Annotated in this window: 104 protein-coding genes, 1 tRNA gene and 1 pseudogene (1 of these 106 only partly in view); 59 read left to right on the top strand and 47 right to left on the bottom strand. The window is 62.9% G+C overall.

Annotated features, from left to right (window positions below):
- The 3 genes and pseudogenes from EBS11_RS01075 to EBS11_RS01085 form a co-directional block, all read right to left on the bottom strand.
- The coding region (locus EBS11_RS01075) for a hypothetical protein (protein WP_290599836.1) at positions 1-197 on the bottom strand (197 nt) is incomplete at its 3' end.
- A 96-nt stretch (positions 198-293) separates the two neighbouring features.
- Positions 294-2416, bottom strand: a pseudogene (locus EBS11_RS01080) (FUSC family membrane protein).
- Positions 2417-2506: 90 nt separating this feature from the next.
- The gene (locus tag EBS11_RS01085) at positions 2507-4195 is read right to left on the bottom strand and encodes a M14 family zinc carboxypeptidase (protein WP_290599837.1); all 1689 of its coding nucleotides are present in this window, start codon (positions 4193-4195) and stop codon (positions 2507-2509) included.
- Positions 4196-4343: 148 nt separating this feature from the next.
- Between EBS11_RS01085 and EBS11_RS01090 the strand changes: the two genes are divergently transcribed.
- Positions 4344-4913, top strand: a complete 570-nt coding sequence (locus tag EBS11_RS01090) for a hypothetical protein (protein ID WP_290599839.1) — start codon at positions 4344-4346, stop codon at positions 4911-4913.
- An 81-nt stretch (positions 4914-4994) separates the two neighbouring features.
- On the opposite strand, the gene EBS11_RS01095 is transcribed toward EBS11_RS01090, so the two are convergent.
- The 6 genes from EBS11_RS01095 to purB all read right to left on the bottom strand — a co-directional run bounded on the left by EBS11_RS01095 (position 4995) and on the right by purB (position 11299).
- Complete coding sequence (locus tag EBS11_RS01095) at positions 4995-7148, bottom strand: S46 family peptidase (protein ID WP_290599840.1); 2154 nt, start codon at positions 7146-7148, stop codon at positions 4995-4997.
- Between the two features lie 312 nt (positions 7149-7460).
- Positions 7461-7730: a GlsB/YeaQ/YmgE family stress response membrane protein gene (locus tag EBS11_RS01100; protein WP_071075198.1), complete on the bottom strand. Its 270-nt coding sequence runs from the start codon at positions 7728-7730 to the stop codon at positions 7461-7463.
- A gap of 166 nt (positions 7731-7896) precedes the next feature.
- Positions 7897-8472 (bottom strand): YceI family protein, encoded by a 576-nt coding sequence (locus tag EBS11_RS01105; RefSeq protein WP_290599845.1) that lies wholly within the window; start codon positions 8470-8472, stop codon positions 7897-7899.
- Positions 8473-8611: 139 nt separating this feature from the next.
- Positions 8612-9166 carry a YceI family protein gene (locus EBS11_RS01110; protein ID WP_290599846.1) on the bottom strand — a complete coding sequence of 185 codons (555 nt, stop codon included), beginning with the start codon at positions 9164-9166 and terminating at the stop codon, positions 8612-8614.
- 42 nt (positions 9167-9208) lie between these two features.
- Positions 9209-9733, bottom strand: a complete 525-nt coding sequence (locus tag EBS11_RS01115; protein ID WP_290599847.1) for a cytochrome b — start codon at positions 9731-9733, stop codon at positions 9209-9211.
- A 186-nt stretch (positions 9734-9919) separates the two neighbouring features.
- Positions 9920-11299, bottom strand: a complete 1380-nt coding sequence (gene purB / locus EBS11_RS01120) for an adenylosuccinate lyase (RefSeq protein WP_290599848.1) — start codon at positions 11297-11299, stop codon at positions 9920-9922.
- 277 nt (positions 11300-11576) lie between these two features.
- On the opposite strand from purB, the gene EBS11_RS01125 reads away from it, so the two are divergent.
- Positions 11577-12191: a glutathione S-transferase N-terminal domain-containing protein gene (locus tag EBS11_RS01125; protein ID WP_290599850.1), complete on the top strand. Its 615-nt coding sequence runs from the start codon at positions 11577-11579 to the stop codon at positions 12189-12191.
- Positions 12192-12249: 58 nt separating this feature from the next.
- Here EBS11_RS01125 and bfr read toward each other — a convergent pair whose 3' ends face one another.
- Positions 12250-12726 carry a bacterioferritin gene (gene bfr / locus EBS11_RS01130; RefSeq protein WP_290599854.1) on the bottom strand — a complete coding sequence of 159 codons (477 nt, stop codon included), beginning with the start codon at positions 12724-12726 and terminating at the stop codon, positions 12250-12252.
- A 419-nt stretch (positions 12727-13145) separates the two neighbouring features.
- Here bfr and EBS11_RS01135 point away from each other — a divergent pair, with 419 nt between their 5' ends.
- Complete coding sequence (locus EBS11_RS01135; protein ID WP_131373301.1) at positions 13146-13826, top strand: Fe2+-dependent dioxygenase; 681 nt, start codon at positions 13146-13148, stop codon at positions 13824-13826.
- Positions 13827-14174: 348 nt separating this feature from the next.
- Here EBS11_RS01135 and EBS11_RS01140 read toward each other — a convergent pair whose 3' ends face one another.
- Together EBS11_RS01140 and EBS11_RS01145 are read right to left on the bottom strand one after the other, a co-directional pair.
- Complete coding sequence (locus EBS11_RS01140; protein ID WP_290599858.1) at positions 14175-14876, bottom strand: energy transducer TonB; 702 nt, start codon at positions 14874-14876, stop codon at positions 14175-14177.
- Positions 14877-14893: 17 nt separating this feature from the next.
- Positions 14894-15109, bottom strand: a complete 216-nt coding sequence (locus EBS11_RS01145) for a (2Fe-2S)-binding protein (protein WP_071075208.1) — start codon at positions 15107-15109, stop codon at positions 14894-14896.
- Positions 15110-15515: 406 nt separating this feature from the next.
- Between EBS11_RS01145 and EBS11_RS01150 the strand changes: the two genes are divergently transcribed.
- From EBS11_RS01150 to EBS11_RS01165, 4 genes are all read left to right on the top strand, one after another.
- The gene (locus EBS11_RS01150) at positions 15516-15800 is read left to right on the top strand and encodes a FeoA family protein (RefSeq protein ID WP_290599860.1); all 285 of its coding nucleotides are present in this window, start codon (positions 15516-15518) and stop codon (positions 15798-15800) included.
- A 2-nt stretch (positions 15801-15802) separates the two neighbouring features.
- Positions 15803-17704 (top strand): ferrous iron transporter B, encoded by a 1902-nt coding sequence (locus EBS11_RS01155; RefSeq protein WP_290599862.1) that lies wholly within the window; start codon positions 15803-15805, stop codon positions 17702-17704.
- Between the two features lie 9 nt (positions 17705-17713).
- Positions 17714-17995 (top strand): hypothetical protein, encoded by a 282-nt coding sequence (locus EBS11_RS01160; RefSeq protein ID WP_290599863.1) that lies wholly within the window; start codon positions 17714-17716, stop codon positions 17993-17995.
- 64 nt (positions 17996-18059) lie between these two features.
- On the top strand, positions 18060-18221 hold the full coding sequence (locus tag EBS11_RS01165) for a hypothetical protein (RefSeq protein WP_290599865.1): 162 nt from the start codon (positions 18060-18062) through the stop codon (positions 18219-18221).
- Between the two features lie 31 nt (positions 18222-18252).
- Here the strand turns inward: EBS11_RS01165 and EBS11_RS01170 are convergent, their stop codons facing one another.
- Positions 18253-19173, bottom strand: coding sequence for an AraC family transcriptional regulator (locus EBS11_RS01170; protein ID WP_290599866.1), 921 nt, complete (start codon positions 19171-19173; stop codon positions 18253-18255).
- Between the two features lie 130 nt (positions 19174-19303).
- Here EBS11_RS01170 and EBS11_RS01175 point away from each other — a divergent pair, with 130 nt between their 5' ends.
- Entirely contained in the window at positions 19304-20293 is a 990-nt protein-coding gene (locus EBS11_RS01175; protein ID WP_290599867.1) for an oxidoreductase, read from the top strand.
- A 46-nt stretch (positions 20294-20339) separates the two neighbouring features.
- Here the strand turns inward: EBS11_RS01175 and nagZ are convergent, their stop codons facing one another.
- The 4 genes from nagZ to EBS11_RS01195 form a co-directional block, all read right to left on the bottom strand.
- On the bottom strand, positions 20340-21881 hold the full coding sequence (nagZ, locus tag EBS11_RS01180; protein WP_290599868.1) for a beta-N-acetylhexosaminidase: 1542 nt from the start codon (positions 21879-21881) through the stop codon (positions 20340-20342).
- Between the two features lie 179 nt (positions 21882-22060).
- A complete protein-coding gene (locus EBS11_RS01185) occupies positions 22061-23671 on the bottom strand; it encodes an FMN-binding glutamate synthase family protein (protein ID WP_290599870.1) in 1611 nt (536 codons plus the stop codon).
- Between the two features lie 105 nt (positions 23672-23776).
- Positions 23777-24787, bottom strand: coding sequence for a M48 family metallopeptidase (locus EBS11_RS01190; protein ID WP_290599872.1), 1011 nt, complete (start codon positions 24785-24787; stop codon positions 23777-23779).
- 1 nt (position 24788) lies between these two features.
- Positions 24789-25841 carry a YjgN family protein gene (locus tag EBS11_RS01195; RefSeq protein WP_290599873.1) on the bottom strand — a complete coding sequence of 351 codons (1053 nt, stop codon included), beginning with the start codon at positions 25839-25841 and terminating at the stop codon, positions 24789-24791.
- Positions 25842-26007: 166 nt separating this feature from the next.
- Between EBS11_RS01195 and EBS11_RS01200 the strand changes: the two genes are divergently transcribed.
- From EBS11_RS01200 to EBS11_RS01210, 3 genes are all read left to right on the top strand, one after another.
- Entirely contained in the window at positions 26008-26679 is a 672-nt protein-coding gene (locus EBS11_RS01200; RefSeq protein ID WP_290599874.1) for a glutathione S-transferase, read from the top strand.
- Positions 26680-26908: 229 nt separating this feature from the next.
- Entirely contained in the window at positions 26909-27682 is a 774-nt protein-coding gene (locus EBS11_RS01205; protein WP_290599875.1) for a 5'-3' exonuclease H3TH domain-containing protein, read from the top strand.
- 46 nt (positions 27683-27728) lie between these two features.
- Positions 27729-28136: a response regulator gene (locus tag EBS11_RS01210; protein ID WP_092803097.1), complete on the top strand. Its 408-nt coding sequence runs from the start codon at positions 27729-27731 to the stop codon at positions 28134-28136.
- On the opposite strand, the gene mnmA is transcribed toward EBS11_RS01210, so the two are convergent.
- Entirely contained in the window at positions 28133-29254 is a 1122-nt protein-coding gene (gene mnmA / locus EBS11_RS01215; RefSeq protein WP_290599876.1) for a tRNA 2-thiouridine(34) synthase MnmA, read from the bottom strand. The genes EBS11_RS01210 and mnmA overlap by 4 nt on opposite strands.
- A gap of 41 nt (positions 29255-29295) precedes the next feature.
- Positions 29296-29775 carry an NUDIX hydrolase gene (locus tag EBS11_RS01220; RefSeq protein ID WP_131373314.1) on the bottom strand — a complete coding sequence of 160 codons (480 nt, stop codon included), beginning with the start codon at positions 29773-29775 and terminating at the stop codon, positions 29296-29298.
- Between the two features lie 412 nt (positions 29776-30187).
- Here EBS11_RS01220 and EBS11_RS01225 point away from each other — a divergent pair, with 412 nt between their 5' ends.
- Genes EBS11_RS01225 through EBS11_RS01235 form a run of 3 tightly spaced genes read left to right on the top strand, consistent with a single transcriptional unit; the run spans position 30188 to position 33102 of the window.
- On the top strand, positions 30188-31300 hold the full coding sequence (locus EBS11_RS01225; protein ID WP_290599878.1) for a Re/Si-specific NAD(P)(+) transhydrogenase subunit alpha: 1113 nt from the start codon (positions 30188-30190) through the stop codon (positions 31298-31300).
- Positions 31301-31324: 24 nt separating this feature from the next.
- On the top strand, positions 31325-31639 hold the full coding sequence (locus EBS11_RS01230; RefSeq protein WP_071321726.1) for an NAD(P) transhydrogenase subunit alpha: 315 nt from the start codon (positions 31325-31327) through the stop codon (positions 31637-31639).
- 8 nt (positions 31640-31647) lie between these two features.
- The gene (locus tag EBS11_RS01235) at positions 31648-33102 is read left to right on the top strand and encodes an NAD(P)(+) transhydrogenase (Re/Si-specific) subunit beta (protein WP_290600105.1); all 1455 of its coding nucleotides are present in this window, start codon (positions 31648-31650) and stop codon (positions 33100-33102) included.
- Between the two features lie 51 nt (positions 33103-33153).
- Here the strand turns inward: EBS11_RS01235 and EBS11_RS01240 are convergent, their stop codons facing one another.
- From EBS11_RS01240 to EBS11_RS01260, 5 genes are all read right to left on the bottom strand, one after another.
- Positions 33154-34086, bottom strand: coding sequence for a sensor domain-containing diguanylate cyclase (locus EBS11_RS01240; protein ID WP_290599882.1), 933 nt, complete (start codon positions 34084-34086; stop codon positions 33154-33156).
- A gap of 114 nt (positions 34087-34200) precedes the next feature.
- Complete coding sequence (locus EBS11_RS01245; RefSeq protein WP_290599883.1) at positions 34201-35343, bottom strand: UbiH/UbiF/VisC/COQ6 family ubiquinone biosynthesis hydroxylase; 1143 nt, start codon at positions 35341-35343, stop codon at positions 34201-34203.
- Between the two features lie 9 nt (positions 35344-35352).
- Positions 35353-36675 (bottom strand): aminopeptidase P N-terminal domain-containing protein, encoded by a 1323-nt coding sequence (locus EBS11_RS01250; protein ID WP_290600107.1) that lies wholly within the window; start codon positions 36673-36675, stop codon positions 35353-35355.
- Entirely contained in the window at positions 36675-37394 is a 720-nt protein-coding gene (gene murU, locus EBS11_RS01255; protein ID WP_290599884.1) for an N-acetylmuramate alpha-1-phosphate uridylyltransferase MurU, read from the bottom strand. Before murU ends, EBS11_RS01250 begins: the two co-directional genes overlap by 1 nt.
- Before the next feature lie 62 nt (positions 37395-37456).
- Entirely contained in the window at positions 37457-38524 is a 1068-nt protein-coding gene (locus EBS11_RS01260) for a phosphotransferase (RefSeq protein ID WP_290599885.1), read from the bottom strand.
- Between the two features lie 99 nt (positions 38525-38623).
- Between EBS11_RS01260 and EBS11_RS01265 the strand changes: the two genes are divergently transcribed.
- The 4 genes from EBS11_RS01265 (at position 38624) to rsmA (ending at position 44307) form a co-directional block, all read left to right on the top strand.
- Positions 38624-40873, top strand: a complete 2250-nt coding sequence (locus tag EBS11_RS01265) for an LPS-assembly protein LptD (RefSeq protein WP_290599886.1) — start codon at positions 38624-38626, stop codon at positions 40871-40873.
- Positions 40874-40976: 103 nt separating this feature from the next.
- The gene (locus tag EBS11_RS01270) at positions 40977-42407 is read left to right on the top strand and encodes a peptidylprolyl isomerase (RefSeq protein WP_290599888.1); all 1431 of its coding nucleotides are present in this window, start codon (positions 40977-40979) and stop codon (positions 42405-42407) included.
- A 28-nt stretch (positions 42408-42435) separates the two neighbouring features.
- On the top strand, positions 42436-43476 hold the full coding sequence (pdxA, locus tag EBS11_RS01275) for a 4-hydroxythreonine-4-phosphate dehydrogenase PdxA (protein WP_290599890.1): 1041 nt from the start codon (positions 42436-42438) through the stop codon (positions 43474-43476).
- 51 nt (positions 43477-43527) lie between these two features.
- Positions 43528-44307, top strand: a complete 780-nt coding sequence (gene rsmA, locus EBS11_RS01280) for a 16S rRNA (adenine(1518)-N(6)/adenine(1519)-N(6))-dimethyltransferase RsmA (RefSeq protein WP_290599891.1) — start codon at positions 43528-43530, stop codon at positions 44305-44307.
- A 77-nt stretch (positions 44308-44384) separates the two neighbouring features.
- On the opposite strand, the gene EBS11_RS01285 is transcribed toward rsmA, so the two are convergent.
- The gene (locus EBS11_RS01285) at positions 44385-45302 is read right to left on the bottom strand and encodes a LysR family transcriptional regulator (protein WP_131373325.1); all 918 of its coding nucleotides are present in this window, start codon (positions 45300-45302) and stop codon (positions 44385-44387) included.
- A gap of 238 nt (positions 45303-45540) precedes the next feature.
- On the opposite strand from EBS11_RS01285, the gene EBS11_RS01290 reads away from it, so the two are divergent.
- Genes EBS11_RS01290 through EBS11_RS01320 form a run of 7 tightly spaced genes read left to right on the top strand, consistent with a single transcriptional unit; the run spans position 45541 to position 52481 of the window.
- Positions 45541-46644, top strand: a complete 1104-nt coding sequence (locus tag EBS11_RS01290) for a porin (RefSeq protein WP_290599892.1) — start codon at positions 45541-45543, stop codon at positions 46642-46644.
- Positions 46645-46701: 57 nt separating this feature from the next.
- A complete protein-coding gene (locus tag EBS11_RS01295; RefSeq protein WP_290599893.1) occupies positions 46702-47724 on the top strand; it encodes an ABC transporter substrate-binding protein in 1023 nt (340 codons plus the stop codon).
- A gap of 21 nt (positions 47725-47745) precedes the next feature.
- A complete protein-coding gene (locus EBS11_RS01300; RefSeq protein ID WP_290599894.1) occupies positions 47746-48585 on the top strand; it encodes an ABC transporter permease in 840 nt (279 codons plus the stop codon).
- Positions 48582-49361 (top strand): ABC transporter permease, encoded by a 780-nt coding sequence (locus EBS11_RS01305; protein ID WP_290599895.1) that lies wholly within the window; start codon positions 48582-48584, stop codon positions 49359-49361. The genes EBS11_RS01300 and EBS11_RS01305 overlap by 4 nt, the downstream gene beginning before the upstream one ends.
- 13 nt (positions 49362-49374) lie before the next feature.
- On the top strand, positions 49375-50406 hold the full coding sequence (locus tag EBS11_RS01310) for an ABC transporter ATP-binding protein (RefSeq protein ID WP_290599896.1): 1032 nt from the start codon (positions 49375-49377) through the stop codon (positions 50404-50406).
- Between the two features lie 19 nt (positions 50407-50425).
- Positions 50426-51370, top strand: coding sequence for a nucleoside hydrolase (locus EBS11_RS01315; protein ID WP_290599897.1), 945 nt, complete (start codon positions 50426-50428; stop codon positions 51368-51370).
- Positions 51371-51404: 34 nt separating this feature from the next.
- Positions 51405-52481: an adenosine deaminase gene (locus EBS11_RS01320; protein WP_290599899.1), complete on the top strand. Its 1077-nt coding sequence runs from the start codon at positions 51405-51407 to the stop codon at positions 52479-52481.
- Here the strand turns inward: EBS11_RS01320 and EBS11_RS01325 are convergent.
- The gene (locus tag EBS11_RS01325) at positions 52478-53860 is read right to left on the bottom strand and encodes a short-chain fatty acyl-CoA regulator family protein (RefSeq protein WP_290599900.1); all 1383 of its coding nucleotides are present in this window, start codon (positions 53858-53860) and stop codon (positions 52478-52480) included. The genes EBS11_RS01320 and EBS11_RS01325 overlap by 4 nt on opposite strands.
- Positions 53861-54017: 157 nt before the next feature.
- Between EBS11_RS01325 and EBS11_RS01330 the strand changes: the two genes are divergently transcribed.
- Genes EBS11_RS01330 through mmsB form a run of 5 tightly spaced genes read left to right on the top strand, consistent with a single transcriptional unit; the run spans position 54018 to position 59536 of the window.
- Positions 54018-55526, top strand: coding sequence for a CoA-acylating methylmalonate-semialdehyde dehydrogenase (locus tag EBS11_RS01330; RefSeq protein ID WP_290599902.1), 1509 nt, complete (start codon positions 54018-54020; stop codon positions 55524-55526).
- A 9-nt stretch (positions 55527-55535) separates the two neighbouring features.
- Complete coding sequence (locus EBS11_RS01335) at positions 55536-56696, top strand: acyl-CoA dehydrogenase family protein (protein WP_290599904.1); 1161 nt, start codon at positions 55536-55538, stop codon at positions 56694-56696.
- Positions 56693-57478, top strand: coding sequence for an enoyl-CoA hydratase (locus EBS11_RS01340; RefSeq protein WP_290599906.1), 786 nt, complete (start codon positions 56693-56695; stop codon positions 57476-57478). The genes EBS11_RS01335 and EBS11_RS01340 overlap by 4 nt, the downstream gene beginning before the upstream one ends.
- Complete coding sequence (locus EBS11_RS01345; protein ID WP_290599907.1) at positions 57471-58613, top strand: enoyl-CoA hydratase/isomerase family protein; 1143 nt, start codon at positions 57471-57473, stop codon at positions 58611-58613. The genes EBS11_RS01340 and EBS11_RS01345 overlap by 8 nt, the downstream gene beginning before the upstream one ends.
- A gap of 20 nt (positions 58614-58633) precedes the next feature.
- Positions 58634-59536 (top strand): 3-hydroxyisobutyrate dehydrogenase, encoded by a 903-nt coding sequence (gene mmsB / locus EBS11_RS01350; RefSeq protein ID WP_290599909.1) that lies wholly within the window; start codon positions 58634-58636, stop codon positions 59534-59536.
- 186 nt (positions 59537-59722) lie between these two features.
- Here mmsB and EBS11_RS01355 read toward each other — a convergent pair whose 3' ends face one another.
- A complete protein-coding gene (locus EBS11_RS01355; protein WP_290599910.1) occupies positions 59723-60304 on the bottom strand; it encodes a hypothetical protein in 582 nt (193 codons plus the stop codon).
- A gap of 36 nt (positions 60305-60340) precedes the next feature.
- Positions 60341-60940 carry a hypothetical protein gene (locus tag EBS11_RS01360; RefSeq protein ID WP_290599911.1) on the bottom strand — a complete coding sequence of 200 codons (600 nt, stop codon included), beginning with the start codon at positions 60938-60940 and terminating at the stop codon, positions 60341-60343.
- Between the two features lie 246 nt (positions 60941-61186).
- On the opposite strand from EBS11_RS01360, the gene EBS11_RS01365 reads away from it, so the two are divergent.
- A complete protein-coding gene (locus tag EBS11_RS01365) occupies positions 61187-61912 on the top strand; it encodes an HAD family hydrolase (protein ID WP_290599912.1) in 726 nt (241 codons plus the stop codon).
- 117 nt (positions 61913-62029) lie between these two features.
- Positions 62030-63040 (top strand): heat-inducible transcriptional repressor HrcA, encoded by a 1011-nt coding sequence (hrcA, locus tag EBS11_RS01370; protein ID WP_290599913.1) that lies wholly within the window; start codon positions 62030-62032, stop codon positions 63038-63040.
- Between the two features lie 42 nt (positions 63041-63082).
- Here hrcA and fur read toward each other — a convergent pair whose 3' ends face one another.
- Positions 63083-63514, bottom strand: a complete 432-nt coding sequence (fur, locus tag EBS11_RS01375) for a ferric iron uptake transcriptional regulator (protein ID WP_131373340.1) — start codon at positions 63512-63514, stop codon at positions 63083-63085.
- A 195-nt stretch (positions 63515-63709) separates the two neighbouring features.
- Here fur and EBS11_RS01380 point away from each other — a divergent pair, with 195 nt between their 5' ends.
- Genes EBS11_RS01380 through EBS11_RS01390 form a run of 3 tightly spaced genes read left to right on the top strand, consistent with a single transcriptional unit; the run spans position 63710 to position 65503 of the window.
- Positions 63710-64339: an outer membrane protein assembly factor BamE gene (locus EBS11_RS01380; protein WP_290599914.1), complete on the top strand. Its 630-nt coding sequence runs from the start codon at positions 63710-63712 to the stop codon at positions 64337-64339.
- A gap of 19 nt (positions 64340-64358) precedes the next feature.
- Positions 64359-65168, top strand: coding sequence for a 4-hydroxy-tetrahydrodipicolinate reductase (dapB, locus tag EBS11_RS01385; protein WP_131373341.1), 810 nt, complete (start codon positions 64359-64361; stop codon positions 65166-65168).
- An 8-nt stretch (positions 65169-65176) separates the two neighbouring features.
- Positions 65177-65503 carry a barstar family protein gene (locus EBS11_RS01390; RefSeq protein WP_290599915.1) on the top strand — a complete coding sequence of 109 codons (327 nt, stop codon included), beginning with the start codon at positions 65177-65179 and terminating at the stop codon, positions 65501-65503.
- A 53-nt stretch (positions 65504-65556) separates the two neighbouring features.
- Here the strand turns inward: EBS11_RS01390 and EBS11_RS01395 are convergent, their stop codons facing one another.
- Together EBS11_RS01395 and EBS11_RS01400 are read right to left on the bottom strand one after the other, a co-directional pair.
- Positions 65557-66804 (bottom strand): CaiB/BaiF CoA-transferase family protein, encoded by a 1248-nt coding sequence (locus tag EBS11_RS01395; protein WP_290599916.1) that lies wholly within the window; start codon positions 66802-66804, stop codon positions 65557-65559.
- The gene (locus EBS11_RS01400) at positions 66804-67982 is read right to left on the bottom strand and encodes an acyl-CoA dehydrogenase (RefSeq protein WP_290599917.1); all 1179 of its coding nucleotides are present in this window, start codon (positions 67980-67982) and stop codon (positions 66804-66806) included. Before EBS11_RS01400 ends, EBS11_RS01395 begins: the two co-directional genes overlap by 1 nt.
- A 161-nt stretch (positions 67983-68143) precedes the next feature.
- On the opposite strand from EBS11_RS01400, the gene EBS11_RS01405 reads away from it, so the two are divergent.
- The gene (locus EBS11_RS01405) at positions 68144-69040 is read left to right on the top strand and encodes a LysR substrate-binding domain-containing protein (RefSeq protein WP_290599919.1); all 897 of its coding nucleotides are present in this window, start codon (positions 68144-68146) and stop codon (positions 69038-69040) included.
- On the opposite strand, the gene EBS11_RS01410 is transcribed toward EBS11_RS01405, so the two are convergent.
- A complete protein-coding gene (locus EBS11_RS01410) occupies positions 69037-69429 on the bottom strand; it encodes a VOC family protein (RefSeq protein ID WP_290599921.1) in 393 nt (130 codons plus the stop codon). The two genes, EBS11_RS01405 and EBS11_RS01410, sit on opposite strands and share 4 nt — an antisense overlap.
- 52 nt (positions 69430-69481) lie before the next feature.
- Complete coding sequence (locus EBS11_RS01415) at positions 69482-70270, bottom strand: DUF6597 domain-containing transcriptional factor (RefSeq protein ID WP_290599922.1); 789 nt, start codon at positions 70268-70270, stop codon at positions 69482-69484.
- A 149-nt stretch (positions 70271-70419) separates the two neighbouring features.
- On the opposite strand from EBS11_RS01415, the gene leuS reads away from it, so the two are divergent.
- From leuS to EBS11_RS01470, 11 genes are all read left to right on the top strand, one after another.
- Positions 70420-73059, top strand: a complete 2640-nt coding sequence (leuS, locus tag EBS11_RS01420) for a leucine--tRNA ligase (RefSeq protein ID WP_290599924.1) — start codon at positions 70420-70422, stop codon at positions 73057-73059.
- 2 nt (positions 73060-73061) lie between these two features.
- A complete protein-coding gene (gene lptE / locus EBS11_RS01425) occupies positions 73062-73658 on the top strand; it encodes an LPS assembly lipoprotein LptE (RefSeq protein ID WP_290599925.1) in 597 nt (198 codons plus the stop codon).
- Between the two features lie 10 nt (positions 73659-73668).
- Positions 73669-74685 (top strand): DNA polymerase III subunit delta, encoded by a 1017-nt coding sequence (holA, locus tag EBS11_RS01430; protein ID WP_290599926.1) that lies wholly within the window; start codon positions 73669-73671, stop codon positions 74683-74685.
- 17 nt (positions 74686-74702) lie between these two features.
- On the top strand, positions 74703-75974 hold the full coding sequence (locus EBS11_RS01435; RefSeq protein ID WP_290599927.1) for a glutamate-5-semialdehyde dehydrogenase: 1272 nt from the start codon (positions 74703-74705) through the stop codon (positions 75972-75974).
- Positions 75975-76044: 70 nt separating this feature from the next.
- On the top strand, positions 76045-76482 hold the full coding sequence (locus EBS11_RS01440; RefSeq protein WP_290600109.1) for a CopD family protein: 438 nt from the start codon (positions 76045-76047) through the stop codon (positions 76480-76482).
- Positions 76483-76492: 10 nt separating this feature from the next.
- Positions 76493-77110: a 2-hydroxychromene-2-carboxylate isomerase gene (locus tag EBS11_RS01445; RefSeq protein ID WP_290599929.1), complete on the top strand. Its 618-nt coding sequence runs from the start codon at positions 76493-76495 to the stop codon at positions 77108-77110.
- A gap of 318 nt (positions 77111-77428) precedes the next feature.
- A complete protein-coding gene (locus EBS11_RS01450; RefSeq protein ID WP_131373698.1) occupies positions 77429-78598 on the top strand; it encodes a class I SAM-dependent RNA methyltransferase in 1170 nt (389 codons plus the stop codon).
- A gap of 179 nt (positions 78599-78777) precedes the next feature.
- On the top strand, positions 78778-80058 hold the full coding sequence (locus EBS11_RS01455; RefSeq protein ID WP_290599931.1) for a multidrug effflux MFS transporter: 1281 nt from the start codon (positions 78778-78780) through the stop codon (positions 80056-80058).
- Positions 80059-80261: 203 nt separating this feature from the next.
- Entirely contained in the window at positions 80262-82424 is a 2163-nt protein-coding gene (locus EBS11_RS01460) for an HDOD domain-containing protein (RefSeq protein ID WP_290599932.1), read from the top strand.
- A gap of 5 nt (positions 82425-82429) precedes the next feature.
- Positions 82430-84634, top strand: a complete 2205-nt coding sequence (locus EBS11_RS01465) for an EAL domain-containing protein (protein ID WP_290599933.1) — start codon at positions 82430-82432, stop codon at positions 84632-84634.
- Positions 84635-84637: 3 nt separating this feature from the next.
- Positions 84638-86197 carry a tetratricopeptide repeat protein gene (locus tag EBS11_RS01470; RefSeq protein WP_290599934.1) on the top strand — a complete coding sequence of 520 codons (1560 nt, stop codon included), beginning with the start codon at positions 84638-84640 and terminating at the stop codon, positions 86195-86197.
- Between the two features lie 6 nt (positions 86198-86203).
- Here EBS11_RS01470 and EBS11_RS01475 read toward each other — a convergent pair whose 3' ends face one another.
- From EBS11_RS01475 to EBS11_RS01485, 3 genes are read right to left on the bottom strand one after another with little or no spacing between them, the layout of a single operon-like run.
- The gene (locus EBS11_RS01475; protein WP_290599935.1) at positions 86204-88594 is read right to left on the bottom strand and encodes a TonB-dependent receptor; all 2391 of its coding nucleotides are present in this window, start codon (positions 88592-88594) and stop codon (positions 86204-86206) included.
- Positions 88595-88630: 36 nt separating this feature from the next.
- The gene (locus EBS11_RS01480; RefSeq protein WP_290599936.1) at positions 88631-89962 is read right to left on the bottom strand and encodes an MFS transporter; all 1332 of its coding nucleotides are present in this window, start codon (positions 89960-89962) and stop codon (positions 88631-88633) included.
- A complete protein-coding gene (locus tag EBS11_RS01485) occupies positions 89959-91287 on the bottom strand; it encodes an LLM class flavin-dependent oxidoreductase (RefSeq protein ID WP_290599938.1) in 1329 nt (442 codons plus the stop codon). Before EBS11_RS01485 ends, EBS11_RS01480 begins: the two co-directional genes overlap by 4 nt.
- A 317-nt stretch (positions 91288-91604) precedes the next feature.
- Here EBS11_RS01485 and EBS11_RS01490 point away from each other — a divergent pair, with 317 nt between their 5' ends.
- The 4 genes from EBS11_RS01490 (at position 91605) to EBS11_RS01505 (ending at position 98982) form a co-directional block, all read left to right on the top strand.
- Positions 91605-92309, top strand: coding sequence for a DUF4197 domain-containing protein (locus tag EBS11_RS01490; RefSeq protein ID WP_290599939.1), 705 nt, complete (start codon positions 91605-91607; stop codon positions 92307-92309).
- 495 nt (positions 92310-92804) lie between these two features.
- Positions 92805-95780, top strand: a complete 2976-nt coding sequence (locus EBS11_RS01495) for a YjbH domain-containing protein (protein ID WP_290599941.1) — start codon at positions 92805-92807, stop codon at positions 95778-95780.
- Between the two features lie 61 nt (positions 95781-95841).
- Positions 95842-97719 carry an SLBB domain-containing protein gene (locus tag EBS11_RS01500; protein ID WP_290599942.1) on the top strand — a complete coding sequence of 626 codons (1878 nt, stop codon included), beginning with the start codon at positions 95842-95844 and terminating at the stop codon, positions 97717-97719.
- Between the two features lie 54 nt (positions 97720-97773).
- Positions 97774-98982 carry a Wzz/FepE/Etk N-terminal domain-containing protein gene (locus EBS11_RS01505; protein ID WP_290599943.1) on the top strand — a complete coding sequence of 403 codons (1209 nt, stop codon included), beginning with the start codon at positions 97774-97776 and terminating at the stop codon, positions 98980-98982.
- Between the two features lie 203 nt (positions 98983-99185).
- On the opposite strand, the gene EBS11_RS01510 is transcribed toward EBS11_RS01505, so the two are convergent.
- On the bottom strand, positions 99186-99425 hold the full coding sequence (locus EBS11_RS01510; RefSeq protein WP_290599944.1) for a hypothetical protein: 240 nt from the start codon (positions 99423-99425) through the stop codon (positions 99186-99188).
- Between the two features lie 297 nt (positions 99426-99722).
- Between EBS11_RS01510 and EBS11_RS01515 the strand changes: the two genes are divergently transcribed.
- The 3 genes from EBS11_RS01515 (at position 99723) to galE (ending at position 101755) form a co-directional block, all read left to right on the top strand.
- Positions 99723-99796: transfer RNA gene (locus tag EBS11_RS01515), tRNA-Gly, on the top strand.
- 92 nt (positions 99797-99888) lie between these two features.
- Positions 99889-100569: a tRNA (guanosine(46)-N7)-methyltransferase TrmB gene (gene trmB, locus EBS11_RS01520; RefSeq protein WP_290600112.1), complete on the top strand. Its 681-nt coding sequence runs from the start codon at positions 99889-99891 to the stop codon at positions 100567-100569.
- Positions 100570-100735: 166 nt separating this feature from the next.
- Positions 100736-101755, top strand: coding sequence for a UDP-glucose 4-epimerase GalE (gene galE, locus EBS11_RS01525; protein ID WP_290599946.1), 1020 nt, complete (start codon positions 100736-100738; stop codon positions 101753-101755).
- 180 nt (positions 101756-101935) lie between these two features.
- Here galE and EBS11_RS01530 read toward each other — a convergent pair whose 3' ends face one another.
- The 8 genes from EBS11_RS01530 to EBS11_RS01565 all read right to left on the bottom strand — a co-directional run bounded on the left by EBS11_RS01530 (position 101936) and on the right by EBS11_RS01565 (position 109931).
- A complete protein-coding gene (locus EBS11_RS01530; RefSeq protein WP_152254882.1) occupies positions 101936-103222 on the bottom strand; it encodes a Glu/Leu/Phe/Val dehydrogenase in 1287 nt (428 codons plus the stop codon).
- Positions 103223-103438: 216 nt separating this feature from the next.
- Positions 103439-104416, bottom strand: coding sequence for a LysR family transcriptional regulator (locus tag EBS11_RS01535; protein ID WP_290599948.1), 978 nt, complete (start codon positions 104414-104416; stop codon positions 103439-103441).
- 43 nt (positions 104417-104459) lie between these two features.
- Entirely contained in the window at positions 104460-104942 is a 483-nt protein-coding gene (locus EBS11_RS01540; protein ID WP_290599949.1) for a hypothetical protein, read from the bottom strand.
- Complete coding sequence (gene recQ / locus EBS11_RS01545) at positions 104942-106765, bottom strand: DNA helicase RecQ (protein ID WP_131373384.1); 1824 nt, start codon at positions 106763-106765, stop codon at positions 104942-104944. Before recQ ends, EBS11_RS01540 begins: the two co-directional genes overlap by 1 nt.
- Before the next feature lie 6 nt (positions 106766-106771).
- Positions 106772-107617, bottom strand: coding sequence for an undecaprenyl-diphosphate phosphatase (locus EBS11_RS01550; protein ID WP_290599951.1), 846 nt, complete (start codon positions 107615-107617; stop codon positions 106772-106774).
- A gap of 153 nt (positions 107618-107770) precedes the next feature.
- Positions 107771-108919 carry an MFS transporter gene (locus tag EBS11_RS01555; protein WP_290599952.1) on the bottom strand — a complete coding sequence of 383 codons (1149 nt, stop codon included), beginning with the start codon at positions 108917-108919 and terminating at the stop codon, positions 107771-107773.
- 42 nt (positions 108920-108961) lie between these two features.
- Positions 108962-109732 (bottom strand): DeoR/GlpR family DNA-binding transcription regulator, encoded by a 771-nt coding sequence (locus EBS11_RS01560; protein ID WP_290599953.1) that lies wholly within the window; start codon positions 109730-109732, stop codon positions 108962-108964.
- A 64-nt stretch (positions 109733-109796) separates the two neighbouring features.
- Positions 109797-109931 (bottom strand): hypothetical protein, encoded by a 135-nt coding sequence (locus EBS11_RS01565; protein ID WP_290599954.1) that lies wholly within the window; start codon positions 109929-109931, stop codon positions 109797-109799.
- Between the two features lie 39 nt (positions 109932-109970).
- On the opposite strand from EBS11_RS01565, the gene EBS11_RS01570 reads away from it, so the two are divergent.
- Complete coding sequence (locus EBS11_RS01570; RefSeq protein ID WP_290599956.1) at positions 109971-110954, top strand: DUF5655 domain-containing protein; 984 nt, start codon at positions 109971-109973, stop codon at positions 110952-110954.
- Positions 110955-110976: 22 nt separating this feature from the next.
- On the opposite strand, the gene EBS11_RS01575 is transcribed toward EBS11_RS01570, so the two are convergent.
- Together EBS11_RS01575 and EBS11_RS01580 are read right to left on the bottom strand one after the other, a co-directional pair.
- Entirely contained in the window at positions 110977-111255 is a 279-nt protein-coding gene (locus EBS11_RS01575; RefSeq protein ID WP_290599958.1) for a YkgJ family cysteine cluster protein, read from the bottom strand.
- A 70-nt stretch (positions 111256-111325) separates the two neighbouring features.
- Positions 111326-112198 (bottom strand): head GIN domain-containing protein, encoded by an 873-nt coding sequence (locus EBS11_RS01580; protein WP_290599960.1) that lies wholly within the window; start codon positions 112196-112198, stop codon positions 111326-111328.
- Positions 112199-112540: 342 nt separating this feature from the next.
- On the opposite strand from EBS11_RS01580, the gene EBS11_RS01585 reads away from it, so the two are divergent.
- From EBS11_RS01585 to EBS11_RS01600, 4 genes are all read left to right on the top strand, one after another.
- Positions 112541-113191 carry a TetR/AcrR family transcriptional regulator gene (locus EBS11_RS01585; protein WP_290599961.1) on the top strand — a complete coding sequence of 217 codons (651 nt, stop codon included), beginning with the start codon at positions 112541-112543 and terminating at the stop codon, positions 113189-113191.
- A 169-nt stretch (positions 113192-113360) separates the two neighbouring features.
- Complete coding sequence (locus EBS11_RS01590) at positions 113361-114011, top strand: protein-L-isoaspartate O-methyltransferase (protein ID WP_290599962.1); 651 nt, start codon at positions 113361-113363, stop codon at positions 114009-114011.
- A gap of 14 nt (positions 114012-114025) precedes the next feature.
- Positions 114026-114349: a rhodanese-like domain-containing protein gene (locus tag EBS11_RS01595; protein ID WP_290599963.1), complete on the top strand. Its 324-nt coding sequence runs from the start codon at positions 114026-114028 to the stop codon at positions 114347-114349.
- Positions 114350-114491: 142 nt separating this feature from the next.
- Positions 114492-114627: the 5' portion of a TolC family outer membrane protein gene (locus tag EBS11_RS01600; protein WP_290599965.1), read on the top strand. Its footprint extends 1187 nt past the window's final position; the window shows 136 of its 1323 coding nt (coding positions 1-136); its start codon is at positions 114492-114494; its stop codon lies beyond the right edge, outside the window.

A 114627-nucleotide genomic window follows, 5' to 3' on the forward strand; every position in this document is an offset into this window, starting at 1 on the left:
ACGAGGCCGATCGCCACGCGCAAGCCCAGGTAAAAATAATGGCTGTAAATAAAGGTGCGCAGGTTCAGTGCGTAGTGCATGGGTGTACCTTGTGGGTAGCTTTCCGGATGATCGGAACCGCCGCAGGCGGCGAGGGCGAGGGCGGCGCTGATGGCCAGCGCCAGTGGCAGGCGCCGGGTCAGGGGAAATGCGTGCATGGATTACCTTGGCTGGGAGTGGAAAAAACCATCGCATCATAGAGAGGTCAGATGACCTCCTGATGACACCACTTGCGCCAGGGTTGTTGGAATAGATTATCGGGGTGCCACGATATGCACGATCGCCGCGCTATGTACCACGATCTTGTCGGCATCTGCCTGCAACAGGCGGATGCGTCTTTTGACCAGCGGCCAGCCCGACCAGTCCACTTCGCTGACGGGCGGCGCGGCAGGGGCCGCCAGCGGTGCGCTGATCGTGGCCTTGTTGTCGAGCTGGTCCAGCGCGCGGGACAGGGTCAAACACACTTGCGTATGGCTGTGGCTGAGCAAGGCGTTGACGGGAGCGACGGGCAGCTGGCTGGCATGGCGCCCCAGGATGGAGCGCAGCGCCGCCACGTGGGCCACCAGCAGGTAATTTTGCACGATGAACAGGTTGATGTCTTCCACGGCCCGCTGCTTGCTGGCCGGTTCGTCGAGCATGCGCACCAGCGCCGAGCTGAGCGCGGCCAGGCTGTCCATCAGGCGCTTGCGTTCGATGCGGTAGGCGAAATCATCGAAACATTTGCCCTGCAGCAGCTCGAAGCTGGCTTGCATATAGCTCAGGTTCACGTTCAGTACCTGGCGCACGAGGCGTGGCAGGCTCTGGTATTCCCAGTTGGCCAGCACGAAGCTGAACACGGTGGCGACCGCCGCGCCGATGAGGGTATCGATCAGGCGCTCGCTGACGAGATTCGGGTTGCTGGGCGCCACCAGGTGCATTTGCAGCAAGATCATCAGGCTGACGGCGATGGCCGTGTAGCGGTAGCGCAAATAGATGAAGGTGGGCGTGGCCACGATGGAGAGGAAGAGGATGGCCATCAGGGCGATATTGCTGTGCACGAAGCGGATCACGATGGCCGTGATGACGCAGCCGATGATGGTGCCGATGATGCGGTCGGCGCGGCGCTGGCGCGTCATGCTGAAGGTGGGGCGCAGGATGATGACGATGGTCAAGACGATCCAGTAGCTGTGCGCCGCGTACGGCAGCCAGTGGCCGATCAGCAATCCCACCGAGATGGCCATCGACACGCGCAGGGCGAAGCGGAACACGGGCGAGTCCAGGCGCAGGTTCGACAGCAGGGTTTTCAGCTCGTATTTCTGTTGCGACAGGAACGGCGCCATGTCCGCGCCGCTCCAGAATGGCACGTCGGCGTAGACTTTCTGCGTGGCAAGGTGCAATTCGCCGATCATCTTCAGGATGGCGCGGATCTTGTTGCGCTGCGCGCGCAGGGTGGCCAGCGCTTCCTGTGCGCCGTCGCCTTTGGCTTGCAGGCGGGCAATTTCCGCCTCGATATCGTCCCATTCCTTGTCGTAGCTGATCTGCGCATACGAGGCGCGCTTGCGCGTGACGGCGTAGGCCACGGATTCGATGTCGCGCGCCGCCTTGTAGGCCAGGTCGTGCAGGGAGGTCAGGACGTCGGAGTCGGCCAGGTGCTGGCGCAGCAGGGCGTAATCCGTGTGCGTGGACAGGATCAGTTCATACAGATCCAGCATGCAGACGTGGACTTGCACGACGATGGCATCCTTGCTGTTCTTGTGGCTGCGCAAGATCAAGTCGCGCGACGCCTGCTGGCGGTCGGCCAGGATGCTTTGATGGCGCACCAGCTTGTTGAATTGCTCCGTCAGGTTAAAACGCGTGTCGTAGAAATCGGCCTTGATGTCGATGTAGGCGGCCAGTTCGAACAGGGCTTCGGCCAGCACCTGCTGCTTGATGCGGTGGCGCAAGACCCAGGCGATGGCCATGGCGTAGGCGAGATAGATCAATCCCCCCAGCATGAACAGGCCCGCATGGTGAAACGATTGCTGCCACGTCATCTGGTGTTCCATCGACATGGTCATGATGAACAGGGCGGCCAGTTGCAAGGGCATGGATTTCTTGCCGTACACCACCATCATGCTGGCGAGAAAACTGACGAGCACGAGTACGGTCAGCAGCAGCCAGTGCACGGGGCCGCACAGGCTGATCAGGAGCGTCACGGCGCTGCACAGCAGCACGGAGGCCAGCATTTCATTGAACTTGTGGCGCAGGGGGCTGGGCATGTCCATCAGGGTCGTGCACAGGGCGCCGATGCACACTGTCATGGCGGTGGTGCTGTCGCTACGAGGCCGATCGCCACGCGCAAGCCCAGGTAAAAATAATGGCTGTAAATAAAGGTGCGCAGGTTCAGTGCGTAGTGCATGGGTGTACCTTGTGGGTAGAGCACAGAAAGAGGCGCCGCACCGGGGTCTCCGATGCGGCGCCAGGATGTTGCAGTCGCTCCCGCCTTGATTTACATCAGGGCGATGACGGGATAGCGCCGCCATTCCGGCTCGGCAAAGCGCTGGCAATGTTCAAAAATGAAATCCAGTACGGCTTCCTGATTGCTCAGCAGGGCAGGGTTTGCCGCTTTCCAGTCAGCAAACTTTGCCGCCAGCGCCGGTTCGTCGCGCAGCAATTCGGAAGCCATGTCCTCGAACACATAATCGGAAAACGCTTCCTTTTTCTCCAGCACGCTGTTGAAGAAGCCCCAGCGGAAGAAGCTGTCGTGCGCCTCGGGTTCCAGGGTTTCCACGGCGTAGCGGGCGTTGTCCTGGTCCAGGCTGATTACATAGTCACCCGCCTGCAGGGTGAACTGGCCCGTCCGCGCTTCCACCTCCAGCGTGTCGTGGAACATGTGGCCCTCGTAGGCCGTGGCGCGCGTGCCGACGTTTTTCACGTGGTAGTAGCGTGCCGTTACCGTCTGTTCGGCGGTGATGCGCGACATTTCGACGCCGTTCCAGCGCAGGCGTTCGATGACTTCGCGCCACGCCTGCGGCACCACGTAGGCTTTCGGCGCGGCGATGGTGACATCCGCATCGAAGCGGTTGTAATAGGCGATATCGCGCTCCCACGGCTGCGAGCGGTCGTAGGACAGACGTTGGTAGTCGCCCAGCACGCTTGGTGTGTATTGCGCCGCATAGCCCTTGAAGGGGAAGGTCGACGGTTGTGCTTCGTTCATGCTCCAGTGGATGGGCCATTGGGCTTGCGTGCGTCCTGCCGCCTTCGCTTGCGCGCGCAGCTGCCGGATCTGTTCGCCATGTTTGACCGTAAAGGCCATGGTGATGTCGAGCAGGGCGCGCATGGAGGCGTAGCGGTCGGCAAACGGTTTCAACATGTGCGTTTCCGGCATGAAACCGATGACGTGATGCAGGGCCGCAAAGCCCGTCGAAAAACGGGGCACTTCGAGGAATTCGGCGATGCCGTGGTCGGGGCTGTCCTTGACGGGATTCACATACGGGCAGGTGGGCCAGCCGGCCTGTTCCATCTGCGCAAAGATGTGCGGCAGCATGGTGTCTTGCAGGAAGGGACCCAGGCCATTGCCCAGCTTGTCCGTCTGCGTGTGGATCAGGGTCATCGTGTACGGGTAGTCGGCGCCGTTCGACGTGTGCGTGTCGACCATCACGTCCGGGTCCCAGCTGGCCAGCAGACGGTTGAACACTTGCGCGTTGAGGCTGTCGCACTTGATGAAATCGCGGTTCAGGTCCAGGTGGCGGCTGTTGCCGCGGAAACCGAATTGCTCCGGGCCATCCTGGTTCACGCGCGACGTGTTTGCACGGTTCAGGCTGCCATCGACGTTGTAGATGGGAATGAACAGCAGCACCGTGCTGCCCAGCGCCGCCAGGCGTTCCGGCTGTGTGCACAGGTCGCGCACGATGGCCATGCAGGCGTCGATGCCTTCCGGCTCGCCCGGGTGGATGCCGTTATTGTTGAAGAACACGGTGCGCCCTGCGCGCTTGATTTGTTCGCGGTCAAACACGCCATCGGCGCTGACGACGCCAGCGTGGATCGGTACGCCCGAGTCGGACAGGCCGATCTGTTCGAAATGCAGCACTTGCGGATAGCGTGCGGCGAGATCTTTGTAGAAGGTGATGCATTCCAGCCAGGTCGTGGTCTGGTTGTGGTTACCGAGTTCGTAGGTCGTGCGCAAGTCTGATGGCATAGCGGTCTGAGTCTGGGAGGGGGAAGGCGCGCTGGGTAAGTACGCCCATGAGGCGCCAATTGTAGCACCGGCGCCGCTGCCTTGATGTGCGGCAGGAGGGGGGCGCGTCACTTGTGGTATGAATACGTTTCACGGGCAAGGAGGCGGCATGGGCAGGACGGCGATGGCGGCGCTGGTGTGGTGGGCTTGCCTGGCGGCACAGGCGGCACCGTTGCGTTTGCCGGCGGGATCGGGGCCTGTGGCGGACGGTGGTTCCGTCACGGCCGTCGCGCCGGGCGTGCTGATACGCTACCGGGGCTGGCTGCTGGCCGTCGATGGGGCGGCGTCGGTGGCGCCGCCCGATGTCCTGCTGAGCTCGGCGAAAGAGGGCCAGGCCCCGCGCCTGCAGGCAGGCAAGCTGGCGCGCGAGGTGCCCCTGTGGGCGGCCTGCGAGCTGGTCAAGGGGAGCGTGCGCCTGCGCATCACGGCGCTGCCGGGGCTGGACGAGGGGCCGGTCCTGCTGCTGGACTTTGGCGACGGCGATTACCGCATCGTGATTCCCGCCGCCACCATTGCCCGGCAAGACCATGCCGCGCTGGCGCAGCGTTTTCCCGGCGCCGACCTGGCCCTGCTGCTGGAAGGGGGGCGGCGCGTGATGCTGCCGCTGGGCAATCGCCACGCGCAGGTGTTTGGCGAGGAGCAAGCCGTTCCTTACCGCTTTGCCAAGGTAAGACGCTAGGCGAAAAAAAGCCACTCCCGCAGGAGTGGCTCAGGCGACAACCGCCCGTTGCCGGGCTTATTCGTTGTTGTTATCCGAAAATTACTCGGCGCCCATTTCTTTCAGCAGGTTGTCTGCGTGGTCGACGTGTTTCATGTTCCACAGCATGTAGCGCAGGTCGACCTGGATCGAACGGGTGTTGGCCTTGTTGTAGTCCCAGTCGGAAATGATCGAGTCCAGGGTGCCGTCGAACGCCAGGCCGATGAATTCGCCTTTCGAGTTCAGGGCAGCCGAACCGGAATTGCCGCCGGTGATGTCCAGGGTGGCCAGGTAGTCGACCGGCACGGTTTTCAGCTTCGGATCGACAAATTTGCCGAAGTCCTTGGCCTTGATCGCGGCCAGTTGTTTCGCTGGTGCATTGAACTCGCCTTCGCCCGTGGCCTTGGCCACCACGCCATTGACGGTGGTGAACGCGGTCCAGGTGGTGCCGTCGGCGCCATGGTCACGGCCGGCAACGCGGCCGAAGGTCACGCGCAGGGTGCTGTTGGCGTCAGGATAGACGGCTTGGCCCTTGCTCTTCATGAAGGCGATCTTGGCTTTCATGTAGTTGGCATAGCTTTGCTGGATCTTGCCGGCCAGTTCTTCGTCTTCCGCTTCGTTTTTCAGCGAATCCGGGTACATGGCGACGGCGGCCTGGATGAAGCTGTCCTTGCTGGCCTGGAATTCGGCAGGCGTGCGTTTCAGCCAGGCTGCGCGCTCGGCCTTGTCGGCCAGCTTGCTGCCGGCATACAGTTTGTCCAGGGCGGCGACCAGGTCCGCTTGCGACATGCCATCCTTGATGCCGATGGCGGCGTCGAAGCTGGCGCGGCGCTGTGCTGCCGGCTGCGCGGCGTACTTGGCCAGGCTGTTCAGTACCAGCGCCTTGTCGACTTTTTCATCGTAGGTGCGTTCGACCGAGGTGATGCCCGCTTCCAGGCGTGGCAAGTCGCGCGTCTGGTAGCCGGACTTGCGTTCCGTGTCGGCCTTGGTGCTTTCATTGGCCAGGCGGTACAGGCTGCGTGCCGTGTTCAGCAGGCGTGGCTGTGCGTAGCCCAGGAAGAAGTCGCGCTTGATGTCGGCATCGCGCTCGGCGATCAGCTTTTCCACCTGCTCGATGTCGCCGGCAAATTCCGCCTTGCGGGCAGGATTGGCGTTGACCCAGGTTTTCAGGGCTTCGTGTTCGGCCGTCTTGCGTGCCAGGAAGTCGCTGCCCGCGTACGAGTCCAGCATGCCCTGGCGGTTCTTGTAATAATTGTTCACGCCAGCCACCTGGCCTGCGTATTTCAGGGCAACGTCCTTGTTGTCCTTGGTTTCGCGCGCGATGATGGCCAGGGTTTCACCCGATGCCTTCACGAAGGCCGGATAGTTCCAGTCGAACGTGAATGCCACTTCCGATGGCAGGCGGTGACGGTTGGTGCGGCCTGGATAGCCCAGCGCCATGACGAAATCGCCTTCCTTCAAGCCGTCCTTGGCCAGTTTCAGCACGTGTTTCGGCTGGTACGGCACGTTGTCCTTGCTGAAGTCGGCAGCCTTGCCGTCCTTGCTGACGTAGGCGCGGTAGAAGCCGTAGTCGCCCGTATGGCGTGGCCACATCCAGTTGTCGGTGTCGCCGCCGAACTTGCCCACGCCGGCCGGAGGCGCGTGCACCAGGCGCACGTCGCGGATTTCCAGTTGCTTGATCAGGTAGAACTCCAGGCCGCCGTAGTAGCTCGACACGGTGCAGCGGAAGCCCGCTTCTTTTTCGCATTCGGCGACCAGTTTCTTCTGGTTTTTTTCGATCGCGTCGATGCGTGCCTTGCCTTGCAGCTTGGCCACGTCGGCGGTGATGATCTTGTCGCTGACATTCGTCACGGCCGAGGTGACGAAGATGCGGCTGCCCGGGGCGGCCGGCAGTTCTTCAGCGTAGGTCTTGGCCAGGAAGCCGTTGGCCAGCAAATCGCGCTCTTTGGTCGAGTTCACCGCCACGCTGTTGTAGACGCAGTGGTGGTTGGTGGCGACCAGGCCTTGCGGCGAGACGAACGACGCGGAGCAGCCGCCCAGGCTGACGATGGCGCCCATCGGGAACTCGGTCAGCTTGGTCAGGGTGGTCGGGTCCAGTTTCAGTCCGGCCGCTTTCAGTTCCTTGGCTACTTGTGGCAGCTGTTGGGGCATCCACATGCCTTCGTCGGCGTGTGCGAAGTTGCTCAGGATGGCGAGCGCGATTAGAGATTTTTTCATTCGAGTTCTGTTCTTTTACATGTAGGGAAGTCGGAATCAGCGTGCGTACCCAGTGGTTTTCTCAGCGGGCGACCTAGAGTATCCGTATCGAACTGTGACTAGTCAATGACATTTTCCTCAGGGTATGTCTGATGGTGTTGTATTTAAGGAAATATTTTATGCCCGGGCACGGGACCAATCCGGCTGGCAGGGCGCATTTTTCCGTGCCGGCGACTGTGGTATTGTCCAGACAATTGTCTTTCGGGCAATAAAAATGGCCGGGCGCTTGCGCGGCCCGGCCCGTGTGCGATGCAATGCGTTGCCGCGCCAGCCTCAGCGTATTTTGCCGCGGCGCAAGAGATTCACGATACCCAGCAGTATCACGGCACCGAGGAAGGAGACCAGCAGCGAGGACAGGCTGAAGTTGTCGCTATTGATGGTGCCCGTGCCAAACAGGGGCGCCAGCAGCCAGCCGCCCAGGAAGGCGCCGACTATGCCGACGACGATATTGAGGAAGATGCCCTGTTGCGCATCGGTTTTCATGACCATGCTGGCCAGCCAGCCAATGACGCCGCCAATAACGATCCAGATAATGAAATTCATGTAATCCTCCGCGCGATGGATGAGTGGTTGTGCCGTGTTAGAAAAACATCATGGCAAATCGATACTGATGCCGCACGATAGAAAAGTCCAGCGGATTTACGCCTGCACGAAAAAGCCCGCCTGGCTGCGGGCAGCGAGGCGGGCTTGATTTGCAGCACAGGGTGGCTTAGTCGGCCTTGATGGCTTCCACCTGGATCGCCAGCTTGACTTCCGGCGAGAACGCCGGCAGGCCGTAGCTCAGGCCAAAGTCGCTGCGCTTGAATTCCGCGCTGGCATCGGCGCCGCACACTTCGCGCTTGTAGCGCGGGTGCATGATGCATTTGAACTTGCTCACGTTCAGCTTGACGGGCTTGGTCACGCCCAGCAGGGTCAGCTCGCCATCGACTTCCACCAGCTGATCGCCGTTGAACTTGAGCGATGTGCTCTTGTAGGTGATTTGCGGGAATTTTTCCACGTTGAACATGTCCGCTTTTTTCGCGTGCGTGTTCATCGCGTCCAGGCCGAAATCGATGGAATCGGCATCGATGACGAGGTCCAGGCTGCCCGTCTTGGCGGCGCGGTCCAGGGTGACGGTGCCCTTGGTCTTGTTGAACTTGCCACGCCACACGGACATGCCCATGTGATCGGCCTCAAAGCTGGGGAAGGTATGCGTCGGGTCGAGGTTGTAGGTCTCGGTAGCGGCCATGGCCGAACCGGCGCCGGCGGCGGCCAGCACGGCGATCATCAAGTGCGAAAATTTCATGCAGATCCTAAAGGGTTGTGGGGTTGTTTTTGCTAACGTCTGACAAACGTTCAGGACAAGGTACCTTGCCGAAGGCAGTACGAATAGTGAATAGTACGACGAGGCAAGAGCAACGCAGTCATGGACGTTTTCTCAGGCGTTACTGAGCCGAAACGTGGAACTTGATCGTGACCTCATCGGCAACCATGCTCGTGTCTTTCCACTCGCCTTCGCCGATGTTGTAGGTCAGGCGCTTGATCGGCAGGGCGCCGTCGAACGCATACTTGCCGCCTTCGGATTTCACCGTCAGGGGGAAGGTCACGTCGCTGGTCTTGCCCTTGATGCTCAGCTTGCCCGTCACCGTCAGCTTGCCCGCGCCGGCGGCCTTGATGCTGCTCGAAACAAAGGTGGCTTTCGGGAACTGGGCGGAGTTGAACCATTCTTTCTTGGCCACTTCCTTGTTGTACTCGGGGTCGCCGATATCGATGCTGGCCGTCTCGATGTCCACCGACGCTTTCGAGGCGTCCGGCGTGGCCGGGTTGTAGTCGATGGCGATATTGAATTTCTTGAACTTCGCTTCCACGGGCACGTTCATTTGCTTGAACACGGCCGACACGCTGGTCTTGGCGGGATCGACTTTCAGCAGGGTGGCGGCGGTGGCGGCCACGGACAGGCCCAGCAGGGAAGCGAGGACGATGCGTTGGGTGGTTTTCATCTTATTTTTCCTGGAGTTACAGTGAGCAAGGGGAAGTCGGTATCAGGGCAGCATGCGTTTCAGCACGCCGTCGCGGTCGATGAACTGGTGCTTCAGGGCCGCCAGTACGTGGGCGGCCACGGCGGCAGCCATCGTCATGTTCAGAACATAATGAATTTCTTTTAAAAGTGGCTTAAGTTCCGGGTTCGGCGCCATGAAGACGGGCAGCTGGAACAGGCCCAGGTAGACCACCGGCACGCCGGCGGCCAGGGTGTACAGGTAGCCGGAGACGGGCACGGCAAAGATCAGGATGTACAGCAGCACGTGCATGGCGTCGGCCGCCTTCTTTTGCCACGCGACCATGCTGGCCGGATGCGGCGGCGGCACGTTGGCCTTGCGCCACAGCAAGCGGATGGCGGCGATGGCCAGCACGGTCACGCCCAGCCATTTATGCCACGAGAAATATTTGAGCTTGGTGGGCGTCAGGCCGGGAATATCCGTCATGACCAGGCCCATGATGAAGGCGCTGATGATCAGCAGGGCCGTCAGCCAGTGCAGGATGATGGCGGTGGTGGTGTAGCGTTGCATCGGCGGGGCTTTCTTGAAAGTAGTACGTATTAGGACTAATTCGGCCTAATATACCAAAGAAAAGCAAATTGCGCTGCGTGCTGGAGATTCTACAAGAAAGCGGGGCGGAAAAACCGCGGGGCGGCCGCATTTGTATGCTGGCCGCCCCGCGGGAGGGGATCTGCGGGATCCCGATGTGGAAACTGCTTAGATGGCTTTGGCCAGCTGGGCCGCGATGCCGATGTAGTTCGCCGGCGTCATGGTCAGCAGCACGTCCTTGGCATCCTGCGGGATGGCCAGGCCGTTGACGAAGGTTTGCAGCGCCTCTTTCGAGATGCCCTTGCCGCGCGTCAATTCTTTCAGCTGCTCGTACGGGTTTTCGATGCCATAGCGGCGCATCACGGTTTGTACGGGCTCGGCCAGGACTTCCCAGGTGGCGTCCAGGTCTTGCGCCAGGCGCGCGTGGTTCACTTCCAGCTTGTTCAGGCCGCGCAGGCAGCTGTCATAGGCCAGCAGGGTGTAGCCCAGGCCCACGCCGATGTTGCGCAGCACGGTCGAGTCGGTCAAGTCGCGCTGCATGCGCGAGACGGGCAGTTTTTCCGACAGGTGTTTCAGCACGGCGTTAGCCAGGCCCAGGTTGCCTTCCGAGTTTTCAAAGTCGATCGGGTTGACCTTGTGCGGCATGGTCGAGGAACCGATTTCGCCCGCTTTCAGTTTCTGCTTGAAGTAGCCCAGCGAGACGTACGTCCAGATGTCGCGGTTCAGGTCCAGCAGGATGGTGTTGGCGCGCGCGAAGGCGTCGAACAGCTCGGCCATGTAGTCGTGCGGCTCGATCTGGATGGTGTACGGGTTGAACACCAGGCCCAGGCGCTGTTCGATGACGGCCTGCGAGAACGCCGGCCAGTCGAAGCCGGGGTAGGCGGACAGGTGGGCGTTGTAGTTGCCGACGGCGCCATTCATCTTGCCGAGGATTTCCACTTGCGCGATGCGTTTCACGGCGCGCTGCAGGCGGGCCACGACGTTGGCGAACTCCTTGCCCAGGGTGGTCGGGCTGGCCGTCTGGCCGTGCGTGCGCGACAGCATCGGCACGTCCGCATTGTCGTGCGCGATCTGCGTCAGCTTGGCTACCAGGCCGGTCAAGGCCGGCAGCATCACGCCGTCGCGTGCGGCCTTGAGCATCATGCCGTGCGAGGTGTTGTTGATGTCTTCCGAGGTGCAGGCGAAGTGGATGAATTCCGACGCCGCCACCAGTTCCGGCACGTCCGCGACCTGTTCCTTCAGCCAGTACTCGACGGCCTTGACGTCATGGTTGGTGACCGCTTCGATGGCCTTGATGCGGGCCGCGTCGGCTTCCGAGAAGTCGGCCGCCATCTTGTCGAGCAGGGCGTTCGCTTCTGCCGAGAATGGCTTGATTTCCGCGAAACCCGCTTGCGACAGCGCTTGCAGCCAGGAGATTTCCACTTTCACGCGGTGGTGCATGAAACCGGCTTCGGACAGGATCGGGCGCAGCAGGTCGGTCTTGCTGGCGTAGCGGCCATCGAGCGGAGACAGGGCCGACAGCGTGGAATACGGAGTAGTAGAAGTCATGAGAGCGGACGCAAGTTAAAGAAACGGTTGGCGCGTGGCGCGCGGGGAGGGCAGGGCTATTGCAATAAAGCAACACTGGCGGCGCCACAGTAAAGGACGATTTTACCACCGCTGGCGCCCTGGCAGACGTGCGCCGGGCGCCGGCGCGCCGCAATCGGGCCGAATCGGGCGCCGATGCGGCGTGCCCGCCACACTGCGGGGCGCACGGGGCGCGCACTGCCAAATGCGGCTGCCGCCGATGCTATACTGGCCGCTGCTCCTTTACCTCAAAGTGTCTATGAAACTGATCGGTTCCCTCGCCAGCCCGTATGTCCGCAAAGCCCGCATCGTGCTGGCGGAAAAAAAGCTCGACTATGTCTTCGAGCTGGAAAACGTGTGGGTGCCGGAAACCCGCATCGCCCAGGCCAATCCGCTGGGCAAGGTGCCCTGCCTGGTGATGGAGGATGGCAGCGCGCTCATCGACTCGCGCGTCATCGTCGAATACCTCGACACGCTCACGCCCGTGTGCAAGCTGCTGCCGGCCGGCGGCAATGGCCGCGAGCGGGCCGACATCAAGAACTGGGAAGCGCTGGCCGACGGCATTCTCGACGCGGGCGTGCTGGTGCGCCTGGAGCGCACGCAGCGTCCGCCCGAGCAGCAAAGCGCCGCCTGGATCGCGCGCCAGCTGGACAAGGTCACCCTGGGCCTGGCGGCGCTGGAAGCGCGCCTGGGCGAGAGCGCGTATTGCGCCGGCAAGAACTACACCCTGGCCGACGTGGCCGTGGGCTGCGCCCTGGGCTGGCTCAGCTTCCGCTTCCCGGAAATCGACTGGCGCGCGGATCACCCCGCGCTGGCGCGCCTGTTCGACAAGCTGTCCGAGCGCCAATCCTTCAAGGACACCGTGCCGCAGTAAAGGCCCGGACGTAAAAAAACCGGCCATTGCCGGTTTTTTTTATGCCTGTCGACGGAAATTACTCGTCAATCGACATCTGGCTTTGCAGGTAGTTCTGGATGCCGACCTTGGCGATCAGGTCGATCTGCGTTTCCAGCCAGTCGATATGCTCTTCCGTGTCTTCCAGGATCATCAGGAACAGGTCGCGCGAGACGTAGTCGCCCGCTTTTTCGCAGGTGGCGATGCCTTCCTTGACGGTGGCGTGCGCGGCGCGCTCCAGTTTCAGGTCGCATTCCAGCATTTCCGGCGTGTTCTCGCCGATCAGCAGCTTGTGCAGCGCTTGCAGGTTGGGCAGGCCGTCGAGCATCAGGATGCGGTCGATCAGCTTGTCGGCGTGTTTCATTTCGCCGATCGACTCTTCGTATTCCTTCTTGCCCAGCTTTTCCAGGCCCCAGTGCTTGTACATGCGCGCATGCAGGAAGTACTGGTTGATGGCGGACAATTCGTTGGTGAGCTGTGCGTTGAGCAAGCGGATGACTTCTTTATCGCCCTTCATGGGATTTCCTTTGTTCTGTCTTGCGTTCGATGATGAAACCGGTGGCTGCTGGCGGTCACTGCCGGGTGGCGAAGGGCTGCCTGGTGGCGCGCGATTGCCGGTCTCGCTATGCCCGCATGATAGCGCAAAATGTGGGCGATTTTTGCTGCGAAACGGCGTTTTTCCGTCTTTTTAACGTAAATATCGTGCGAATAAAACCCATTCTCAAGTAAATCGCCCCAGTTCTCCGTTTTTTATTTGTTAAGGCAAATGGAGGCCATTCTCATTCGCGTTCATGCTGTCTTTTTTGCATGTCCGGCTGGCCGGTGCGGCGAGGCGGCAAAGGCGGAAATGTTTGCGCCGTTCTTGCCTTTATGTATTCTTGGCCGCCGGCGGCGATGCGATAATCCCAGGGGGAATTCACTACAAAGGATAGCAAGATGATGCTGCACATACCCGGCGTACTGACGCCGGAACAGGTCACGCACTTCCGCCAGCGCCTGGCGCAGACGGACTGGGTCGACGGACGCGCCAGCGTGGGCGCGCAGGGCGCGCAGGTCAAGCGCAACCGCCAGCTGGCGGAAGGCTCGCCGCTGGCGCTGGAACTGGGCGAGATCGTCAGCCGCGCCCTGATGGCCAATCCCCTGTTTTTCTCGGCCGTGCTGCCGCTGCGCATCCTGCCGCCTTTCTTCAACAGCTACGCGGGCGGCGAGCACTATGGCCTGCATATCGACGGCGCCATCCGCACGCCGAAAAACGGCATGCAGTCGATGCGCGCCGACGTCTCGTCGACTGTCTTCCTGAGCGAGCCGGATGAATACGAGGGCGGCGAACTGGTGGTGGTCGATGCCTACGGCACGCATGAAGTGAAACTGCCGGCCGGCGACGTGATCGTGTATCCGTCGAGCAGCGTGCATCAAGTGCTGCCCGTCACCAGCGGCGAGCGCATCTGCTCCTTCCTGTGGACGCAAAGCATGGTGCGTGAAGACTGGAAACGCAGCATGCTGTTTGAGCTGGATCAAAACATCCAGAGCGTACGCGGCGAGCACGGCGATTCGCCGGCCACCGTGGGGCTGACGGGGCATTATCACAACCTGCTGCGGATGTGGGCGGAGATGTGAGGCTGGGGGCAGACCCCCGGCGACGTTGGCGCTGAGCTTGGCGTTGGCGGTGTTGAGGGTCTGACCCCTATAGCGGGCGGTCGCTGCGGGACTAGGCGGCCCCGTCCGACCCCATTTTTTTAGGGTTAAAAAGAGAATACGGTTTTTTGCATGCGCTAACCCTAGACCTGAACGGCTGGGGGCAGACCCAAAGGGTCTGACGCCAAAAAAAAAGTCTGCCTGGCCCGGGGATGTAGGCTGGCAGACTGAAACAAGCAAATCGCTTGACTAAAAACAGGGCGCAAAAAAGCAAGCAGGGCACACGGTGCGATGCTTGCGGGCTGGCAGCGGCGCGCGGCCGCAGGAAGGCTAGCTCAGCTGGAAGGTCAGGGGGACCAGCACGTAGACGGGAACGGCCTTGCCGTTTTCGATCATGGGCTTGAACAGCGCGCGCTGCGCTGCCTGGCGGCCCGCTTCATCGAGGTTGCTGTAGCCCGTCGATTTGTGCACGAGGATCTGCTCGGGCAAGCCCTTTTCATTGATCAGGATGCGCAGCACCACGGTGCCGCTCTCGCCCAGGCGGCGCGACAGGTTCGGGTAGACCAGCTGCGGCGCCTTGATGTATTCCACGCTGCTGACGGTGCGCGGCGTGGACGGGGCCGGCGGCGATGGTGCCGGTGCGGCGGGCGCCGTCGGTGCGGCCGTGGCGACAGGCGCCGCTTCGGCGCGCGTCGGCTGCGGCGGCGTGATCGTCGGTTCGGTCGGCGCCACGGCGATCAGCGGCAGCGGCGGGATCACGGCGCGCGGCAGGGGGGCGCTCAGTTCCACGGTTTTCGGGATGGACGGCGCCGGCGGTTTTGGCGGCGCCGGCGGCGCGATGATGCTGATGGTGGTGATGGTCGGCATGGCGGCCGTGACGACACGGCTCAGCAAGCCGCTCTGGATGGCGTAAAAGCCGGCGATATGCAGGACGACGATGGCCATCAGCGGCGCGAATTTGCTGCGCTTCTTGTCGAAATCGGCAAATTGTTGCACGGCCTGCACCGTTACGGGCGGGGGCATCATCGTCATGGCATTCATCACTTTCCTTAGTTTGTCAGCACAGCTCGCATCAATACGGTTTCTTGCAGCACCACGGTGGCGCTCAGGTGATCGTTCAGCACTTCCCGTGCGCAGGTATGGCATTTGCCGCAGCACGTGGCTACGCCCAGGTCGCGGCGCAGTTCGGCCATGCTGGACAGGCCAAGATCGACGGCTTGACGGATTTCACGATCAGATATGTTGTTGCAGACACATACAATCATTGATACACCTTCTGGCTGGATGATGAAAAGACACTAGTGCTACGAAGCATTGTTGCTAGTGTTTTAATGAGAATCATTATCATTACGTTTCATTGTCGCGCAAAGCGCAGGACAATGCAAGCGATTTTGATGAAACGTGCGGCTGCAGGCGGGCGCCTGCGGGGGCCTTGTGGTGTTGTGTAAACGCATGGCGCAGCCCTTGACAGGGGCGGCTCTCCGGGCCAAATAAAAACAATTCGCATTCATGTTTATAATGCTGGTATTGTCTCGGACGGTCGCCGTCTGGACATACTGAAAGGCCGCTTGTCGGTAATGCGCAACAGTTGCGTTTTACCTCACAACACCGGGGCGTGCGCCACGCGCAGCAGGCTGTCCCCCGTGTTCTTAATTTGAACGGAATTTGCTCATGACTCTAGTTCCACCCCTGATGACGCTCGATGCGCTGGCAGTCGGCCAGAGCGGCACGGTGTTGCATATCACGCCCCACACGGCAGGACAGACGGAGGACGGGGTCGACCTGGCCCGCCGGCTGATGGAGCTGGGATTCGTTCCCGGCGAACGCATCCGCATGCTCAAGCGCGGCCTGCCCGGCGGCGACCCGCTCGCCATCAAGGTCGGCAATGCCACGTTCGCACTGCGCCGCTTCGAAGCGGCGCTGATCACGATTCAACCGCTGATTCAACCGGAATAACCATGGGTGCTGTCGAAACTATCGTCGATGCGGGCGTGCACAAGCCGCCGCATCAGCCACAAATCGCCTTGCTGGGCAATCCGAACTGCGGCAAGACGGCCCTGTTCAACCGTTTGACGGGCGCGCGCCAGAAAGTGGCGAACTACGCCGGCGTGACCATCGAGCGCAAGGAAGGCCATTTCACCTCGCCGTGCGGCACGCCCGTGCGCCTGCTCGACCTGCCGGGCGCCTACAGCCTGTCGGCCACCACGCCCGATGAAGCCATCACGCGCGACGTGGTGGGCGGCCTGCGCCGCGGCGACCCGCGTCCGGACGCCATCATCTGCGTCGTCGACGCCACCAACCTGCGCCTGAACCTGCGCCTGGTGCTGGAAGTCAAGCGCCTGGGCCTGCCGATGTTGCTGGCGCTGAACATGACGGACGTGGCGCGCAAGCGCGGCATGGTGATCGACACGGTGAAACTGTCGCAGGAACTGGGCATGCCCGTGGTGGAAACCGTGGCGGTGCAGCACGACGGCGAAAAAGCCCTGCTGGACGCCATCGACGCCATGCTGCCGCTGCCCGTCGTGGACGCCAAGCCGCTGGCGGCCATCGATGCCGTTTCCGTCGAAGAGACGCAGCGCGAAGTGCGCCGCATCCTGGCCGCCGTCAGCAACGACGCGAGCGACAAGGGCAACCTGACGGAAAAGATCGACGACGTGGTGCTGCACCCCGTCTTCGGCCCCCTCATCCTGGCCGTGCTGATGTTCCTCATCTTCCAGGCCGTGTTTGCCTGGGCCGCCACGCCGATGGAAATGATCACGGACGGCGTGGGCCACCTGGGCGCCGTGCTGACGGCGAACATGCCCGACGGCCACCTGAAAAGCCTGCTGGTGGAAGGCATCATCGGCGGCGTCGGCAGCGTGCTGGTGTTCCTGCCGCAAATTCTGATCCTGTTCTTCTTCATCCTCAGCCTGGAAGACTGCGGCTACCTGCCGCGCGCGGCCTTTTTGCTGGACCGCCTGATGGGCGGCGTGGGCCTGTCGGGCCGCGCCTTCATCCCGCTGCTGTCGAGCTTTGCCTGCGCCATTCCCGGCGTGATGGCGGCGCGCACCATCCAGAACCCGCGCGACCGCCTGGTCACCATCATGATCGCGCCGCTGATGACGTGCTCGGCGCGCCTGCCCGTGTACGCGCTGATCATCGCCGCCTTCATTCCCGAGCGCCAGGTGTGGGGCTATCTGAGCCTGCAGGGCCTGGTGCTGTTCATCCTGTACTTTGCCGGCATCATCTCGGCCATGGCTGTGGCCTGGGTCATGAAGCGCGGCATGGGCGTGCGCGGCAACCAGCCGCTGATGCTGGAACTGCCGGCCTACCACTGGCCGCATTTGCGCAACCTGGCCGTCAGCCTGTGGGAACGCGCGAAAATCTTCCTCACGCGCGTCGGTACCATCATCCTGAGCCTGATGATCATCCTGTGGTTCCTCAGCACCTTCCCCGGCGCGCCGGACAACGCCATCCACCCGCCCATCTACTACAGCCTGGCCGGCATCCTGGGCCGCGGCCTGGAAGTGATCTTCGCGCCCATCGGCTTCAACTGGCAGATCTGCATCGCGCTGGTGCCGGGCATGGCGGCGCGCGAAGTGGCCGTCGGCGCCCTGGGCACCGTGTATGCCCTGTCGCAGACGGGCGATGCGCTGGCCTCCACGCTGGAACCGCTGATCGCCCATTCGTGGTCGATGGCCACGGCGCTGTCCTTGCTGGCCTGGTACGTCTTCGCGCCGCAGTGCCTGTCGACCCTGTCCGTGGTGAAGCGCGAGACGGGCGGCTGGCGCTATCCGCTGCTGATGGCCGGCTACATGTTCGCGCTGGCGTACGCCGCCTCGTTCATCACTTACCGCGTCGCCCTGCTGTTCGGCGCCTAGGAGCACACCATGTGGCAAACCATCATCGTCGCCCTGATCGTCGCAGCCGCGCTGCTGCATTTCTCGACCAAGTATTTGCCGGCGGGCGTGCGCCGCGCCATCGTGCGGGGCCTCGTGCGCTGCGGTCTCGACGAGGCGAAGCTGTCGGCCTTCTTCAAGGTGGCGCCCGGCTGCGGCAGCGGCTGCGGTTCCTGCGGCTCCTGCGACAGCCCGCCGCCGCCGTCCGCCACACCGCCGGCCGACGGCAGCAGCAAGCGCGTGATCCTGATGCAGGTGCAGCGCCAGGACTGATCTACGTCTAGCCACGGGCCCGCCCGTAGGCTACACTGGGCTTTCCGCATGGCAAGGAGTGGCAATGGCGATACTGTTGATCTTCATGTTTCTGTTTGCCGTCGCCACCTGGCTGCTGGCCAGCCGGCGCGGCCGCCACGGGGGACTGTGGTTCGGCATCGGCCTGTTCCTCGGGCCGTTTGCCTTGCTGGCGGTGGCGGCGCTGCCGCCCGTGCAAGCGCGCTGACCCTGTCTTGTCCCCGCCATGGCGGGTTTTTTTACGCCTGCGCGCCCGCGTGGCGCTGCCGGTACTGGCGCGGCGAGCACGCCATGACGCGCTTGAAGGCGTGGCTGAAGGCGCTGTCCGAATCGTAGCCCAGCGCCTGCGCGATCGACGTCACGGTCGCGGCACTGTCCTTCAGGCGCCGCGTGGCCAGGCGCATGCGCCAGCGCAGCAGGTAATCGAGCGGGGTCACGCCCACCCTGTTCCTGAAGTGCAGGGCAAAGGCGGAGCGCGACTGCCCCGCGATGGCGGCCAGCTGCGGCAAGGTCCAGCGCTGCGCCGGCTGCGCATGCATGGCTTCGATGGCGGCGCGCAGCCGGGGATCGGCCAGCGCGAACAGCCAGCCTACCGGATGCGATGCCTGCGCTTCAAGGTACTGGCGCAGCATTTGCAGCAGCATCATGTGGCCCAGGTGGCGCGTCATCAGCGCCGCGCCGGGGGCCGTCGCCTGCAGCTCCTGCGCCAGGCGCTGCAAGGCCCAGTGCAGCACGCTGGCCTGGTCCGTATCGCCGTGCACGTGCAGCAGGGGCGGCAGGCAGTCGAGCAGGATGGCCGCTTCGTCGCCAAAGCTGAAACGCCCGCCGATGAGGAAGAAATCGTGTGCCGGCTCGCCGTGGCGGGCCACGCCCTGCTGCGCGTGCCGGTACACTTCCAGCGCCGGGGTGGCTGGCAAGCCGGGCGCGCTGGCCAGGGTAAACGCGCGTCCCGGGGCCAGCAGGAAGCAGTCGCCCGTATGCAGCTGCACAGGCGCGTCGATGCCCGCGACCGCCAGCCAGCAGCTTCCCTCGATCACGGCGTTGAACTTGATGCCGTCCGGCGGAGGAAAGTCGATGGCCCAGTCGCCGCCCGCCTTCAGGCCGGCGAAATAGGAGCTGCGCGTGTCGAGCAGCGACAGTACATCGGAAAGCAAATCCATGTTGAGGGTCCAGTTCTGGACGATGGCGACAGTATCAAGGATTTTACGCCATTCACAGTCCAGCAAAGCCCACGCAAAATAAGCATGTCGCCAGCCATCCCGCGCTGGCCACCCACATGCGGAGGCACACATGACATACGACGATCCCAGGCAGACTCCCCTTCACACCGGCTTCGGCGCGGCCACCACGGCCACCGAGGCGCTGGCCGGGCGCGACCTGTCCGGCATGCTGGCCATCGTCACGGGCGGCGCTTCAGGGCTGGGCCTGGAAACGGTGCGCGTGCTGGCCGGCGCCGGCGCCAGCGTGGTGGTGCCGGCGCGCGACCCGCGTCAGGCGCAAGCGGCATTGACCGGTCTGGCCAACGTGGACATCGCCCCGCTCGACCTGCTCGATCCGCAGTCGGTCGACTCTTTTGCCGCCGCTTTCCTCGCCTCGGGCCGCGCCCTGCACGTGCTGGTGAATGGCGCCGGGCTCATGGCCTCGCCCTTGCTGCGCGATGCGCGGGGCTATGAAGCGCAGTTCGCGACGAATCACCTGGGGCATTTCCAGCTGACGGCGCGCCTGTGGCCCGCCTTGCGGCAGGCGCGTGGCGCGCGCGTCGTGTGCGTGTCGTCGCTGGGACACCGGCAGGCAGGCGTCGACCTGGACGACCCGCATTTCCAGCGCCAGCCTTACGACAAATGGCGCGCGTATGCGCAGTCGAAAAGCGCCAATGCCCTGTTTGCCGTGGAGCTGGACCGGCGCGGCGCGGCGCACGGCGTGCGGGCCTTTTCGCTGCACCCGGGTGCCATCCTGACGCCGCTGGTGCGCCACCTGGACCTGGACGATTTGCGCAGGGTGGGCGCGCTGGATGATGCGGGCCAGGTGAATCCGCCGCCGCAATCGGGTTTCAAGAACGTGGCGCAGGGCGCCGCCACGGCCGTCTGGTGTGCCACCAGCGCGCAGCTGGACGGTCTGGGCGGCGTGTATTGCGAGGATTGCGATATTGCCGCCCTGGTGGCGGACGACAGCACGGGGCCGGGCGTGCGGCGCTGGGCGGCCGATGCTGCGCAGGCGCGCCGGCTATGGGCGCTGAGCGAACAGATGACGGGCGTGCGTTTCGATCCCGGCGCTGCATGAAAAATGCCGGGCGGCGCCCGGCATGTGCAGGAAGGGTGGCGTGGATTTACGCCTTGCCCGCCAGCTTGTCCACCACCGGTGCCAGCGCGGCCGGGCGGCAGCCGAAGGCGGCCAGGCGGCCTTGCGCATCGGGTGCCAGGTCCAGGTCATACGGCAGGCGGCCCGCCACCAGCCACAGTCTATCGTGCGGCAAGGCCTCGACGAGGCGGCGCTGGCCTTCGACGAACATGGCGTTATACGTCTGCAGCACGATCTGCTGTGCGCCCTGGGCAAAGGCGATGGCCTCGTTGACTTCGTCGCTCAGCGCTTCGGCCGACAAGGCATATTCGCGCACCTCCAGGCCCGCTTCGAGCAGCGCCGGCAGCATGGAGCTGCGCGCTTCCTTGTTGCGGCCCAGCGCCACTTCGTCGATTTCGCTGCGCGAACGCACTTCCACCGTCAGCAGGGTCACGGGCAGGCCCGCATCCAGGGGGCGGTAGTCGCCCTGCACGCGCAGCGCCGCTTTTTGCAGCAGCTGCGACAGGGCCATGGCGGCCGGCTGCATCAGCGCCGGCGGCGCGACGGGGCGCTCGCGCCAGTCGCGCACGGCGCGGTTGCGCTTGAGTTCAGCCACGCGGGCAAGGGCCGCGTCGATGCGCTCCATGGCGATCTCGCCGCTTTCCACGGCGGCGATGACGGCGTCGATGGCGGCCGTCTGCTGCGCCTGACGGTGCGAGATGAGGACGATGTCGGCGCCCGCCTGCAAGGTGGCGATGGCGCCCTTGGGAATGCCGATGCCGTCGGCGATGGCCGCCATTTCCAGGCAGTCGGTGATGACCACGCCCTGGTAGTCCATTTCGCCGCGCAGCAGGTCCGTCAGCACGCCCTTCGACAGGGTGGCCGGCACGCTGGTATCGGCCTCGAAGGCGGGGAAGACCACGTGCGCCGTCATGATGGCGTCCACGCCGCCGGCAATGGCCGCGCGGAAGGGCGCCAGTTCCACGGCGCGCAGGCGTTCCTTGTCGTGCGGGACGAGGGCCATGGCGTAGTGCGTGTCGATGGCCGTGTCGCCGTGGCCGGGGAAGTGCTTGGCCGTGACGGCCAGGCCGCTGGCGCGCTGGCCGCGCATGGCGGCCATGCCGTATTCGATGACGGTGTCGGCATCTTCGCCATAGGCGCGCACGCCGATGACGGGATTGTTGCGGTTGTTGTTCACGTCCAGCACGGGGGCGAGCAGCATGTTGATGCCCACCTGGCGCATCTCGTCGCCGCTGATCCGGTTCATGCGTTCGCAGTCGACCGGCGAACCGGCGGCCTGGAAGGCCATCGCGGCGGGAATTGGCGTCACGCCCTGCTCGATGCGCATGACCATGCCGCCTTCCTGGTCGATGGAGATGAGCAGCGGCGTGTCGGACACTTCCGCGTTGATCTCCTGCAGCTCGCGGCACAGGGCCGACACTTGCGCGGGCGTGTGCACATTGCGGCGGAACAGGATCACGCCGCCCACCTTCTTGTCGCGTATCAAGGTCTTGATATGCTCGTCCGCCTGCAGGGCGTCGAAGCCCACCATGAACAACTGTCCTACTTTCTCGCGCAAACCCTGCTCCATGCTGCAACTCCTCCGGTATTCATTCTGATGACGACAAGTCCGTATTCTGGCCCCGGGTGACGCATCTGGGCGAACACCGGAAAAGCTGCCGTATTTTGTGCTTATTTTGGTATTGTATTGGATTTGGATAATTGCGCAAGTGGTTATTAAGTGGTATTGCTCCACCGGCGCAACGCTTGCTAATCCAGGCGCTTGAACGATGCCGATTGCGCCTTCGGCCAGTACAGGCCGAACACGGGCGGCAGCTGCGGCAGCTGGCTCGGGTCGAGCAGCTGGCCCGCTTCCAGGAAGGGCAGCAGGGCGGAAGCCAGTTTCACCTGGTTCGGCGAAATGCGCCGCACCAGGTGGTGCGGACGCAGCTCCTGCGGGTGTTCCAGGCCGGCGGCGGCGATCAGTTCGGCCAGCGCCTTCATGGTGTTCTGGTGGAAGTGCGCCACGCGGGCGATCTTGTCGTCCACCACCAGGGCGCGCTGGCGCTGCGGGTCCTGCGTGGCCACGCCCGTGGGGCAGCGGTCCGTGTGGCAGCTTTGCGACTGGATGCAGCCGAGGGCGAACATGAAGCCGCGCGCCGAGTTGCACCAGTCGGCGCCCAGCGCCAGCAGGCGGGCGATGTCGAAGGCCGTGATGATCTTGCCCGAGCAGCCGATCTTGATCCGGTCGCGCAGGTTGGCGCCTACGAGGGTGTTATGCACCAGCACCAGCGCTTCCTGCAGCGGCGTGCCCACGTGGTCCGTGAATTCCACGGGCGCGGCACCCGTGCCGCCTTCGCTGCCGTCGACGACGATGAAGTCGGGCGTGATGCCCGTTTCCAGCATGGCTTTCACGATGGCGAAGAATTCCCACGGGTGGCCGATGGCCAGCTTGAAGCCCGTCGGCTTGCCGCCCGAGAGCGTGCGCAGGCGGTCGATAAAGTGCAGCATTTCCAGCGGCGTGGAAAAGGCGCTGTGCGCCGCCGGCGAGACGCAATCCTCGCCCACCATCACGCCGCGCGTGGTGGCGATCTCGATGGTCACTTTCGGGCCGGGCAGCACGCCGCCGTGGCCCGGCTTGGCGCCCTGCGACATCTTCAGCTCGATCATCTTGACCTGCTCGGAGCTGGCGTTGGCGACGAAGCGCTCTTCGGAGAACGTGCCGTCCTGGTTGCGGCAGCCGAAATAGCCCGAGCCGATTTCCCATACCAGGTCGCCGCCGTTTTCGCGGTGGTAGGGGCTGATGCTGCCTTCGCCCGTGTCGTGCATGAAGCCGCCGCTGCGCGCGCCGCCGTTCAGGGCCAGGATGGCGTTGGCCGACAGGGCGCCAAAGCTCATCGCCGAGATGTTGAAGACGCTGGCGGAATACGGTTTGGCGCGCGGGCAGTCTGGGTGGTTGCCGATCTCGATGCGGAAGTCGTGGCCCGTCACCTTGGCGGGGGCGATGGAGTGGTTGATCCATTCGTAGCCGGCCTGGTACATGTCGAGCTGGGTGCCGAACGGGCGCTTGTCCGTCTGCTCCTTGGCGCGCTGGTAGACGATGCTGCGCTGGCTGCGCGAAAACGGCGTCGCTTCCGTGTCACTTTCCAGGAAATACTGGCGGATTTCGGGGCGGATGCTCTCGAAAAAGAAGCGGAAATGGGCAAGGATGGGATAGTTGCGGCGCAGGGCGCGCTTCGTCTGCAGCATGTCGCTGATGCCCAGCAGGGTCAGCGCGCCGGCCAGCAGGGGCAGCCAGTAGTGATCGTAGTAGAACAGGGACAGGACAAAGATGGCGGCCGTCGCAATGAAGGTCAGGTAGCGAAATGGTACTAGGTGCATGGGCACTCCGGTGAAGTCAGACTGATAACTGATGAGTCTACCTTCGATTCACGGATCGTGCTGGCTGGAAAGAACGCGGCGCCCGCTGGACGCCGCGTGCGGTGCCTAGTGCTGTGCGGCGCGGATGCGCGCGATGCGTTCCGCGCTGGCCGGATGGCTAGACAGGTAGGGCGTGCCGTCGCCCAGCTTGCCCAGGGCGACGAACACCTGCGCCAGGTGCTCCAGCGCAATGCCGTTCTGGCGCAGCATGGCGATGGCATAGTCGTCCGCCTCGCGCTCGACGTCGCGCGAGTACTTCAGGTCCAGCAGCAGCGGCGGCAGGGTGGCCACCACGGTCGACACGTCGCCGAACAGCAGCGCCGCGCCGGCACCCACGGCCGAGGTCTGGATCAGGCGCCGCGTCAGGTGGCGCTGCTGCAAATGGCCCAGTTCGTGCGCCAGCACGCCCATGATGGCGTCGTCGTCCGGCATCAGCGCCACCATTTCATCGGTCAGCACGATGTCGCCGGACGGCAGGGCAAACGCGTTCGGGCCGATCTTGCTCTTGCGGAAAATGATGCGGTGCTCGGGCACGCTGTCGCCGGGCGTGGCCAGGCGCGCGAAACGGGGGCGCAAGGCTTGCTGGCGGGCCGCATCGAGTTGACTTGGCGCAAACACGTGGCCATCGAGGAAGTCGAGCACACCCTGGCCCAGCTGGCGCTCGACGGACTGGGGAACGGCATATGCCACGCCCTTCGCCACCACGGGCAGCAGGTATTGATAGCTGAGCCACAGGGCCAGCACGGTGGCGGCCGTGGCCAGCAGGGCACCGCGCCAGCTTTGCTGCAGGCGCACGACCCAGCCGTCACGGTGGCCCGTGTCGTGCAGCAGGGCGTTGAAGGCGGCCTGGTCGGCGATTTCCAGGTAGGCGCCATCGGGAAAGCTGACCTTGCGCACGGCGTGGCTGCTGCGTTCGGACACGTGCAGCTGGCCCAGGGGGCAGCTGCGCGCGATGTCGCCCGCCAGCACGGCCACGCCATCGCGCACGCTCAGGGTGACGTGGTACAGGCGCGAACTCTGGCCGTCGAAATAGCGGGCGGCCAGTGCCGGCGTGGCGTCAGGGCGGTCGCTCGGCATCTTACAGCGACAGGTCGAAGTCCAGCAGGTCGACCACGCCTTCGCCGGTGGCCGATACCTGCTCTCCGGTGGCGGCCACAAAGGCGTCCAGGCTGCCGTGTACCTGCATGGACGTCGCTTCCAGGCGGTATTTCAGCCAGCGCACGTGGGCGAACGGCGTAAACAGGCCCAGGGTGACGACGATGCCGATCAGGTTGGTCAGCATGACGAAGGTGGTGCGGCCCCACGTCAGCTGCGAGGCGAACTGGTGCTGCTGCAGGCGCGTATGGTTCCAGATCAGGTTCTGGATCATGGTGAGGAACAGCGGCAGGACGATGAAGGTCCACGCATACAGGGCGGCCACGGCGCCAAAGATGCTGCCGGCCTTGGTGGCGTCGTTGGCATGGGTGGCAAACGTGGCGAAGACGCTGGCGAAGACGACAAAGATCAGCGCCAGGAAACCGGCCAGCAGCAGGGCGAAGAACAGCAGATAGGTCTTGTAGAAGCTGCCGACGCTGGCGTCGAAGCTGAAGTTGCTGGTGCCGAAGCGGCTGTGCGTGTGCTGGAAGCGCTTCAGGCGCTGGTGCAGGAATGGCGTCATCAGGCCACCCGTGAAGGTATTCAGGATGGGCAGCCACAGGAAATACTTATAGGCTTCCCTGGCGCTGCCGTCGAAGCCGAAGCGGATGCCCCGGTAGCTGGTGTTGTACAGCTTGAATTGCAGGCTTTTCCAGATCAGCCATGGCAGCACGGCCATCATCAGCACGAGCATGATCAGGCCGATGATGGGCGAGACCTGGAAGGCGATGTTGTAGCCGCCGATCAGCACCACGGCCGCAATGCGCCCCTTCAGGATGGCGATGGCATTGCCATGGTATTCGAAGCTGCTGCCAGCGAGGTGGGTGCTGGAATAGAAATAGCGGTTGCGGCGCACCTTGGCCCAGGCCGAGTAGATGCCCAGGGTGATGATGCTCAGCAGCAGGTTGACGATCCAGATACGGAAGTATTCGCTGCCGGTGGCGCTGAAGGTGATGGCTTCGCGCCGGGAGCTGTTGTTGTTGACATCGACATCCACGGGGGAAATTCCTTACTTGTTGGAAACAAAACAAGATAAGGGATTACAGAAAAGTTATCAATTGAAACTATTGTTTTTCGCAATTTTTTCACGCTTCCACGTGTGCCGCCGCAATCGCGCCGCCCCGGCTATACTGGAACTCAACCATTGCTAAACGGGAACCGCCATGATCGTCGTCCACCATCTGAACAATTCGCGCTCGCAGCGCGTGCTCTGGCTGCTCGAGGAGCTGGGCCTGGAATACGAGGTCAAGCGCTACCAGCGCGACCCGAAAACCATGCTGGCGCCCGCCTCGCTGAAGGCCGTGCACCCGCTGGGCAAGTCGCCCGTGATCACGGACGGCGCCAATACGATCGCGGAATCGGGCGCCATCATCGACTACCTGGTCGAGCGCTACGGCAACGGCCGCCTGGTGCCGGCGGCGGGTACGCCGGAAAAATTGCGCTGGACCTACTGGCTGCACTTCGCGGAAGGCTCGGCCATGCCGCCATTGCTGCTGAAACTGGTGTTTGACAAGGTCGAATCGTCGCCGATGCCGTTCTTCGTGAAGCCGATCGCGCGCGGCATCGCCGGCAAGGTGAAAAGCAGCTTCATCATGCCGAATATCAACAGCCAGCTGGCCTATATGGAAGCGGAACTGGAACAAACCAAATGGTTTGCCGGCAACGAGTTCACGGCGGCCGACATCCAGATGAGCTTTCCGCTGGAAGCGGCCGCCTCGCGCGGCGGCCTCGACGCGCGCCTGCCGAAGCTGACGGCCTTCCTGCAGCGCATCCACGCGCGCCCGGCCTACCAGCGGGCGTTGGAACGGGGCGGGCCCTACGATTTCGCCAAGTGAGAACGCCTGACCAAACCTACTGCGCGTCGTGACTTGCGGCCTGCGATGCTCACCGGCTCGGCGCCCCCGTACAGAGTACGGGTGCGGTTCTTAGCCACAATTCACTTCCGCTCGCTACGGTTTTGTTAGGCGTTGTTGCGCCGCGTAAAACCTGCCAAGCGGAATTCGCTGGGAATAGTGCTTGCCCCATACGGTAAAATGCCCGATTCAACCAGCATCCACACACCGCATGGCCAGACTCCTCGCTATCGACGGCTTGAATATCGTACGCCGCGTCTACGAAGCCAGTCCTGAACCCGATTCCGACCTGAAGGCGGAGATCGCGCTGCGCCACGCGCTGTCGTCGTTCCGCACGCTCATCAACGACCACGAGCCGACGCACATCCTGCCCGCCTTCGACTTTGGCGGCCCCACCTGGCGCCATGCCCTGTATGCGGGCTACCGCGAGGGGCGCCAGCCCATGCCGCAGGTGCTGCGCGACGCCTTGCCCGGCTTTTACGCCACCCTGGCCAGCATCGGCATGCATGTGGTGAGCATACCCGAGGTGGAAGCGGACGACGTGATCGGCACGGCCGTCATGCGCTGGCTGCACGAGGGGCGCGGCGCGGCCGTCATCGCCACCACCGACAAGGATCTGCACGGCCTGATCGCCCATGGCGCGCTCGTCTGGGACCATTTCAAGGGCGTCTGGCACGACCATGCCTGGGTCGAGAAAAAGTTCGGCGTGCCGCCGGAACTGCTGCCCGACTTGCTGGCGCTGATGGGCGACGTCACGGACAGCATCCCCGGCGTGTCGAAGATCGGCCTGAAGACGGGGGCAAAACTGTTGCGCGCCTACGGCAATATCGACGCCGTGATGGCTGGCGCGGGTATTTTGCCCGGCGCGCTGGGGGAAAGCCTGCGAAAAGAGCGGGAAATACTGTATCTTTCAAGAAAGTTGGTGGAGCTCAAGACCGACGTGACCCTGGGCGTCACCTGGAACAAGCTGGTCTGGGAGAAGTGACACCTGGCGCAAGACAAGAACAATCAAGCAAGGGAAGTAAATCATGATGTTAAAGGCAGTCCTGATCGATAGCAGCGCCGTGGCGCGCGGCCTGCTGAACACGGTCCTGACCGATGGCGGCTACGATGTCTGCGGCCAGACGCATACTAGCGCGCTGGGGCTGGCGCTGCTGGTCAAGCACCGGCCGCATTTCGTGTGTATCGCGCGCGAGCAGGTGGAAGATGGCACGAACGTGGTGCAAACCATCCGCGAGCAGTATCCGAAGACGTTGATCTTCATGATCTCGGGCGGTATCGACGCCGCCTCGCTGCAGGCGGCGCACGCCATGGGCGTCTCGGGCTTCATCGTGAAACCCTTCATGGCCGACACGGTGCTGAAAACCGTGCGCAACACGGTCATCGCTATGGTGCGCAAGCAGCAGGCCCTGGCCGCTGCCGCGCAGGGCAACTCCTAGACGCCGCTCAGGCCTGTGGCGCTGGCGATGATGCCGCCGCCCAGGCAGACGTCGCCGTCGTACAGCACGGCCGACTGGCCCGGCGTGACGGCCCATTGCGCCTGGTCGAACGCCAGGCTGAAGTGTTCATTCCCGTCCGGCAGCAGCTGGCAGGCCACGTCGGCCTGGCGGTAGCGCGTCTTGGCGCTCAGGGCGCCCGCCTGCGGCGCCACGCCCGCGATCCAGCTGGCCTGGTCGGCCGTCAAGGATTGCGACAGCAGCCACGGATGGTCGTGGCCCTGCACCACGTACAGGGTGTTGTTGGCGATATCCTTGCGCGCCACGTACCAGGCATCGCTGCTGCCGTCCGCGTTCTGGTAGGACTTCACGCCGCCGATGCCGATGCCCTTGCGCTGGCCCAGGGTATAGAAACTCAGTCCCACGTGCTCGCCCACGGTCTTGCCGTCGGCCGTCTTCATGGGGCCCGGCTTGTAGGACAGGTAACGGTTCAGGAATTCGCGGAACGGACGCTCGCCGATGAAGCAGATGCCCGTCGAATCCTTTTTCTGCGCGTTCGGCAGGGCCAGCTTTTCGGCGATCTGGCGCACTTGCGTCTTCGGAATTTCACCGAGCGGGAACAGGGTCTTGGACAGCTGCGCCTGGTTCAAGCGGTGCAGGAAGTAGCTTTGGTCCTTGCTGGCGTCGACGGCTTTGAGCAGCTCGAAGCGGCCCGCATCCGTCGGCGCCTGGCGCACGCGCGCATAGTGGCCCGTGGCGATCAGGTCGGCGCCCAGGGTCATGGCGTGGTCGAGGAAGGCCTTGAACTTGATTTCGGCGTTGCACAGCACGTCCGGGTTGGGCGTGCGGCCGGCCTGGTATTCGCGCAGGAAATCGGCGAAGACGCGGTCCTTGTATTCGGAGGCGAAATTGACGGCTTCGATGTCGACGCCGATGACGTCGGCCACGCTGGCCGCGTCGATCCAGTCCTGGCGCGTGGAGCAGTATTCCGAGTCGTCGTCGTCTTCCCAGTTTTTCATGAACAGGCCGATGACTTCATAGCCCTGTTCCTTCAGCATCCATGCCGCGACCGAGGAATCGACCCCGCCCGACATGCCGATAACGACTTTCTTCTTGCTCATCTTGCTTTCCAGTTACTTTAATAATATGGCAATGCGTGTTGCTATGCGCTGTTAAAAACGGACGCATGCGTGTGCAGCAGGGCCAGCGGCGCGCGCCGGCCGGCCAGGTATTCGTCCACGCACTGCAGCACCAGGGGGCTGCGGTGGCGTTCCTGGCACGCCGCCAGCTCGTCGCGCGTCATCCACAGGGTGCGCAGGATGCCTTCGTCCAGCGGGCGGTCATGCTCGGCGCCGGCCGTGCCGCAAAAGGTGAAGCGCAGATAGGTCACGTCCTCGCCCGTGCGCAGCGACTGGTAGCGCGACATGTACATGCCCACCAGTGCCGTGGGAATGAAATCGTAGGCCGCTTCTTCCAGCGTTTCGCGGATCACCGCCTGTTCCAGCGACTCGAACGGGTCGAGATGGCCGGCCGGTTGATTGATCTTGATGCCTTCGCTGGTCTCTTCTTCAATCAGTAAAAACAGGCCATCGCGTTCGACGATGGCAGCAACGGTGACAGAGGGTTTCCAGATTCGCGGCATGATTCCATCCTTGAAAGAGCCGACATTTTATCTTGTTCTGCGCGCGCGGTTTGAACGCGGCGTTCTGTTGCGCGGACATATTGATAAATGACAACGTTTTAGCAAATAGCGGTGGGAGGTACTTACGTCTTTCCCGGGGCGCGCACTAGCATGGGGGCTGCGGCGGCAAGATGGCAGGAAGCGCCCGCTAATATAGGCTTTCCCCGTGGTCAAAACAAGCGCGCACGTTTCCTGCTGTGTGGTGAAATTGACACACCTTTCCCACAATATGATCGCGATACCGCATGGCGGAACGGGGAATGGTATTACAAAGAAATTAGTGTCGTACAACTAAAAGTTGCTGGTTCACAAACGTTTAACGCGCTGCTTTCCGTGTTAGATTCTAGTCAGTTTATCAATTAGCGGAGGCATCATGAGGATAGGCATACCGGCCGAATCGCGGCCCGGTGAGACCCGGGTGGCAGCGACGCCCGAGACAGTCAAGAAACTGGCAGCCAAGCATCAGGTCATCGTGCAGGCGGGGGCGGGCGTGCAGGCGTCGATCCCCGACGACGCGTATGCCGCCGCCGGCGCCCAGATCGGCACGGCCGCCGAAGCCTACGGCTGCGCCATCGTGCTGAAGGTGCGCGCGCCCGATGCGCAGGAACGGGCCCTGATGGCCAGCGGCACGGTATTGATCGGCATGCTGAACCCGTTCGACGGGGAGAATATCGCCGCCATGGCTGGCGCCGGGCTGTCCGCCTTCGCCCTGGAAGCCGTGCCGCGCATCACGCGCGCGCAGTCGATGGACGTGCTGTCGTCGCAGGCGAACATCGCCGGCTACAAGGCCGTGCTGGTGGCGGCCAATACCTACCAGCGCTTCATGCCCATGCTGATGACGGCGGCCGGCACCGTGAAGGCGGCCCGCGTGCTGATCATGGGCGTCGGCGTGGCCGGACTGCAGGCGATCGCCACGGCCAAGCGCCTGGGCGCCGTCATCGAGGCGTCCGACGTGCGCCCGCCCGTCAAGGAGCAGGTGGAGTCCCTGGGCGCCAAGTTCCTCGACGTGCCTTTCCTCACCGACGAGGAAAAGGAGATCGCCAAGGGCTCGGGCGGCTATGCGCGGGCCATGCCGGCCGACTGGATGCGCCGCCAGGCGGAACTGGTGCATGAACGGGCCAAACTGGCCGACATCATCATCACCACCGCCCTGATTCCCGGCCGCGCCGCGCCCGTGCTGATTTCCGAGGAAACGGTGAAAGCCATGAAGCCCGGCTCCGTCATCGTCGACCTTGCCGTGGAGCAGGGCGGCAACTGCCCCCTGTCCGAGCTGGGCAAGACGGTGGTGAAGCACGGCGTCTACATCGTGGGCGAGCCGAACCTGGCGACCCTGGTGGCGGCCGACGCGTCGGCCCTGTATGCGCGCAACGTGCTGGACTTCTTAAAGCTCATCATCGACAAGGACGACCAACTGCTGATCGACCGCGAAGATGAAATCATCAAGGCCAGCCTGGTCTGCGCGGACAGCGCGATCTTACGTCAATAATGTAGCGCCGGAGAGCACAACATCATGGAAATCAGTCACACCATCACCAACCTGATCATCTTCGTGCTGGCCATCTATGTCGGCTACCACGTCGTCTGGACCGTCACGCCGGCGCTGCACACGCCGCTGATGGCCGTCACGAATGCCATTTCCGCCATCATCATCGTCGGCGCCATGCTGGCGGCCGGCCTGACGGATGGCCCGCTGGCGCAGGCCGCCGGCACCCTGGCCGTGGCCCTGGCCGCCGTCAACGTGTTCGGCGGCTTCCTCGTCACGCAGCGCATGCTCGAGATGTTCCGTAAAAAAGAACCGAAGGCCAAGCAAGGAGCGAAAGAATGAGTCATGCCATGAGTTTCGTCACCATGAACCTGGTGACGATGATGTACCTGATAGCCTCCGTATGCTTCATCCAGGCCCTGAAAGGCCTGTCGTCGCCCTCGACGGCGCGCCGCGGCAATGCCTTCGGCATGAGCGGCATGGCCATTGCCGCCGTCACCACCGTGGCGCTGATCCTGAAACTGAAGGAACAGCAGACGGGCGGCATGGGCTTGAGCCTCGTCATCATCGGCATCGTCACGGGCGGCGCCATCGGCGCCTACCTGGCGAAGACCGTGGAAATGACGAAGATGCCGGAACTGGTGGCCGCCATGCACTCGCTGATCGGCCTGGCGGCCGTGTGCATCGCCGTGGCGGCCGTGTCGGAGCCGTGGGCCTTCAACATCGCCGAGCATGGCCAGGCGCTGCCCATCGGCAACCGCTTCGAGCTGTTCATCGGCACCTTTGTCGGCGCCATCACGTTTTCCGGGTCGGTGATCGCCTTCGGCAAGCTGTCGGGCAAGTACAAGTTCCGCCTGTTCCAGGGCGCGCCCGTCAGCTTCAAGGGCCAGCATCTGCTCAACCTCGTGCTGGCGCTGGTGATGGTGGGCCTGGGCCTGGCGTTCTGCTTCGCCGATGGCGTGCAGCCCGCGTGGACGCCGTTCATCATCATGGCCCTCATCGCCTTCGCGCTGGGCGTGCTGATCATCATCCCCATCGGCGGCGCCGACATGCCGGTGGTGGTCTCCATGCTCAACAGTTACTCGGGCTGGGCGGCGGCCGGCATCGGCTTTTCGCTGAATAACTCGATGCTGATCATCGCCGGCTCCCTCGTGGGCTCGTCCGGCGCCATCCTGTCCTACATCATGTGCAAGGCCATGAACCGCTCCTTCTTCAACGTCATCCTGGGCGGCTTCGGCGGCGATGCGCCGGCCGCGGGCGCGGCGGGCGCGCAGGAGCAGCGTCCCGTGAAATCGGGGTCGGCCGACGATGCCGCCTTCATCATGGGCAATGCGGAAACCGTCATCATCGTGCCCGGCTACGGCCTGGCCGTGGCGCGCGCGCAGCACTCGCTCAAGGAACTGGTGGAAAAGCTCACGCACAAGGGCGTTACCGTCAAGTACGCGATCCACCCCGTGGCCGGGCGCATGCCGGGCCACATGAACGTGCTGCTGGCCGAAGCGGAAGTGCCGTACGACCAGGTCTTCGAGATGGAAGACATCAACGGCGAATTCGGCCAGACGGACGTGGTGCTGGTGCTGGGCGCGAACGACGTCGTCAACCCTGCCGCGAAGGACCCGAAATCGCCGATCGCCGGCATGCCGATCCTGGAAGCGTACAAAGCCAAGAGCATCATCGTCAACAAGCGCTCGATGGCCTCCGGCTACGCGGGCCTGGACAATGAGCTGTTCTACCAGCCGAACACGATGATGGTGTTTGGCGACGCGAAGAAGGTGATCGAGGATATGCTCAAGGCCGTCGAGTAAGGCAATGCCTTAGCCAACTGGAGACGGCCCGCCTTGTGCGGGCCGTTTTGTTCATGCTGCCGCCACCACCTTGTTGCGGCCCTGGTGCTTGGCTGCATACAGGGCCTTGTCCGCTTCCGACATGGCCGCGTCCAGCGTGGCGCCCTTGACGAGGGGCGCCAGGCCGATGCTGATGGTGACGTGCAGCGGCGTGCCGTCGGGCAGCACGGTGACGGCGGCCGCCACTGCCGCGCGGATGCGCTCGGCCACCTTGTAGGCCTGTTTCAGGGTCGCGTCGGGGAACAGCAGGCCGAATTCCTCGCCGCCCATGCGCGCCGCCACGTCCGTGACGCGGCCCGTGTCGCGCAGCACCTGCGCCACCGTGCGCAGCACGGCGTCGCCCACGGCATGGCCATAGCGGTCGTTGATTTTCTTGAAATGATCGAGGTCGGCCACGCCCACCGTCAGCGCCGCGCCGCTGCGCGCGGCGCGCGCCATCGCCTGCTCGGCCTGGGCTTCATAGGCGCGCCGGTTCGGCAGCGACGTCAGGGCATCGTACAGGGCCTGCTGTTCCAGCTGCGCCAGCAGGCTGGCGTTCTTCGCCGCCAGTTCGCGCCGCTCGCGCACGTCGAGCAGGAAGGCGCCGAAATAGCGCATGCCGTCGACCACGCCCAGGTCCAGCGCCTTCATCTCGATGGGGATCATCTGCGCGTTGCGGTGGCGGATGGCGAATTCGCGGATTTTCCCCAGCACGCTGGACTGGCGCGAACTGCGGATGTAGTTGATGACGTGGTTGTCGTGCTGGGCAGCGACGGCGTCGGGCAGCAGGCCGTTCAGCGTCTCGCCCAGCAATTCGCCGCTGGCGTAGCCTGACAGTGCCTGCATGGCGCCATTGATGTAGCGGATGCGGCACTGCTCGTCGATGATGATGACGGCGTCGAGGGCGTCTTCCAGCAGGCGGGAAAAGAGAACTTCGGGTAGTGCAGCGGGCAATGCATCTGTCATGGAACGGTCGCCAAAATCCAGGTGAGGCCCATTGTCGCATCCGCGGGCCGTTTATTCCATGCCGGATGACCCGCCTGTTTCTTTTTCGCCCGCGCCCCCGTCCCTGACGTGTCCTCAGCGGCGGCCGTACATCATCAGTTCCGCCAGGCCCTTGCGCGCCGGGTTGACGACGTCGAGCAAGCCCAGGGACAGGCCCAGCAAGCCTTGCGTGGGCGCGCTGCCCGTGAAGATGCGCGCCATGGTGTCGGTCACGCGCACGGTCAGCCCCCGGTCTGCCTGACGCAGGCCGGTATAGCGCGCCAGTCCCGCCGGGCTGCTGTCCTGCGCCAGCACGCGGGCCAGCACGGCGGCGTCGCGCAGGCCCAGGTTCAGGCCTTGTCCCGCCACCGGATGCAGCGTCTGCGCCGCATTGCCGATGGCGACCGTGCGCGCCGTGCCGCCTGCCTGCGCGTTCAGGCCCAGCGGATACGCCAGGCGCGGCGTCGTGTGGGTGAAGCGCCCTAGGCGGCTGCCGAAAGCGGCGTCCAGGCGCGCCAGGAAGGCCGCGTCGTCCAGCGCCAGCAACTGTTCCGCGCGCGTGGGCGGCACGCACCACACCAGCGCGTAGCCGTCGTCCTGCGGCAGCAGGGCCAGCGGCCCCTCGTCCGTGAAGCGCTCATAGGCGCGGTGGGCGATGGGGCTGCTCACGCGCACATGGGCGATGATGGCGCTCTGGCCATAGTCGCGGCTGACGGCGCGTTCCTGCTGCTGGCCGAACAGGCCGCCCTCGGCCTGCACCAGCAGGCCGGCGCGCAGGGTTGACGAGACGCCATCCTGCTCGATCGTCACGCTGACGCCATCGGCGTCTTCCGCGCTGGCCGTCACCAGCGCCGGGCGCACCGTGGCCACGCCCAGGCGCGCGCATGCGTCGGCCAGCACGCTGACGACGGCGCCGTAGCGGGCCACGTAGCCCAGGGCGTCGACGCCGTGTTCGCTGCGGTCCATCAGGCTGCGGCCGAAACGGCCGCGGCGCGAGACGTGGATGGCGTGGATCGGCGTCGCCTCGACGGGCCAGGCGCCCGCTTCCTCGAGGATCTGGCGGCTGCCGTAGGACAGCGCGATGGTGCGCGGATCGCGCCTGGCCTGCTCGATGGATTTGGCGTCGAGCAGGGCGATGCCGGCGGCGCGGCTGCCCCGCTGCACCAGCAGGGCGGCCAGCGCCATGCCGACGGGGCCGGCGCCGCAGATGGCGAGGTCGAAAGTGGACGGTGTATGCATGCGGCGGGCTTAATCCTGTGACATCAATTGTTCGATTTCAGCCACGCTTTTTGGCGCCGTGCTGAAGACTTCATGGCCTTGCGGCGTGACCAGCACGTCGTCCTCGATGCGGATGCCCGTATGCCAGAACTGCTCCGGCACGCCGGCGCCGGGGCGCACGTAGATGCCCGGCTCCACCGTCAGCACCATGCCCGCTTCAAGCGGACGCCAAGGCTTGCCGGGCGCGGTGGTGTCGCGGTAGGCGCCCACGTCGTGCACGTCCATGCCGAGCCAGTGGCTGGTGCCGTGCATGTAGAACGGCGCATAGCTCTTGTCGGCGATGACGTCCTGCACGCTGCCGCTTTTCTGGCGGTCCAGCAGGCCCAGGTCCAGCATGCCCTGCGCCAGCACCTGCACGGCCGCCTCGTGGATGGCGCTGTGGGGCAGGCCGGGACGCACCATGTCCAGCGCCGCCTGCTGCGCCGCCAGCACCAGTTCATACAGGTCCCGCTGCGGCGCGCTGAAACGGCCGTTGACAGGCCAGGTGCGCGTGATGTCCGAGGCATAGCCATCGAGTTCGCAGCCCGCGTCGATGAGCACCAGCTGGCCGTCCTGCAGGACGGCGTCGTTGGCGCTGTAGTGCAGGATGCAGGCGTTGCCGCCGCCGGCCACGATGGACGAGTAGGCGGGAAACTGCGCGCCGCTGCGGCGGAACTCGTACAGCAGTTCCGCTTCCAGCGCGTATTCGTGCAGGCCGGGCCGCGTGGCGCGCATGGCGCGCACGTGGGCCGCGCTGGAGATGGCGGCGGCGCGGCGCATCAGCTGCTGTTCCTGCGTATCCTTCAGCAGGCGCATGGCGTCGAGCATGCCGCTGATGTCATGCGCGATGGCGGGCGCCGTGACGCCGCTGCGGGCCTTTTGCCGCACATTGTGCCGCCAGAGCTTCACCTGCGCATCGAGGCTGCCGCCCAGCGCATAGTAGATGGCGGGGGAGTCGGCCAGCAGGCGCGTCATTTCCACGTCGAGTTCCTCGATGGGGAAGGCGCTGTCAAACCCGAAGGTGATGCGCGCCGCCTCGGGGCCGTGGCGGAAGCCGTCCCAGATTTCCCGTTCCGAGTTCTTGGCGCGGCAAAACAGGATGGCGCGCGCGGGCGCCGTGGCGCTGGCGGCCACGAGGGCCACGGCGCTGTCGGGTTCCGTAAAACCGCTCAGGTAATAGAAATAGCTGTCGTGGCGGTAGGGGTAGTCGCAATCGCTGTTGCGCGGCACTTCGGGTGCCGTGGCGAGGATGGCCACGCTGCCCGGCAGCATCTGCGCCAGCAGCGCCGCGCGCCGGGCCGCGTAGTTGGCCATCATGCCGCGCCGGCCTTGGCCGCGATGCCGTTGAGGGCGTCGAGCTGCTGCGGCGTGCCGACATTGGTCCATTCGCCAGGGTAGACTTCGCCGCCGATGCGGCCCTGGTCCGCGTACTGGCGCAGCAAATCGCCCAGTCTGGCGTGGCTGCCCGGCGCGATGCCGTCGAACATTTCAGGACGGTACACGCCGATATTGGCGAAGGTCCATTTCGTCTCGTCCGTGTTATTGATCGAGAACAAGGTCAGGCCGAAGTCGCCCTTGGGATGGAAATCCGGGTTGGGCACGAGGTAGGTCCAGGCGATGTCGCGCTGGTCGGCCGGATACGGCGTGCCCAGCACGTCCTTGTCGGCCAGCACGTCGAGTACTTGCTTGAAGTCAAAGTAGGGACAATAGATATCGCCGGAAATGGCCAGGAACGGTTCCTCGCCCAGCAGGTGGCGCGCCTGGGCGATGCCGCCCGCCGTTTCCAGCGGCGTGCTTTCCGGCGAATACGCGATGCGCGCGCCGTAGGCGCTGCCGTCGCCCAGGGTTTCCTCGATCAGGTGGCCCAGGTGCGAATGGTTGATGATGATGTCCGTGATGCCGGCGCGCACCAGGTTCAGCACGTGCCAGACGATCAGCGGGCGGCCGCGCACTTTCAGCAGCGGTTTGGGACAGGTATCGGTGAGCGGACGCATCCGTTCACCGCGGCCTGCGGCGAAGATCATGGCTTTCATGGGTAGTCGTTTTCAGTATCGGTAAGTCGGCTGCGCGGACAGGCCGCGCAGCGGGAAAATGTCTAGAATGTGTAGCCGACTTGCGGCGTCTTGTTTTCCAGGGCATCGAGCAAACGCACGAGCGGCTTGAGTTCCGTGTAGCGGTTGGCCGTCTTGCGCACGTAGTCGAGCACGGTCGGCAGGTCGCCCATGTACAAGTCCTTGCCGTCGCGGTAGTTCAGGCGCGCGAACAGGCCGAGGATTTTCAGGTGGCGCTGCAGGGCCGTGAATTCGAAATCGCGGTAGAAGGCGTCGATGTCGGGATTCACCGGCAAGCCCAGCTGCTTGGCGCGCTGCCAGTAGCGGATGACCCAGTCGAGCACCAGTTCCTCGTCCCACTGGATATACGCGTCGCGCAGCAGCGAGGCGATGTCGTAGGTGACGGGACCGAAGACGGCATCCTGGAAGTCGAGGATGCCGGGGTTGGGCAGCGAACCATCGTTGATGTGCATCAAATTGCGCGAATGGTAGTCGCGGTGCATGAACACTTGCTGTTGCGACAAGATATTTGCCGTGATGGCTTCGAAGACCTTGTCCAGCTGGGTTTGTTGTACATCCGTCAAGGTGGCGCCCAGGTGCTTGCCGATGAACCATTCCGGGAACAGATTCATTTCGCGCAGGATGAAGGCGCGGTCGAATTCGGGCAGCACGTCCGGTTGGCTGGCCAGCTGGATTTTCATCAACGATTCCAGCGCTTCGGCGTACAGCACGCTGGCATTGTCGTGGTTCAGGGCGTCCAGGTAGGTGGTCGTGCCCAGGTCGGAGAGCAGCAGGAAGCCGTTGTCCAGGTCTTGCGCGATGATTTCGGGCACGGACACGCCGGCCGCTTTCAGCAGGCCGGCCACCTTGACGAAGGCGGGCACGTTTTCGCGCTCGGGCGGCGCATCCATGGCGATCAGTGTAGTGCCTGGCAATGTAGTATTGTCAGGCAAGATGTCAAGACGATAATAGCGACGGAAGCTGGCATCGCTGGAAGCGGGGCGGGCGGAATCGGGTGCGACGAGGTTAAGCGAGGTCAACCAGGCTTTCAACAGGGTCAGGCGAGCGTCGGCGGTGACCGGCGCGGTGGAGGAATTGGAGGAGAATGACATTAAGCGGCCTGTGGAATCGGGTTGATGGTGCGTATTCCCATATAATAAGGGATTCAAATTAAAAAATCGCCTGTCAATGGTGCTTGCCCCTTCCAATTCATGAGCTGGTTTTCGGCCTCCCCCCCTTCGCAGCGCTGGGCTTTCGCCATCAGCGCGCTCGTCGCCGCCACGACGGTGCCCGTCCACGCCCAGAAGGCGCCACGTCCGGTCCATGTGGAAGACCCGGACGCGCCCACCGTCATGACGGCGGAAAGCATGAACGGCCGACCGGAAAGGGAGATCAATCTCGACAAGAATGTCGTGATCGAGCGCGGAAAAACCACAAAAATGACGGCCGATACAGCTTGTTACAAACAAGTTGAAGATCAGTTCGAGGCGGAAGGCCACATCAAGATGTGGCGCTTCGGCGATTACTACACGGGCGACGTGCTGAAGCTGAACATGGAGACGGGCAAGGGTTTCCTGCTCAATCCCACCTACCGCTTTGAAGTGGGCCATGGCCAGGGCAAGGCCGAGCGCGTCGACTTCATCAATCCCGACGAAGCCAATGTCATCGACGGCACGTACAGTACCTGCGAAGGCCCGAACCCCGACTGGTATCTGAAGTCGAGCACCCTGAACCTCGACACGGGCCGCGACGTGGGCACGGGTGGCAAGACCATCATCTATTTCAAGGACGTGCCTATCCTGGGCACGCCCGGCATCTCGTTTTCGCTGTCGGGCGCGCGCCGCTCGGGCTGGCTGGCGCCGACGCCAGGTTTTGCTTCGAAGAACGGCTTTGAGCTGACGGTACCGTACTACCTGAATATCGCGCCGAACCGCGACCTGACCCTGTTCCCGAAATACATCCAGCGGCGCGGCATCCAGCTGGGCGCCATCGGACGCTACATGGGCGAGACGGACGCCGGCCTGTACAGCGGTGAAACCTCGTTCGAATTCTTGCCTAACGACAAGCAGACCAAGACCAACCGCTACATGATCAAGTCCAAGCATGAGCAGGCGCTGGCCAAGGGCTGGACCTATGGCTGGGATGTGCGCGACGCATCGGACAATAATTACCCGAGTGATTTCTCGAAAAACGTGGCGTCGGCCACGGAGCGCCAGCTGCTGCGCGAACTGCGCACCGATTACCGCACCGAGGACTGGAGCCTGACGGCGCGCGTGCAGAACTACCAGGTGCTGCAGGACCCCGCCGCCGTCACGGACCCGTCCCTGTTCGTGACGCGCCCGTATGACCGTTTGCCATCGGTAAATTTCCACGCGGGCAAATACGACGTCTGGGGCGGCTTCGACTGGACCTTCGACGCGGAAGCGACGCGTTTCGTGCATCCGACCCTGGTGCAGGGTTCGCGCGTGGTGGCCGTGCCGCAGGTCAGTTTCCCCATCGTCCGCCCTGGCTACTTCATCACGCCCAAGCTGATGCTGAACGCCAGTGCGTACCAGCTGGATAACGATGCGACGACCAAGGCGCAGTTCCCGCATACCTCGCTGACGCGCGCCGTGCCGACCATCTCCGTCGACAGCGGCCTGGTATTCGAGCGCGACACGAACCTGTTTGGCGCCAAGGGCGGCACGCAGACCCTGGAGCCGCGCCTGTTCTACGTCTACACGCCGTACCGCGACCAGTCGCAATTCCCGAATTTCGATACGGCCGACGGCACCTTCAACCTGACGCAGATCTTCACGGAAAACCGCTTCGTCGGCAGCGACCGCATCGGTGATGCCAACCAGGTCACGGCGGCCGTCGTCTCGCGTTTCCTGCAGCCCGATGGCGCCGAGCGCATGCGCCTGACCTTCGGCCAGCGTTTCTATTTTGCCGACCAGCGCGTGCAGCTCAACTCGACCACGCCGGTCAACCAGTCGCGTTCGGACATCCTGCTGGCGGCGACGGGCCGCGTGTCGGAGACTTGGACCGTCGACAGCCTGGTGCAGTACAATCCCAGCGACCGCCAGCTGATGAGCTACAACTACGCGCTGCAATATCAGCCCGGTCCGAAGAAAGTATTGAATTTTAGCAACCGTTTTCAGCGTGGCAGCTTGCGCAACATGGAAGTGTCGACGCAATGGCCGCTGACGGACCGCCTGTATGGCGTGGGCCGCATCAGTTATTCCTTGCTGGACCGCCGCATGCTGGAAAGCCTGATCGGCCTGGAATACAAGGGCGACTGCTGGGTATTTCGTATGGGCGCCCAGCGTTTCGTGACGTCGGCCAACAATGCGTCGACGCCGATCTTCTTCCAGCTGGAACTGACGGGCCTGTCGAATGGCCTGGGCCTGGGGGCGAATGGGCTGGAAACATTTACCAAAACCATACCTGGCTATCAGGCACTGAGCCAGCCACTCCGTTAAGATGGTCACCGTCGCCGCCGCCGGACTCCCCGGCGCTGGCGCGAACCGGTTTTTTTATTCACTTGAACTCATGAGCGCTCTACACATTATGCGTAATGCCAGTATGCACCAACTCAAAATTGCAACGGTTCTGCTGTGCGCCATCTCCGGCGCCACGACCAGTAGTGTCTGGGCGCAACAGGCTGCGCCAGCGCCTGCCGCCACGCCAGCTGCTGCCACGCCGGCCGTTGCCGCGCCCGCCGCAGCGAAACCTGCAGCTGCGCCAGTCAAGGGTTTCACGCCGCCAGCGTCGAGCAGCGGCCAGACCATCGATTCCATCGCCGTCGTCGTCAATGACGATGTGATCACGCGCAACGAAGTCGCGGCCCGCATCAAGAGCGTGGAGCAGCGCATGAAGGCGCAGAACGTGCCCCTGCCCGATCCTGCCGACCTGCGTCGTCAATTGCTGGAGCGCATGATCGTTGAGCGCGCGCAAATGCAGCTGGCCAAGGAAATGGGCGTGCGCGTCGATGACCTGACCTTGGACCGTGCCATCGGCCGTATTGCTGAACAGCAAAAAATGACGGTACAGGACTTGCGCAACGAGATGGAAAAGGAAGGCACACCGTTTGCGACTTTCCGCGAACAAATTCGTGATGAAATCATCATGCAGCGCCTGCGCGAGCACGAAGTCGATGCCAAGATCCAGATCTCCGATTCCGAAGTGGACAACTTCCTGGAAGCGGAAAAAGCCGCCGCCAGCGAGCAGGTCGAACTGAACCTGGCGCAAATTCTCGTGCGCATCCCGGAAAACTCCAGCCCGGAACAGATCGCCGCGCGCCGCGCGCGTGCCGAAGAAGTCAGCCGCCAGCTGCGCACGGGCGCCGATTTCGCCAAGATGGCCGCCACCTATTCCGACGCCAGCGATGCGCTGAGCGGCGGCGATATCGGTTGGCGCAATAGCGACCGCCTGCCGCCCCTGTTCACGGAACAGTTGCTGAAATTAAAACCGGGCCAGATCACGCCCATCATCAAGAGCAACACGGGCTTCCATATCCTGAAGCTGGTGGACCGCCGCAGTGCGGCCGAGGCGCAAGCCGTCGCCGCCGTGCAGCAGACGCATGCCCGCCACATCCTGCTGAAAGTGACGCCGACCCTGTCGGCCGCCGAAGCCAAGCGCAAGTTGCTGGAATTGAAAGAGCGCCTCGACAACAAGGCGGCCAAGTTCGAAGACCTGGCCCGTTTGTTCTCGAACGACGGCTCGGCCGCCAAGGGCGGCGACCTGGGCTGGCTGTATCCGGGCGACACCGTGCCGGAATTCGAGACGGCCATGAATGCGCTGAAACCGGGTGAAGTGAGCGAGCCGATCGAATCGAGCTTCGGTTTCCACCTGATCGAAGTGCTGGAGCGCAAGAGCGACGACGTGTCGAAAGAGAAGCAGCGCAATGCCGCCCGCAATGCTTTGCGCGAACGCAAACTGGAAGAAGCGACGGAAAACTGGGCGCGCGAAGTACGCGACCGTGCCTACGTCGAATTCCGTCCGGACGACCAGTAATGCGGCTGACTGTTTGCGCATGAGTAACTTGCCTGCATCCCGCCGTCCCGCCATCGCCATCACCTGTGGCGAGCCGGCCGGTGTCGGCCCGGAAATTTCCATCCGCGCCGCCTGGGCCATGCGCCACGAGGTCAACTGCATCTTGCTGGGCGACGCCGCCTTCCTGGCGCTGACGGCCAGCCTGATCGACCCGGAGATCCGCCTGGCGGCCCTGTCCCTGCAAGCCGTGCGCAACAGCGGCTTGCCCCAGTTCGGCCCCGGCCGCCTGGCCGTTATTGACATTCCTACCGTCAACAATGTCATTCCTGGCGTGCTCGACAAGGAAAACGGGCGTTCCGTGCTGGCGACCCTGGACGCGGCCGTGGAAGGTGTCGCCGCCGGCTGGTTCGGCGCCATGGTCACGGCACCTTTGCAAAAAAGCACGATCAACGACGCGGGCGTGGCCTTTTCCGGCCACACGGAATACCTGGCGGAAAAAACCGGCACGCCGCAAGTGGTCATGATGCTGGCCGGCGAACCGGGCCATGGCGAACCGACCCTGCGCGTGGCGCTGGCCACGACGCATCTGCCATTGAAGGACGTGTCCGCTGCCATCACTGCGGACAGCCTGGCCGTCACCCTGGACATTATTCAGCTGGATTTACAACGGAAATTCGGCATCGCCGCGCCGCGCATCCTCGTGACCGGCCTGAACCCGCATGCGGGCGAAGGCGGGTATCTTGGGCGCGAGGAAATCGATGTCATCGCCCCGGCGATCGCCGCGGCACGGGCGCGCGGCATCGATGCGCGCGGGCCGTATCCGGCCGACACCCTGTTCCAGCACAAATACCTGGCGGACGCCGACTGCGTGCTGGCCATGTACCACGACCAGGGCTTGCCGGTATTGAAATATGCCACCTTCGGGCGCGGCATCAATATCACCCTGGGCTTGCCGCTGATCCGCACCTCGGTCGACCATGGCACGGCGCTGGACCTGGCTGCGCAGGGACTGGGCCTGGCCGATGACCACAGCATGCGGCACGCGCTGCAGACGGCGCTCGACATGCTGCGCGCCAGCCAGGCGGCCTGAACTACTCATCCGCATCACCGCGCCTTACCCGCATTTATAGAAGAACAGAATATGAAACACGTTGCCCGCAAACGCTTTGGCCAGAACTTCCTGCATGACCGCTTCGTCCTCGACGACATCACGGCCGCCATCGCGCCGCAGCCGGACGATGCCATGGTCGAGATCGGCCCCGGCCTGGGCGCCATGACGGAGCAGCTGCTGCGCCACCTGAAGCAGATGCACGTGGTGGAACTGGACCGCGACCTGATCGTGCGCCTGGAAAAGACTTTCAATCCGGCCAAGCTGACGATCCATTCGGGCGATGCGCTGAAGTTTGATTTCGCGCAAATTCCCGTGCCGGCCGGCCAGAAGCTGCGCATCGTGGGCAACTTGCCGTACAACATCTCCAGCCCCCTGCTGTTCCATCTGGCCGATTTCGCGCCGCTGGTGCAGGACCAGCATTTCATGCTGCAAAAGGAAGTGGTCGAGCGCATGGTGGCCGAACCGGGCAGCAAGGCGTATGGCCGCTTGTCCGTGATGCTGCAGTGGCGTTATGACATGTCTTTGTTGTTCATCGTGCCGCCGACGGCGTTCGACCCGCCGCCGAAGGTGGAATCGGCCATCGTGCGCATGATCCCCGTGGCCGAGCGCCTGGCCTGCGACCAGGAAACCCTGGAAGCGGTCGTCATGAAGGCCTTCTCGCAGCGCCGCAAGGTGATCCGCAACTGCCTGGCCGGCATGTTTACGGAAGAGCAGATCAAGGCGGCCGGCATCGACCCGACCCTGCGTCCGGAAACGGTGGGGCTGGAGCAATACGTGGCCCTGGCGAATTTGCTGAAGGCGCCTGCGTAAGCGTTCTCCAACCCAGGGACGAAGACTGGGGTCGGACCCTGAGGGTCCGACCCCGGCTGTTCACCTGTTGGGCTTATTCAAAACCACTGATCGACCTGCTGCAAATCCTGCCGCAGCGCTGAAAAGCAGTCGTCGACATGGTGGTTGCGGCTGATTTCATTGCGCCGCATCAAGGCGATCTTGCGCTTGCAGGTGGGCTGACGCAGGGGTGCCACGTGCAGTTCTTCGTCGTTGAGGAAGGTCGTGTACAGGCTGGGCATGATGCCCACGGCGATGCCGGCGCGCACCACGCCATACAGCGACTCGCTGTGGATCATCTGGTACAGGCTGGACGGACTCAAGCCGTGCTGGCGCAGGGCACTGGAAGCGAACTCCCAGATGCTGCCCTTGGTAAACACGACGATTTCCTGGCCCGCCAGCTGTTCCCAGCGCACTTCCTTCAGCGGCGCCAGCGCATGGCGTCCCGCCGTCACCAGCACCAGTTCATCCTCGAACAGGCCGACGCTTTCCAGCGACACGGAGCCGGGCACTTCGATGCCCACGCAAAAATCCAGCTGGCCCGAATGCAGGGCGTGCAGCAAGCCATCGTTGGGCATGTCCGACAGGACGATCTCCACTTCATCGCCATGCTGTTCGCTGTAGCGTGCCACGACGGCCGCCGTCATGGCCATGGCCGAGGGGATGGCGCCGATGCGGATGCGGTGCCGTCCGCTGCCGATGGCGCGCTGGATATCGGCAAAGGTATTGCTTGCCGTATTGAGCAAATGGGTCGCATATTCGAGCGCCAACTTGCCTTCGCGCGTCAGGTCCAGCTGGTGGGTTGTGCGGTTAAACAACTTTTTTCCCAGCTGATTTTCCAGCAGCTTGATCGACGCGCTGAGGGCCGGCTGGGTGACGCACAATTCCTGTGCAGCCTTGCTGAAGCTGTTTACCCGGGCAAGGGTGGAAAACGCTTGTAAATGTCGTAAGGAAATTTTCTTGCTCAACTCATGCATGGGTTTGCTTATTAGAAAAAGTAATGGATTTATAAAAATAAACAAATTTTCTTATCCCGCAATTTACCATATTCTGGACTGGTCTTTACTTGTCTTGAAAGCAACAATTTTCGGAGAAGTGCTTGCCAGGCGGCGCCGGCACACGCGGCAGCCAGCATGCAAGGGACGCAGGCAACAACAATAATTCCAAAAAAACTCAGGGTTTATTCTTTTTAGGGCGGCGGCGATGAACAAATGGATGACTGGAACGATGGTAGTGGGTGGCTTGCTGGCGGCGCAGGGGGTTGCGCAGGCACAAAGCAGCGTGCAAGTGTATGGCTTGCTGTCGGCCGGTATCGGCTATGTGTCGGATGAAGGCAAGGGCAGCCGCACGCATGCGCTGAGCGGCACGAATCAGAACCCGCGCATCGGTTTCCGCGGGCAGGAAGACCTGGGCGACGGCACCAAGGCCATCTTCGTGCTGGAGAACGGTTTCAACGTGATGACGGGCACGGCGGCGCAAAGCGGCCGCCTGTTCGGCCGCCAGTCGTACGTGGGCCTGTCGAGCAATGACAAGGGTACGCTGACCCTGGGCCGCCAGTACGAAGCCGTCAAGGATCTGCTGGGCCCGGTGGTTATCGCCAGTAACGGCGTGCACATCGGCGACAACGACAATGGCTACAACAACCTGCGCGTGCAAAATGCCGTCAAGTATGTCAGCCCGAACATCAGCAACCTGTCGTTCACGGGTTTGTATGGCTTCAGCGAAAATCCGGCCGATTCCAACCGCAACCGCGTCTACAGCATGGGTGCCGGCTACAAAGTCGATGCCTTCAGCTGGGCCGTCGCCTACACCAAGATGGACCACCCGAATGCCCCGGACGCGCCGAATGGCGCCATCGGCAATGACTACGGCAGTTCCTTGTTGATCTTCAACAAGAGCACCGTCAGCGGCGCTGGCGTGAACAGCCAGGCCATCGCCGGCACGGGAGGCTTCTATAATGTGGGCAGGACCAAGTTCGGCGCGCTGTACACGAACGTGCGCTACCACTACATGGATCAGAGCAATCTGACCCTGCAAAATGTGGATCTGAACGTGAACCACAAGCTGACGGAAGCGCTGAACCTGGGCGCATCGTATTTCTTTACTACAGGAAAATATGATGTGGTTAACAAGACGCCAAAATGGCACCAGGTCAACTTCCAGGCCGATTACTTCCTGTCCAAGCGCACCGACGTCGCCGTCACCTGGAGCTACCAGAAAGCGGCTGGCGATGCGACCTTCGCCCGCGTGTTCGGCTTCGGCGCCTCCGGCGGCAAGACGCAAAGCGTGCTGATCGTCGGCATGCGACATTATTTCTGAGTCTGATTCATCTTTACAGGCGCTGTCCCGCAGCGCCGTCCCCTGAAAGGAAGCATCTTGAAAAAGCACCTCATGTTGGCTTTGAGCCTAGGCTTGCTGGCAAACGCCGCCCACGCGGAAAAACGCGAGCTGGTCATTTCGGCCTACCCGATTGCCCAACCCTTGTTCATGAAGTATGTGTACGAGCCGTTCAAGGCCAAATGCGGTTGCGATATCAAGGTGGAAACGGGGAATAACGCGGACCGCATCGCCAAGCTGGTGGTGCACGCGAAGAATCCGGTCATCGATCTGGTGCTGCTGTCCGATTCCGGCATGCTGGAAGCGGCGCAGAAGGGCGTGATCCAGCCCATGGATTACTCCAAGCTGAGCAATTACAAGGCTCTGTACGACGTGGCGAAGAATCCCATCGGCGGCAACTACGCCGTCGGCTACACCCTGTATTCCGTGGGCCTGGTGTACCGCAGCGACAAGATCGCCCCGCTGACGTCGTGGAAGGACCTGTGGCGCCCCGAACTGAAGGGCCGCGTGGCCTTCCCCGACGTGAGCACCACGCAGGGCCCGTTGATGCTGCGCATGGCCGATGCGGCCTGGGGCGGCAAGACGGACGACTACGCCACCGGTTTCGCCAAGATCGTCGGCATGAAGGGCAACGTCGTCACCTTCTCGAAAAACAGCGCGCAGCTCGCTGCCCTGTTCGCCCAGGATGAAATCTGGGCCGCGCCCGTGGCGCGCTTCACCTGGTCGCAGATGCTCAAGACGGGCCTGCCCCTGAAATGGAGCATCCCGGCCGAAGGCCAGGCGGCCGGCATGAACGTGATGGGCATCGTCGCCGGGTCGAAGAATGCGGACCTGGCCTACCAGCTGATGGATTTCTGGCTGTCCAAGGAAGTGCAGACGCAGCTGGCGACCAACCTGGTCGACTCGCCCGTCAACAAGGACGTGCGCCTGTCGACGGCCGCCGCGCAATTCAATACCTATGGCCCCGATCAAATCGGGTCGCTGAAATTCGTCAAGCCGGAAACCATCCTCAAGCAGCGCACGAACTGGATGACGCAGTGGAACAAGGCCATGAGCAAATAGTGGTGACGAGGAGAGAACACCATGTTTGCTGATCCAAAAAAGCGCCTGGGCCTGCTGTTGGTCCTGCCTGCGCTGATCTTTATCGTCGTCTGCTTCCTGCTGCCCGTGCTGGCCTTGCTGGTCGACGCCTTCCGCGTCGGCGACGGCATGCAGTGGGGCGTCGACCGCTTCATCGAATTCTTTTCGCAGGAATTCAACCGCACCATCTTCTGGCGCACCCTGCGCATCGCCGCGCTGGTGACGCTCGCCTCCATCCTCCTCGGCTACCCGGCCGCGCAGGCCGTGGCGCGCGTGTCGCCGAAGTGGCGCGGCCTGGTGGTGGGCATGATGATCCTGCCGCTGATGGTGTCGCCGATCGCGCGCACCTACGCCTGGATCGTCTTACTGGGCCGCAACGGCGCCGTCAACGCGGCGCTCGTCAACCTGGGCTTCACGGAAGAGCCGCTGCGCCTGCTGTTCAGTGAATTTGCCGTCTTTGTCGGCCTGCTGCAATTGCTGCTGCCACTGATGCTGATGTCGCTGGCGGGCGCGCTGGAAAACCTGCCGCGCGACGTGGAGCCGGCCGCCGCCACCCTGGGCGCCAATCCATGGCAAGTCTTTTGCAAGGTCACCCTGCCGCTGACGCAGGAAGGCCTGGTCGTCGGCGGCACGCTCGTCTTCACGGGCTGCGTGACGGCCTACGTGACGCCGGCCCTGCTGGGCGGCACCAAGGTGCTGATGCTGGAAACCCTGCTGTACCAGAAGGTCAGCGTGGAGAGCGATTTCGGCGCCGCGAATGTGATCGCCGTCATCCTCGTCTGCATGACCCTGCTGGTGAATGCCGGCCTTAAACGTATTTCTTCGAGCCGGAGTTCCGTATGAAAGAAAGTATCTTCTCGCGCGCCGTCCTGTGGCTCGTGTTCCTGTTCCTGCTGGGGCCTTTCGCCATCGTCGTGCTGGCGGGCTTTTCCGGCGGCGAAACGCTGGCCTTCCCGCCCGAATCGTACTCGCTGCGCTGGATCATCGAAGTGTGGTCGGCGCCCGAGTTCCGCCGCGCCTTCCAGACCAGCCTGGAGATCGGCCTGATCGCCACCGTCATCGCCCTGCTGCTGGGCATTCCCGTCGCGTATGCGTTTTCGCGCATGCCGCCGCCCGGCATCGGCGCCATCCGGCAGATCCTGACGTCGCCGCTGATCATTCCCGCCATCCTCGTGGGCCTGGGCTTGCTGCACCACCTGGTGCTGACGATTAACGCGCCCGTCTACGTGGGCCTGCTGATCGGCCATATCGCGCTGCTGATTCCGTACTCGGTGCGCGTCGTGTACGCCAGCCTGGTGAACCTGCGCGTGGATATCGAGGATGCGGCCATCACCCTGGGCGCCTCGCGTTTGCGCGCGTTTTTCATGATCGTGCTGCCGAATATCCGCAACGCCGTGATCGCCGCCTTCTTCCTCGCCTTCGTCACCTCGTTCAACCAGGTGCCCGTGTCGCTGTTCCTCACGGGCCCCGGCATCAGCACCTTGCCGATCGAGATGCTGGGCCATATGGAAAACAGCTTCGACCCGTCGATCGCTGCCCTGTCGACCTTGCTGGTCTTGTTCACCATGGCCTTCGTGATGGTGACCGAGAAGGTGCTGGGCATTTCTAAATACATGTAAGAGGCAACACACCATGAGTTATCTGGAACTGCACAAGCTGAACCTCGGCTACGCCAAGAACACGACGTCCGTGAAGGACCTGGACCTGCACGTCGAGCAGGGCGAACTGATTTCGCTGCTGGGCCCCAGCGGCTGTGGCAAGACCACGACCATGCGCGCCATCGCCGGCCTGATGCCGATGCAATCGGGCCGCATCGTGCTCGACGGCCGCGAAATCGGCAAGCTGGCGCCGAACAAGCGCAATATCGGCATGGTCTTCCAGTCGTATGCCCTGTTCCCTCACTTGAATGTATACGACAACATCGCCTTCGGTTTGCGCTTGCGCAAGGTTGCGCCAGCCTTGTTGAAAACCAAGGTGGAAGCCGTGATCGCCGCCGTGGGACTGACGGGTTTCGAGACGCGCCTGCCGGCGCAGATGTCCGGCGGCCAGCAGCAGCGCGTGGCGCTGGCGCGCGCCATCGTCGTCGAACCGGCCCTGCTGCTGCTGGACGAACCGCTGTCGAACCTGGACGCCAAGCTGCGCGTGCAGATGCGCGCCGAACTGCGCCGCATCCAGCGCGAGCTGGGCATCACCATGCTGTACGTGACGCATGACCAGGAAGAAGCGCTGGCCCTGTCCGACCGCATCGTCGTCATGAACGGCGGGCGCATCGAGCAGCTGGCCGCGCCGGAAGCCGTCTTCAATACGCCGTCGACGCGCTTCGTCGCCAACTTCATGGGCTTCGAGAACCTGTTCGACTACCGCGACGGCGCGCTGCACCACGCGGGCGCCAGCCTGCCGTACACGTCTCCCGTCGCTGCCGGGACTACGGTGCTGGGCTGGCGCCCGGACAAGGTGCGCGTCTGCGCGGCCGACGATGTCGCCGCCCGGTATCCGGGCACCGTGCTGGCACGGGGCTTCCTGGGCGACACCGTCGAATACCTGCTGCAAACCCCGCTGGGCCAGGTCAAGGGCATCTGCGCGGCCGGCGGCGCCACCTGGCGCGAAGGCACGGCCGTCTCGTTCGTCCTGCCATCCGACAGCGCCCTGTGTTTGGCTGCCTGACTTTCTAGTGGAGAGCATCATGGATACCCCCTTGAAAAAGATCTGGCTCGATACCGACCCCGGTTTCGACGACTGGCTGACGATGTTGTTGCTGGGCAGCAATCCCGGCATCGAGTGGCTGGGCGTGAGCGTGGTGGCGGGCAATGCGCCCGTCGACATCACCTACGACAACGCCCTGCGCATCAAGGCCCATGATGGCTTGACGGTGCCCATCTACCGCGGCTGCGAAGAGCCGCTGGCCGGCGTCATCGAGACGGCGCAGCGCATCCTCGGCGACAGCGGCATGCCGACGACGGGCGACGTCCTGCCGCCCGGCGCGGCCACGGATGCTGCCGGCCACGCCGTCGACGCGCTGATCGCCGCCGTGCGCGCCCATCCTGGTCAGATCACCATCATGGCGATTGCGCCGATGACCAACCTGGCCACGGCCCTGAGCCGCGCGCCGGACATCGCGGAAAAAATCGTCGAGATCATCCTGATGGGCGGCTCCACCGACCAGGGCAACCACACGGCGGCGGCCGAATTCAATATCTATGCGGACCCGGAAGCGGCCGCCCAGGTCTTCCAGGCCGGCATCCCGCTGCGCATGTTCGGCCTGAACCTGTGCCGCCAGCTGCTGGTGACGAACGTGGAAGTGGAGCGCCTGCGCGCCATCGGCACGCCGCGCGCGCAGCGTCTGGCGGGCTACCTGGAAGCGTACGTGCGCATCCGCAGCGCCGACGGTTCCGTGCCCATGCCCATGTACGACCCGGTGGTGGCCCTGTACCTGGAAGCGCCGCAGCTGTTCCAGTTCCAGAGCGCCCACGTGGCCATCGAACTGACGGGCGCACTGACGCGCGGCATGACGGTGTGCGAATTCCGCGTGCCGCGCCGCGCGCCCATCAACACGCAGGTGGCGATGCTGGCCGATGGTCCCGCGGCCATCGAACTGCTGATGCGTCGCCTGACGGCCATCCTGATGTGATTTTGAGTCTTTATCCACTAGCGAAGCGAGCTTCATGAGTAACCCTGCCGACACCCTGCCTGCCCTGAGCATCGAACAGTTTTTACGCGCCATGCCGAAAGTGGAGCTGCATTGCCACCTGTTCGGCACGGTGCGACAGGCCACCTTCCGCGCGCTGGCCGCCAAGACGGGCAATGTCGTCACCCCCGAGGAAATCGACGCCTTCTACACGCGCGGCGACAAGCCCGTCGGCGTGCTGCGCGTGCTGCGCGCGCTCGACGCGCACCTGATCGTCTCGCCCACGGACCTGTATTGCCTGGCCTACGAATACCTGGAAGACGCGCATGGCCACGGCGTGCGCTATGCGGAATTCTTCTGGAATCCGACCGGCACGGTGCGCGTGTCGGGCCTGCGCTATGACGCGGCGCAAGACGCCATCGTCGCCGCCATCCGCGACGCTCAGCGCGATTTCGGCGTCATCGGCCGCCTGATTCCCAGCATCGACCGCGAAGCGAGTCCCGCCGAAGCCGTGCAGATGGTGGAATGGATGAAGGCGCACCGCGCGCCGGAAGTCATCGGCATCGGCATCGATTACCGCGAAAACGACCGCCCGCCGGAACTCTTCATCGAAGCCTACCGCGCCGCGCGCGAGGCCGGCTTCAAGTGCACGGCCCACGCGGGCGAATTCGGCATGCCGTGGATGAACGTGGCGACGGCCATCGAGCAGCTGCAGGTGGACCGGGTCGACCACGGCTACACGATTGTTGATAATCCTCAACTGGCGCAGCGCTGCGTGGAGCGGGGCCTGGTGTTTACCGTGGTGCCGACCAACTCGTATTATCTGCGCACCCTGGCGCCCGAGCGCTGGGCACTCGACCACCCGATCCGCGCCATGGCCAAGCTGGGCCTGAAACTGCATCCGAACACGGACGACCCGACCCTGCACCACGTGACGCCGACGGGCGCCTGGATGATGATGCGCGAGTTCGGCTTCGGCCTGGACGACATGCGCGGCTTCATGCTGAATGGCCTGGACGCGGCCTGGATCGATGAGAGCATGCGGCGCGACTGGCGCGCGCAATTTACGCGTGAATTCGACGCGCTGCGCGCCCGCGTCGTCGACGCCTCTTAGGCCGACACGGGCGGCGGCAGCAGCAGCGAGGGGAACGCCCGCTGCGGGCAGCTTTGCCGCTCGCACACCTTGCAGCCCGTGCCGATGGGCGTGGCGCTGGACGGGTCGTGCAGATCGAGTCCCTTGGAATAGATCAGCCGGTGCGCCTGCGAGATGTCGCAGCCCAGCGCCACGGCAAAGGTCTTGCCCGGCGCCCGGAAGCCCGGCGACGCCGTGCTGACCTGGCGCGCGATCCACAGATAGGTGCAGCCGTCCGGCATGCTGGCCACTTGCGTGAGCACTTGCCCCGGATGGCTGAAGGCGTCGTAGACGATCCACAGCGGACAGGTGCCGCCCACCCTGGAAAAATGAAAGTCCGTGGCCGACTGGCGCTTCGAGACATTGCCGGCCCGGTCGACGCGCACGAAGAAGAAGGGCAGTCCCGCCGCATCGGGTCGCTGCATGGTGCTCAGCCGGTGGCATACGGCTTCGAAGCCCACGCCGAACTGGTGCGCCAGGCGCTCGATATCGTAGGAGCGGCTTTCCGCCGCCTGTAAAAAACGCTGATACGGCATCAGCAGGGCGCCCGCGAAATAATTGGAAAACGCCAGGCGCGCGCTCGTTTGCGCGGCCGCGCCCGAGAACCCCGCCGCCAGCACGAGCGCGTCGATCAGCGAACTGTGTTCGAGCAGGCTGATTTGCGCTGCCATCTGGAAGGCGCGCTGGCCGCCCGTCAGCGTGTCGGGCAGCCACAGGATGTGTTGTTGCGAATCAAAGCGGTGCTTGCGCACCATGCCCGCGTCGCCGTCGGACAGCTGCACCCGGACGCCGTGGCGCTCCAGCAGGCGGCCCTGCAGCGCGTCGAGCGTGCGCAGGGATGGATCGAGTTCACCGGCCACCAGTTCCGCCGCCCGGTCCAGCTCATCGATGTAATTTTGCCGCCGGTTCAGGTATTCGCGCACTTCCTCGTCCGTGGACGGGGCCGCCGAACTGGCGCCGCGGCTGCCGTCGTCGAGGCGCGCGGCCAGGGTATCGGCCCGCTCCGCCATCACCCGGTAGCGCCGTTGCAGCAGCAGGATCGAGCGCGCCAGTTCCGGCATATTCTCCACCAGCATCTTCAATTCCGCCATCGAGGTGGGCGGCGCGTCGGGCAGTTCGCCGAAGACGTCGCGCACGTCGGCCACCAGGCTGGCGCTGTCGTGTTCGGAAAAGATTTGCGGATCGACGCCCAGCACCGTGCCGATGCGCAGCAGGATCGGCACCGTCAGGGGGCGCTGGTTGCGCTCCATCTGGTTCAGGTAGCTGGGCGAGATGCCCAGGGACTTGGCCAGCGCCACCTGCGTCATGCGCCGTTCCTCGCGCAGGCGCTGCAGGCGCACGCCCATGAAAACCTTTGCCATCGCGTTTCCTCTCCCCCGGTTTGCGGAATCTGCAAATTTACAATCTTTGCAGATTAACAGATTCGTCTTTGCATTATCTCGCATTTTCACGTCTTGTTTGCGGCCCGTATTGTGCGAATAATGCAAACAGACCTATACCCACACAAGGAGACACCGAGTGACCACGCAAAACGCTATTCCGACTGTTCCCCTCTTGATCAACGGCGAGTGGGTTGAATCCCAGACCACCGTCTGGCGCGACGTCGTCAACCCCGCCACGCAGGAAGTCCTGGCCAAGGTACCGTTCGCCACGCCCGAGGAAGTCAATGCGGCCATCGCTTCGGCCCAGCGCGCCTTCAAAACCTGGCGCAAGACGCCGATCGGCGCCCGCGCGCGCATCTTCCTCAAATTGCAGCAGCTGATCCGTGAAAACATGGCCGACCTGGCCGCGACCTTGACGATGGAACAGGGCAAGACCCTGCTCGACGCGGAAGGCGACGTCTTCCGCGGCCTGGAAGTGGTGGAGCACGCGGCCAATATCGGCACCCTGCAGATGGGGGAATTCGCGCAAAACGTGGCCGGCGGTGTCGATACCTACAGCGTGCTGCAGCCGCTGGGCGTGTGCGCGGGCATTACCCCGTTCAACTTCCCCGCCATGATCCCCCTGTGGATGTTCCCCATGGCGATTGCCTGCGGCAACACCTTCGTGCTGAAACCGTCGGAGCAAGATCCGCTCGTGACGGAAAAGCTCGTGCGCCTGGCCTTGCAGGCGGGCATCCCCGCCGGCGTGCTGAACGTCATTCACGGTGGCGAAGACGTGGTCAACGCCCTGTGCGACCACCCGGACATCAAGGCGATCTCGTTTGTTGGCTCCAGCAAGGTGGGCACGCATGTCTACCAGCGCGCCAGCCTGAACGGCAAGCGCGCACAGTGCATGATGGGGGCCAAGAACCACGCCGTCGTCTTGCCGGACGCTAACAAGGAACAGACCCTGAACCAGCTGCTGGGCGCGGGCTTCGGCGCGGCCGGCCAGCGCTGCATGGCGGCCTCCGTCGCCGTGCTGGTGGGCGAAGCGCGCGACTGGCTGCCGGAACTGGCGGCCAAGGCGCAAACCCTGACGGTGGGCGCGGGCAAGGATAACCCGGACCTGGGCCCCGTGATTTCCTGCGCGGCGAAAGAGCGCGTGCACAGCCTCGTCGCCAGGGGCATCGAGCAGGGCGCCGTGCTGACCCTCGATGGCCGCGACGTGAAGGTCGATGGCTATCCGAACGGCAACTTCGTGGGACCGACGATTCTTTCCGGCGTGAAACCCGGCATGGTCGTATATGACCAGGAAATCTTTGGCCCCGTCTTGATCGTCGTCGAAGTCGACACGCTGGACGAAGCGATTGCCCTGGTGAACGCGAATCCGAACGGCAACGGCACGGCGCTGTTCACGCAAAGCGGCGCGGCGGCCCGTTACTTCCAGGAAGAAATCGACGTGGGCCAGGTGGGCATCAACGTGCCCATCCCCGTGCCCGTCCCCCTGTTCAGCTTTACGGGCTCGCGCGGCTCCAAGCTGGGCGACCTGGGCCCGTTCGGCAAGCAGGTCGTGCTGTTCTACACGCAGACGCAGACGATTACCCAGCGCTGGTTCACGGACGCGGCCTCGGTGGGCAAGGTCAACACCACCATCAGCCTCAAGTAAGGAGCCGGCATGGACTTTGAACTGAGCGACGAGCAGCGCGAGTTCCAGCAGGCGGCGCGCGCGTTTGCCGAAGGCGAGCTGGCGCCCCATGCGGCGCACTGGGATGCGGAATCGATTTTCCCTGTGGAAACCATCGCCAAGGCGGGCGAGATGGGCTTTTGCGGCCTGTACACGCCGCAGCGCTGGGGCGGCCTGGGCCTCTCCCGTCAGGATGCGGCCATCGTCTTCGAGGAACTGGCCGGCGGCTGCACCTCGACCACGGCCTACATCACCATCCACAACATGGCCACCTGGATGCTGTCGCGCTGGGGGCAGGAAGCCCTGTGCGACGCATGGGTACCTGCCCTGGCGGCGGGCCAGAAGCTGGCCAGCTATTGCCTGACGGAACCGCAGTCCGGTTCCGACGCGGCCTCCCTGCGCACGAAAGCCGTGAAGGAAGGCGATTTTTATGTACTCGACGGCACGAAGGCCTTCATCTCGGGCGCGGGCCAGACGGACATGCTGATCGTCATGGCGAGGACCGGTGGCGAGGGCGCGGCCGGTATTTCCGCCTTTGCCGTGCCGGCGAACCTGCCCGGCATCGTGTACGGCAAGAAAGAGGAAAAGATGGGCTGGAACAGCCAGCCCACGCGCATCATCAGCTTCGACCAGGTGAAAGTGCCTGTCGGTAATTTGCTGGGCGCGGAAGGCGAGGGCTTTGCCATCGCCATGAAGGGCATCGATGGCGGGCGCATCAATATCGCCGTGTGCTCGGTGGGTACGGCGCAGGCGGCCCTCACGCGGGCGCAGGCCTACATGAAGGAGCGCACGCAGTTCGGCCGCGAACTGGCGCAGTTTCAGGCCTTGCAATTCAAGCTGGCCGACATGCTGACGGAACTGGTGGCGGCGCGCCAGATGGTGCGCCTGGCGGCCTGGAAACTGGACCAGGAAAGCCCGGATGCCACGGCATATTGCGCCATGGCAAAACGTTTCGCCACGGATGTGGGGTTTAATGTGGCCAACGATGCGCTGCAGCTGCATGGCGGCTATGGCTACATCCGCGAGTACCCGCTCGAGCGCCACGTGCGCGACACGCGGGTGCACCAGATCCTAGAAGGGACGAATGAAATCATGCGCCTGATCGTCGCGCGAGCGATCTTGAAAGATGGCGCCACGGAGACCTTACGATGAGCAAAGTGTACACAAATTTGTTGCTGGAACGCCGAGGCCATACGGCCCTGGTGACGCTGGATAACCCGCCCGCCCACACGTGGACCCAGGCCAGCCTGTGCGCCCTGAAAGAGCTGGTGACGGACCTGAATGCGGACGCCGACGTGTACGCGCTGGTGATCACGGGCGGCGGCGCCAAGTTCTTCTCGGCCGGCGCCGACCTGAACGTGTTTGCCGACGGCAACAAGGATGCGGCGTTCGCCATGGCCGCCGCCTTTGGCGAAGCCTTCGAGGCCCTGTCCGCGTTTCGCGGCGTCAGCATCGCCGCCATCAATGGCTATGCCATGGGCGGCGGCCTGGAATGCGCGCTGGCCTGCGATATCCGCATCGCCGAGGAACACGCGCAGATGGCCTTGCCGGAAGCGTCCGTCGGCTTGCTGCCGTGCGCGGGCGGCACGCAGCATCTGCCGTGGCTGGTAGGCGAAGGCTGGGCCAAGCGCATGATACTGTGCGGCGAGCGCGTCGATGCGGCCAAGGCCCTGGCCATCGGCCTCGTCGAGGAAGTCGTGCCGACCGGCAAGGCCGCCGCCACGGCGCTGGCCCTGGCCGCCAAGGTGGCCCGTCAAAGCCCCAGCAGCGTGACGGCGTGCAAGACCCTGATCCAGGGCGCGCGCAGCCATCCGCTGGTCGATTCCTTGCCCGATGAGCGCACCCTGTTCCTCGGCCTGTTCGACACACAGGACCAGAAAGAGGGCGTGCAGGCGTTCCTGGAAAAACGTCCGGCGGAGTGGCGCAATGGCTGAAACCTTGGCTGAAAGCACCCTGATTGACACCGTGAAAATCGAGGAGCGCGACTGTCCCGGCGGCATGAAGCTGGGCGTCATCACGCTCGATGCGCCGAAATCCCTGCACGCGCTGACCCTGGACATGATACGCGCCATCGATGGCGCCCTCGTGCGCTGGGCCGGCGACGACGCCATCGCTTGCGTGGTGCTGCAATCGTCGACGGACAAGGCCTTCTGTGCCGGCGGCGACGTGCGCAGCCTGCGTGGAGCAGTGGCTGAACAGCCCGGCATCGTGCCGAATCCGCAGGCGCTGGCCTTCTTTGCCGAGGAATACCGGCTCGACCACCGCATCCATACGTATGCGAAACCGCTGCTGGTATGGGGCGGCGGCATCGTCATGGGCGGCGGCCTGGGTCTGATGGCGGGCGCCAGCCACCGTGTGGTGACGGAAAGCACGCGCATCGCCATGCCGGAAATCACCATCGGCCTGTTCCCCGACGTGGGCGGCAGCTGGTTCCTGGGCCGCATGCCGGGGCGCAGCGGCCTGTTCCTGGGCTTGACGGGCGCGCCGCTGAACGCGGCCGACGCCCTGTTTACGGGCCTGGGCGATTATTTCCTGCGCCAGGAAGAGCGCGCCATGGTGCTCGACGCGCTGGCGCTGGCGCAATGGCAAGCCAGCCCGCAGGCGAACCATCAGCAACTGGGGCGCCTGCTGCGCGGCTTCTCGGCGCCGGCGTCACTGCTGCCCGTGTCCGAAGTGCGCGCCAACTTCGACGCCATTGCCGCGCTGACGCAAGCGCCCACCTTGCCCGAAGTGGTGGCCGCCATTGCCGCCTATGACGGCGACGTGGCCTGGCTGCAAAAGGCGGCCCACTCGCTGGACAAGGGCGCACCCAGCTCGGCCGCCCTCGTGTGGGCCATGCGCGAACGCACGCGTCACATGAGTCTGGCGCAAGTGTTCCAGCTGGAACTGATTGTCGCCGTGCAATGCTGCGCCCATGGCGACTTCAGCGAAGGCGTGCGCGCCTTGCTGATCGACAAGGACAACGCGCCGCGCTGGCAGCCTGCCAGCCTGGCCGACGTCAGCGCAGCGTATCTGGACGGCTATTTCAAGGCGCCATGGAGCACGCATCCCTTGGCGGATCTGCATTAAAAGAAGAAGAGGAGACATTTATGCAACATATCGCTTTTATCGGCCTGGGCAACATGGGCGCGCCGATGGCCCGTAATCTGGTGGCCGCCGGCTTCCACGTATCCGTATTCGACCTGGCACCGGCGGCCGTGGCGTCCCTGGTCGAGGCGGGCGCCACGGCCGCCGTGTCCGCCAGCGCGGCCGTGCAGACGGCCGACGCCGTCATCACCATGCTGCCGGCCAACAAGCACGTGCAGGAACTGTACCTGGCGGCGGGCGGCGTGCTGGACTCGGCCAAGCCTGGCGCCCTGTTCATCGATTGCAGCACCATCGCCGCCGACGTGGCGCGCCAGGTGGCGCAGGCGGCCAGCGAGCGGGGCTTTGCCATGATCGATGCGCCCGTCTCGGGCGGCACGGCGGGCGCGGCGGCCGGCACCCTGACCTTCATCGTCGGCGGCAGCGAAGCGGCCTTGCAGCAGGCGCGGCCCCTGCTGGAAAAGATGGGCAAGAACATCTTCCATGCGGGCGAGGCGGGTGCGGGCCAGGTGGCGAAGATTTGCAACAACATGCTGCTTGGCATTTTGATGGCCGGCACGGCCGAGGCGCTGAACCTGGGCGTGGCGCATGGCCTGGACCCGAAAGTCTTGTCCGATATCATGGCCAAGAGTTCGGGCCGCAACTGGACTCTGGAAGTGTACAACCCGTGGCCCGGCGTCATGGACGGTACGCCCGCGTCGCGCAACTACACTGGCGGCTTCGGCACGGCGCTGATGCTGAAGGACCTGGGCCTGGCGCAGCAGTCGGCCCTGTCGGCAAACGCCCCCACGCCCCTGGGCGGCCTGGTGCGCCAGCTGTACCAGATGCATGCGCAAGCGGGCTATGCGCAGCAGGATTTCTCCAGCATCGTGCAGATGTTGCAACCGGGCTTGAACAAGCCTGCCTGAGGAATTTTGGGCAAAAAAAAGCCCGCTGGTGAAAGCGGGCTAAATCCAATTCTTGGAAGAGTTGGAGGAGACAGATGCATTATGCTGCATCGCCACATATAACTCCAATTTATCTTTGGAATATCAAATATAGATTTCCATGATATCTCTCCCTGGCAGCCGCGGCGCGGCTGCCATTCGTGCAGCTTAGGCCGGATTGCAGGCGATCTGTACCGTGGTGACGTTGGCGCCGCCCATGGTGCCCGTGCCGGTGCCAGGCTGCACAACGCACATCAGGCCCGTTGGCTGGGTGAACACGCTGATGCCGTAGGTGGCGCCATCGGCGACGGAGCCGCCCATGACAAAGGTCGTGGCATCCTTGGCCACCGTGGTTTGTATGTTGCCGTTAATCAATACCAAGCCATCCGCCGTCAGGCCGCTGATCGCGCCGCCGAGGGTGTACACGTTTTGCGAGCAGGTCACGAGCGCCTGGATGCTCACATAGTGGCCCGCCGTGCCGGTGCCGCCGCTGACGCCGCAGCTCATGTGGGCGGGATTTTGCGTGACGGTGATGTCGTAGCTGGTGCCGTAATCGATGCGCTTGGCAAACGTGAAACTGGTGGCGCCGGCGCCGGGCGTGACGGTGTCGCCGCCATTCGTCAGGACCAGGCCATTATTGTTCAAGCCAGTGATGGTGCCGCTGACATCGTACGTGGCCTTGCCGCCGCAAGCAGCCAGTCCCAGGGTCAGCAGCAGCGCGGCGAGTGGGCGCAGGCAGGATAACTTCATGTATTTCTCCAAAAGAGTGGTGACGGAGCGCAGGGCTTACGGCGCCGTGCAGTCGAGTGTGGCAGCCGTCGTGGCGGCGGAACCCATCGTGCCGACCGTATCGTGGCCGTCGGCGCTGGTGGAGCCCTGGAAGCGGCACGTCTGGCCAGTTGGCTGGGTCCGTATGGAAATATTGTAGGGCGCGCCGTCGGCGATCGCCGGGAAGGTATAGGTAGTGCTGCCTTTCAAGGGGCTGGTGCCGTTGCTGCCAATCACCAGGGTCAGGCCGTCAGCGGTCAGGCCCGTGACCGTGCCGCTCAGGGCATAGGTGTTGGTCTGGCAGGTGACGGAGGCCGTGGTCACGGAGTAGCTCGATGCCTTGCCGCTGCCATTGGCGATGGTACACACGGCGCCTTTCGGCTGCTGCACGATAGTGATGTCGTAGCGGTCGTCGGTACTGACCAGCTTGGTGAAATAAAACGACGATGCGCCCGAGGTGATCGGCAACTCTTCCGAACCGTTTTTAAGAATCAGGCCATCTTTTGCCAGGCCGTATACCTGGCCGCCCAGGTACAGATTGCCGCCGCTGCCACCGCAAGCTGCCAGTGTGACGGCGCAAGCCGCCGCCAGCATCGAGCGCAGGTACAAGTTTTTCATACATTCTCCAAAACGAATTAGGTAGGGTAGCGCAACGCGGACGCTGGCGCCGCATTGGAATGGCGCCTATTTTAGTCTATCTGGCAAGCGGATTGATCTTGCCTTGTATCTCCCTGTAACAATTTTTCGCCCAGAAGCGCCGGCCTGGCCCCATTTGCCCGGGGCGCCGCCATGCCGGCGGCGGCGATCGGTGCGACAATAGATGCACGCTGCGCACCGTGGCGCGCCATCTTTTTTGTGAATGCCATGTCCCTAGCCCCTGTCCCGCCTGCCGTCCCGCCGAAGGCCATCCTGTTCGACCTCGACGATACCCTGTGGCCCATCGCGCCCGTGATCGCCGCCGCCGAAACCCTGTTGCATGACTGGCTGGCCGCGCACGCGCCCAAAGTGGCCCAGCAGTTTTCCATCGAAGTGCTGCGCCAGCACCGTTTGGCCATGCTCAATGCGCAGCCGCATTTTCATGGCAACCTGATCGAACTGCGCCGCGCCGGCCTGCTGAGCGCCTTCGAAGCGGCGGGCGAGGACCCCGCCCTCGTCGATGGCGCCATCCGGCAATTCCTGGCCGCGCGCAACCGCGTCCAGCCGTTTGACGACGTCCTGCCTGGCCTGGCCTGGATGCGCCAGCGCATGCTGGTCGGCTCCATCTCGAACGGCAATGCGGATCTTGAAATTATCGGCCTGGCGCAGCATTTCAAGGTATCGATCGCGGCCAGCGATTTTGGCGTGGCCAAGCCCGATGCCAGCATCTTTCTGGCCGGCTGTGCCGCGCTGGGCGTGGCGCCGCACGAGGCCGTGTACGTGGGCGACGACCTGTATTTCGACGTGACGGGGGCGCAGGGGGCGGGCATGCGGGCCGTGTGGATGAACCGCAAGGGCAGCGATGCGCATCTGGCGGCCGGCGTGCAGCCCGACGCCATCTGCGCCAACTTTGACGAATTGCTGCTGTGGCTACGGCAGCAACTGGAAGATTGATCGCCGCCCGGCCGACGAACGTGCATAATAGGCGCTGTTGCCGCACGTTCGGCCGCTTTCGTGGCCGCTTGCCTAGAAGAACACTTGCTTAAAGAATACTTGCTTAACTAAATCATCATGCAACTCGATACACGTGCCCAAACACTGCTGAAAGCCCTGGTCGAGCGATATATCGCCGACGGCCTGCCGGTCGGTTCGCGCGCCTTGTCGAAGATTTCCGGCCTCGACCTGTCGCCGGCCACCATCCGCAACATCATGGCCGACCTGGAAGAGCTCGGGTATGTGGCCAGCCCGCATACCTCGGCCGGACGCATCCCCACGCCGCGCGGCTACCGCATCTTTGTCGACACCTTGCTGACCGTCAAGCATCTGGACGAGCCCATGGTGGAATCGCGCCTGCGCCTGCAGACGCCGCAACGCACCATCGCCAATGCGGCGCAGATGCTGTCGTCGCTGTCGCAGTTTGCCGGCGTCGTGCTCAGCCCGCGCCGCGAATCCGTGTTCCAGCAAATCGAATTCCTGCGCCTGTCGGAAAAACGCATCCTGCTCGTCATCGTCGCCCCGGGCGGCGACGTGCAGAACCGTTTATTGTTGACGGAGGCCGACTATACGCCCGCGCAGCTGGTGCAGTCGGCCAACTACATCAACCAGAATTACGGCGGCCTGTCGTTCGACGCCGTGCGCGTGCGCCTGCAGGGCGAGCTGCGCCAGCTGCGCGACGACATGGGCAGCCTGATGCAGGCGGCCGTGGAAGCGGGCAGCGAAGCGATGGCCGACCACAGCGACGACATGGTGATTTCCGGCGAGCGCAACCTGCTCAGCGTGAGCGACCTGTCATCGAACATGAGCTCGTTGCGCCAGATGTTCGACATGTTCGAGCAAAAGACGGGCCTGATGCAGCTGCTCGACGTGTCGAGCAAGGCGACGGGCGTGCAGATTTTCATCGGCGGCGAATCGAATCTCGTGCCGATGGATGAAATGAGCGTGGTGACGGCGCCGTATGAAGTCAACGGCAAGATCGTGGGAACGTTGGGAGTGATCGGGCCGACCCGCATGGCATACGAGCGGGTCATCCCGATTGTCGATATCACGGCTAAATTACTGTCGAACGCGCTTAGCCATCATTGATCGCCTTGCCGGCCTTTCCCTTGCGGAAGCGGCCGGCACAGTTCAGGCTGTTTTATGCGGGCAGGCGACCTTGACGCAATTGCCATAGATGGCCAGGGCGTGTTCGGCGATCTTGAAGCCGCGTTCTTCCGCCACTTTTTGCTGGCGGATTTCGATGTCTTCGTCGAAGAATTCCTCGACCCGGCCACAATCGAGGCACACCAGATGGTCGTGGTGGGAACCTTCGTTGAGCTCGAAAATCGCCTTGCCGGTTTCAAAATGGTTGCGGTTAAGCAAGCCGGCTTGTTCGAATTGCGTCAGGACACGGTAGACAGTTGCCAAACCGACATCCATATTGTCGGCCAGCAGAATCTTGTAGACGTCTTCCGCTGTCAGGTGGCGTACCGGGCTACTCTGGAAGATATCGAGTATCTTCAGCCGTGGCAGGGTCGCTTTCAGGCCGCTTGCCTTGAGATCACTAGGATTGTTACTCATGTTTGTTGCTCGTATGTGGGTCAGGTGCTTTATCATATAGCGTTTTAGCGGGGAGTGCCAAAATATGCATTTTTTGGCTGGCCGGTCACTCCTGGCGTTTTGTTCATCAAATTGAGGTCATTTATGCGCGTAACACCGGCTGTATTGCCATCTCTCTGGCACCGTCTTTCCTTTCGAGCCCCAGTCGTGGCAGGCATGGTCTGTGTTGCGCTGCTGGCGTCCGGCTGTGCCAGCCGCGGCATCCTCGGCGAAAAGCCGGCAGTGACGCTGAAGGAAGGCAAGGAAGTCGTCCCGGAACAGGGCGCGCAAACGACCACCGTCACGCCACTGCAGAAATTCATGTGGTTTTTCTCGCCCTACCGTCCTGACATTCAGCAAGGCAACTTTATCTCCGAAGAGATGCTGGCCCAGCTGAAAGTCGGCATGACGCGCGACCAGGTGCGCTTCATCCTCGGCACGTCGCTGCTGACCGATATCTTCCACGCCGACCGCTGGGATTATCCTTTCCGCCTGGCGCGGGGCAATGGCGAAACCACCAGCAGCCGCGTGATCGTGTTCTTTGACAAGGAGGGCAAGGTCGCCCGTTTCGAAGGCGGCAACTTGCCGACAGAGAAAGAATACATCGACCGCATCGCCGGCCCGTCGCCGTTCGCCAAGGTGGCCAAGGCCGACGTGCCGGCCGCTGCCGTGCCGTCGCCCGTGGCGCCCAGCGCCGTGCCGGTCCCGGCCGATGCCGCGCCCGCCATTCCTGTGAGCAAGCCTGAGGTGACCCCTGCGCCTGCCGCCGAACCTGCACCGGCGCCCGCTGTCGAACCCACCAAATAAGTAGCTGCAAGAGAAAATAATGACTGAACTGAAAATTGCCATCGCTGGCGCCAGCGGCCGCATGGGCCATATCCTGATCGAAGCCGTCAGCAATGCGCCGGACGCCATCCTGGCCGGCGCCCTCGACCGCGCCGGTTCGCCGACGATCGGGCAGGATGCCGCTGCCTTCCTGGGCAAGCCGGCCGGCGTGCTGACGCAGTCCGACCTGGCCAAGGGCCTGGCGAACGCCGATTTCCTGATCGACTTCACGCGCCCCGAAGGCACCCTGGAGCACCTGGCGTATTGCGCCGAACACGGCATCAAGATGATCATCGGCACCACCGGTTTCGATGACGCGGGCAAGGCGGCCATTGCCGCCGCCGCCGAAAAGACGGCCATCATGTTCGCGCCGAACATGAGCGTGGGCGTGAATGTCACCATGAAACTGCTGGAACTGGCTGCAAAAAGCTTGTCCGAAGGCTACGACATCGAAATCATCGAAGCGCACCACCGCTTCAAGGTCGATGCGCCATCGGGCACGGCCCTGCAGATGGGGGAAGTGGTGGCCGGCGCCCTGGGCCGCGACCTGAAGGAATGCGCCGTGTACGGCCGCGAAGGCGTGACGGGCGAACGCGATCCGTCGACCATCGGCTTTGCCACCATCCGCGGCGGCGATATCGTGGGCGACCATACGGTGCTGTTTGCCGGCATCGGCGAGCGCATCGAGATCAGCCACAAGTCGAGCAGCCGCGTCACCTACGCCCACGGCGCCCTGCGCGCCGCGCGTTTCCTGGCCGACAAGCCGACGGGCCTGTTCGACATGCAGGACGTGCTGTCGCTGAAGAACTGAGGAACGATATGGCCACTGCCATCCTGAATGGAAAAGAGATCACCGACGCAGCCAGCTTTCACGCGCAATGCGTGCAAGCCTTCGGTTTTCCCGAGTTTTACGGCAACAGCATGGATGCCTGGGTCGATTGTCTCAGCTACCTGCGCGACGATGAAAACATGACGCAATTCCGTTTGAAACCGAACGAAGTGCTGGACATCGTCGTGCAGGATGCGGAAAGCCTGAAGGCGCAAGCGCCGGATGTGCTGGAAGAAATGACGTTCTGTATCGCCGGCATCAATGAGCGCTATGAGGATTATGGCGAAAAGCCGGCGCTGAAATTGACGCTGAAGTAACGCTGAAAACATAAAAAACGCCGGACAGTGTTGCCACTGCCCGGCGTTTTTCTTTAGACGACCTTGCGTTCGCGCAAACCATCGATCTGGCCGCCATCGAGGCCCAGCCATTGCCGCAACACCTCGTCCGTATGCTGCCCCAGCAAGGGCGGCGGCAAGCGGTACTGCACGGGCGAACCGGACAGGCGCACGGGATTGGCCACCAGCGCCACCGTGCCTGCCGTCGGATGCGGCATCTCCACTTTCAAGCCGCGCGCCACCACTTGTGGGTCGGCAAAGACCTGGTCGATGCGGTTGACGGGACCGCACGGCACGGCTTGCGCCTCGAAGGCGCTGATCCATTCGGCCGTCGTACGCATGACCGTGGTCTGGCGCATCAGGGGGATCAGGGTGGCCCGGTGCGCCACGCGCTGGGGATTGGTGGCGAAACGTTCATCCTGTGCCCATTCCGGGTGCCCCGCGACGGCGCAAAAGCGCGAGAATTGCCCGTCGTTGCCGATCGCCAGAATCATGTCGCCATCGGCCGTGGGAAAGTCTTGATACGGAACAATGTTCGGATGCGCATTGCCCATGCGCTGGGGTACTTTTCCTCCGCACAGGTAGTTGGCGGCCTGGTTGCCCAGCGCCGCCACCTGCACGTCGAGCAGGGCCAGGTCGATATGCTGGCCCAGGCCCGAGCGTTCGCGTTCGGCCAGCGCCGCCTGCACGGCGATGGTGGCATACAGGCCCGTCATGATGTCCGTTTGCGCCACGCCCACTTTTTGCGGCCCGGCGCCCGGCTGGCCGTCGGGCACGCCCGTGATGCTCATCAGGCCGCCCATGCCCTGGATCAGGAAGTCATAGCCGGCGCGCGCCGCATACGGCCCGTCCTGGCCGAAACCCGTGATGGAGCAGTAGACGAGGCGCGGATTGAGCGCCAGCAAGCTGGCCGCATCGAGCCCGTATTGCTTCAGGCCGTCCAGCTTGAAATTTTCCAGCAGCACGTCCGCCTCTTGCGCCAGGCGACGCACGAGGGCTTGGCCTTCGGGGGCGGCCAGGTCGATGCACAGGGAGCGCTTGTTGCGGTTGGCGCACTGGAAATAGGCGGCCTCGGCCGTATCACGGCCGTCCTCGTCCTTCAGGTAGGGCGGGCCCCACGAGCGCGTGTCGTCGCCGCGGCCTGGCTGTTCAACCTTGACCACGTCGGCGCCCAGGTCGGCCAGCATTTGCCCGGCCCATGGGCCGGCCAGCACGCGCGACAGGTCCAGCACGCGCAAGCCGACCAAAGGCGCGGGCCGCAGGGCGGAAGCCAAGGCATCCATTAGTTGAACGCGGCGATGCCGGTGATGGCGCGGCCGATGATCAGCGCGTGCACGTCGTGCGTGCCTTCATAGGTGTTGACCACTTCCAGGTTGACCAGGTGGCGGATGACGCCGAACTCGTCGGAGATACCGTTGCCACCCATCATGTCGCGCGCCATGCGGGCGATGTCGAGCGCCTTGCCGCAGCTGTTGCGTTTCATGATAGACGTGATTTCCACGGCGGGCGAGCCTTCATCCTTCATGCGGCCCAGGCGCAAACAGCCCTGCAAGCCCATGGTGATTTCCGTCAGCATGTCGGCCAGTTTCTTTTGCACCAGTTGATTTGCAGCAAGAGGGCGGCCGAATTGCTGGCGGTCCATCGTGTACTGGCGGGCCTTCAGGTAGCAGTCTTCCGCCGCACCCAGCGCGCCCCAGGCGATGCCGTAGCGGGCGCTGTTGAGGCAGGTGAACGGGCCTTTCAGGCCGCGTACGTCGGGGAAGGCGTTTTCTTCCGGGCAAAACACTTCATCCATGACGATTTCGCCCGTGATGCTGGTGCGCAAGCCGACCTTGCCGTGGATTTCCGGCGCCGACAAGCCTTTCCAGCCTTTTTCCAGCACGAAGCCGCGGATCGCGCCTTCGTCATCCTTGGCCCAGACGACGAAGACGTCGGCAATCGGGCTGTTGGTGATCCACATCTTGGCGCCGGAGAGGCTATAGCCGCCCGGCACCTTGCGCGCGCGCGTGACCATGCTGCCCGGGTCGGAGCCGTGGTTCGGTTCCGTCAGGCCGAAGCAGCCGATGTATTCGCCCGTCGCCAGTTTCGGCAGGTATTTCTGTTTGGTTTCTTCGTTGCCGAAGGCGTTGATCGGCACCATCACCAAGGACGATTGCACGCTCATCATCGAGCGGTAGCCGGAATCGACGCGCTCGACTTCGCGCGCGGCCAGGCCGTAGCAGACGTAGTTCAGGCCGGCGCCGCCGTACTGTTCCGGAATGGTCGTGCCCAGCAAGCCCAGTTCGCCCATTTCGCGGAAGATGGCGGCGTCCGTGCGGCCGTGGCGGAACGATTCGAGCACTCTAGGCACCAGGCTGCCCTGGCAATAGTCGCGGGCCGCTTCCAGCACGGCGCGTTCGTCGCCCGTCAGTTGTTCTTCCAGCAGCAGGGGGGAATTCCAGTCGAATGCAGTTTTGCTCATCACAGGCCTCGCAGGTGAGCGCCGGTGATCGGCGCAAGATTGAATATGGCTCATGGTAGATTCTTGCCGTGCCTTGCGCAAACGATTTATTCGCACCCAGACATGCGTGCTGTGCATATCTTGATGCATACTGGAGGCTTTCCCGATGCGCTGGCCCACCCATGTCCCGTAAAATTCCCATGCTGCAAGCCTTGAATTGTTTCGAGGCGGCCGCGCGCCACCAGAGCTACACGCATGCGGCGCGCGAACTGTCGCTGACGCAAAGTGCCGTGTCGCGCCAGATTTCATCGCTGGAAAGCTTTCTTGGCGTGCAACTGTTCCAGCGCACGCGCCACGGCGTGCTGCTGACCTCGGCCGGTACCGCGTATGCACGCCAGATCGCCGCCCGCCTCGATGGCCTGGAGCGCGACACGCTCGATACCATGGCGCGCCAGGGCGGGGGCGGCGCCTTGCAGCTCGCCTCCGTGCCCACCTTTGCCACGCGCTGGCTGATGCCGCGCCTGGCCAGCTTTGCCAGCGAGCAGCCGGACGTCGTCGTGCACATCGATGCCTACACGAAACCGTTCATGTTTGCCGATACGGAATATGACGCCGCCCTGTATGCGGGCACGCCCGAGCAGCTGGCGCGCTGGCCCGGCACGCGGGCCACCTTGCTCATGCATGAGGAAATCGTGCCCGTCGCCAGCCCCCGCCTGCTGGCGGCGCGCAGCGATTGGCAGCCGCAGCATCTGCTGGAACTGACCTTGCTGCAGCAAAGCACGCGTCCCGGCGCCTGGCGCCAGTGGTTTGACGCCATGCAGGTCGATGGGGAAGCGGCGCGCTACGGCGCCCGCTATGAACTGTTTTCCATGCTGGCCATGGCGGCCGTGCAGGGGCAGGGCGTGGTCTTGCTGCCCCGCATGCTGGTGGAGGCGGAGCTGGCGCGCGGCGAATTGCGCATCGTGTGCGAGCGCCCACTGCGCGGCCAGCGGGCGTATTACCTGATCACGCCGGAAGCGGCGCATGAAAAGACGGCCTTGCAGCAGTTCCGGCAGTGGCTGCAGGGCGTAGCCGCTTAGCGTACCTTGGCCGTGTCGAAATGGGGATTGTCGATGAAGCCGAGCTGGTTGCCGAACGGGTCGAGCAATTCCACTGTGCGGATGCCGTCGCCCACATCCGTGATCGGGTGGTGCAGGGTGGCGCCCAGCGCGACGACGCGCTCGACTTCAGCCTCGATGCCGTCCACGCCCCAGTAGGTCACGCTGCCCTGCGTGCCTGGCTCGCCGCCCGGCATCAGTCCAAGCTCGAAGCCGCCGATGGCAAAGCCCACGTAAAACGGCTGGTCGAAATACGGGGTAGCGCCGAAAACCTGGCTGTACCAGGCCTTGGCCTGGTCCAGGTCGGGGACGGGATAGGTGACGGTGCGCAAGCCCTTGATCATGTTCTGCTCCTGTTGGTTGAAATGCATGCCGCCATGATGCCACCGGCGCGCGCCGCGCGATTGGAAAAATGGAAGGTGTTCATGCGCGCCGGCCCGTCAGCCACGCCTCGGGAGAGCTGCGGGCGAAATCCTGGAAGTCGTGGATCAGGTGCGACTGGTCGAAATAGCCGTATTGCAAGGCCACTTGCGCCCAGTCCGGCTGCTGATGCAGGCTTTTCAAGCCCTGGCTGGCGGCGCGGAAACGGCAGATGCGGGCAAACAGTTTCGGGCTGATGCCGACTTGCCGCCGGAATTGCAGGGCCAGGTGCTGGCGCGACACGCCCAGCTGCCCGGCCAGGCCCTCCACGCGCAGCATGCCGTGCGCGCCTTCGATGGCCGCAATGGCGTGCTCGGCGATGCCGGCCGGGCGCAGCGGCGGCCCCTGGCGCAGGCGCAGCAGCAGATAATCCTGCAAGATGGAAATTCTTTGTGCATTGGACAAGGGCTCGCTCCACAGCGCGTCACCGAGGCGGGCCGCCAGCTCGCGCCCCCACAGCTGCTGCAGCTCCGCGCGGCCATCGTTGAGTTCGCACAGGGGCAGCTGGAAGAAGCGCGCCGCCGCGCCCGGCTTGAAGCGGGCTGCCACCGTCTGCACCAGGCCCTGGCTGACGACGGCGATGGGCGTCGTCATCATGCCGACGGCAAAGCTGGCATCCTGCTGGTCCTGGCACAGGATGTCGATGCAATTGTCCGGCAAGACCTGATGGGTGAGGGGCGTGGCGCCCGTTTGCACGCGGCACGTCCAGACGCAGTCCAGCCATGGCCGCAGGGCGGGGATGGGGACATATTCCTGGTAGACGATCATGGCCGGCTTTGATGCAAAGAACAAGATTGTGACATATGACACAGCATAATTGGACGCCGGCAAAAATATGCCGGCCCGGGCCGCCAGCGTGCCGTGCTATCGGGCGGCGACAACCAGTATAATGCTCGGTTCATATCCACTTTTGGCCGGGCCACGCTGGTCGCACATCCATTATGCAAGATAAATATAGTCCCGCCGACGTCGAACACGCCGCCCAATCACACTGGAAGGCGATCGACGCCTATAAAGCCGTCGAACACGACCCGCGTTTCCCAAAAGGCAAGTATTTTGCCTGCTCGATGCTACCTTACCCTTCGGGCAAGCTGCACATGGGTCACGTGCGCAACTATACGATCAATGATGTGATGTACCGCTACCTGCGCATGAACGGCTACAACGTACTCATGCCGATGGGCTGGGATGCGTTCGGTATGCCGGCGGAAAACGCGGCCATGGCCAACAACGTGCCGCCCGCGCAATGGACGTACTCGAACATTGCCCACATGAAGCAGCAGATGGAATCGATGGGCCTGGCCATCGACTGGTCGCGCGAAATGACCGCCTGCAAGCCCGAATACTACAAGTGGAATCAGTGGATGTTCCTCAAGATGCTGGAAAAAGGCATCATCTACAAGAAGACCGGTACCGTGAACTGGGACCCGATCGACCAGACCGTGCTGGCCAACGAACAAGTCGTCGATGGCAAGGGCTGGCGTTCCGGCGCGCTGATCGAGAAGCGCGAAATCCCCATGTACTACGCGCGCATCACCGATTATGCGGAAGAATTGCTGGCGTACGTGGATGACAAGCTGCCGGGCTGGCCCGAGCGCGTGCGCACCATGCAGACCAACTGGATCGGCAAGTCGACGGGCGTGCGCTTCGCCTTCCCGCACCAGATCAAGGATGCCGAAGGCACCCTGATCGGCGACGGCAAGCTGTATGTGTTTACCACGCGTCCGGACACCGTCATGGGCGTGACCTTCTGCGCCGTGGCCGCCGAGCACCCGCTGGCCATCCACGCCGCGCAAAGCAATCCGGCGCTGGCGGCCTTCAACGCCGAGTGCAAGCTGGGCTCCGTCATCGAAGCGGACATGGCAACGATGGAGAAGAAGGGCATGCCGACCGGCCTGTTCGTCACCCATCCGCTGACGGGCGCGCAAGTGGAAGTCTGGGTCGGCAACTACGTCCTGATCACCTACGGCGATGGCGCCGTGATGGGCGTGCCGGCGCACGATGAGCGCGACTTCGGCTTCGCCAAGAAATACGACCTGCCGATCAAGCAGGTCATCGAGGTAAAAGGCCAGGAATTCTCGACGGACGCCTGGCAGGAATCGTATGGCAGCAAGGACGGTGTCTGCATCGCCTCCGGCAAGTACGATGGCCTGCATTTCGCCTCTGCCGTCGATGCGGTGGCCGCCGACCTGGCCGAACTGGGCCTGGGCGAAAAGAAAACCACGTTCCGCCTGCGCGACTGGGGCATTTCGCGCCAGCGCTACTGGGGCACGCCGATTCCGATGATCCATTGCGCCGATTGCGGCGTGGTGCCGGTGCCGGAAAAAGACTTGCCGGTGGTGTTGCCGGAAGACTGCGTGCCGGACGGCACGGGCAACCCGCTGAACAAGTATGAAGCCTTCCTCCAGTGCGACTGCCCGCAGTGCGGCAAGCCGGCGCGCCGCGAGACGGATACCATGGATACCTTCGTCGATTCGTCGTGGTACTACATGCGCTATACCTCGCCAGGCTCGAACGACGCCATGGTCGATGAACGCAACGATTACTGGATGCCGATGGACCAGTACATCGGCGGTATCGAACACGCCGTCATGCACTTGCTGTACGCGCGCTTCTGGACCAAGATCATGCGCGACTTCGGGCTGGTCAAGTTCGATGAGCCATTCGTCAATCTGCTGACGCAAGGCATGGTGCTGAACGAAACCTACTTCCGCAAGGATGCGGCGGGCAAGACCACCTGGTTCAACCCGGACGACGTGCGCCTGTCGCTCGATGACAAGGGCCGTCCGCAGAGCGCCATCCTGGTGGCCGATGGCCAGCCGGTGGAAATCGGCGGCACGGAAAAAATGTCGAAATCGAAGAACAACGGCATCGACCCGCAAGCGCAGATCGAGCAGTACGGCGCCGACACGGCCCGTTTGTTCACCATGTTCGCTTCGCCGCCGGAACAGACGCTGGAATGGTCGGGCAGCGGTGTCGAAGGCGCGAACCGCTTCCTGCGCCGTGTATGGAACTTCGGCTACGCGCAGTCGGCGACCATTCAGGCAGCACTGGCGGGCGGCGCTGCGCCAGCCACGGGCGACGCGCAGAAAAACCTGCGTCGTGAATTGCACAAGCTGCTGCAGCAGGCCGACTACGACTTGAAGCGCATTCAGTACAACACCGTGGTATCGGCCTGCATGAAGATGCTCAACACCCTGGAATCGGCCAAGCTGGATGACAGCGCGCAGTCGAAGGCGCTGATCGCCGAGGGCTTCTCCATCTTCCTGCGCCTGCTCAACCCTGTCGCGCCGCACATCACCCACGTGCTGTGGCAAGAGCTGGGCTATGCCGGCGTGCATGGCGACCTGCTGAACGCGCCGTGGCCGCAGGTCGATCCGGCCGCGCTGGAACAGTCCGAGATCGAGATGATGATCCAGGTGAACGGCAAGCTGCGCGGTTCGATCACGGTAGCCAAGGATGCGGACAAGGCCAGCATCGAAGCGGCCGCGCTGGCGTGCGAGAGTGTGCAGAAGTACGTCGAGACCACGCCGAAGAAAATCATCGTCGTGCCAGGCAAGTTAATCAGCATCGTGGTGTAATCATGACGACTTCTTCTTCCGTATCGCTGTTGGGCCGCCGTGCCGTGCTGGCGCTGGGCCTGACTGTCCTGCTGTCCGCCTGCGGCTTCCACCTGCGCGGTTCGAATGGCAGCTTCATGCTGCCGTTCGCGACGATGTATATCGGCTTGCCCGATACGTCGCCGCTGGCGATTGACCTGAAGCGCTATATCCGCGCCGTCGGCAGCACGGAAGTGGTCGACACCAAGAATGGTGCCGACGCCGTGTTCGAGGTGCTCAGCGATCCGGAGAAGAACCGTACCAAGACCATCCTGTCCCTGAACAGCAACGGCCGCGTGAGCGAATACCAGCTCGGTTATTCGATCAACTTCCGCGTGCTGGACAAGGCCGGCAACCAGTTGTTGGGACCGACGAGCATCAGCCTGAATCGTCCGATCACCTTCAACGATTCGCAGGTGCTGGCGAAGGAAACGGAAGAGGCGCAGCTGTACCGCGACATGCGCAATGACATGGTGCAGCAGATCATGCGGCGCCTGGCGGCCATCAAGCCGGTGCTGCCGGCCATGTCGGTGGCGCCAGTGGCGCCCGTGACGCCGGTCGCGCCAGCCCCGCAGCAGTAACGGGGACGTCATGCAATTGCGGATAGATGCGCTCGATGGACATGTGGCCAAGCCGCTGGCGCAGCTGTATGTGATCACCAGCGACGAGCACCTGCTGGCGCTGGAAGCGGCCGACAAGATCCGCCGCGCGGCGCGCGCGCAAGGATATTCCGAGCGCGACGTGCTGACGGTGGAGCGCAGCTTCAAGTGGGGCGAGCTGCTGGCGGCCAACCAGGAGCTGTCGCTGTTCGGTGACAAGAAGCTGATCGAGCTGCGCATCCCTACCGGCAAGCCGGGCAAGGATGGCGGCGCGGCGCTGCAAAGCTATGCGAAAAACCTCAGTCCCGACAACCTGACCCTGATCACCCTGCCCAAGCTGGACTGGGCCACGCAGAAGGCGGCGTGGGTCGCCAGCCTGCAGCAGGCGGCCGTGTATATCGAGATTCCGAACGTGGAACGGGCGCAGCTGCCCGCCTGGATCTCCCAGCGCCTGGCCGCGCAGGGGCAAAGCGCCGAGCGTGCCAGCATCGACTTCATCGCCGAAAGGGTGGAGGGCAATTTGCTGGCGGCGCACCAGGAAATCCAGAAACTGGGCCTGCTGCATGAAGCGGGCAAGCTGACGTATGAGCAAGTGCAGGACGCGGTGCTGAACGTGGCCCGCTACGATGTCTTCAAGCTGTCCGAAGCCATGCTGGCCGGCGACCCGGCCCGCCTGGTGCGCATGCTCGAAGGCTTGAAAGGCGAGGGCGAGGCGCTGCCGCTGGTCTTGTGGGCCGTCTCCGAGGAAATTCGCACGCTGTTAAAATTGAAGGCCGGTATGGCGCAAGGGCGCCCGCTGGGCGCGCTGCTGAAGGAATACCGCATCTGGGGGCCGCGCGAGCGCATGATGGAGCCGGCGCTGCGGCGCATTTCGCTGCCCGTGCTGGAAGCGGCGCTGCAGCAGGCGGCGCAGGTGGACAAGATGATCAAGGGTCTGCGTGCCAGGGGCTATGCAGGCGATGCCTGGGATGCCATGCTGCAGCTGGGCCTGAAGATCGCCAGGGGTTAACTTTTATGGATACGAGCATGGATATCACCGAATATATGCAGGACGTGGGCACGCGCGCGCGCGCCGCCTCGCGCGCCATGGCGCGTGCCGACAGTGCCACGCGCAACCGCGCCCTGACCCTGATCGCCGCCGCCATCGTGCGCGATGCGGACCTGCTGCGCGCGGCCAACCAGCGCGACCTGGACGCGGCTGCCGCCGCCGGCCTGGCGCCGGCCATGCTTGACCGCCTGACCTTGTCCGATGCGGCCATCGCCACCATGGTCGAAGGCCTGACGCAGATCGTGTCCTTGGCCGACCCGATCGGCGAGATCTCGAACATGAAATTCCGCCCGACAGGCATTCAGGTGGGGCAGATGCGCGTGCCGCTGGGCGTCATCGGCATCATCTATGAAGCGCGTCCGAACGTGACGGTGGACGCGGCCGGCCTGTGCATCAAGAGCGGCAACGCGACGATCCTGCGCGGCGGTTCGGAAGCCATCCATTGCAACCGCGCGCTGGCCAAGCTGGTGCAGGAAGGGCTGGCCGGTGCCGGCCTGCCGGCTGATGCCGTGCAAGTGATCGACACGACGGACCGCGCCGCCGTCGGCGCCCTCATCACTATGCCGCAGTACGTGGACGTCATCGTGCCGCGCGGCGGCAAGGGACTGATCGCGCGCCTGATGAACGAGGCCACCGTGCCGATGATCAAGCACCTCGACGGCATCTGCCACGTCTACATCGACGCCAAGGCCGACATCCGGAAGGCGCTGGACATCGGCTTCAACGCCAAGTGCCACCGCTACGGCACCTGCAACACCATGGAAACCCTGCTGGTGTCGCGCGCCATCGCGCCTGTCGTGCTGCCGCAGCTGGCCGAACTGTACCTGACCAAGCAGGTGGAATTGCGTGCCGATGCGGAAAGCCACGCCATCCTGGCCGCCGCTGCCTACCCGTACCTGGTGCCCGCCACCGAAGAAGACTGGTCCACCGAGTACCTGGCCGCCATCCTGTCGGTGAAGGTGGTCGATGGCATCGATGAGGCGATGGACCACATCAACCGGTATTCGTCCAAGCACACGGAGTCCATCATCACGGAAGACTACAGCGATGCGTTGCGCTTCCTGCGCGAAGTCGATTCCGCCTCCGTGATGGTGAACGCCTCGACGCGCTTTGCCGACGGTTTCGAGTATGGCCTGGGCGCCGAAATCGGCATCTCGAACGACAAGCTGCATGCGCGCGGTCCCGTGGGGCTGGAAGGCCTGACCTCGCTCAAGTACGTAGTCTTTGGCCACGGCGAAGTACGCAAATAGTCTCATTCGCGGGCTGCCCACAAGGCGGTCCATGCTCTTGTTTCTCTCCACCTCTGACACTGGGAACCCCATGCTCTTTCTCTGGACCAAAGCCTTCCATATCATCTTCGTCATTTCCTGGTTCGCCGGTCTGTTTTACCTGCCGCGTATCTTTGTGAACCTGGCGATGGAGACAGAAACGGTGGCCACCGAGCGACTGTTGCTGATGGCGCGCAAGCTGTACCGCTTCATGTCCCTGCTGGCGCTGCCGGCCATGGTGCTGGGACTGGCGTTGATGTGGATGCTGTATGGCGGGAGCCAAGGCGGCATGAAGATGCCGGGCTGGATGCACGCCAAGCTGACGTTCGTGGTGCTGCTGCTCGGCTATCACCACGCCTGCGGCGCCATCCTGCGCAAGTTTGAAAAAGGGCTCAACAAGCGCAGCCACACCTGGTTCCGCTGGTTTAATGAAGTGCCAGTGGTGATGCTGCTGGCCGTTGTCGTGCTGGTCGTGGTCAAGCCGTTCTAAGGGAGCCGAGATGAGTGCAAGCCAGAACAAGGTGGTCCAGTATTTTTTTGCGCCCCACTCGCCATGGACCTACCTGGGGCACGCGCGCCTGATGGCCATCGCGTCGAAAACGGGCGCGCAGATCGACGTGCGGCCCTTCGACCTGGGCAAGGTATTCAGCGTTTCGGGCGGCCTGCCGCTGGCCAAGCGCGCGCCGCAGCGCCAGGCCTACCGCCTGGCCGAACTGGCGCGCTGGTCGGCCTTCCTGCAAGTGCCTTTGAATATGCAGCCGAAGTTTTTCCCCGTCTCGCCGGAAGCGGCGGCCAAGCTGATCATCGCCACGCGCCTGGCGCACGGCGTGGAAGCGTCGCTGAACCTGGCCCACGCCATCATGCGCGGGCTGTGGGCCGAAGAGCGCAATATCGGCGATGAAGAGACGCTGGTGCAGATCGCGCTGGACGCGGGCTTCGACGGCCGCCAGTTGCTGAAAACGTCGGAGACGGCCAGCGTGCAGGCGGAATACGACGCCAACACGGAAGCGGCCACCGCCGCATCCGTCTTCGGCTCGCCGTGGTACATCGTCGACGGCGAGGGCTTCTGGGGCCAGGACCGCCTCGATTTTGTCGAGCGCGCGCTGGAGAAATCGTAAACAAAAAAGCAGGATGTAGGTCGGATTGGCGCCGCGCGCGTCATCCGGCAAGCTCAGTCAGCGGCGCATGTCGGCTCGCAGTGAAGTAAGTCAGCAGTAGTCTTAGCAGAGTAGTTTTTTAATGCAGTAAAAGTAACGACACCCGCAGGCACCGTCGCGAGCGGATCGCCGCTTGTCCGAGAAGCGCAGCCGTACGAAGGTACGGCGAGCATCGCCGGGCGAGCGCCGTACCGCGCAGCAGGTGCCTGTGGGTGTTCACTACAACGGATAAAAGGTATCCTAATTATGGCTTCATATTTTTGCCCATGCCCGCGCGGCATGGAAGCGGCGCTGGCCGAGGAACTGGGCGAGATCGCCCAGGATAGTTCGACCATGAAGGTCCATAACCAGGTGCCGGGCGGTGTCCACTGCTCGGGCGACCTGCTCGATGCCTACCGCATCAACCTGCATTCGCGCATCGCTTCGCGCGTGCTGATGCGCATGGCCCATTCCGGCTACAAGACGGAAAACGATATCTATGACCTGACCCTGGCGCAGCCATGGGAAGACTGGTTCGGCGTGCACCACACGATCCGCGTCGACGTCACGGCCGTGAAATCGCCGCTGCGCAGCCTGGAATTCACCACCCTGAAGATCAAGGATGCCATCTGCGACCGCTTCCGCGACCAGTTCAACGAGCGCCCATCGGTCAACACCAAGACGCCGGACATGCGCATCGTCGGCTTCCTCGACGCGCACACGTTCACCGTCTACCTCGACACCTCGGGCGAAGCCCTGTTCAAGCGCGGCTGGCGCGAAGAGACGGGCGACGCGCCGCTGCGCGAAAACCTGGCCGCCGGCCTGCTGCGCGTGTCGGGCTGGAAGCCGGGCATGGTGCTGTTCGACCCGATGTGCGGTTCCGGCACCATCCTGGCCGAAGCGGCGCAGATGCTGCAGGGGATTCCTCCGGGCGCTGCGCGCCAGTTCGCGTTTGAAAATTTCCACGACTTCGATCCGGCGCCGTGGAATGCCATGAAAAACGCCATCAAGGCTAATCCGCTGCCGGCCGAGCCGACCATCTTCGGCAGCGACATTTCGGGCGACATGGTGGCCATGACGCGCCACAACCTGCGTTGCGCCGGCGTGCGCTTCGAGGTGCCGCTGAAGCAGATCGAAGCACAGGAGGTCAAGCCGCCAAGCGACGTGCCGGGCATCATGCTGACCAACCCGCCGTACGGCGAGCGTATCGGCGTGCGCGGCGACAGCACCATCCCGGAAGATGAATTGTCGACGTCCTTCTATTCGGCCATGGGCACGACCCTGAAACAGCGCTTCGCCGGCTGGACCGTGTTCCTCTTCACGGCCGACCTGGGCTTGCCCAAGCTGCTGCGTCTGAAGGAAGCGCGCAAGACGCCTTTCTTCAACGGTGCGCTGGAATGCCGTCTGTTCCGCTTTGATATGGTCGCCGGTTACAACCGCCGCGAAGAAGCCAAACCAAAAAACATCTGATTAAACCTGCTGCGCGTTGCCACTTGCGGCTTGCGATGCTCACCGTACTTTCGTACGGTTGCGCTTCTCGGCCACACCGGCGGCCGCTCGCTACGGTTTTCTCAGATGTTTTACGCGCTAAAAAATGCTGTATCACGCGCGCGGACTCATGCCGGTCCGCGCGCCACTTTGGATCCGCCATGTTTCCCACTCCTCCGGCCGATGTGCCGCCCGACCCGGTCACGCCCGTTCCGCCGCCCACCCCCAGCCACATGGCGCCCCTGAGCCGTGGTGCGCTGGCGATGATGCTGGCCGGCCTGTCGATGCTGGGACCTTTGTCCATTGACACCTACCTGCCCGCATTCGGTGCGATCCAGGGTTCGCTGCAGGCTTCGCCGCTGGAAGTGCAGCAGTCGCTGACGTTCTACATGCTGGCCTTTGCCGGCATGGTGCTGTGGCATGGCGCGATCTCGGATACCTTCGGCCGGCGCAACGTCATTCTTGTCTCCCTGCTGATGTTTTCCATCGGCTCGCTGGGCTGCGCTTCGGCGCACACGGTGCATTACCTGTGGTTCTTCCGCATCATGCAGGGCGTTTCGGCCGGTGCCGGCGTGGTGATCAGCCGCGCCATCATCCGCGACCTGTACTCGGATGCAGCAGCGGCGCGCCTGCTGTCGCTGGTGACGATGATCTTTTCCATCGCCCCGGCCGTGGCGCCCATCCTGGGCGGCTGGATCGTCATCTGGTTCGACTGGCGCTCGATTTTCCTGTTCCTCGCTTTTTATACCTTGGTCCTGCTGGCCTTCTGCTACTGGCGCCTGCCCGAGACGCTGCCTTTGGCCAAGCGCCAGCCCTTCAATCCACGCTTCCTGGCATCGAGCTATGGCCAGATCCTGCGCTCGCCCCTGTTCCACATCAAGGCCGGCATTGTCGCGCTCAATTTCGCAGGCCTGTTCCTGTTCATCACGGCCGCACCTGAAATGCTGCCCAAGCAGCTGGGCCTGGGGCCGTCGCAGTTCGGCTGGCTGTTCATCCCCTGCGTGAGCGGCATCTTCCTCGGCGCCGCGGCGGCCAACCGCATCGCCGGCAAGGTCACGTTCGCGCGCCAGATCGGCATCGGCTTTACCTTCCTGCTGTGCGCCGCCAGTGTCAACGTCGTGTTCCACCTGTTCCTGCCGCCGTCGCTGCCATGGTCGGTGCTGCCCCTGTTCTTCTACACCTTCGGCATGTCGCTGGTGGGGCCGGGTGCAACCTTGCTGGCGCTGGACCTGTTCCCGCATATCCGCGGCACGGTCGCCTCGTGCCAGTCGTTTGCCAGCACCTTGCTGGGGGCGGTGGTGGCCGGCGTGATTTCGCCCCTGCTGTCCGGTTCCGTGCTGTGGCTGGCATCGGGCCAACTGGCGTTTACGGGCCTGGCGCTGGCGCTGTGGCTGATTTCGCGCCGCTTCCGCCACCGTTTGCTGGGACCGTTGAAGCGATAAGTTTCCACTGCAGAACGCTGGATTTATTTCAACTTAATTTTCTATATTGCAAGTAATATCCGGCGCTTATGATAAGATGACTTTTTTCCCGGCATCCTCTCAGGCAGTCTATTTTTTGGTTACAGGAGTGGAGGATTCCTCTGAACGTGGCCGCGCTTCGCTGCTAAGCGCTCTTCCTTATCGAACCGGCAATGCCTGATACGATGCATCAATCTGATCAAGATATTCGCAATCGCCTGCTGATTGCCCGCCTGCCGGCCATGCCGCAGATTCTCATCAAGCTGATCGCCCACCTGCAGGCCGACGATGCCGGCATGCCGGAACTGGCCGCCCTGATCGCCAAGGATGCGGGCATGACCAGCAAGATACTCGGCGTGGCCAACAGCTCCGCCTACCACCGCCAGGGCAAGGTCGTCAGCCTGGAGCAGTCGCTCGTGTCGCTGGGCACGGACATGATCAAGACCCTGGTCATCAGCGAATCCGTGTTCCAGACCTTTAACAGCTTCCCGCATTCCGGCAGCACGGACCTGCGCGCCTTCTGGAAAAGTTCGCTGTCGGCCGCCGTCATGGCGCGCGCGCTGGCGAAGGCCATGGCCTATCCGCACGCGGAAGAGGCCTATCTGGCCGGCTTGCTGCATAACGTGGGCCGCCTGGCCCTGCTGGCCACAGCGCCGAAGGAATATGCCTACAATTTCACGGCGCGCGACGACGCTGCCCTGTGCGCGGTAGAGCAGCGCACCTTGCAGATCACGCATGCCGAAGCGGGCGCCTGGCTGATCGAACGCTGGCACCTCGATTCCTTCCTGGCCGACAGCGTGCTGTATCACCATGAACCGCTGGCGCGCCTGGAAGCGAGCCACCCCCTGATCCGCATCGTGCGCCTGGCGCACCTGCTGTGCTGCCATGCCGACGACGCCGAGTCGATCACGCAGGCGGCGCGCCTGTGCGCGCTGGATGAAGAAGTGCTGGAGTCGCTGATCGGCAAGGTCGCGCGCCAAGTGGAACAGGCCGCGCAGCACCTGGGCATCGACCTGTCCGGCGCCGACGACATCGCCGTGCCGCCGGCGTTCGCGCCACCGCCCGTCGATCCGGTGCAGCAGCGCCTGTCCGACGAAGTGCGCAACATGGTCCTCGTTTCCGAAGTGGGGCAGACCTTCGCCCGCCAGCAGGGCGAGACCCATCTGCTGGAGGCCGTCACGCGTTCGGCGCGCATCCTGTTCGATTTCGAGACCACCGTCATCCTGCTGCAGAACCCCACCGGCCATGCGCTGGTCGGCGTGGCGGCGGGTGAGCAGCAGCAGCGCCTGGCCGGCTTTTCCATCCCGCTGGCCAAGGGCGGCCCGCTGGCCGCGTCGGCGCTGGAGTGTCAACTGGCCTTTTTGAAACGCGACATGCCGTTGCTGGGTATCGTCGAGGAACAGCTGTTCCGCATTCTCGGCACGGACAGCCTCGTGTGCCTGCCGCTGGTGGCCGGCCAGCGCAGCCTGGGCGTGCTGATAGGCGGCGTGGCGGCGTGGCAGATTCCTGCCTGCCAGAAGCGCGAGGGATTCCTGCGCGCCTTTGGCAACCAGGCCGCCAGCGCGCTGGAAACGGCGATCAGCGCGCGTGGCCTGGCGCGGCGCCAGCTCGATCACGTGGCCGAGGAGTACCGCGAAGCGTCGCGCCGCGTGGTGCATGAAGTGAATAACCCGCTGTCCATCATCAAGAATTACCTGAGCGTGCTCGATCACAAGCTGGAGAAGCAGGAACCCGTGGCGGGCGAGATGGCTATCCTGAACGAGGAAATCGACAGGGTCGGCCAGTTGATCAACGGCTTGGCCGACCTGCAGCCGGTGGCGGCGGGTGGTGTCACCGATAGTGCGCGCGTGGTCGACGACGTGCTGCGGCTGTTCCGCGCCACGGAATTCCTGCCGGCGAAGGTCGAGGTGGTCACGCGCATGCACGATGCGCCCAGCGAAGTGGAGGCCGATGCCGATACGCTCAAGCAGATCCTGCTCAACCTGCTGAAAAATGCCGTCGAAGCCTTGCCCGATGGCGGGCGTATCGAAGTGACGAACCGTGGCCACGTCAACCGCGACCGGCGCCTGTACCTGGAACTGTGCGTCAGCGACAACGGCACCGGTCTGGCGCCCGAGGTGCTGGCCAATCTGTTCTCGCCCGTGCGCAGCAGCAAGGAGGGTGCACATCATGGCCTGGGCCTGTCCATCGTGCATGAACTGGTCACCCGCCTGCATGGCATGATCGGCTGCCGCAGCAGCAAGTCCGGCACGTCGTTTGAAATCCTGCTGCCCATTCCTCAGCCGCAGGGCGCTGCCGGCGCCTCCGCCGCGCTGCCCGCGCCCGGTAACACCGCCCTATCCTTGTAACGTCCATGAATTCCTTCGCTACTCCGTTTGACCTGGAAAATAGTCCGCGTATCCTGCTGGTCGACGATGAACCCCGGCTGCTCGCCTCCCTGCACGAGCTGCTGAAGGACCGCGGCTACCAGCTCTACACGGCCACCTGCGGCAGCGAGGCGCTGGCGCAATTGTCGAAACTGCGCTTCGACCTGATCCTGCTGGACCTGCGCCTGCCCGACATGAGCGGCCATGAAATCATGGACCACATCAACCGGCGCGGCATCGAGGGCGACGTGATCGTCATGAGCGGCGATGTCGGCATCGAGGCGGCCATCGGCGCCCTGAAACGGGGCGCCTACGATTACCTGCGCAAGCCTTACAGCCGCGAGGAATTGCTCAAGACGGTGGAGAACGCGCTGCAAAAGCGCAAGCTGGCGCTGGAAAACGAGCGCATCGCGCTGCAGCTGGAAAATTCGGAAAAGATGTACCGCTACCTGGTCGACAGCTCGCCCGACATCATCTATACCCTGAACCACGAAGGGCGCATCACCTTCATCAACGACCGGGTGCACCAGTTGCTGGGCTTTAGCCGCGAAGAGCTGCTCGGCAGCCATTATTCCATCCTCGTGCACGATGAAGACCAGGAGCGGGCACGCTACGCCTTCAACGAACGTCGTCTCGATGATCGCGCCTCGCGCAATGTGGAACTGCGCCTGAAGTGCCATAGCGGCAGCGGCAGCGACCGCACCTTCAGCAACACGCTGATGACGATTCCGCTCAATTCGATCGGCATGCACAGCCTCGATCATGAGGCGAGGAAGCAGGAGTATTTCGGTACATACGGCGTGGCGCGCGACATCACCGACCGCAAGCGCGCCGAGGAAGTGATCTCTTACCAGGCCTATCACGACATCCTGACGGACCTGCCGAACCGCATGCTGTTCAAGGACCGCCTGGGCCTGGCCGTGATCCAGGCACGCCGCAAGCTGACGGAACTGGCCGTGATGTTCATCGACCTGGACCGCTTCAAGCTGGTCAACGACACGCTCGGCCACGTGAAGGGCGACGAACTGCTGCAGCAGGTGGCCCTGCGTCTGAAGGATTGCCTGCGCCGCGGCGATACCCTGGCGCGCCAGGGCGGCGATGAATTCACCATCGTGCTGCCCGAGCTGCGTGACCGCCAGGATGCGCGCCTGATCGCCGACAAATTCCTCGAATGCCTGCACCAGCCCTTCGACCTCGATGGCAACCAGGTGCACATTTCCGCGTCCATCGGCATCGCCATCTATCCGGGTGACGGCGAAACCATTGACGAACTGCTGCGCCATGCCGACATCGCCATGTACCAGGTCAAGGCGCTGGGCAAGAACGGCCACAGTTTTTATCACGAGTCCATGCTCGACGTGTCGCACCAGAAGATCGCGCTTGAGCAGAGCCTGCGCAAGGCGCTGGAGCTGAACCAGCTGGAGATGTATTACCAGCCGCAGGTGGACGTGACGACGGGCCGCATCGTCGGTGCCGAAGGCCTGATGCGCTGGAACCACCCGCAGCGTGGCTTGCTGACGGCCGGTGAATTCCTGCCGTTTGCCGAGGAAAACGGCCTGATGTTGCCGATCTCGGACTGGATGCTGGGTGCCCTGTGCCGCGACCTGCTGCAGTGGAACGCGGCAGGCGGCGAGGCCGTGCGGCTGTCGCTGAATCTGTCGCCGCAGTACCTGGACCGCGGCGACTTTTTCGAGAAGATGCGCGGCGCGCTGACGCGCTACGGCATCGCGCCGGAAAAGATCGAAGTGGAGATCACGGAAAACATCTGCATCCGTAATCCGCAGTATGCGATCGAGCAGTTGAACAAGCTGTGCCAGCTGGGCGTGTCGGTGGCCATTGACGATTTCGGCACCGGCTATTCCTCGCTGTCGTATCTGCACCGCTTCCCCATCCACACGATCAAGATCGACCAGTCGTTTGTGAAGGAAATCCACGACGAGCACGGGCACTATCCCGTCATCCTGGCCATCATCTCGATCGCGCGCGGGCTGGGCCTGCACCTGATCGCCGAAGGCGTGGAGACGGAAGGCCAGGCGCGCTACCTGCAGGACAAGGGCTGCACCACGATGCAGGGCTATCTGTACCACCGTCCCATCTCGCTGGGCAGCTTCATCGCCGTGCTGCAGGAGCAGAACCGCCTGATCGCCGGCAGCGCGCCTGGCGCGTCGCAGGCGCTGGCCATCGAGGCCTGATCCATGCTGCTTGCCGATCCCCGTTATACGGCCGATTACCTGCGCCTGAAAGGCCTGGCCGAGAAAGGCAATGCGAATGCCCAGCACAGCCTGGGCTTCATGCATTTCAACGGCCAGGGTGCCGAGCAAAGTTATGCGCTGGCCCTGCACTGGTATGGCCAGGCGGCGGCACAGGGACTCGAACATGCGCAATACAACCTGGGTGTGATGTGCCAGAAGGGCCAGGGCGTGGCGCAGGATTTCGTCCGGGCGGCGCACTGGTACCAGCAGGCGGCAGAGCAGGGCTACGCGGCGGCGCAGTACAACCTGGGCTGGCTGTATGCCAAGGGTCAGGGCATCGCGCAGGACAGCGGCCAGGCCATGCTGTGGTTTAGCCGCGCGGCGGAACAGGGCGACGCGGGGGCGCAGAATAACCTGGGCATGATGTATGACAACGGCAAGGGCGTGCCGCAGGATTTCGTGCAAGCTATCGCCTGGTACCGCAAGGCGGCCGAGCAGGGCTATGCGCGCGCGCAGTACAACCTGGGCCTGCGTTACGACAATGGACAGGGCGTGCGCCAGGACCGCCAGCAGGCGACGGCGTGGATGCGCAAGGCGGCCGAGCAGGGTTATGCGCCGGCCCAGTTCAACCTGGCGCTGCGCTATGAAAATGGCGATGTGCTGCCGCAGGATAGCCAGCAGGCGATTGCCTGGTACCGGCGCGCGGCCGAGCAGGGGCATGCCAGTTCGCAGTTCAACCTGGGCCTGATCTATGACAATGGCCAGGGCGTACCCTGCGATAAACAGGCGGCCCTGGACTGGTACGTAAAGGCGGCGGGACTTGGCCATGCGGCGGCCCAGCACAACCTGGGCCTGCACCACGAACACGGCGCGCACGATTACACGCAGGCGCAGGCGTTTTACCGTCAGGCGGCGGAACAGGGCTTCCCTGCTGCCCAGTACCAGCTGGGACTTCTGTACGAGCATGGCCAGGGCATGCCGGAGGATGCGCAGCAAGCCGTGTACTGGTACCGCAAGGCGGCCGAACAGGGCCACGTGCGGGCACAGTTCGACCTGGGCCTGCGCCATGAAAATGGCCAGGGCGTGTCGCAGGATCTGGCGCTGGCGCTGGCGTGGTACCGCCGCGCCGCCGAGCAGGATTACGCGCCGGCGCAGTACATGCAGGGCGTGCTGCATGACCGCGACGATGGCCCGGCGCCCGACAGCCAGCTGGCCTGCGCCTGCTACTGCCGCGCCGCCGCGCAGGGGCACAGCCTGGCGCAGTTCGCGCTGGGGCTGCGCCATGACAATGGCCAGGATGTGCCGCAGGATTATGCCATCGCCTGGGACTGGTATGCGCTGGCTGCGCGCCAGGGCCATGCGCGGGCCCAGTTCAACCTGGGCCTCATGGCCGCCAGCGGCCAGGGCGGCCCGCTCGACTTGCAGCAGGCGTATATCTGGCTGTCGATGGCGGTAGCGGCCGGCGTGGCTGGCGCGGAAAAATCCCTGCGCCAGACGGCGGCGCGCATGCGTGAAACAGATCTGATCCAGGTGCGCCAGCGCCTGGAAGCACTGGCCGATTAGCGCCCGTTAAAAGTCGTAGCGCGCGCTGGCGCCCACCGTGCGCGGCTGGCCTGCCGACGCCGCATAGGCATTCGTCCCCACGCCCGTCAGGCCAAGGAAATAGCGCTTGTCGAACAGGTTGCGCGCCCACAGCGAGAAATCCCAGCGCGCGTCGCCCTGGCCCACGCGCCAGCCCACGCTGGCGTTGGCCAGGCCATAGCCGGGCAGGCGCGAATAGCGCGAGTTGTTGATGTCGCCAAAGCTGTCCGAACGCAGCGCCAGGTTGGCATTGGCGTACTGCTCCACCTGTGCGCCGAGTTTCTGGCGCCACTGCACGCTGGTATTCAAGATCCATTTTGGCGCGCCGTTGACGCGGTTGCCGGCGATGCTGCGGCTGCCCTTGCCATAGCCTTGCAGGGGATTGAGTGGATTGCCCAGGTCATTGAAGGTTTCGAACGGCGTCGGTCCCGTGCCGTTGTCGAAGGTGGCGCTGGTGTAGGCGCCGTTGACGCTCACGTCCAGCTGGCGCGACAAACGGGCGCGCGCATCGAATTCGAAGCCCTTGCTGGTCAGGTCGCCGATGTTCGTCAGCACGCCGATGTAGCTGGCCAGCGGCGCATACGGCACATTGGTGACGCCCTGGTAATCCTTGACCTTGGTGATGAAGACATTCGCATTGACGGCGAGACGGCTGTCCAGCCAGGCCGTCTTGATGCCCAGGTCCAGGTTGCGCGCCTTTTCCGGCTCGATGACGATGGACTGCACGCCAAAGGCTGAGCCGACGGAGGCGACGCCGTTGACGTTGTAGCCGCCCGATTTTTCGCCCTGCGACAGGGTGGCATAGGTCAGCACGTCGCGTTCCAGGCGGTAGCTGGCGTTGAGCAGGCTGGCCACGTTCTTGTCGGTGCGGCTCAATTTGCCGGAGTCCCAGAAAGCGAAGATCGGGTAGGCCGTGTACGGCGACGGATTGCCCAGCGCGTTTTGCACGACGCGGCCCTGCTTGCGTTCGGAATTGAGCCGCAGGCCCGCGCTCAGGTCCAGCCTGGGCGCGAGGTGCCAGGTTTCCTGGCCGAATACGGCGTAACTGTCCGTCTGCGCTTCGCCATTGCCCGACATCAGATTGTTGTTCGGGTAGCCGCCGCCCGAGACGGCGGATGCCAGCGGCCCCGTGTCGTAGTGGTTGTAGCTGGCCGTCTTCTGGTGATAGAAATAGGCGCCCAGCACATAGTCGTAGGATTTGCCCGTCGGCGACGCCAGGCGCAGCTCTTGCGAGAACTGGTGTTCGCTGGTGCTGAAGCCGCCGGTCAATGCTTTCAGATCGCTGGAATCGAGGTCGTTCTTCGGCTCGAAACGCCAGTCGCGCCAGGCCGTGATCGACGTCAGCGCATACGTATCGGCGCCGCTGCCGATCTTCCAGTTCGCCTCCGCCGAGACGGCGTTTTGCCGCACCTTGGCCTGCTGCTCCTCGTCGATGCTGACGTTGTAGTCGTAGGGATTGAAGATGACCTCGGTCGCCCCCTTGGCTTGCAGCCACAGGCCGTAGTTGGTGGCGTTGGTGGACAGGCTGCCGCCGGCCGCGCCCCTGTTCAGGGGGCCGTAGGCGTATGGCACCAGGGTGCCGGTGCTGGAATCCTCCTGATTGTGCTCGGCGATCAGGCGCAGGCTGAAATTTTGGCTTGGCTTGATCAGCGCCTGCGTGCGCACGCCCTTGCGCTTGATTTCATTGAAGCGGCGATTGTCCTGCAGGTTCTTCAGCCAGCCATCGTCGTGCGTGTCGTAGGCGGCGATGCGAACGGCCACCGTGTCGCTGACGGGACCCGAGTACCCTCCCTTGAACTGGCGGTAGCCGCGCTGTCCCAGCGACACTTCCAGGTGGCCTTCGCGCTCGAAGGTGGGCAGGCGCGTGCTGATATTGAGCACGCCGGCCGTGGTGTTCTTGCCGAACAGCGTGCCTTGCGGGCCGCGCAGCAGGTCGACCTGCTCCAGGTCCAGCAGGTCGAACACGGCCTGGCCAGGACGGCCCAGGAAGACGTTGTCCAGGTAAATGCCGACGCTGCCTTCCAGTCCTTCGTTGGCCGTGTTGTTGCCGATGCCGCGCACGGCCACGCTGGACTGGCGCGCATGCAGGAATTGCGAGGTGACGTTGGGCAGCGCCTGCTGCAAGTCCTGCACCTGATAGAGTCCCTGGGCTTCGAGCTGGGCGCCGCTGACGACGGAAATCGGCGCCGGCACATCCTGCGCCTTTTCCTGGCGCCGGCGCGCCGTGACGGTGATGCTGTGCACCTCGCCGCTGTCCTGCAGGGCGGGTTCGCTGGCGGCTGGCAGATCATCGGCGCGCGCGGCGCCGAGGGGGCCGAAAACGGCGGCGATCAGCAGTGCGCCGGAAGTCAGTGTAAGGGGATGGATTTTCTTGGGCATCGTTAAACCTGTTGTTAGCGTGATGATCGGTGTTTTTTACAATGGCTGCAACTGGTGCTGAGCCACTTTGCCCAGGTCGCGCCGGTAGTAGCGCAGCGCCAGCAGCAAGGTCGTCAACTGCAGCGCGCCGCCGGCCAGCGCCAGGACCAGCAGGGCGTCATTGAGGCCGAAGCGGTTCGACAGCAGGCCCGCCAGCACGGGTCCTGGCACGGAGCCGAGCAAATGCAGGGTGACGACGGCGCAGGTGGCGGAAAAAGGACGGAAGGCCGGATGCACGAGTTCCTGCGTCATCGCCAGCGGTCCCGTGCCGGCGGCCGAGACGACAAAAGCGCCCGCGATCACGAGGCCGTACTGCCATGCCAGGCCATGCACGATACCGAAAGCGCTGCCCAGCATGATGGTGGCGGCCAGCGAGGCGGCGATGGGGAACAGCAGCTTGGCCAGTTCATTGCGGCGGTTGTAGTGGTCCATGACCCAGCCCCCCAGCGGCACGCCGACGATCGACAGCAGCATCACGCCGCTGGTCATGAAGGACGCCTGCTGCACCGGGATGTCATGGAAGCGGTTCAGGTAGGTGGGGAGGAAAAACACGGCCGGTACCCATTGCAGGGTGCCCATGGCGGCGCTCAGGTAGGCGAACACCAGCGAGGGCGTGCCGGCGATGACGGCCAGGCGGCCGCGCAATGCCGGCTCGCCACGGGAGCTGGGGGCGGTGTCGCGCACGCTGACGGTCTGGTAATCCTGACCGCGGTACAGCCACACGGCGATCAGCAGGCCGGGCAGGGCCATGATGCCCAGCGCGTGGCGCCAGCCGTAGTGCGTGGCGACATAGCCGCCCAGCGCCACGCCTAGCGCCATGCCGATCGGCTGCGCGGAGGAGAACAGACCGAGGGCCAGCTGGCGCCGGCGCTTGGGAAAGGCGGCGCTGATCCAGGTGTAGGCGACGGGCGCGTAGCCCGCTTCGCCCGCTCCCACCAGGGCACGGCTGGCGGCCAGCTGCGTCACGCTGCCCGCCAGGCCGCCGGCCGCCGACGCCAGGCTCCAGATGACGCCCATGATGCTGGCCGTCTTGACGCGGCTCCAGCGCTCGATGGCGATCGAGGCGGGGAACGCGCACAGCACCATGCCCAGGGTCAGGATGGAGCTGAGCATGCCGGCCGTGGCGTCCGTGATCTGCCATTCGGCCTTGATGGATGGGATCAGCGCGGCGAGGATCATGCGGTCGGCGAAGTCGAACACCATCAGCAGGCATAGCAGGCTGAAGGTCTGCACCGTGCGGCGCCGGCCGAACAGGTAGTCGTTCGCGAGCGCCGGCGTTGGCGATGCTGCTGGCGCTGGCGGTGTCGCGGGCAGGGCGGCGGCGCTCATGCTGCCAGTCCCAGCGGACGGGCCAGGTCCAGGTGTTCGCGCAGGGTGTGGCCGCTGTACTCGGTGCGGAACAGGCCGCGCCTTTGCAGTTCCGGGATGACCAGGTCGACGAACGCTTCCAGGCCATGCGGGAAGGTGGGCGCGAGGATGTTGAAGCCGTCGGCGGCGCCGTTCTCGAACCATTCCTGCAACTGGTCGGCGATGCTTGACGGCGTGCCCCAGATGACGCGGTGGCCGCGCGCGCCGGCCGCGCGCTGGTAGACCTGGCGCAGGGTGAGATTGTCCTTTTTTGCCATGTCGATGAACAGCTGCACGCGGCTTTGCCAGCCTTCGCCCAGGGGCAGTTCGGGGAAGGGTTCGTCGAGCGGATATTTGCTCAGGTCCACGCCCGTCAGTCCCGACAGCAGGCCCAGGCCGATGACGGGATCGATCAAGTCCTGCAGCTGGTCGTAGCGGGCCTTGGCCTCCTCCTCGGTGGCGCCGATGATGGGCATCACGCCCGGCAGGATCAGCAATTCGTCGGTGCCGCGGCCGTGCTGGGCCAGGCGGGCCTTCAGGCCGCTGTAGAAGGCCTGTGCGCCGGCCAGTGTCTGCTGCGCCGTGAATACCAGTTCGGCGGTGGCGGCCGCCAATTCCTGGCCATCCTCGCTGGAGCCGGCCTGCACCAGCACGGGATAGCCTTGCACGGGACGCTGCGATTGCAGGGCGCCGCGCAGCTTGAAGTATTTGCCTTCGTGCTCGAGGACTTTCAGCTTGGCCGGATCGAAGAAATTGCCGCTGGCCTGGTCGAACAGGTAGGGATCGTCGCCCAGGCTGTCCCACAGGCCCTTGACGACATCGACGTATTCGCGCGCGCGCTGGTAGCGCTCCGTGTGCGGCACTTGCGCGGACAGGCCGAAGCTTTTCGCTTCCCAGTCGGTGCCCGAGGTAACCAGGTTCCAGCCGGCGCGTCCGCCGCTGATATGGTCGAGCGAGGCGAACTTGCGCGCCAGGTGGAATGGGTGCAGATAGGTGACGGAAGTGGTGGCCACCAGGCCGATATGCTCGGTGGCGCCGGACAAGGCAGCCAGCAGGGTCAGCGGCTCAAAATAATACGGCAGGGCGGCGCGTGCCAGCAGCGCGGGCGGGCCTTCGGGAAAGCCTACCGTGTCGGCAAAGAAGATGGCGTCGAACTTGCCCCGCTCGGCCACGCGGGCCAGATGCTTCAACGGTTCCAGGCGCGTTGCTTCGGCCGGGTCGACGTCGGGATGGCGCCAGGCGGCGATGTGATGCCCGACACCCTGCAAAAATGCTCCCAACCGCATTTGTCGCTTGCTACTGCTCATGAGCCGTTCCTTGATAGAAATGAAGACAGGCCCAGAGCGTAGCCAGAGTGTTAACTTTGACGAACGAATATATGTGGATATGGTTATGCGTTTCCTCCACCGCAGGGGTATCTTCATAGCCATATCTGCCTGCTTCCCACGTGGGGCTGGCAAGTCAAACGTGCGTGAATACAACAGGATTTGCTGTATCTTGCACTCCCCCGCACTGGGAAAGGGACGATTTTTCCGCGAGAAAAGTCGCTGCCGTCGCCGGCGTTTTGCTATGCTAGGCAAGCAAAATCGCCCCGTGCCTTGCTGGATTTCAACAAAGGAAGAATATGCGCCTGACCTGCCTCTCCCGCCGCCCAGTTGCCATCGTGTGCGCACTGGCGCTGCTATCGTCCGCCGCCGGGGCGGCCAATCCCCTGGCATCCCTGACCAATCAGGAGGCCAGCAGCGGCCTGAAGGCGGCGCTGGAGGCCGGCTCGGCTGCCGCCGTGGCGAAATTGGGTGTCGAAAATGGTTTTTTGAACAATGACAAGGTGAAGATCAAGCTGCCCGGCATCCTGGAGCAAGCCAAGCCCTTGCTGAAAATGACGGGACGCGGGCAGCAACTGGATGACCTGGTGGTGTCGATGAACCGTGCCGCCGAATCGGCCGTGCCCCTGGCCAAGCCTTTGCTGCTCGACGCGGTGAAATCGATGAGCGTCACCGATGCCAAGAATATCCTGGCGGGCGGCGACACCTCGGTGACTGACTTTTTCCGCCAAAAAACATCGGCGCCCCTGGCTGTCAAATTCCTGCCCATCGTGAAGGCCGTCACGGACCGTTCCGGCCTCGCCAGCAAATACAACAGCACCATGAGCCAGATCGGCAAGTCGGGACTGGTGCCGCAGCAGCAATCGACCGTGGAAGGCTACGTGACCGACCGTGCGCTCGATGGCCTGTACCTGATGATCGGCGAAGAAGAAAAAGCGATTCGCAGCGATCCGCTTGCGTATGGCAGCAAGATTATCGGTAAGGTTTTCGGCAGCTTGAAATAATAAATGTAAGTGGATGCAAAAAAACATAGTGATATAGGGAAATGGAATTGCCTATATTGCCATAAGTTGTGCTTGCAATATTTGCATTTGATTATGCTTTTCCCTTTATCTGATACGCGCAGGCTGCTGCTGCAGATCGAGAACACCACGTCGGCGTGCCCGGATTTACTGCCTTCTGGCGGTGTACTTAAAGCAATTTTTAGCTTCCTTGGTAACAAATAATGTTAAAATTCTAGGTTGCAATATTCGAACTGTGATAATTTTTTTCAGTTGGATAATTAGATGAGTCCGAATTTAAACGTCGCATCAGAGATATTTCCTGCTTCGGCTTTTTTGCTCGCTTTGTAGTATTGACAATCCTCCGTATTGATATTTCCGCTTGTGTGAGGGACGTGTCGGCGTAGGTTTTTGAGGTGGTTGGATTTGTTACGCGCACTCCGAAATTCCATTAATTATTCCTGGTGTGGTTACCTGCTGATCGGCGCTCCGTGTGCCATGGCCGCAACCCCCAATCATGGCGGGCAATCTGGTTACATCAATATGCCGAGCGCTGTTGTTGAGTCCGATGGCACTTTTAGTGTTGGTTACAGCTATGACAGTCCCTACGGTCAATTATGGGCGACGGCCAATGTGTTGCCTTATTTGCAGGTTACTGGCCGATATGTCTCCATCGCTGGTATTCCCGGTTTTACCAGCACGCCGGGAGAGTATGGCAGCGAATATGGCCGCTACAAGGATAAAGTGATCGATGGTAAGTTGCGGCTGTGGCAAGAGAGCCAGTGGCTGCCGTCGGTTGCCTTGGGGATGACCGACGTTTTTGGAACGGAGTTATTCAAGGGACACTACGTCGTGGCGACCAAGACTTTCGGGGAGGCCAAGAATGTCGAGGCTAGCCTTGGTTATTCGCGTGGGCGCCCCGATGGCGTGTTTGCCGGCGCTCGCTGGACGCCGGCCAGTATGCCGCGTTGGTCTATGGTCGCGGAGTATGATGCCATCAACTACAAGAATGACTTCTATGCGGGTTCCACGCAGGCCGGCAAGCGTAGCAAAGGTCCATCGCTGGGGCTGGAATATCGTTGGGGCTGGCTTGCTGTACAGGCGGCGCGAAGCCGCGACCAGTTCAGCGTCAATGCCTTTGTCAGTATTCCGTTCGGTGAGCGTGAATTTATTCCCAAAATATATGAACCGCCATTTTTTGTCGACAGCAAAAATCCGCCGCCGTTGCCCACCATAGAAGAATGGCGACATGATGCTGGTTATGGTGCCGACCTGGTCAATGCGCTGGTTAAGCAGGACTACAAGAATATCCGCGTCAGTCAGACTGGCAACACGCTCAATCTGACGTTGACCAATAGCCGTATTTCTAACCTTGGCCGGGCGATCGGCCGTGCCGCCCGCACCGCCCTTGCATTCACTCCCGTCGGAGTGACGACGATACGCATCACTTACACCAAGCTGGACCAGCCTATCGCCACATACGAATTCTTCGACCTGAAGAAGCTCAATGATTATTTGGCTGGCAAGATCGATCGCAAGGAGTTTCTCGACGTCGTATTGTTGCGTTATCCAAACAAGGAAGACGTCATTACCGACAAGGAACAAGAGTGGTTGTCTGGCTTCATGGAGCAGGCCGTGCCAGTTTCCGTGCCAGCCAAGCCGGAACCTGCGGTTGCCGCGACAACGGTGCCCGTGACTGTTCCTGGTACATCGACACTGCCGGCGGTAACGCCAGTCCCTGCGGTTGTCGCTAGCGTTGATCCGATAGCTGCCAATGCCGTTACCGATGCTACCGCCAGCGCTGCTGCCGTGGCGTCGGAGGGAAAGCTTGGCGTGGCTCTGGGGCAAGAAGGCGACATCATTCAAGTCAGCTCGCTGGACCGTGAAGCCAATCGCTTCAAGATTGCTCCCAAAGTGGGGTTCTTCTTCAACGACCCCAGTGGCGCATTCCGCTATTCGATCGCTGCCGTGGCCAACTACGACAAGCGTTTGGCGGATGGACTGTATTTCAACGGCGTCGCCAGCATGCAGTTGCTTGAAACGGTCTCAGGCGTCAAGCAGGAATCGAACAGCCTGTTGCCGCACGTGCGCTCCGATGTTGCCAAGTACCTGCGCGGCAATCGCTTCTCGGTGACGCGCGTGTTGCTGAATCAATATTTCAATCCTGCCGAACGCTGGTATGCCCGTGCTTCAGTTGGTCTATATGAAGACATGTTCCGAGGTGCCGGTGGTCAGGTGTTGTATTTGCCGAAACAAAGTAACTGGGCGGCGGACTTATCGGTCGATGCCTTACAGCAACGTGGCTATAGTGGAGTATTGAGCCGGCGCGACTATCAGACGGTTACTGCGATTGGTTCGCTGCATTATCGCCTTCCCTATGACATTACGGTGACTGCACGGGCTGGCCGATTCCTGGCCAAGGATACGGGAGTGCGCATGGAGTTCAAACGCCGCTTCCAGTCCGGGATCGAAGTGGGGGCGTGGTATACGCATACGAATGGCAAGGACATTACCAATCCTGGTACGCCTGAAAAACCATATCAGGACCGCGGCATCTTCCTGTCGATACCACTGAATACGATGTTGCCATCGGATACCCAGGCAACGGCAGGTTTTTCGTTGTCGCCATGGACACGCGATATTGGGCAGATGGTTGCTTCACCCGGCGACTTGTATGACCTGATCGAACGCCCGCGAGCAGATATGCATAGTTACGATGGTTTGGGCAATTTTGGCGAGCGTGCCGATGAGCAGAATCTGCCTGCCGTCAATCCGCCCGTACGTCCATTTGGCAATCCATGGGCTGCCATGCGTGCGCGCATGGAGCAGTCGTCCTCCACGTTGCCGGAACCGGCAGCATGGGTCAAGGCGACAGGCGTCGCTGCTGGCGCGGTATTGCTTGCAGGTTTGACAGACAAGCCAGTGGACCGTGCAGTCAGCAGACATCAGGATTCACGTATATTGCGCGACTGGGATAAAGTTGGCAGAGCGCTACCGTACGCCTTGGTCGGTGCAGCAGGCGCCGCATTTGCGCTGGGCGATGAGCGCATGCAGAACACGGGCCTGATTGCCTTGCAATCCCTGGCGTTGACCAGCGGTGTTGCCTATGGCAGCAAGTATCTGGTAGCCCGTGCCCGCCCCGGTGACGGAAAGAGTGCTTGGGATAGTTTCGGCAATGCAGAAAAACGTTCAGACGGCTCCTTTCCTTCGGGGCACGCTTCAATTGCCTTTGCCGCAGTAACTCCATTTGCCAAGGAGTATGACGCGCCGTGGTTGTATGGCGTAGCCGCTCTCGGTTCGGCTGGCCGCGTGGCCGGTCGCAAGCACTGGGTGTCTGACACGGTGGTCGGCGGTATTCTCGGCTATGCGGTAGGTAATTGGCTGTGGCAATCACAGCGCGATCAGAGTGGTTCACGCTTGTCGATCAGTCCCGGCCCCAAGGAATTAAGCGTCAGTTGGCAAAAAGAGTATTAAATTTGGGCTTGCGTTTGTAGCCGCATGCATTATTCATTGATTAATTCAGATAAAGAACAGCATGAAAAAGCATCATCACATTACACGACCACTTATTAAGCAATTGATATTATCTGCATGTGCATTGGGGATGGTTTCGCCGCTTGCCATGGCGCAACAGGAAGAAACTGATGCTGGCCGTACCGTACAGAGCAGCCCCTTGCCTAGTATCAAGAATTCGCGCAATGAGCAACGTTCAGCGCAGCCTGTACTCCGGCCAGCCCGAGCCGCCGCGCCGGTGCGTGCCGACACGGCCGGTTTTGCAGCGTTTGTCAAAGGTGTTACCGGACAGCCGCTGCAGGTATTTGGCGCCGATTTATTCGGCGACGTACCGAGCACCTTTGCGCCGTTTGACGGTGCGCAAGCCAACCAGGACTATTTGATCGGCACTGGCGATGAGCTGCAGATTCGCGGCTGGGGCATGGTCGATATCGATATTAGCGCCACGGTTGACCGTAGCGGCTCGATCTATATCCCACGCGTGGGATCAGTCAAAGTCAGCGGTGTACGGTATGGCGATCTACAGGGATACCTGAAAAAAGCGGTGGGTAAATTCTTCACCAATTTTGAGTTGAGTGCCAGCATTGCGCAGACGCACTCCTTGCAAGTGTATGTGGTGGGCCATGCGGTACGTCCCGGTACGTACACGTTGGGTGCCATGAGCAGTCTCCTCAATGCCTTGTTTACGTCGGGTGGGCCGAATGCCAGTGGCAGCATGCGCAATATCCAGCTTAAGCGCGCAGGACAAACGGTTGCCACTTTTGACGTCTATGACATGTTACTGAAGGGGGACAAATCGCATGACTTGACCTTGCGTGATGGCGACGTGATCTATATCCCGGAAGTCGGCCCATTGGTCGCATTGACGGGTAACGTGAAGCGCCCCGCTATTTTCGAATTGAAGGGCCCGGCAACGCTGCAAGACGTTACTTCATGGGCAGGTGGTTTTGATTCCGCGGCGTCAAGCAAACAGGTGATTGTCGAGAAAAGTATCAATAACAGTTTCCAATCCGTACTGGACGTGACTGTAGACAAGGATGGAGGCAGCAGCGCGTTGGCAGCGGTGCCGGTGGCATCGACCGACGTCCTGCGAGTGTTTTCACCTGGTGCGATTGCTGTGCCGTCGCAACTGCAGGTCGAATACGTCCGCGTTGCCGGCGAAGCCAAGCAGACTGGTGTTGTGAAACTGAACAAGGGTGAAACGCTGCGCGAATTGATGAGTCGACTTGGTGGTGTTACGGAAAATGGATATATCTACGCCACAGAATTAACGCGTGATTCGATTCGCGCAGCACAGCAGGCTAAGCTTGATGAAATTGCTGACCGTTTTGAGCGTGAACTTGATTCGGCAGCAACTCAGCGGTTGAGCAACACGACTGATAAGGAAAACGCCAGCAAGGTGGCGATGGAAGCAGAACAGCAGCGTCGTATCGTGCAAAAGCTGCGTACTGTAAAGGCGACGGGTCGTATTGTGCTCGAACTGCAAGATAGTGAGGCGCAAATAAAGAATTTGCCAGATGTGCCGCTGCGTGATGGTGACAGCGTGTATATCCCACGTCGTCCAAGCACAGTTGACGTGCTTGGCTCGGTATTCCAGCAAAACACGTTTGTATACCGCCCAAAGCGTACCGTCAGCAATTATGTAGATCTGGCCGGCGGCGTGACTGACGGTGCAGACAAGTCTGAAATGTATGTGGTGCGTGCCGATGGCACGGCGCAAAGTGGTCGCAATATCGGCTGGTTCTCCGGATTGGGTGGCGCAGCCTTGAATCCGGGCGACACTGTCGTGGTACCGGAGAAGATCGTACGTGGTTCCTTCATGCAGGACTTGAAGGAATGGACGGCAATCTTTTATCAATTCGGTTTGGGTGCTGCAGGATTGAAGGTTCTCAAAGACTAAACATTTTGTATGGCGTAGCTCGGCAGTCGGGCTGCGCTTATTTGAAAGAAAATTATGCACGATAAAGTTGCAACTGTATTGCCACATGCTGGGAATGGTGACGATGCAGAGTCGTTGAATCTGATCGATGTACTCGCCATTTTCTCTCGCCAGCGCAAGGTTATGCTGGTCGTACTGAGCCTCAGCATGATCGTCGCTCTCGCTGCCGCTTTTCTGATGCGGCCTTTTTTTATCAGTACAGCCGTCATTTTGCCTCCGCAGCAAGCAACATCGGCCGCTAGCATGATGTTATCCCAACTGGGGGGGTTATCCGCTGCGGCAGGCGGATTGGCCGGGCTGAAAAATCCGAATGAAATTTACATTGGTATGCTGCAAAGCCGTTCTATTGGCGATCGACTGATTACTGAGTTCAAATTGCAGGAACGCTATGATGAAACCACGATGGATGAGACGCGCATGGAATTGCTGAAGAAAGCCAGCTTCATGAGTGGCAAGGACGGCATGATCCGTATCTCTGTGGAAGATCATGATCCGCGTTTTTCCGCGCAACTTGCGAATGCCTATGTCGACCAACTGATACGCTTGACGCGGACTCTGGCTGTGACAGAAGCAGCGCGTCGGCGACTCTATTTCGAAGGCCAGCTCAAGACAGTCAAGAATCAACTGGCGGACGCCGAAGTGGCCATGCGTAGCATGCAGGAAACGACGGGTATGCTGCAACTCGACGCGCAAGTCAAAAGCATCATTGCCAATGAAGCGCAATTGCAGGGTATGATCGCCGCGAAAGAGGTGCAGTTGGGTGCCATGCGTTCCTTTGCAACCATAAACAATCCCGCCTATGTCCGTTTGCAGGAGGAGGTGCGTGGTTTGAATGCGCAATTGGGTAAACTGAAAAAAGGGCAGGAATCGTCACAGGGCGATGCCATTATGGCTACCAGGAAGATCCCGGAAGTCGGCGTCGAATATATTCGCAGCCTACGTGACGTCAAGTATTATGAAACCATGTTCGAGATGATGGCCAAGCAGTATGAGCTGGCCAAAATTGATGAATCGAAGGATTCCTCGGTTATCCAATTGCTCGATTCTGCAGTCGTGCCAGAGAAAAAATCGGGGCCGAAGCGGGGGCGCTTGTTGCTCGGCGGCTTGTTCGGAGGTCTTGTTCTTGCCGCTATTATTGCACTGTTACGTGATAGTTACATGCGCATGCGTAACGATGTCGGAAACCAAGTACGCTGGACTGAGCTGCGTCAAGCGCGTAAATAGTACGATTTCCGGAAGATGTTTGGGCTGGCCTCGATGCTGGAATGATGCGCTACACTCGTCTATATAATCTGACGGGTGCGCTTTCGGGTACAGAATGTGGCCTGATAAGATCATTAAGAAATACTTGCCCCAAAAAAAACAGGTGAAACTAGGTTTCACCTGTTTTTTTATTTTAAAAAGGATTCGTCAGAATCCTTATAAAATTAATGGTGCGAAGTCGTGTGGTGCGTGGTGGTCGAATCCGAGCTTGCTGCACCGGCAACGACTGCAACGGCTGCACCGATTGCGATCATCGTGCTGACGCTCAGGCCGGCAACGGTGGTGCCAGCGGCTGCACCAGCTGCTGGAGCGGCCGCTGCAGGTGCTGGGGCTGGAGTCGATTGAGCCATTGCTTGCGCGGAAGCGAAGCACAGGATTGCCGAGGCGATCAGAATTTTCTTCATGGAATATCCTTTTTGGTTAAACAGTGGAGGGATACAGCTAAAACTTACAGAACTACTATATGATTGTAGCAACTTTTTTCATTTTAATCCGTGCTTTGGCGCAAGCGTGAGCGCCGACACACTTACTCATCGGCCATCTTAAAGCATTTTTGTCATCTGCGCTCTTAATCTCGATGCAAGTGAAATAATTTTATATGTATATGTATGTTTTAATGCAATTTCGTGATAGCACGAAGGCGTAGAGAGGGTGGCACATAGTTTGCCACTAGACGGCATCCCGCGTAAAATGCAGGCTTCGCGGGTGTAGCTCAATGGTAGAGCAGAAGCTTCCCAAGCTTACGACGAGGGTTCGATTCCCTTCACCCGCTCCATTTTCCGCTGGCGCCTGGCTTTGTGCGGCGCGGCCACTATTTTCTTCATTCCCATGTCTTCAGATACCCCAGCAAACGGCCCTGCGCGGCCGATGATGTACGATCCGACCGAACACCGCATCCGCAGTTTCGTGACCCGCGCGGGACGGCTCTCCGTGGCGCAGGCGCGCGCGCTTGAGACGCTGGGACCGCAGTTCCTGTTGCCGTTCGCCAAAGAACCCATGGATTTCGAGCAGGTGTTCGGCCGCAAGGCGCCCGTTATCCTGGAAATCGGTTTCGGCATGGGGGCGACCACGGCGCATATCGCCAAGGCCATGCCCGAGAAGGATTTCATCGGCGTCGAAGTGCATACGCCCGGCGTCGGCAGCCTGTTGAAGCTGATCGGCGAGGAATCGCTGACGAATCTGCGCCTGCTGCAGCACGATGCCGTGGAAGTGCTCACGCACATGATTCCCGCCAATTCGCTGGCCGGTATCCACGTCTTTTTCCCCGACCCATGGCACAAGGCGCGTCACAACAAGCGCCGGCTGATCCAGTCGCCGTTCGTCAAGCAGTTAACCGATCGGCTGGCACCGGGCGGCTATCTGCACTGCGCCACGGACTGGGAAGATTATGCGGTGCAGATGTTGGAGGTGCTGGGTACCGAGCCGCAATTGCGCAATAGCGCCGATGGTTACGCGCCACAGCCCGCATATCGTCCGCTGACCAAGTTTGAAAACCGCGGTTTGAAGCTGGGCCACGGCGTCTGGGATTTGGTATTCATCAAGAAATAAACGCGCAGCGTGGTGGCGCTGTGTCCGCCCCTGTGTCTGGACAGAATGAGCCTGCCGCCACCACGCGGCCGGCTTTTTTTATGGCGCACGGGTATGCGTCTGGCGTGCCGGCTTGGCAGGTAGTCCGAATTCAGGTAGTCTTATCTTTTTTGCATTGGTTGGGATTATGAGCAAGAAAATACTCGTGACCGGCGCTTCCGGTTTTATCGGCTCGCATACCTGCGTCGAATTGCTGGCGGCTGGCTTTGACGTGGTCGCCGTGGATAATTTGTGCAATAGCGCGCGCGAAGCCATGGCCCGCGTCGAGCGCATTGCCGGCAAGCGCGTGCCTTTCTATGAGGCCGATGTGCGCGACCGTGCGGCCATGGCCGCCATCTTGTGCGAGCATGCCATCGATGCGGTGATCCATTTCGCGGGCCTGAAGGCCGTAGGCGAATCCGTGGCGCAACCGCTGATGTACATGGACAACAATGTGGCGGGCACCGTGGCCCTGCTGGAAGTGCTGGCGGCGGCGAACGTGAAGCGTTTCGTGTTCAGCTCGTCGGCCACCGTGTACGGCGATCCGGAAGCCTTGCCCATCCTGGAAACGTCGCGTCTGTCCGTGACCAATCCGTATGGCCGCTCCAAGCTGATGGTTGAGCAGATTTTGGCTGATCTCGTGCATGCCGATGCCCAGTGGCAAGTGGGGGTGTTGCGCTATTTCAACCCCGTCGGCGCGCATGCCAGCGGCTTGATCGGCGAAGACCCGGCCGGCATCCCGAACAACCTGATGCCGTTCATCGCCCAGGTAGCCGTGGGCCGCCGCGAGCGCCTGGCCGTGTTCGGCAACGACTACGCTACGCCGGACGGCACAGGCGTGCGCGATTACATCCACGTGGTCGACCTGGCGCTGGGCCATGTGGCCGCGCTGCATCGCCTGTTCTCGACAGACGGCGGCTTTACTGTCAACCTGGGCACGGGGCACGGCTACAGCGTGCTCGATACCGTGCGCGCCTTCGAGGCCGCCAGCGGCCGCCAGGTGCCCTACGACATTGTGCCGCGCCGTCCCGGCGATATCGCCAGCTGCTACGCCTCGGCCGACAAGGCCAAGGAACTGCTGGGCTGGCAAGCTCAGAAAAACATCGACGACATGTGCACCGATCACTGGCGCTGGCAGCACCAGAACCCGCAAGGCTATTCAGCGTGAAGCAAAGTAGGCACCCATGAAAAATCCCGCTCACACGCAAGTGTGGCGGGATTTTTCTTTAGAGTGCCAACAACCCGATGGCGCCTGAAAAATGCACAGGGCTAGACGCCGCCCCGACGACAGTACGCTAGTACGGCGAGGGGCAGGCAACAACGCCCGGGGCTTTTTCTCAGGCAGCCATTAAGGGTAGAGACCGCGCACTTCGCGAGCTTGCAGGACGCGCGTGCATGCCAGGATGAAGGTAGCGGTACGCATCGACACTTTCTTCTCTTGCGACACTTGCCAGACCGCGTCGAACGCTTCGCGCATGATGCGGGTCAGACGGCTGTTGATCTCTTCTTCGGTCCAGAAGAAGCTCGAGAAGTTCTGTGCCCACTCGAAGTAGCTGACGGTCACGCCGCCGGCGTTGGCCAGCACGTCCGGCACGATCAAGACGCCGCGGTCGGTCAGGATGTCGTCCGCTGCCGGCAGGGTCGGGCCGTTGGCGCCTTCCAGGATGATCTTGGCGCGGATGACTTGTGCGCGTTCTGCCGTGATCTGCTGTTCCAGCGCGGCCGGGATCAGGATGTCGCAGTCGATGCCCCAGAAGTCTTCGCGTGGCACGAATGCCTCGGCGCCCGGGAAGCCTTCGACGCTGCCCACTTCGGCCACGTGTGCCAGCAGTTGCGGGATGTTCAGGCCGCCGGAATGCACGACGGTGGTCTTGTGGTCCTGTACCGCCACCACTTTCGAGCCGGCTTCCGCGAACATGCGGGCAGCGACGCCGCCCACGTTGCCGAAACCTTGCACGATGACTTTCGCGCCTTCGAGCGACATGCCGACCTTGGCGGCTGCATCGCAACCGACGACGAACACGCCGCGGCCCGTCGCATCGCGGCGGCCCAGGCTGCCGCCCAGCGAGATTGGCTTGCCCGTGACCACGCCGGTCGACATATTGCCGCCGATCATGGCGTAGCTGTCCATCATCCACGCCATGACTTGTTCATTCGTGTTGACGTCCGGTGCCGGGATATCCTTGTTTGGTCCGATGATCATGCTGATCTCGCTCGTGTAGCGGCGGGTCAGGCGCTGCAGCTCGCCGCGCGACAGGGTCTTCGGATCGACACGGATACCGCCCTTGGCGCCGCCGTATGGCACGTTGACGGCGGCATTCTTGACCGTCATCCAGGCCGACAGGGCCATCACTTCCGACAGGGTCACGTCCTGGTGGAAGCGCACGCCGCCTTTACCAGGGCCGCGCGACAGGTTGTGCTGCACGCGGTAGCCTTCGTAGTGGGCAATGGTGCCGTCATCGCGCTCGATGGGCACGTCGACCGTCAGGATGCGCTTTGGACGCTTCAGCGTTTCCACCCAGCGCGACAGGTTGCCCAGGTAAGGCGTAACGCGGTCGATCTGCTCGAGGTAGACGCCCCATGGGCCCAGATCTTCGGAATTGAGGTAGGAAGGAAGTGCGTGCTTGCTGGTCATGCTTGATAAGCTCCTGGACAAAACGGTGGGGTAACGCCGAAAAATCCGCAGAGCATCGCGATGAATTTTTCTGGCGTTCAAAAATGCTGTGGTAGGCGCACCTTAAGGCTGCGCGCAGCGGAACCGCATCGTAGGCGATAGCCTCATGCCCCGGCCAATGCTTTGTGCGCATCCGGTTATGCATTTAATGCATAGTTGTGTTGACAGGATTGCCAGTCAGGATGGCGCCGTCTCGGTGGCGCGTTTGCGGCGCTTGCCCATGCGCGTCTTGCCGTCCTGCGACTGCACCAGGTATTGCCACAGGCTTTCGACGATGGGCTTGCCGGGGCGCAGGCCAGACGGGCGTTCGCGGTACAGGCGGATTTCCAGCTCGATTTCCCAGCCTGGCGCGCCGCCATCGGCGCGTGCCAGGTGTTTGTATTTGACGTCGCGCATGACGGCCGATTCGGGCAGGAAGGCGATGCCGCGTCCTTCCAGCGCCATCATCTTCAAGCCTTCGGCCATGTCCGTCTCGTAGCAGGTATCGAGGAACAGGGGCACCTTGGCGTCGGCCACCAGCAATTCCACCATGCGCCCCAGGTAGGCGTTGTTGGTGTAGGAGAGGAAGGGCAGCGGCTCCTTGGCGCTGCCCGGCAGGACGAAATCGGGCACCTTGTCCTGGCCGCAGCGCGCGTACGCGCGCAGGGTTTCGCGGCCCATCACCAGCATGTCGTAGCGGCCCGGGTCCAGCTGCACCGGCTGGCGCGGATGGTGATAGCACAGCAGCAGGTCGCAGCCGCCGTCAACCAGCTGCAGCACGGCGTCGTGCACGTTCAGGGCCATCAAACGGCTGTTGATGGGCGCAAACCCTTCTTCCAGCGCCGTCAGCCACTTCGGCATGAAGGTCAGCGACAGGGTGTGCGGCACGGCGAAATCGACGCTGGTCTGCGTGGCGGCCCGCTTGCCGCGCAACAGGGCGCGCACGCCGTTGATCTGCCCCAGCATTTCCAGCGCCTGCTCGTAGAACACGGCGCCGGCCGGTGTCAGCCGCGTGGGATACGAGGTGCGGTCGACCAGGTCGATGCCGAGCCAGTTTTCCAGCGACTGGATGCGCCGCGAAAAGGCCGGCTGGGTGACGTGGCGCAGGGCAGCGGAACGGCTGAAGTTATGCGTTTCAGCGAGCGAAATGAAGTCTTCCAGCCATTTGGTTTCCATCGCGGCAGCGTTCCGTTATCAAGGACAAGGCAAAGTGAAGTGCTCAGGGCGTAGCGGGTGATGCCGCCGGCTGGTACAGCGATGCCGGCAGGCCGAAGAAGGAGGGCGGGCCCAAGGTCGTGCCCTCGAGCGAGCCGCCCGCGTTCAAGGCCTTGCTGATGGCCGACAGCAGGGAGCTGCGGTCGGCCAGGTTTTGCATCAGCGCGCGCGGACCGTTGTGGAAGGTATGCTGGGCGATGTCCACGGCGACAACAAAGATTGGCTCGCGGCGCATGGGGAACTCCACCCACTCGCTGTCCTCGTCCTGCGCGCGGAAGGTATCGGGCAGGGTCATGTTTTCGGCGCCGGGCAGGTGCGACGCCAGCACCAGGCCGAAGGCTTCCGGCACCACATCGGCCAGGCGGCGCACGGTGAGATCGTCCTGCACCAGCAACCGTACTTGCGCTTCCACCGCGTCTTCGGCGTCGGGCTGGGCGCCGAGAATTTTCACGGCCTGATAGATCAGGTCGGACGAGAGTGTTTCCATCAAATCATCTCCAGGATCATGGCGACGATCTCGTCGCCGTACGAGGCCAGTTTTTTCTCGCCCACGCCGCTCACGCCGCGCATCTGTTCCAGCGAGGTGGGCTTGGCCTTGGCGATTTCGCGCAGGGTGGCGTCGACGAAGATGACGTAGGCCGGCACATTGTGCGTGCGCGCCGTCTCCACGCGCCACCAGCGCAGCTTGTCGAAGATGGCCTGTTCGCTGGTCGACAGGTCCGTCTCGACATAACCCTTCGCCACGCTGGTGCTGCGCTTACTGGTTTTCACCGGTTTCTGGTACTGGCGCAGCTGTACCTTCTGGCCGCCCTTGAGCACGGGGCGCGAGGCGTCCGTCAGTTTCAGCGAGCTGTATTGTTCATGGTCGACCGAGACGAGGCCCAGCGCGATGGCCTGGCGCAGGATGGCTTTCCATTCTGCTTCGCCCAGGTCCGAGCCGATGCCGAAGACGGACAGGGAATCGTGGTGCCAGGTCTTGATGCGCTCCGATTCCACGCCGCGCAGCACGTCGATCACGTGGCCGCCGGCGAAACGCTGGTCGACGCGGTAGATGGCCGACAGCAGTTTTTGCACGGGCACGGTGCCGTCGAACGACACGGGCGGCACCAGGCAGGTGTCGCAATTGCCGCACGGCGAAGCCGGTTCGCCGAAGTATTCGAGCAAGCGCATGCGGCGGCAGCTGAGCGTTTCGCACAGGCCCAGCATGGCGTCGAGTTTGACGCCCAGCACGCGCTTGAAGGTGTCGTCCGCCTCCGATTCGTCGATCATGCGCCGCTGCAGCACCACGTCCTGCAAGCCGTACGCCATCCAGGCATTGGCGGCCATGCCGTCGCGTCCCGCGCGCCCCGTTTCCTGGTAATAGCCCTCGATGCTTTTCGGCAGATCCAGATGCGCGACGAAGCGCACGTCGGGCTTGTCGATGCCCATGCCGAAGGCGATGGTGGCGACCATGACGATGTTTTCCTCGCGCAGGAAGCGCGCCTGGTTGGCGCTGCGCTTGGCGTACTCCATGCCGGCGTGATAGGGCAGGGCGCGGATGCCGCTCTGGTTCAGGAATTCCGCCGTCTCTTCGACCTTCTTGCGCGACAGGCAGTAGACGATGCCACAGTCGCCCGCGTGTTCCGTGTTGATGAAGTCGAGCAGCTGCTTGCGGCCATTCGCCTTTTCCACGATCTGGTAGCGGATGTTCGGCCGGTCGAAGGACGAGACGAACTGGCGCGCGTCGTCGAGCTGCAGGCGCAGGGCGATTTCGGCGCGCGTCTGCGGGTCGGCCGTGGCCGTGAGCGCGATGCGCGGCACGTCCGGGAACTGCTCGTGCAGCACCGACAGCTTGATGTATTCGGGACGGAAGTCGTGGCCCCACTGGGCCACGCAATGCGCCTCGTCGATGGCGAACAGGGCGATCTTCGAGGACTGGAACAGGTCCAGGCAGCGCTGTGTCATCAGGCGCTCGGGCGCCACGTAAACGACGTCGATGCCGCCCGTGCGCACCAGGCGCTCGATGCGGCTCGCTTCTTCGTAGGTCTGCGTGGAATTGAGGAAGGCGGCGCGCACGCCCACTTCCTCCAGCGCGTCGACCTGGTCCTGCATCAGGGCGATCAGCGGCGAGATGACGACGCCGACGCCGTCGCGCAGCAGCGCGGGGATCTGGTAGCACAGTGACTTGCCGCCGCCCGTGGGCATCAGCACCAGCGCGTCGCCGCCATGGCTGACGTGGTCGACGATGTCGGCTTGCTGGCCACGGAAGGCCGGGTAGCCGAAAACGGTCTGCAGCAGGTGCAGCGCGCGCTGGTTAAGATCTTGATTCATAGTGCCTTATTCTGCCCAAACTACCCAGCCGAAGTGGGCGCTGGCCAGGACCAGCAAGCCAAACACGATGCGGTACCAGGCAAAAAATGTAAAGTCGTGCGAGCTGATGTAGCGCAACAGCCAGCGCACGCACAGGAAGGCGGAGACGAAGGCGGCGACGGTGCCCAGGCCGAACAGGGGCACGTCGGTGGCCGACAGGATGTCGCGCGCCTTGTACAGCGAATAGAAGGTGGCCGCCAGCAGGGTCGGGATGGCCAGGAAGAACGAGAATTCGGTGGCCGTCTTGCGCGACAGGCCCAGCAGCATGCCGCCGATGATGGTCGAGCCGGAACGGCTGGTGCCCGGAATCAGCGCGAACGCCTGGGCACAGCCCACCTTCAAGGCATCGAATGGCGTCATTTCATCGACCGAGTTGACGCGCACGGTGACGGGGTTGGTGCGCGCGCGGCGCTCCACCAGCAAGATGATGATGCCGCCGATGATGAAGGCCATGGCCACGGGCACGGGCTTGAACAGCGCGTGCTTGATCATCTTGCCGATGGCCAGGCCGATGACGGCCAGCGGAATGAAGGCGATGGCCACGTTCAGCACGAACTTGCGCGACTTGACTTCGCTGCCGAAGGTGGACAGCACGCTGCCGATGCGCTGGCGGTATTCCCAGCACACGGCCAGGATGGCGCCGGCCTGGATGGCGATCTCGAAGACATCCATCACGTCCTTGGAGACATCTTGAGTAAAGTCAAGCAGGCTGCCGGCCAGGATCAGGTGTCCTGTGGACGAAATCGGCAAGAATTCGGTAAAACCTTCGACCAGCCCCATGATGATGGCTTTTAACGCAAGAATGAGATCCATAGATATATAAACGGGTATGAGTGACAGGATGGGGTGACCGCGTGGCGCCAGCAATGCGCGCGGGGTCGAAGCTTACCACGCCGCAGGCTTGCGAAGCCGATTTGGGTGCTGGCGGACGGCCCTTTTTTAGGGCCGTCCGCCAGGCGAGGGCGCTCAGGAAACCTGTTTTGCGGGCGCGGCCAGGCGTGCGCTGGCCGCCACCAGCAGCAGGGCGGCGCCCAGCATGGCGAAGGCGATGTTCAGGCTGGTGGCGTGGGCCACGAAACCGATGACGGCGGGGCCGGCCAGGATGCCTGCGTAGCCGATGGTGGTAATGGCCGCCACGGCCAGGCTGGCCGGCATGGCGCTCTGGTTGCCCGCCGCCGTAAACAGGATGGGCACGATGTTTGCCGCCCCCAGCCCGATCAGCACGAAACCCAGCATGGCCAGGCCCGCCTGGGGCGCCAGCACGGCCAGGAAGAAGCCGCTGGCTGCGCACAGGCCGCCGAAAGTAAGCACACGCTTTCCGCCAAAGCGGCTGACCACCTTGTCGCCGGTAAAGCGTCCCAGCGTCATGGCGATGGCGAAGGCGGCGTAGCCGAGGCCGCCCTTGGTTTCTTCCACGCCGCGCGTGGTGGTGAGGAACAGGGCGCTCCAGTCGAGGATGGCACCTTCGGCCAGGAAGACGATGAAGCACAGCAGGCCGATGAGGATCACGGCGCCGTGCGGCATGACGAACAGGGGCGTCTTTTCGCCGGAGGCGGATGCCGTCGGCAGCAGATGGCCTTGCGCCGCGCCCAGTACGCCGCACAGCAGCAGCATCACCACCACGCAGGAGAGCGCGGGAGACAGGCCCAGCCACAGCAGCAGGGCCATGCAGGCGGCACCGGCGAAGCCGCCCACGCTGAACAGCGCGTGAAAGCCCGACATCATGGCGCCGCCATTGGCTTTTTCGATGATCACGGCCTGGATATTGATGGCCACGTCGAACGTGCCCATGGCCGCGCCGAAGAGCAGCAGTACCAGGCCCAGTTGCAGCGGCGTGGCCGCCAGGGCCAGGCCGGGCAGGATGGCGGTCAGCAGCAGGCCGGCGCTGACGATGACCTTGCGGCAGCCGAACCGGGCCGCCAGCATGCCCGTAAACGGCATCGCGCACAGCGAGCCGGCGCCCAGGCACAGCAGCAAAATGCCCAGGGTGGCTTCGTCGAGGCCCAGGCGCGACTTGGCGTACGGGACCAGCGGGGCCCAGGCGGCCATGCCGAGGCCGGCGGCAAAGAAGACCAGGCGCGTGGCGCGTTGTTGCAGGGTGCCGGTGAGATGCATGGGAAAGTTTCCAGGGTCAGTGTGTAGGAGTGTCGATCAGAGTCAGGCGCGGGCGCGCAATACCTGCACGCCCAGCTGCGCAAAGGCGGCAGCGTGGGCCGCGTCGGCGTCCGCTTCCAGCACCAGGTGTTGCAGCAAGCCCGTGGCCAGCACGCCGAAGGGGGCGGCCGTGCCCAGCTTGTCGCTGGTGACGGCCACCACGACGGCCTTGCTGGCGCCCGCGATGCTGCGCTTGAATTCCGCCTCGTCGTAATTGAACGCCGTCACGCCCGCGTCCGCATCGGCGCCGCAGGCGCCCAGGAAGCACAGGTCCGGATGCATGCGCTCGACCGTGCGCAGCGCCTGCGGTCCCAGGCTGGCGCCGGCACGCCGGTCGACCCTGCCGCCAGCCATGATCAGTTCGATTTCCGGGCGTTCCATCAGGGCCATGGCGATGGCCGGGGCGTTGGTGACGACGGTGAGCGCCAAGGGCGGCAAGGCGCTGGCGATGGCCAGGTTGGTCGAACCCGCGTCGAGAAACAGCACCTGGCCCGCGCGCACGAGGGAGATGGCGGCCTGGGCCAGGCGTTCCTTGCGCTCGGGCGCTTCCTGCTTGCGCTGCGTCAAGCTGCCGCCATCGGGCGCCAGCGGCAGTGCGCCGCCGTACACGCGCTGGCACAGGCCGGCCGCCGCCATCTCGCGCAGGTCGCGCCTTATCGTATCTTCGGACACGTCGAGCTGGCGCGCCAGGTCCAGCGCCAGGACCCGGCCATCGGCATGCAATTGTTGCTGGATCAGCGCGTGGCGCTGTTTGAGGAGGAGGGTGGCGGACATATTGAACTTATAAACGTGCGTGAATGTGCATAAATATACGCAAACGTGCAGGATCCGTCAATGTTTACTGGGTGCGGGCAAGTGCCGTTGCGATGCGTTGCATCGCAACGGCATGGCCTGCGCGTGGCATGCCAATGGCAAATGAATTTGCAAAAAAGATAAAGATACGTTTATGCTCATCGCCGATATCTTGATACACCTTGGTGTTTGCTCGCCGAGGACTATGGGAAACAGACGGATGAGCGACATTAAACTTTTCAAGTTGGCCCACGGCCAGGCGCAGGAACTGCAAGGCAGCGTATCGGACCTGGAAAAACCCTTACAGACCCTGATTGAGGCAAACCTCGATACTTTGCTGAGTATCCGTTTCCTGGCAAGCGAGTATTCCACCGGCAAGACGCATGCGGGCCGCATCGATTCGCTTGGCTTAGATGAGAACAATTGTCCGGTCATCCTCGAGTACAAACGCTCCGTTGGTGAAAATGTCATCAATCAAGGCCTGTATTACCTGGATTGGTTGATGGACCATCAGGCCGACTTCAAGCTGCTGGTGCTCGACAAGCTGGGCAAGCCGGCATCGGAGGCGATCGACTGGAGCGCGCCGCGGGTGATTTGCATTGCGGCTGACTTTACCAAGTTCGACAGCCATGCCGTCCAGCAGATAGGCCGGACGATCGAACTGATCCGTTACCGCCGATTTGCAGAGGACTTGCTGCTGCTTGAGTCCGCGAGCACCGGCATGGATCCGACGCCAAAAAGAGGCTCTGCCAGGTTGCAGGCATCGGCGTCAGCCAGGTTGGAAATAATGGCTGCAGGTCCGGCCGATGGCGGCGCGAGTAAGCCGACGGGACCAGACAGGGCATTCGTGGAAGTGCTGGCAGGTCTGTCGGCACCCATGCGTCAGTTGTTGGCCTCGCTGGAGGATTACACGATGTCGTTGGGGGATGATGTGGAGCGCAAGGAATTGCGCTTGTACCTGGCGTTCAAACGCCTGAAGAACTTTGCAACTGTGGTGATACACAAGAAGAGTTGCCTAACGCTGTACTTGCATATCGACCCTGCCCCTGCCTTGCCTATCCTGCCAAGAACGCGCGACGTGACCGCCATTGGGCATTGGGGCACGGGGAATCTGGAGGTCAGCATTGGTACGCTCGCGGAACTGGATGCGGCAAAGCCGTTTATTTTTGCCGCGTATGCAGGCCAGCACGGCGTGAAGCCGTAGCCGCTGGCGGCCTGCGCGAGCATCAGGTGTGCGGTGCCGTGGCCAGTTCCAGCTGAGTTAGCCAGTGCATCGCATGCTCGCGGCTGGCGCCGCACATTTCCGCCGAGGGCTGCAAGCCGCCGCAAAAGGCGGGGCGCTCCGGCTGGCCAAAGATCAGGCAGCGGTTGTCGTCGGCCAGCTGGATGCAGCGCACGCCCGCAGGTTTTCCATCCGGCATGCCGGGAATCGGGCTGGTGATGGAGGGCGCGGTGCAGCAGGCGCCGCACGAGGGGCGGCATGCCAGGGGGGCGGAGGATGACATGGGATTTCAGGCGGACGGGTGAGGAGCCGACAGTATAGCAAGCCGGCCCCCTGCGTCACCAGGAGCGCGCTTAGCGCACGATGCTGACGCGTTTGCCCGACAGGGTGCGGCGGATCGGATCGCCGTGCACGGTGATACGTCCCGAACCGCTGGCGCGGGCATTGACTTCGTTTTGCACGCTGACATCGATGTCGCCCGAACCGTTGCTCGCCAGGTAGGCGATGTCGCTGCTCAAGGCGGCCAGATTGATGTCGCCCGAACCATTCACGTTGGCGTCGAGGCGCTGCACGGCGCCGCTGGCGCTGATGTTGCCGGAGCCATTGACGGCCACGTTGATGCGTTCGCCGCGCACGCTGCCCAGCTGGATGCGGCCCGAGCCATTCTGCACCGTGTCCGTGTTGCCGCTGGCGAGCGCCGCCGCGTTGATGGTGCCCGAGCCATTGTTGGCCACGTCAAAGCGGCCCACCTTGCCAGACAGTTCGCTGCGCATCGAGCCGCGCTGCACCAGGCTGAAGTCGTCGCCATTCAAGCCGCTGACCACCAGGCGGCCGGAACCGGATACATTGATCTTGTTCAATTGCGGTGTCGTATAGATGACGTGGATGCCATTGCCGCTGCGAATGTTCGTATCGCTCCAGATGCGCAGGGTGTCGCCGCTCACTTCGCTATGGATCAGCGGCTGCAGGTTGCTGTCCGCTTCGATCACCAGCGACGGCGCGGGGCCGACGCGCACGTCGATCTTGATATCGACGCGCTTCATGTTATCGATGTCGAGGGCGGTGAGGCTGCTGACGGGGCGTACGTCGCGGCTGACCTGCTGGTTGCCCTGGATGGCGGAGCTTCCCGAATCGCCCGCGTAGCGGATGTCGCCATCATTGGGATTGATGACGATGGCGCAGCCGCCAAGGACAACGGCACAGCACAGGGCCAGCAAGGTACGCATGATGTTTCCTTTATAGTTGTTTTATCTCAGGACAAGAAAAAAGCCGGCGGCCGCGCCGCGGCTGCCGTGCTGTCGATAACAAGATAGCAAAGCTCACAAGCCGGTATGGCAGAAATGCGATGAACTGCGTAAAACGCGGCGTGAACTGCACCCAGGCCGTCCTGTGCGCCGCGGCCGCGCCGGCACGCCAGCCCTCCGCGCGCTGCCCATCATCGCCTGCCAGGGTACTGTTTGCCGCAGCGGCGCGCTACAATGGCGCGCCGGGCCATGCGCCGGTGCTTGACCGGACTTGGAGACAAGTCTACTATTAATGACTCAAAAGTAAGTTACCCGGATTGACACATGCACGCCCCGATTGATACCAAGCCCCGCTGGGAGCGGCGCAAGGATGCCCGCCCCCAGGAATTGCTCGCCGCCGCCCTCGACCTGTTCGTCGAACGGGGTTTCGCGTCGACGCGGCTGGAGGACGTGGCCAAGCGGGCAGGTGTGTCAAAGGGTACGTTGTACCTGTACTTCGAGAATAAACAGGAATTGTTCAAGGCCGTGGTGCGCGACAATATCGTGCAGTCGATCGGCGAGGCGGAAAACAGCATGGCCGCGTCGGAGGAAAGCAGCGCCGACTTGCTGCGCAAGGTGATGATGCAGTGGTGGGAAGAGTTCGGTGCCACCAAGCTGGCCGGCTTGACCAAGCTGATGCTGGCCGAAGCCAACAATTTCCCGGAACTGGCGCAGTTTTACAACGAAGAAGTCGTCGCGCGCGGCAATGCGCTGGTCGTCAGCCTGCTGGAACGGGGCATGCAGCGCGGCGAATTCCGCCAGGTCGATCCCGTCCTGGTCAGCACCATCCTCAGCGCCCCCGTCACCATGCTCATGATGTGGACGCATTCCTTCCTGCCATGCGAGGTCAAGAACATCGATCCGGTGGCCTATATGGATGCCTTTATCGACATGAGCGTGCGCAGCCTGCAGGTGGAGGCGCCCGGGAAAAACTGATCCACGGCCCCTGCCGCTACCGTTCAGTTGCCCCTTTTCCAAGGTTCACCCCCCCAAATCTGCAGATCGTCGCAAATTTCCTCCATTCCCCGTCTTTATGGTTAACATGTGCTTTCAGCCAGTTCAACGATAAAATGGCGGATTATTACTTCACTTACCGAGTCCAAAGATGAATATCGAACAAGCCCGCTTCAATATGATCGAACAGCAAATCCGTCCATGGGACGTACTGGATCTCGACGTGCTGGAGCTGTTGAACGTGGTCAAGCGTGAAGATTTCGTGCCTGCCGCCTATAAAAACCTGGCCTTCGTCGATACCGAAATTCCACTGGGCGGCGGCGAATGCATGTTCACGCCAAAGCTGGAAGCGCGCATTTTGCAAGACGTAGCCGTCAAAAAGCATGAAAATGTGTTGGAAATCGGCACTGGCAGCGGCTACATGGCTGCCTTGCTGGCGCACAAGGCGCGTCACGTGACGAGCGTGGAAATCGTGCCGCAATTGAAAACCCTGGCCGAACAGAACCTGGCGGCCAACGGCGTCACCAACGTGACCGTGGAACTGGGCGACGGTGCCCAGGGCTGGAGCAAGGGCGCACCCTACGACGTGATCGTCGTGTCCGGCGCGCTGGCCGTGTTGCCGGAAGCGCTGTTGCAACAAGTTAAAGTGGGCGGCCGTATCCTCGCCATCATCGGCGAAGCGCCGATCATGTCGGCGCACTTGATCACGCGCAGCTCGGACAAGGCCTACGACACGCGCAAGCTGTTTGAAACCAATGTCACGCCGCTGCAAGCCGTGGCACCGTCGCACTTCCAGTTCTGAGGCGGCGAGATTCAATGGAGCATTTGAGCGCACCGCAGCTGGCCGCCTGGCTGGCTGACACCTCCCGCCCGCGTCCCGTATTGCTGGACGTGCGCGAGCAGTGGGAGTTTGACCTGTGCCACCTCGACGGCGCCACCCTGATGCAGATGAACTCGATACCGGCGCGTATCGACGACCTCGATGAAGATGCCGAGATCGTCTGCATTTGCCATCACGGCGCACGCAGCATGCAGGTGGCGGCTTTCCTGGAGCGCAATGGTTTTGGCAAGATCAGTAACTTGACGGGTGGCGTCCATGCCTGGGCGCTGCAAGTCGACAGCGCCATGCCTAAATACTAAGTATTTCGCAGTAGATACAACCCCAGGCATGCTTTCCGCATGCCTGCGGAGGCCTGTACCCCGCTTACCCGGCGGGAGCCAGGTTGAGCGGTAGCAGATTTTTGATTCCATCAACTTTTGACGACTCCAACGGAGAAATGCAATGCGGAAACCCCTTATCGCCGTACTGATGACCAGCGCCTTTGTCTCGATGACATGTTCGCTGCAAGCGCAGGCGGCCGATCTCATCCAGGTGTACCAGCAGGCGCTGGCCAATGACGCGCAGTACGCCAGTGCGC

The organism is Janthinobacterium sp. (genome assembly GCF_009923995.1).
GTDB lineage: Bacteria > Pseudomonadota > Gammaproteobacteria > Burkholderiales > Burkholderiaceae_D > Janthinobacterium.

Bases quoted from the DNA above. Each gene is read 5' to 3' on its own strand.
- EBS11_RS01085 (WP_290599837.1), bottom strand. From the start codon at position 4,195: ATGCCATCAGACTTGCGCACGACCTACGAACTCGGTAACCACAACCAG.
- EBS11_RS01090 (WP_290599839.1), top strand. From the start codon at position 4,344: ATGGGCAGGACGGCGATGGCGGCGCTGGTGTGGTGGGCTTGCCTGGCG.
- EBS11_RS01095 (WP_290599840.1), bottom strand. From the start codon at position 7,148: ATGAAAAAATCTCTAATCGCGCTCGCCATCCTGAGCAACTTCGCACAC.
- EBS11_RS01100 (WP_071075198.1), bottom strand. From the start codon at position 7,730: ATGAATTTCATTATCTGGATCGTTATTGGCGGCGTCATTGGCTGGCTG.
- EBS11_RS01105 (WP_290599845.1), bottom strand. From the start codon at position 8,472: ATGAAATTTTCGCACTTGATGATCGCCGTGCTGGCCGCCGCCGGCGCC.
- EBS11_RS01110 (WP_290599846.1), bottom strand. From the start codon at position 9,166: ATGAAAACCACCCAACGCATCGTCCTCGCTTCCCTGCTGGGCCTGTCC.
- EBS11_RS01115 (WP_290599847.1), bottom strand. From the start codon at position 9,733: ATGCAACGCTACACCACCACCGCCATCATCCTGCACTGGCTGACGGCC.
- purB (WP_290599848.1), bottom strand. From the start codon at position 11,299: ATGACTTCTACTACTCCGTATTCCACGCTGTCGGCCCTGTCTCCGCTC.
- EBS11_RS01125 (WP_290599850.1), top strand. From the start codon at position 11,577: ATGAAACTGATCGGTTCCCTCGCCAGCCCGTATGTCCGCAAAGCCCGC.
- bfr (WP_290599854.1), bottom strand. From the start codon at position 12,726: ATGAAGGGCGATAAAGAAGTCATCCGCTTGCTCAACGCACAGCTCACC.
- EBS11_RS01135 (WP_131373301.1), top strand. From the start codon at position 13,146: ATGATGCTGCACATACCCGGCGTACTGACGCCGGAACAGGTCACGCAC.
- EBS11_RS01140 (WP_290599858.1), bottom strand. From the start codon at position 14,876: ATGACGATGATGCCCCCGCCCGTAACGGTGCAGGCCGTGCAACAATTT.
- EBS11_RS01145 (WP_071075208.1), bottom strand. From the start codon at position 15,109: ATGATTGTATGTGTCTGCAACAACATATCTGATCGTGAAATCCGTCAA.
- EBS11_RS01150 (WP_290599860.1), top strand. From the start codon at position 15,516: ATGACTCTAGTTCCACCCCTGATGACGCTCGATGCGCTGGCAGTCGGC.
- EBS11_RS01155 (WP_290599862.1), top strand. From the start codon at position 15,803: ATGGGTGCTGTCGAAACTATCGTCGATGCGGGCGTGCACAAGCCGCCG.
- EBS11_RS01160 (WP_290599863.1), top strand. From the start codon at position 17,714: ATGTGGCAAACCATCATCGTCGCCCTGATCGTCGCAGCCGCGCTGCTG.
- EBS11_RS01165 (WP_290599865.1), top strand. From the start codon at position 18,060: ATGGCGATACTGTTGATCTTCATGTTTCTGTTTGCCGTCGCCACCTGG.
- EBS11_RS01170 (WP_290599866.1), bottom strand. From the start codon at position 19,173: ATGGATTTGCTTTCCGATGTACTGTCGCTGCTCGACACGCGCAGCTCC.
- EBS11_RS01175 (WP_290599867.1), top strand. From the start codon at position 19,304: ATGACATACGACGATCCCAGGCAGACTCCCCTTCACACCGGCTTCGGC.
- nagZ (WP_290599868.1), bottom strand. From the start codon at position 21,881: ATGGAGCAGGGTTTGCGCGAGAAAGTAGGACAGTTGTTCATGGTGGGC.
- EBS11_RS01185 (WP_290599870.1), bottom strand. From the start codon at position 23,671: ATGCACCTAGTACCATTTCGCTACCTGACCTTCATTGCGACGGCCGCC.
- EBS11_RS01190 (WP_290599872.1), bottom strand. From the start codon at position 24,787: ATGCCGAGCGACCGCCCTGACGCCACGCCGGCACTGGCCGCCCGCTAT.
- EBS11_RS01200 (WP_290599874.1), top strand. From the start codon at position 26,008: ATGATCGTCGTCCACCATCTGAACAATTCGCGCTCGCAGCGCGTGCTC.
- EBS11_RS01205 (WP_290599875.1), top strand. From the start codon at position 26,909: ATGGCCAGACTCCTCGCTATCGACGGCTTGAATATCGTACGCCGCGTC.
- EBS11_RS01210 (WP_092803097.1), top strand. From the start codon at position 27,729: ATGTTAAAGGCAGTCCTGATCGATAGCAGCGCCGTGGCGCGCGGCCTG.
- mnmA (WP_290599876.1), bottom strand. From the start codon at position 29,254: ATGAGCAAGAAGAAAGTCGTTATCGGCATGTCGGGCGGGGTCGATTCC.
- EBS11_RS01220 (WP_131373314.1), bottom strand. From the start codon at position 29,775: ATGCCGCGAATCTGGAAACCCTCTGTCACCGTTGCTGCCATCGTCGAA.
- EBS11_RS01225 (WP_290599878.1), top strand. From the start codon at position 30,188: ATGAGGATAGGCATACCGGCCGAATCGCGGCCCGGTGAGACCCGGGTG.
- EBS11_RS01230 (WP_071321726.1), top strand. From the start codon at position 31,325: ATGGAAATCAGTCACACCATCACCAACCTGATCATCTTCGTGCTGGCC.
- EBS11_RS01235 (WP_290600105.1), top strand. From the start codon at position 31,648: ATGAGTTTCGTCACCATGAACCTGGTGACGATGATGTACCTGATAGCC.
- EBS11_RS01240 (WP_290599882.1), bottom strand. From the start codon at position 34,086: ATGACAGATGCATTGCCCGCTGCACTACCCGAAGTTCTCTTTTCCCGC.
- EBS11_RS01245 (WP_290599883.1), bottom strand. From the start codon at position 35,343: ATGCATACACCGTCCACTTTCGACCTCGCCATCTGCGGCGCCGGCCCC.
- EBS11_RS01250 (WP_290600107.1), bottom strand. From the start codon at position 36,675: ATGGCCAACTACGCGGCCCGGCGCGCGGCGCTGCTGGCGCAGATGCTG.
- murU (WP_290599884.1), bottom strand. From the start codon at position 37,394: ATGAAAGCCATGATCTTCGCCGCAGGCCGCGGTGAACGGATGCGTCCG.
- EBS11_RS01260 (WP_290599885.1), bottom strand. From the start codon at position 38,524: ATGTCATTCTCCTCCAATTCCTCCACCGCGCCGGTCACCGCCGACGCT.
- EBS11_RS01265 (WP_290599886.1), top strand. From the start codon at position 38,624: ATGAGCTGGTTTTCGGCCTCCCCCCCTTCGCAGCGCTGGGCTTTCGCC.
- EBS11_RS01270 (WP_290599888.1), top strand. From the start codon at position 40,977: ATGCACCAACTCAAAATTGCAACGGTTCTGCTGTGCGCCATCTCCGGC.
- rsmA (WP_290599891.1), top strand. From the start codon at position 43,528: ATGAAACACGTTGCCCGCAAACGCTTTGGCCAGAACTTCCTGCATGAC.
- EBS11_RS01285 (WP_131373325.1), bottom strand. From the start codon at position 45,302: ATGCATGAGTTGAGCAAGAAAATTTCCTTACGACATTTACAAGCGTTT.
- EBS11_RS01290 (WP_290599892.1), top strand. From the start codon at position 45,541: ATGACTGGAACGATGGTAGTGGGTGGCTTGCTGGCGGCGCAGGGGGTT.
- EBS11_RS01300 (WP_290599894.1), top strand. From the start codon at position 47,746: ATGTTTGCTGATCCAAAAAAGCGCCTGGGCCTGCTGTTGGTCCTGCCT.
- EBS11_RS01305 (WP_290599895.1), top strand. From the start codon at position 48,582: ATGAAAGAAAGTATCTTCTCGCGCGCCGTCCTGTGGCTCGTGTTCCTG.
- EBS11_RS01310 (WP_290599896.1), top strand. From the start codon at position 49,375: ATGAGTTATCTGGAACTGCACAAGCTGAACCTCGGCTACGCCAAGAAC.
- EBS11_RS01315 (WP_290599897.1), top strand. From the start codon at position 50,426: ATGGATACCCCCTTGAAAAAGATCTGGCTCGATACCGACCCCGGTTTC.
- EBS11_RS01320 (WP_290599899.1), top strand. From the start codon at position 51,405: ATGAGTAACCCTGCCGACACCCTGCCTGCCCTGAGCATCGAACAGTTT.
- EBS11_RS01325 (WP_290599900.1), bottom strand. From the start codon at position 53,860: ATGGCAAAGGTTTTCATGGGCGTGCGCCTGCAGCGCCTGCGCGAGGAA.
- EBS11_RS01335 (WP_290599904.1), top strand. From the start codon at position 55,536: ATGGACTTTGAACTGAGCGACGAGCAGCGCGAGTTCCAGCAGGCGGCG.
- EBS11_RS01340 (WP_290599906.1), top strand. From the start codon at position 56,693: ATGAGCAAAGTGTACACAAATTTGTTGCTGGAACGCCGAGGCCATACG.
- EBS11_RS01345 (WP_290599907.1), top strand. From the start codon at position 57,471: ATGGCTGAAACCTTGGCTGAAAGCACCCTGATTGACACCGTGAAAATC.
- mmsB (WP_290599909.1), top strand. From the start codon at position 58,634: ATGCAACATATCGCTTTTATCGGCCTGGGCAACATGGGCGCGCCGATG.
- EBS11_RS01355 (WP_290599910.1), bottom strand. From the start codon at position 60,304: ATGAAGTTATCCTGCCTGCGCCCACTCGCCGCGCTGCTGCTGACCCTG.
- EBS11_RS01360 (WP_290599911.1), bottom strand. From the start codon at position 60,940: ATGAAAAACTTGTACCTGCGCTCGATGCTGGCGGCGGCTTGCGCCGTC.
- EBS11_RS01365 (WP_290599912.1), top strand. From the start codon at position 61,187: ATGTCCCTAGCCCCTGTCCCGCCTGCCGTCCCGCCGAAGGCCATCCTG.
- hrcA (WP_290599913.1), top strand. From the start codon at position 62,030: ATGCAACTCGATACACGTGCCCAAACACTGCTGAAAGCCCTGGTCGAG.
- fur (WP_131373340.1), bottom strand. From the start codon at position 63,514: ATGAGTAACAATCCTAGTGATCTCAAGGCAAGCGGCCTGAAAGCGACC.
- EBS11_RS01380 (WP_290599914.1), top strand. From the start codon at position 63,710: ATGGTCTGTGTTGCGCTGCTGGCGTCCGGCTGTGCCAGCCGCGGCATC.
- dapB (WP_131373341.1), top strand. From the start codon at position 64,359: ATGACTGAACTGAAAATTGCCATCGCTGGCGCCAGCGGCCGCATGGGC.
- EBS11_RS01390 (WP_290599915.1), top strand. From the start codon at position 65,177: ATGGCCACTGCCATCCTGAATGGAAAAGAGATCACCGACGCAGCCAGC.
- EBS11_RS01395 (WP_290599916.1), bottom strand. From the start codon at position 66,804: ATGGATGCCTTGGCTTCCGCCCTGCGGCCCGCGCCTTTGGTCGGCTTG.
- EBS11_RS01400 (WP_290599917.1), bottom strand. From the start codon at position 67,982: ATGAGCAAAACTGCATTCGACTGGAATTCCCCCCTGCTGCTGGAAGAA.
- EBS11_RS01405 (WP_290599919.1), top strand. From the start codon at position 68,144: ATGTCCCGTAAAATTCCCATGCTGCAAGCCTTGAATTGTTTCGAGGCG.
- EBS11_RS01410 (WP_290599921.1), bottom strand. From the start codon at position 69,429: ATGCATTTCAACCAACAGGAGCAGAACATGATCAAGGGCTTGCGCACC.
- leuS (WP_290599924.1), top strand. From the start codon at position 70,420: ATGCAAGATAAATATAGTCCCGCCGACGTCGAACACGCCGCCCAATCA.
- lptE (WP_290599925.1), top strand. From the start codon at position 73,062: ATGACGACTTCTTCTTCCGTATCGCTGTTGGGCCGCCGTGCCGTGCTG.
- holA (WP_290599926.1), top strand. From the start codon at position 73,669: ATGCAATTGCGGATAGATGCGCTCGATGGACATGTGGCCAAGCCGCTG.
- EBS11_RS01435 (WP_290599927.1), top strand. From the start codon at position 74,703: ATGGATATCACCGAATATATGCAGGACGTGGGCACGCGCGCGCGCGCC.
- EBS11_RS01440 (WP_290600109.1), top strand. From the start codon at position 76,045: ATGCTCTTTCTCTGGACCAAAGCCTTCCATATCATCTTCGTCATTTCC.
- EBS11_RS01445 (WP_290599929.1), top strand. From the start codon at position 76,493: ATGAGTGCAAGCCAGAACAAGGTGGTCCAGTATTTTTTTGCGCCCCAC.
- EBS11_RS01450 (WP_131373698.1), top strand. From the start codon at position 77,429: ATGGAAGCGGCGCTGGCCGAGGAACTGGGCGAGATCGCCCAGGATAGT.
- EBS11_RS01455 (WP_290599931.1), top strand. From the start codon at position 78,778: ATGTTTCCCACTCCTCCGGCCGATGTGCCGCCCGACCCGGTCACGCCC.
- EBS11_RS01460 (WP_290599932.1), top strand. From the start codon at position 80,262: ATGCATCAATCTGATCAAGATATTCGCAATCGCCTGCTGATTGCCCGC.
- EBS11_RS01465 (WP_290599933.1), top strand. From the start codon at position 82,430: ATGAATTCCTTCGCTACTCCGTTTGACCTGGAAAATAGTCCGCGTATC.
- EBS11_RS01470 (WP_290599934.1), top strand. From the start codon at position 84,638: ATGCTGCTTGCCGATCCCCGTTATACGGCCGATTACCTGCGCCTGAAA.
- EBS11_RS01475 (WP_290599935.1), bottom strand. From the start codon at position 88,594: ATGCCCAAGAAAATCCATCCCCTTACACTGACTTCCGGCGCACTGCTG.
- EBS11_RS01480 (WP_290599936.1), bottom strand. From the start codon at position 89,962: ATGAGCGCCGCCGCCCTGCCCGCGACACCGCCAGCGCCAGCAGCATCG.
- EBS11_RS01485 (WP_290599938.1), bottom strand. From the start codon at position 91,287: ATGAGCAGTAGCAAGCGACAAATGCGGTTGGGAGCATTTTTGCAGGGT.
- EBS11_RS01490 (WP_290599939.1), top strand. From the start codon at position 91,605: ATGCGCCTGACCTGCCTCTCCCGCCGCCCAGTTGCCATCGTGTGCGCA.
- EBS11_RS01495 (WP_290599941.1), top strand. From the start codon at position 92,805: ATGGCCGCAACCCCCAATCATGGCGGGCAATCTGGTTACATCAATATG.
- EBS11_RS01500 (WP_290599942.1), top strand. From the start codon at position 95,842: ATGAAAAAGCATCATCACATTACACGACCACTTATTAAGCAATTGATA.
- EBS11_RS01505 (WP_290599943.1), top strand. From the start codon at position 97,774: ATGCACGATAAAGTTGCAACTGTATTGCCACATGCTGGGAATGGTGAC.
- EBS11_RS01510 (WP_290599944.1), bottom strand. From the start codon at position 99,425: ATGAAGAAAATTCTGATCGCCTCGGCAATCCTGTGCTTCGCTTCCGCG.
- trmB (WP_290600112.1), top strand. From the start codon at position 99,889: ATGATGTACGATCCGACCGAACACCGCATCCGCAGTTTCGTGACCCGC.
- galE (WP_290599946.1), top strand. From the start codon at position 100,736: ATGAGCAAGAAAATACTCGTGACCGGCGCTTCCGGTTTTATCGGCTCG.
- EBS11_RS01530 (WP_152254882.1), bottom strand. From the start codon at position 103,222: ATGACCAGCAAGCACGCACTTCCTTCCTACCTCAATTCCGAAGATCTG.
- EBS11_RS01535 (WP_290599948.1), bottom strand. From the start codon at position 104,416: ATGGAAACCAAATGGCTGGAAGACTTCATTTCGCTCGCTGAAACGCAT.
- EBS11_RS01540 (WP_290599949.1), bottom strand. From the start codon at position 104,942: ATGGAAACACTCTCGTCCGACCTGATCTATCAGGCCGTGAAAATTCTC.
- recQ (WP_131373384.1), bottom strand. From the start codon at position 106,765: ATGAATCAAGATCTTAACCAGCGCGCGCTGCACCTGCTGCAGACCGTT.
- EBS11_RS01550 (WP_290599951.1), bottom strand. From the start codon at position 107,617: ATGGATCTCATTCTTGCGTTAAAAGCCATCATCATGGGGCTGGTCGAA.
- EBS11_RS01555 (WP_290599952.1), bottom strand. From the start codon at position 108,919: ATGCATCTCACCGGCACCCTGCAACAACGCGCCACGCGCCTGGTCTTC.
- EBS11_RS01560 (WP_290599953.1), bottom strand. From the start codon at position 109,732: ATGTCCGCCACCCTCCTCCTCAAACAGCGCCACGCGCTGATCCAGCAA.
- EBS11_RS01570 (WP_290599956.1), top strand. From the start codon at position 109,971: ATGAGCGACATTAAACTTTTCAAGTTGGCCCACGGCCAGGCGCAGGAA.
- EBS11_RS01575 (WP_290599958.1), bottom strand. From the start codon at position 111,255: ATGTCATCCTCCGCCCCCCTGGCATGCCGCCCCTCGTGCGGCGCCTGC.
- EBS11_RS01580 (WP_290599960.1), bottom strand. From the start codon at position 112,198: ATGCGTACCTTGCTGGCCCTGTGCTGTGCCGTTGTCCTTGGCGGCTGC.
- EBS11_RS01585 (WP_290599961.1), top strand. From the start codon at position 112,541: ATGCACGCCCCGATTGATACCAAGCCCCGCTGGGAGCGGCGCAAGGAT.
- EBS11_RS01590 (WP_290599962.1), top strand. From the start codon at position 113,361: ATGAATATCGAACAAGCCCGCTTCAATATGATCGAACAGCAAATCCGT.
- EBS11_RS01595 (WP_290599963.1), top strand. From the start codon at position 114,026: ATGGAGCATTTGAGCGCACCGCAGCTGGCCGCCTGGCTGGCTGACACC.